The following is a 115,343-nucleotide window of genomic DNA, read 5'->3' as shown; positions in this document are numbered from 1 at the left end:
CCGCGCTCGGTTCGCCGACGATCACCACCGACCCACCTATCACCTCTCGCCGCCGGCGGGATGGCTCAACGACCCCAACGGGATCATCCACCACGACGGGACCTACCACGTGTTCTATCAGTATAACCCGATGGGGCCGTTCCACGGGACGATCCACTGGGGACACGCGACGAGCGAAGATCTGCGCACCTGGTGTGACGAACCGGTTGCGCTGTCGCCGGACCCAGACGGCCCCGATCGGGACGGCTGTTGGTCCGGCTGTGCGGTTGTCGACGCCGGCGGGACACCGACGATCCTCTACACAGGAGGGCGCGGCAGCGATCAGCTGCCGTGTCTGGCGACCGCTGGCGACGATCGACTGCACTCGTGGCGCAAGGATCCAGCGAACCCGATTATTCCGGCCGCGCCAGACGATCCGGCGGTGCTCGCGACCGACGACTGGGACGCGGAGTTTCGCGACCACAATGTCTGGGCCGTCGGCGACACGTGGTACCATCTGATCGGAGCGGGACTGTCCGAGGGTGGGGGTGCGGCGCTTTTGTACCGCGGTGATACCCTGCGCGACTGGGAGTACGTGGGTCCGCTCCTGAGCGGCGATCACGACGTAGCGGACACGGTGTGGGAATGCCCCGAACTGCTCGATCTTGGCGAGGTGTCGTTGCTCCACGTCTCGAACTACCGCGACGTTCGGTACTTCCTCGGGGTGGCTGATCTGTCGACGCCCGGATTTGCAGTGGAAACTGAGGGGCTGCTCGATCACGGCGCGCTCTATGCTCCACAGTCGACAACGACTCCCGACGGCCGTGTGCTCATGTGGGGCTGGATTAAAGAAACCAGAAGTGTCGACGGCCAGTGGCGCGCCGGCTGGTCGGGTGCGCTTTCGATTCCCCGGGAGTTGTCAATCGGCTCGGCCGGTGATCTCGTCCAACAGCCCGCCCGAGAGCTCCGCGCCTTGCGTTCAGAGCCGACTTTCGACGGGAGCGCCGATCTCACCGCAGGTGAGCACCGACCGATCGCCGCGACGAACAACGCCTTGGAGCTCCGTGCCGAGATCGAGCCGCTCGGTGACGTCTCCTTCGAACTGGGCCTCTTCGAATCGCCTGCCCGCTCTGAACGAACTGTTGTCCGCTGTCGACGCGATGGGATTGTCGTCGATCGATCCAACTCGACGCACGATCCCGATCCAGACACATCCTCGGTCCGGATGCCGATCGACGCCGACGGATCTGACGGCGTGTCGCTGCGGGTCTTCGTCGACGGGTCGATCCTCACTGTCTTCGCGAACGATCGACACTGTCTCACGACGCGGGTGTACCCGTCCCGCTCGGACGCGACTGGGGTCTCTGTCGCCGCGTTCGACGGTGATCTCTCGGTTCGATCGTTGACGGCCTGGCCGCTTGAGGCGTCGTCGGGCGATCGTGCGTTTCGGAACCGCCAAGACCGCCAGTAGTTCTTTACGCCCGATCCTCCATCGGTGTACCAAGCCATGTCCGGGCCATCCACAGATCCGCGAGATCTGGGCGCGCTCTCGACGGCCACACAGCGGCTGTCTTCGATGAGCAATCGTCGAGAAATCTACGAGGTCGCGGTTCGATCGGCGCAAACGGTTCTTTCGGCCACACACTGTGGGATCTGGATCGCCGAATCCGATTCCGATCAACTCCGGCTAGTTGCACAGGCAGATCCCACAGCTACCCTGTTCGAGTGGGTGATTCCCGCCGGTAGCGACCATCCGGTGTGGACCGCATTTGACGGTGAGGATGTCTCGATCAGCTCGATCAGCTCGATCGACTTAGCTAACACGACTGACACGACCAACTCGACTGACACGACCAATTCGGCTGACTCGACCAACTCGGCTGACTCGACCAATTCGTTCGATTCGATCGATTCGACCGACTCTAGCGAGGCTTCTCGCCAGCCGTCAGGCACAGTCGTGGCTTTTCGACTGGGTGCGCATGGCGTGCTTGCGGTCCACGTCGAGGATTCGATCGCCACAGATACCATTTCCACTGATTCGGCCGCGGACGACAGTTCGACCGACACTCCACCGCCGCGGTCGGTCCAGCTCGGCCGTATCCTCGCTGAGAGCGTGACGAGCGCCTTGGAGCGATCGGATCACGAACACGCACTCCGCGTGCAACGCGAGCAGCTCTCAGAGTTTGTGAGCTTTGTCTCTCATGACCTAAAAAACCCGCTCAACATCGCCAGCGGGCACCTCGAAATTGCTCGGTCGGAGTGTACCGGCGCTGTCGACTCCTTCGAGACGATCGAGACGGCGCTCACTCGCATGAACGCACTCGTCGAGGATCTACTCGAGCTCGCAAAGCAGGGCGAGCTCGTCACTGACCGCTCGACCGTCTCGTTGCAGCGCGTCGCCGAACAGGCCTGGAGTGTCGTCCACGCACCCGATGCGAGGCTTGATCTGGAAGGTGATTTCCAGACCTCGTGTGACGCCGATCGCCTCGCACAGGCGCTCGAAAATCTCTTCCACAACGCGATCGAGAACGCCGACGGTCCCGTCAGAATCCGCGTCGGCCCGATCGAGCCGATCGAGACGTCGACCCGATCAGCGGCACTCGCCGGTCCTGTCGGGTTCTACGTCGCCGACGACGGCCCCGGAATTGCCGACGACGCCTACGAGGACGTGTTGTCTGCGGGGTATTCGACGACCGGCAGCTCCGGAATTGGGTTGACGATCGTCCACCGGATCGTCGAAGCCCACGGCTGGACCGTGTCAGCGAGTCGGAGCGCTGATGGCGGCGCTCGCTTCGACATCACCGACGGGTCGAAACCGGTTGCGGTGCCATCGACCAGAGACGACTCAGGGACGTAAGCGGCTAGGTTGAGTGGTACGACCCACGACCGTCGCGATCGCCACGGCCGTCGAACGGCGAGGACGGTAGCGGCTCGTGCGGGAGCAGCAGGTGTCCGTGATCGAGTACGCCGAGGACGCGCGTCCGTCGACCGTCGACCCCGATTCGGACTGTGGGCGCGGGGGTGCCGCCGAAGCGCCGACGCTGTTCTGGCTCTGGCAGGAGTGCCACGTCGTCGAGGCTCGGGCGATCGAAGTCGTAGTAATTGAAAAACGAGTTCACGAGCAGTTCGTCGCCGTGATCGTAGACGAGCCACGAGTACGCCTGAAACGGCGCGTTTGCGGGGTTTGTTACCACGAGGCCACTGTCGTTCAGCGGTTCGTACTCGCCGAAAAGCGAGTCCGCAGCGAACCCATAGAGCGCGTCGTATCCTTCGATCCCCGGGGCGAACGTGTGCATGTGACTCGAGATGAACAGGTAGTACGTCCCGTCCCGCACAACGATGTGTGGCCGTTCGAGCTCTTGATTCACACATACGGCGTCCAACAGCGGCTCTCGTAGCCCGAAATCGGTTGGGTCGCCGGTTGGCGACTCGGCAATCCCGACGCTGCCGTTGAACTCTTGTTGTGCTTGGTCGCCGCCGCAGGCCGCAGACCCCTCAGGGACGGGCGTGTTCGCCTCGAACACGAGGTACGTCCCGGTCTCGTCCTCGAAGAACCACGGATCGCGGAAGGTGTAGATCATGCCTCGCGATTGGGCTTCAGTCTCGTAGCGATCACCGTCAGGTCCGGTGATGATCTCGTGGGTCCACGGTCCCTCGATCGACAGCCCCTCGCTATCGGTATGGACGGTTCCGCCATGACCGACCGCGAGCCGCTGGGTGTAACTGAGCTCCGCTTCGTCGCGTTGTCCCGATGCGGTGTAGTATGCGTAGACGGTGCCGTCGTCGTATAGTGCCGAACCGGCCCACTGCCGAGAGCCGAAGGGGCGATCGCCCTCGATCTCGCCTGCGTCGTTTTTGAAGACGGGCCCGCCGGTGTGCCAGTTTTTCCCATCAGCCGAGTAGGAGTACCGAATTGTTGCGACGTCGTGGCGCTTGCCGGGCAACAGCGCCGAGGTCGACGTCAGCGCGAGGATGACCCGATAGCCGTCGATCTCGGCAACAGAGCCGTCTCGATCGCGAAGCAGCCAGGTGTCCCACAGGTGCAACTCGGGGTCGATCGGCGACTCCGGTGGATAGATGATCGGCGCGACGGTATCGTCGGTGCGTGCGAGCCGCGCGGCGTGCTCGCGGGTCCACGCTGGTGTGTTGCGGCTGATTCGGCCTCGACCGCCCGAATCGTCTGTCATGGCTTAGGCTCGACGGCGAACGCTCTTAGGTTTCACCGTTTTACTCGGGGTGTAGTACTTCTTTTGGCGCGGTGCGGCTTGACGACCTCCGTGCACATCCGAACGGATTTGTGGCCCGCTGTCGAAGAAGCGTCAATGACCAAGCGACACGTGTCACTCCCCGACGAGGCCGAGTCGGGAGTCCGAGGCTTCATCGAATCGGTTGACGAACGGCTTTCCTCGGATGAAGACACCTGTGCTGTCGTCGAGGACGTACTCGTCGATCTGTTCGGCGATCGCGAGGCCTACGATCGCTGGCAGGCCGGTGAGGACGTCTCACACGCCACGCGGGTCCGCCTGCAGGGGTACGACCCGTGTAATGCGACGCTCGAATCAGAGTACTACGCCGAAAAGGACGAGGCGGCGTTCACGCGATCGAAACACCTCCAGTGGCTCTGGCGGCAGTTCGACGCGACCCCGATGGCCGACAACGTCGAGTTCGCGCTCCGATTCCGACAGATGCTCGCGGACCATCTCTTCGAGGAGTGTGGGGACAACTGCCGCTTTTTCAAAGGAATCACGTTCACCTACGGACACAACATCACGATCGGTGACAACACCGTCGTCCACGACGATGTTCACCTCGACGATCGAGGCCGGCTGACGATCGGCGATCGCGTCTCGATCTCCGACGGCGCACACATCTACAGCCACGACCACGATATCGTCGACCAGACGGCGGTCCGGAACTTCCACACAGTGATCGAGGACAACGCTCGCGTGACGTTCGATTCGATGGTGCGTGCTGGCTGTCGGGTCGGCGAGAACTCGATCGTCGGCGCACGCGCGGCCGTTCAGGGAGACGTTCCCGCCCACCACATCGTGGTTGGCATGCCCGCCCAGAGCGTCAAGATCAAACCTGGCTGGGAAGACGTTGCCGAGCCGATCGACGACGGCAAACTCGAAAACCGTCAGCACGAGCGCGAAATCGAGTACGATGTACCCGCGGATTTCGAGGTCTTCGACGAGTTCCAGCGAGATCTTTCGCCGCCAGGTGGCCGATAGGCCACCGCGATCGATCTACACCCCACGTCGGGTGGTCGATGGCTCATCACGATCGATCTACACCCCACGTCGGATCGACCGACACGCTGACGGGCCTCGACGTACATGTGTCGGCTAATGACTTCGACATCCTCGCCTGAGCCTATCGACAGCAATCTGTTTATTACCGTTTCTGGACCACCAGGCTGTGGCGCGACGACGCTTTGTACCCAGCTTGCGGACGCGCTCGGCTGTCCGTACGTCTCTGGCGGCGACATTTTCCGCGAACTCGCCGACGATCGCGGGATCTCGCTCAATCAGCTCACTGCGCAGGCGGAGGCCACAGACGAGATCGATCGCGCCCTCGACGAGCGCCTGCGAATGATCGCCGAAAAGTGGGGGATGTCGAGCAAGCCATTCATCCTTGAATCCCGCCTGGCTGGCTGGATCGCTGGCGAGCGCGCAGATCTTCGCATCTGGTTGGACGCTCCAGAGGACGTTCGCCTCGAGCGAATTAGCGATCGTGAGGAGACCGAACCCGAAATGCGGGTCCGCGAGGTCAGCGAGGCCGGTCGCTACCAGTCGTACTACGATATCGACATCGACGATCGAGAGTTCTACGATCTGCACCTCAACACTGCCCGCTGGAGCAAAGACGGCGTCTTCGAAATTGTCCGTGCGTCAATCGAGGCGTACGATCCCGAACTCGACGAGGGAGCCTTCGAGACGCCGACTGTCAATATGTAGTGTCGGACCCAGTTGATTGCCGCAATCTTCGACTCATCGGTTGTATTTCCACACTACCCAGCCGGATAGCGCGAAAAGTACTCCGGTGAAGCCCGCCCAAAAGCCCGGAACGGGTCGCGTCCATTCTTGCACGATCGCCGCGAGCATCAGTGCGGCGGCGACAAACGTCACACGGCTCGCGTCGCGTGCGAGACTGGCCTCCTCGGCGGGCGGAAGATCGCCCGGATTGTAGCCGGCAATCAGCCCGACCGCCCCGCGGTAGCGAATCATGTATCCGAGAAGCACACAAACGGCGGCGCTAAACCCGAGCACGGCGGTTTCGGTGACGGCCATGTGCGCGGTTCGATTGCCATGAAAAAATCCCTGTCGGCCCGTTTCAGTCGACTTAATCTCCTGGGCGAGGTACAGACTGCTGTGCCCCGTGCGCTCGCGATCAACGTCGCTGCGAACACGAACATCCCCGGCTTTCGCGGGCCGATCTATCCCGACGGATCGTTCGTCTACCTGCCAATCCCAGAGCGCGAGCCGACAGCCCGATCGGTCCCGACCTACGGCGATCTGCTGTCGGTGCTCGATCCGCTGCCGTTCACTGTCGCTCCGGATGTCGGTGACACGCATGTCCACCTCGACCCCGAGTTCCCCGAGTATCCGTTCTGCGAGCGGTATACCTACGGCGACGAGCACGGCGTGAAGGCGGGACCGATCGCCGAGCTCGATCCCGGTGACTCGCTGTACTTTTACGCAACGCTCTCGGCGCACGACCCGCCCGAGGGGATCGACACCGGCCCGACCGTCGACTGGATCGCCCCCGAGTGGGGCGCGTACCTCATCGGCGAGTTTCGGATCGATCGCGTCGTGACCGCCGAGGCGTACGCTTCGTTGTCGCCACGCGAGCGCGAGCCGTTCGCAGACAACGCTCACCGCAAGCGCGACCCGCCTGACGCGAAGGTGCTCGTTCTCGGGACTGCCGACTCGGCGCTGTTCGATCGAGCGGTGCCGCTGAGCAACCCACAACAGGGATCGGCGGCGAACTCGATCGTCACCGATCTCTCGAACGACTCGGGGAAGGGGCCGTGGTGGCGACGGCGGCTGTGGTTCGACGAGTCGGCGACCCGTCGCCTCCGGGGAGCGATCGACGAGGGCGCGATCGACGCATTGGTGTGACTGTTGGCAATCGCCGAGCGCTGATCGCTGAGCACCGCGATCGATCTGTGAAGTCAGCTTTATTGGTTCGGTCGGCTACTCACCAATACGTTAGCGTTTCACTTCCATGACACACAGGGTACTTGTTGTCGACGACTCAGCATTGCAGCGCAGCATTATCGCAGACGCCTTGGCCGAGCAATTTGAGATCGTCGCGGAGGCTGAAAACGGCCGTGCGGCGATCAAAGCCTTCCTGGAACACGATCCCGATCTCGTGACGATGGACATCATGATGCCCGAACTCAACGGGATTGAGGCGACCGCAAAGATCAAAGAACAGTCTCCAGAGACGGTGATCGTGATGTGTACGAGCGTTGGCCAGGAAGAAAAAATGCGCGAGGCGGTCACAGCCGGCGCGGACGGCTACGTCCTGAAGCCGATCGACGCGGACGAACTCCGTGAGACGGTGACGAACGCGGTGTCGTAGCTCTCGACACCGTGTTTCACTCCTCGCTCTCTCACCTCCCGTGGGTGTATCCCTTGTCGGCGAGCGGCTCACTGTCAACAGTCACCCCTTCGTCGGCCGTCACGACCGTCCCGATCGGCGTCATCTGCACGTCGAGCCGATCGCGGACCACGGACAGTGCCTCCGGCGGTAGCGTACAGACCAACTCGAAGTCCTCGCCGAACGTGACTGCTGTCCGCCAGGGATCGCCGTCTCCGCTTTCGTCTTCGTTGAGCTGGTTGCTGGCCGCCAGTTCGACGAGCCGATCGTCCACCGGCACCGCCGCACGGTCGATGGCGAACCCACAGTCGCTCGCCTCGGCGAGTTGGTGCAGCGATCGCGCGAGCCCGTCACTTGAGTCCATCATCGCAGTCGCCTGTTCGGCGAGCGTTCTGCCGGCGGCGATCCGCGGTTCGAACCGGAACAGCTCGTTTGCCGCCTCGGCTTCGCCCGCCTCGAACAGTGCCAGCGCCGCCGCACTCCGACCGAGCGTCCCGGTCACACAGACGTGTTCTCCTGGTGTCGCTCCCGATCGCAGAACTGGCTCGCGGTCGCCGAGGTCGCCGATCGCGGTCGTCGCGACCGTGAACTCGACGTACTCGTCTAAATCGCCGCCGACGTAGGCCCCGCCGACGGCGTCACACACGTCACACGCACCCGTTATGAACGCTGTCAGCTCCTGTTCGTCGAAGGTCGTGTCTGCGTAGACGGCGACAGCGGCGGTTGCGTCGGCACCCATCGCTGCCACGTCCGACAGCGACGCGCCGACCGATCGCCACCCGGCGGTGTAGCGTGTCGTTCCCTCGGGGAAATCGGTCGTCTCGTGGAGCATATCCGTCGTGAGCACCGTTGAGCCGACCACGGCCGCGTCGTCGCCGGCATGTTCGATCGCCGACCCAACGAGCCCGAGTGCGGTTCGTTCGTCCATCCTGTCTGTCGTTCGGGCGATTGCCGCAAAAACGGTCCGATCGGCCCGCGTTCGGCACCGAGCTAGAAGCAGGGACACCAGGTTTGGCGATCTGGTTCATCGTGCGCGTTAGGGCTCCACACACCCGCTCTCGGTCGATTACGATGGGTTTAAACGACGCAAGCGGGAATTGCTCGTCATGGTAACCATCTACGACGTTCCGGCCGACGCGCTCATCGAGGAGCTGTCGGACCGGCTTGCGGATCGGCTTGAAACCCCCGAGTGGGTCAACTACACGAAATCCGGTGCAGATAGAGAGCTCCCGCCAGAGCAGGACGACTTCTGGGAGACTCGCGCGGCGTCGCTGCTCCGGAAGGTCGCGATGAACGGGCCGATCGGCATCGAGCGACTCGCGACCGAATACGGCGGCTCGACCCGCGGCTCGACCCGCTATCGGGTTGCCCCGCCGAGCCACGCCGGCGGCTCCCGGAAGATCATCCGCACCGCGCTCGCCCAGCTCGAAGACGAGGGCTTCGTCCAGACCGCACAGGGCGAGGGGCGCCGCATCACCGACGAGGGCCGTGCGTTCCTCGACGAGGCTGCCGAAGCGGTCTTCGAATCGATCGACAACCCGGAACTCGAGCGCTACGCCTGATCGGCGCCGCGGTCCGATTGCTTTCGCTGTGGCCTCCGAAATGGTTTTCATTGCCGGATCGAGAATATACAGCCATGAGCGGAAGCCCTGACGACGAAAAACTCGAGGAACTCCGAGAACAGAAGCTCAAAGAGCTGCAAGACCGCGCGGAATCCGGCGCCAACGAGGAGGCTCAAGAGGCCGCCCAACAGCAGGCGGAGGCGCAAAAAGAGGCGATGCTCCGCCAGCATCTCACCGACGGCGCACGCCAGCGACTCAACGCTGTGCAGATGTCGAAACCCGAGTTCGCCCAGCAGGTCGAACAACAGATTGTCGCACTCGCCCGCAGTGGGCGGCTACAGGACCGTATTGACGAAGACCAGATGAAGTCGCTGCTCAAAGAGCTTCAGCCCGAATCGAAATCGTTCAACATCCGCCGGCGGTAGATGGACCTCGCACTCTTGTACAGCGGCGGCAAAGACTCCTCGCTGGCAGCCCTGTTGGTCGATCGTTTCTACGACGTCACACTCGTCACTGCGCACTTTGGTATCACCGACGACTGGCAACATGCCGAAGCCGCCGCCGAGTCGCTGTCGTTTCCCTTCGAGACCGTCGAACTCGATCGATCGACCGCCGACGCCGCAGCCGAACGGATGTACGAGGACGGCTTTCCGCGTAACGGCATCCAGATGGTCCACCACCACGCGCTCGAAACGGTCGCAGAACTGTCTGTTGACGCGATTGCTGACGGGACCCGACGTGACGATCGCGTCCCGACCGTCACCCGCGCACAGGCACAAAGCATCGAGGATCGCTACGGCGTCGACTATATTTCGCCGCTTTCGGGGTTCGGCCGCGGCGCCGTCGATCGGCTCGTTGAGGCGACGTTCGAGGTCGAATCGGGACCGAGTGAGGTGATCCCGAAAGCCGATTACGAGGGTGAACTTCGAGCGCTCCTGGCCGACAAATACGGGGCCGACGCTGTCACTGACGTGTTCCCCGAGCACGAACAGACGTACGTCCGCGGATCGATCGAGTGATTGCTAAGTGCCGCTGAGCGGCCGTTGAGTGACCGCTGAGTGATTGCTAAGTGCCGCTGAGCGGCCGTTGAGTGACCGCTGAGTGATTGCTAAGTGCCGCTGAGTGGCCGCTCTCGCTTTCGGGTGTCTGCAGGTGTGATCGAACCACTCTTGTCGCGGCTGGCCCTCGACCGATTCAATGGATGCCGGACTCGGGTTCGCTGTCGCTGCCGCGCTCGTGTGGGGCGTGTATATTTTTGTCCTGAAGCGATCGTTCGTTGGTATTCCGCCCGCAGCGCTGACCGTGCTCATCAATATCTCGGCGATCACGTGGTACCTGCCGGTTGCGATTACCCAGACGGATCTCGAAGCGAGCCAGTTCACCGGCATTGACGCGACGGCAATCGGCGTGGTCGCGCTCACGATCGTGACCACCGCGGCTGCGTTTATTCTGTTTCTGTGGGCGATCGACGACGGCGACGTCTCCTACGTTACACCGATTAACAAGATCGTCCCGGTGTTTGTGTTGCCGATCGAGATTCTTGTCCTCGGACAGGTGCTGACGCCGCTGCAGGTCGGCGGCCTCGTCGTCGCGACGCTTGCGGTGTACGTCGCGAACTACGAGCCGGGCGGGTTCTTCGAGCCGTTCCGCAAAGCCGCGAAGTCTCGGCCCGCACAGTTTGCGCTGTTGAGTGCCGTCTGTTATGCGATCTCCGACGTGGGCAAACGGGTTGCCCTCCAGGAGCTCGCGATCCCCGGAACGCTTTGGGTGCCCCTCCTGTTATCCGGGGTCGCGATCGTGCTCCTGCCGAGTGCAATCAAGAACCCACCGACGCTTTCGCGGCGATCGATCCCGCTGTTTGCCGGCGGCGGCGCGATCGTCGCCCTCGGTGAACACACCACGACGATCGCATTTTCGCTGTTGCCTGCGAGCATCGCTTCCCCGGTGATCAACACGCAGGCGATCGTGGCGGTCGTTCTCGGCGGAATCATTCTCGGCGAGCGCTACTTTCGGCTTCGGCTCGTCGCGGCTGTGCTCGCGGTTATCGGGGTAACGATGATCGCGATCTGATCGTGGGACTTCGTCTTTACGGGCATTCTGTCCCAACGAGGTCGCGGCCGAACCGACAGCTTTCAGACGATCGCTCGAAAACCCCTTTGCATGTACCAAGGGCTCAAAGGATTTCGTGACTTCTACCCTGAGGAGATGGCTCCTCGCCGGGAGGTCATCGACACGGTCGAGACCGCGGCCGCGCGGTACGGCTTCCGCGAGATCGGGACGCCGGCGCTCGAACGGACCGAGATGTACGTCGACAAGTCCGGCGAGGAGATCGTCGAGGAGCTGTACAACTTTACCGACAAAGGCGATCGGGACGTGGCGCTCACGCCCGAGTTGACCCCGACGGTCGCACGGATGGTCGTCGCGAAGGCGCAGGCGCTCTCGAAGCCGATTAAGTGGTACTCCACGCGGCCGTTTTGGCGCTACGAGCAGGTCCAGCAGGGCCGTTTTCGGGAGTTCTACCAGACGAACGTCGACATCTTCGGATCGAGCGAACCGACTGCCGACGCCGAGGTGCTCGCCGTTGCCGCGGACGCCTTGACCGGGCTTGGCCTCACTGCAAAAGACTTCGAGTTCCGGGTCTCTCACCGCGACATCCTCGGCGGGCTGTTGGACGCCTTTGACGCCGACGTGGATACGCAGGCCGCAATCCGTGCGGTCGACAAAAGCGCGAAGATCGAGACGGCCGAGTACCACAACCTCCTCGTCGACGCCGGCCTGAGTGCCGCCCAGGCCGCTGAATTTGACGACCTGCTCGACACCGACGATCTCTCGGATCTCACGGCGTTCGCGGAGACCGATCGCGTCGCCGACGCTGTTGAGAACCTCGAAGCTGTGCTAGAAGCCGCTGAAGACTTCGGTGCCCGAGAGTACTGCACAGTTTCGCTCGAGACCGCCCGCGGATTAGATTACTACACTGGCGTCGTCTTCGAGTGCTTCGACTCGACCGGCGAGATCGGCCGCTCGGTGTTCGGCGGCGGGCGCTACGATGATCTGATCGAATCCTTTGGCGGCCAGCCAACGCCCGCGGTTGGCGTTGCGCCCGGCCACGCACCGCTTGGCCTCTTGTTACAGCGCGCCGGCGTCTGGCCCGATGACGCGGCGACGATCGACTACTACGTGTTGACCGTTGGCGATACCCGATCGGTCGCCGCGGATATCGCCCGCGACCTCCGCGATCGAGGCAACGTCGTCGAGACGGACCTCTCCGATCGCAGCTTCGGCGCACAGATGGGCTATGCGGACTCGATCGGCGCGGAGACGGTCGTCATCGTCGGCGAACGGGACTTGGCCGACGACAACGTGACGGTCAAAGACATGGCCTCCGGCGACCAGACAACTGTCGATGTCGACGCCTTCCCCGGGGCGTTCGATCGACCGACGTACGACGACTTCTGAGATGCGCGCGTTCCGGCTCGCCTACGACGGCCGGCCGTTTCACGGCTATCAGCGACAGCCGGACGTCCGCACCGTCGAGGGGGATCTCTTTTCTACCCTCCGTTCGCTCGATGTCTGTGCGCCCGATCGTGCCCCGCCGGGGTACGCCGCCGCAGGCCGGACGGACGCCGGGGTGTCGGCGATCGCACAGACGATCGCGTTCGACGCCCCCGGGTGGCTCACCCCGCGAGCGCTCAACAGCGAACTCCCCGGTTCGATCCGCGCGTACGCGGCCGCTGATGCTCCGGACGGGTTTCACCCGACGCATCACGCCTATCGCCGCGAGTACAGCTATCATCTCTATGCGCCCACAGGTGAGCAACAGTCGATCGCTAGTCTGCCACCAATCGCCAGTCTGCCGCCGATCGACGACGAGCGGGCCGCAGCCGCGCTCGAGCAGCTCTGCGGCAGCCACGATTTTCACAACCTCACGCCTGATGCGGAGGGCACCCACCGAGGGCTCTCTGGACGGCTCGATCGAGATGGAGGCTTCCTCGTCGTCCGATTCGCGGCCGGCGGATTTGCCCGTGAGCTGGTTCGACGGCTCGTGACTGTTGTCCACCGCGTGGGGACCGGAGAACTGTCGATTGACTTCATCGATCGCCTGCTAGGCTCCGAATCGATCGAGGGCGGTGACGGGATCCCGCCGGCCCCACCGGAGCCGCTCGTACTCTCAGACGTCATCTACCCGCAACTCTCGTTCGTCGTCGACGAGGCTGCCCGCGAGCGCGCGATTGAGGCGATCGGCGGTCGAGCGATCGAGGGCGCGATTGTCGAACGGACCAACGCGTCGATCGTCGAGGGGCTCCGCGACGCCGGCGACGTAGCGTCGAGCGATGAACGGTAAGATACCTACCGCCGAGCGTGTGAATACAGCTCACAGTAGCGCTCCCCTCCCCTCATAGCAACTTTTTGTTCGATCGGGCCCGAACGCCCAGTATGTGCTACGATGCGGTCGTTTTCGACAACGACGGCGTGTTGACGTATCCAACGCCGCGATCGGTCCTTCGGCAGGGCGTTCGTGACGCGTTCGCCGAATTCGGTGTCACGCCCGACGATGCGGTCGTCGATGGGATGATCGACGCCGATATCACGCGGATTCAGCAGATCGCCGAGCGCTACGAGATCGACCCAGCGGCGCTGTGGGCCCAACGCGAGTCGGCGGTCGCCGCTACACAGCGATCGGCGCTCGAAGACGGCCGGAAAACGCTGTACGCAGACGTCGGAACGCTCGCAGAACTCGATGCACCGCTTGGAATCGTGAGCAACAACCAACACGAGACGGTCGAATCGATCGTCGACCGCTTCGACCTGTCTGCACTGTTTGGCTACGCGACGGGCCGCCCGCCAACACTGGAGGGCTTTCAGCGGCGTAAACCCCAGCCAGACTTCTTAGAAGACGCGGTTTCGGCGATCGGCGTCGACTCGGCGCTGTACGTCGGCGACAGCAACGTCGACGTGCTCGCGGCCGATCGCGCCGGCTTGGACGTCGCATTCATCCGCCGGCCCCACCGGGCAGACTACCAGCTCGTCGCCGACCCGACCTACGAGATCGAGTCGCTGGAGGAACTGTCGGCGATCGCTGTCTGAGTCGGTGAAATTGCGGAATACTGTCCGGTCACTCCCAGTTGTCAGGCCACAAGTCAGCCGCACGCATCCCCGGTTCGAAGTCGGCCTCACGGAACCGATCGGCCAGGTCGTTGACTTCGAGTCGGGGGAGCTCCCGATCGGCCAGTTCGATCGCCAACAGCGCCGTGAGGATCCCGTGCTCGCGGATGTTTCTGTCGTCGACCTTGTCGCGGGTATCGGCGTGAGTGTGGCCCCAGCCACGGCCGCGATCATCGCTGTCGCTGTGTAGCTGGAGAGCGGGAATGCCCGCGCGGACGAACGGCCACTGGTCGCTGAACGGGTGCGGTTCGAGCTCCGTTCGGATCGGCTGGTTCGTCTCCGTTGCGATCGACTCGGCCACATCCACGACTGTCTCAGAGCCGTGTGCCAACGCGACGAGGTCGCGGAACCGCCCTGCGCCGTCGACGTTCAGCACTCCGTGGACGCGCTCGTGATCGATCGCCGCCGCGAGGTGCTCTGCGCCCAGGAGTCCGATTTCCTCACAACCGACCGCGACGACCCGAACCCCTCGTGTCAGTTTGTCTTCGGCAGCCGCGAGGATTCGCACTGCCGCGAGCACGGTTGCGATCCCACAGCCGTTGTCCAGCGCTCCCTCGGCGATATCGTGCGCGTCGTAGTGTGCGACGAGAAACAGCTCCTCGTCGGTCTTGGGGCCGAGTCGACCGACGACGTTCTGACTCTCGCCGGCGACGGTTTCGGCCTCGACAGACACCGATAGCTCAGCGCTCGGTCCCGCTGTGTTTTCGGCGTATTCGCGGAGCCACGTGCCCGTCTCCTTGCTGACCCCGACGGCGATCGCCGCGGCCTCTTGGCCGAATTTGAGTGCGCCTGTCGGCGGCAGCTGTCCGGGTGTGTGGTTGACGAACACGAACCCGACTGCGCCGGATTCGATCGCGTAGCCAAACTTCTCCATACGGTGAATAAATCGGCCACCTTCGGGGGTTGTCGTACTCGCGACGACAATCCGGTCCTCCACGTTCAGTTCGTCAATCTCCGCGGGCGTTCCGTAGCCGGCGTCGACGAACGGGGCAGTTTCGGCCCCGCTCGGGGAGTACGGCAGTGCGATCGACTCGAAAGATCGACCAGACCGGTTTGTCGACCCGCGAAGCTCGAGTTCACTCGATCCTCGTCGCCACTCGTCCATCTCGAAGGGATCGATTGAGACGTCCTCGAGCCCGGTGTCTTCGAAGGCGGTGCCGACGCGTTCGGCGGCTTCTCGTTCGCCCTCACTGCCGCCCATGCGGTTACCGATCGCCGTCAGGTCGGTTAGGAACTGCCACGGCGTTTCATCCGTCCATGTCCGTCCGATCGCCGCCGAGAGGGCGGCCGATCGCTCGGTGTTACTCATACACCCTGGTTAGTGAGCGTGGGCAAAATGATACGTGTTGTGGCGATCGAAGCCGCTGATTGGCAAGGCTTACGATTGAGCCACCCGTCCCGATTGGTATGAGTTCGGTTCCCGAACGTGGTGAGATCGACGAGGAGTACAAGTGGTCTCTCGAGAGCATCTATGCGACCGACTCGGGCTGGGAGGCGGCCTACGAGGCGGTTTCCGAACAGATCGATGCGTTGCGCCGCTACGAAGGGCAGGTCACCGAGGACGCCGAAACCCTCCATGAGTTGTTATCGCTCCGCGAGGAGATCATGCGAGACGTCTCACAGGTAAGCGTGTACGCAAACCTTCGAAGCAGCGAAGACACCAGAAACCAGGAGTACCAGGCGCTGTCGGCGAAAGCGCAGTCGCTGTCTTCGGAGGCCGCGAGCGCGATCTCGTATCTCGAACCGGAGCTACAGGAACTCGACGACGACGACATCGAGGCGTTCATCGACGCCGAGCCGGCACTTGCGGAGTACGAACACTACTTCGACGACGTACTGCGCGGAAAGGAACACACTCGATCGGCGGAGGTCGAAGAACTCCTCGCGGAACTCAGTGAGATCACGAGTTCGCCCAGCGAGATCTACTCAATGCTCGCGAACGCCGATATGGAGTTTCCCACTGTCGAAGATCCTGACGGCGATGCGATCGAGATCAGCCAGGGCAACTTCACGAAGCTGCAAAAACACGAAGATCGGGCGTTCCGTAAACTCGTCTACGAAGAGTTCTACGACGAGTGGGAAGACGTCCGAAACACTGTCGGGACATCGTTGCAAAACCAGGTTCGCAAGGACGTCAAGATGGCGCGTGCGAGAAACTACGACTCAGCCCGTGAGGCTGCACTCGACGGTCCAAATGTGCCTGTCGAGGTATACGACACCCTCGTTGATACGGTCCGGAACAACCTCAAGTATCTCCACCGCCACGCCGAGTTGAAGCGCGACGCGCTCGGACTTGACGAGCTTCAAATGTGGGACCTGTACATGTCGATCACTGGTGAGGAAGGACCCGAAGTCAGCTACGAGCAGGCAAAGACATGGGTGATCGAGGCAGTTGAACCGCTTGGGGAAGAATATCAGTCGCGGATGGCCGAGGGCCTTGAGGATCGCTGGGTCGACGTCTACGAGAACCGCGGCAAGCGCGCGGGCGCGTTCTCGTCTGGTACCTACGACACCCAGCCATTCATCATGATGAACTACCAGGACGACATCGCCTCGATGTTCACGCTGGCGCACGAACTCGGCCACTCGATGCACTCGGAGCTCGCCCAGGATGAACAGGCGTGGCACGACGCGGGCTATGAGATCTTCGTCGCAGAGGTCGCTTCGACGGTCAACGAGACGCTTCTCACTCACTACCTGCTCGAAACCCTCGAAGACGACGAACTCCGAACGGCTGTGCTCGACGAGTATCTCGAGCGGTTCCGATCGACGCTGTTCCGCCAGACGATGTTCGCCGACTTCGAACAGGAGATTCACGCGCTCGCCGAGGTCGATCAGCCGCTCACGCCGGATGTCTTCGACGAGATCTACGGCGACCTGAAAGCGGAGTTCTACGCGCCTGCGGAGACCGACGATCGAATCGCTCGCGAGTGGGAGCGAATTCCCCACTTCTACTACAACTTCTACGTGTACCAGTACGCGACGGGCATTTCTGCGGCAGCTGCGATCGTTGCGCGGATCCGCGAGGAGGGCGACTCGGCCGCCGCCGAGTATCGCAAGATGCTCGAAGCCGGTGGAAGCGTCTACCCGATCGAGGCGCTCGAAATCGCGGGCATCGATATGACCGACCCCGAGCCGATCGAGGCCGCACTGTCGGTGTACGGCGTGTATCTCGATCGAATGGCAGAACTGCAGGATCTGGCGTAGCCCCGTTCTCGCCTGATCAGTTTTTTGCGTTCTTGTGGTATCCGTGGTGCGTCCGCGACCCAAAGGCACATTTATCCCCGACACAAAGGGATCATAGCGAATGTCACGTAGCCCGTCGCTCCCGGACCAACCGCGATTGGAGTTGGATCCGGAGATGTCCGATACTGAACGCCTCACCGCGCTCAAACAGCACTTCGAGCGCATCCTCACGGTCAACGAGGAGCTCGATGACCGCCTCACAGATGCGACCGATCGCCGCCAGGACCTCCGCGAGGAGGTCCAGCGGCTCAAACATCGTAACAATGCACTGAAAGCCTCGGCGTTGTACATCGCCTCTGTCGAAGAGATATCCGAAGACGGCGTCATCATCAAACAACATGGCAACAACCAAGAGGTACTTACTGAGGTCTCTCCGGGTGTTCTCAACGATATCGAAGCGGGCGATCGCGTGGCAATAAACGAGTCGTTCGGGATCGAACTCGTCCTCGACGACGAGACCGACTCGCGCGCGCAAGCGATGGAGATCACCGATTCACCCGCGGTGAGCTACGCGGATATCGGCGGGATCGACGAGCAGATTCGCGAGGTTCGCGAGGCCGTCGAAGATCCACTGTCGAACCCAGAGCTGTTCGACGCCGTTGGCGTCGAGCCGCCGTCCGGGGTGTTGTTGCACGGTCCACCGGGAACCGGCAAGACGATGCTCGCGAAGGCGGTCGCCAACGAGACCGACGCGACGTTCATCAAGATGGCCGGTTCTGAACTCGTCCAGAAGTTCATTGGCGAGGGCTCGCGGCTGGTTCGCGATCTGTTCAAACTCGCCGCCGAGCGCGAGCCGGCAGTCGTTTTCATCGACGAAATCGACGCGGTTGCGTCGCGACGGACGGACTCGAAGACCTCCGGTGATGCGGAGGTCCAGCGGACAATGATGCAACTGCTCAGTGAGATGGATGGCTTCGACGATCGCGGCGAGATCCGCATCATCGCTGCAACCAACCGATTTGATATGCTTGACGAGGCGATCCTTCGCCCCGGCCGCTTCGATCGACTCATTGAGGTACCCAAACCTGAACTTGAGGGCCGCCGTCGGATCCTTAAAATCCACACCGAGGACATGAACCTCGCTGACGACGTCGACCTCGACTCGATTGCCGACGAGCTCTCTGGATACAGCGGCGCGGACATCAAGAGCCTCTCGACGGAGGCGGGAATGTTCGCTATCCGCGACGATCGCACCGCGGTAACGACCGCAGACTTCGAGGCCGCCCGCGAGAAGCTCGATCGCTCCGAGGACGAGCCTGACGGCGTTATCAAATACCAGTACTGAACGACCCGACAGCCACGCAGTGGGACAGCCTCCAGGGCCGTCTTCACTGTTCGACAGCTACGTACGCTCTTTTGACATCCATCGCAGCGTTTCGTAACCCCTTATTCGCGTGACCGACTACATCGGCCAATGAACCCCACGATCTACGTGGCTGGCGGTGTCGGCCGCGGCCCGACCGAGATCGCCGCCTACGACGCCGCGCTCGCGGAGATCAACCTCCACAACTACAACCTGGTGACTGTTTCGTCTATCGTGCCCGATCGCGGAACCATCCAGCAGGTCGAGGCCGCACCGGACCTCGGGACGGCTGGAAACCGGCTGTTCGTCGTCCAGTCGAAAGCCGTCGCCGCGCCCGGTGAGGAGGAGCCGATCGCGGCCGGATTGGGATGGGCGATCGGCCCCGGCCCCGGACTGTTCTACGAGGCGACAGGGCCAGACGCCGAGGCGGTTCGGGACGAACTTGACGTTGGGCTTACGGCGGGGTTGTCGCTCAGGGAGTGGTCCTGTCCCGATCGCGGCTATGAGGTGTCGATCGCAGAGCCAGCAGCCGACGAGTGCGTTGTCGCGGTTGTGCTTGCGGCCTACGGCGACAGCGCGCCGATGTTTCGGTGATACACGCGGCCAGACTGGCTGTGCGATCGGAATCCGGCTGCCCGACGGTTTTATACGCTGGTGTGACATACTGCCTACAGCCTCTCACATGAACGGAAACAACCCCTATGCGGGGGCCCCCGGCGTCGTCGAGGCCGGCCAACCGACGAACGACGTAGAGCTATCCGGTGAACAAAAACAGGCACTCCGCCAGGAGGTTGCAGGCATCGTCTCCCGGACTGAGTCGTACCTTCCGGAGGGATACCACGTCGGCTCTGAGCTATCGTTTGACGGCACAGGGCCACTTGCAACTGTCGCTGTCGAGCCCCCGGCTGGGCACCCTGTCACCGCTGGGTTCTCCCCGGAAATCGATGAACTGGCCTCCGGGCTGGATGAGACTGACGCGAACGAGGTCGCCCAGGGGCTGGCAGCGAGCGCAGCCATGCAGGTTATGAGCGCGATCGGCGATTCAGTCACACCGACCGGCCGGTAGACCCACCTCCCACGTCCCGAGTTCCGTTTTTGCATCGTGTCCCGTTGATCACATTGGAGCGATCGCCCGCTCATCCCGACCAGAACCGCTCGGTAATCCGTGCAGATATCGCCTCCGGGAGCAGTTTTCCAAGGATGTACCGTAGCCTGTCCCACTGACTGGGGACCACGACCCGATCGCCGGCGATCATCCCCTGATAGGCTACTTCTGCAACCGATCGCGGCGACTGCAGGCGTCGCCCTGGAATCGCCGATCGATCCATTCCGCCTCGAGTGAGAAACGCCGTATTCGTTTCACCCGGACACAGTGTGGTAACCGTGACGCCTGTACCCCGTAGCTCGGTCGCGAGTGCCAGCGAGAACGATCGGACGTACGCCTTCGTTGCCCCGTAGATCGCAGCGGTCGGGACTGGTACCACACCCGCCAGCGACGCGGTGTGGAGGATGTGCCCGTGGCCGCGATCGACCATCCGCGGCGCGATCCGTTTTGTCAACGCCGTTGTTGCAACCACATTCAGCTCGATCATTGCCCGTTCGTCATCGAAGTCTGTCTCGGTGAACCGGCCGTACACCGGAACGCCGGCGTTGTTACACAATACGTCCACGCGGCCGTCGATCGCCGCCAGCCGGTCGTCGATGCGATCGACAGCTCCGTCGGCTGTGAGATCGAGCGCTAGCGGCTCGGTCCACACACCGTGTACGTCTGCGAGTCGATCGGCGTGTTCGGCGAGGGGCTCCTCGTCGACATCGATCAACAAGAGATCGTGGCCGTTTCGCGCGACGATCGACGCCAGCGCCTTGCCGATCCCCGAGGCCGCACCGGTGACAAGCGCGAGCGACCGCTTCGATCGATCGCTCGTCGTTCTGTCGGTGCGCTCGGCTCGTTCCATACCACTCTGTCGTGGGTGAACCTCAAAACGGCTGGGTCGGCGATCGAACAAACGATTGGGTCGGCGATCGAACAAACGATTGGGTCGGCGATCGAACCCACTTAGCGGCCGAGAGATCGCCCTCCAGACGCGAACGTTGATGACGATCCGTCCTGAGAAGTGATGTATGGCAAGCGCCGCGCTTTCGGAGCCAGCGGTCCTCGCGCACGCCAAACAGCGGCTGTTCCCCGAGGCGGCCGAGCAGACGTACGCTGTCGTCGACACGCAGTTTGGAACCGACAACTGGCTCGCCGGACAGCCGATCGATCCAGACATCCAAGCGGTGCTGGCACCGTTCAATCACGTCCGGCTCGGGTCGGGATACCCCGATCTCGTGGGTGTCCGCGCGCTCCCCTCGGAGTTGCTCGCAGTCGAGCGCTTTGGCGAGGAGCCGCCGCTCATCGCGATCGAAGCCAAGGGCTATCGCGCAGACGCGGCGATCGACGTTGAACGCGGGATTCTGCAGGCGTACGATCGCCTCGCAGAGGCGAACGCCGCGTACGTCGCTGCACCGACAGACGCGGTTTCTGAAACCGCTCGAACGCTGGCTCGTGAGCTCAACGTTGGTGTGCTGGGTGTCGACGCGAACGGGACGGTTGAGCCGATCGAAACCCCTCGCGTGGTTGGCAATCGGACTTCGCCAGACGCGACCGCAATCCGGTTTCAGGCGAGCGCACAGGGCGTCGCCGACGCGTCGTTCGGGTTGAATCATCCAAAGAACTATCTCGCGTACCCGCTCTGTGTCTATCACCCCGCGCCCACCCAACGCGTACTTGAAGATCGTGTTGTTGCGGCCGTCGACGGTGCTCGGCGGGGAGCGGCGTTCCTCGGATTGATCGATCGCGATCCGGATCGCGATCGGCTCACGCCGCTCGGCCGAGAGGTTGTCCGTTTTGGAATCGAGCAGTACGGGTCCGTCGATGCGGCCTTGTCGCCGTTCGACGGCTGGAAGCGATCGCGCAAGCGGTTCTGCGAGCTGGCTCCCAAATGGGGACTGTTGACCCGCCGCGTTGTGTGGGCCTATCCGGCGACGCAACTGCTCGCCGAGGAGCTACAGACGATGCACAACGACGGAATCACCCGGCCGTCGCTTGTTGACTTCGTTGCGTGGCTTCACACGCACCATCCAACGTTTACTGTTGAGCTGTTCCTTTCCGGGCGATCGGCCGTTCGCAGCCGCGTCCTTGACGCCGACGGTCGTCTCAACGTGGATGCGCTCGCCGACGGATCGGTGTACCACTCGCCAACGGTCTTTCAGCTCAAGGCGATGTTGTACCACGCGGGGGTTCTGACCGATCGCGGTGCGGAACCACACCGACTCGATCCAACGGAGGACGTCTGGGCACTCCGAACGCCGATCGCCTAGCACTGGCTCCCAGCGCTACGCATTGACTGTCGTTTTTATTTCGATGAAGTAGCCAAACGGATCGGTGACGTACACCGCTGGGGCGACGCCGGTTGCGCCTAAGGGTTCAAGCTCTTGGTCGATCTCGATTTTGGCTGTTTCGAGTCGGTGTTTGACAGCGTCGATCGGTTCGGGCGTCACGATCGCGAGGTGATCGTAGCTGTCCTTTTCAGGCGGCACAAACGCTTCACTCGGTCGAAGGTGGATGACTGCGGAATCGTTCAGCCGAACCGAGACGAACGGCTTCTCGCCGGCCTCGTACAGCTCGCGGTTCTCGATATCGAATCTGAGCCCGTCGTGATAAAACTCGATCGCAGCCTCGATGCCGTCCGCGGGTATTTTGAGGTTCACGTGGTCGATCGCGTCAATCTCCATATGCATCGATCGTGTTCGTGACCAATAAATTCGCTCACCAGTGGAGACTCCATTTCGCGGACAATCCACTGGTTCACACGACGCCCTCGGCTCGGAGCCGGTCGATCGACGCTTCGGTGTATCCGAGTTCTGAAAGAATCTCATTTGTGTGTTCCCCGAGTGACGGTGGGTGCCGGCGGATGGTCGCCGGTGACTCCGAGAGATGCATCGGGCTCGACACCATCTCGATCGGTCCTGCCTGTGGGTGTTCAACTGTCGTTTTCATCTTTCGGGCTGCCGCCTGGGGGTGCGACAGTGCCGCCTCGATGTCGTTGATCGCGGTTGCTGGCACGTCTGCGGCCGACAACAGCGTGAGCACCTCCTCGGTCTTGTAGCCGGCGAACTCGCGTTCGAGCAGTGGGTCGAGTACGTCCCGGTTTTCGACACGGTCGGCATTCGTCTCGAATCGATCGTCATCAAGAAGGTCCGGACGATCGAGTGCATGACACAACCGCTCCCAGATGGCCTCAGAGGCGGCCGCAACCACAACGTGGCCATCTCGGGTCGAAAACGCCTGATAGGGCACGATCGTTGGGTGTTTCGAGCCCATCTTCGTTGGGCTCTCACCGCTCGCAAACCAGTAGCTCGCCATATATGAGAGCCATGCGAGCTGTCCGTCAAAGAGACTCACGTCGATTTTTTGTCCACCTTCGTCGGCGAACGCCCGTCGAAACAGCGCCGCGAGAATCGCCTGTGTTGCGTACATTCCCGCCCCGATATCCGCGATCGCGACCCCAACTCGGACGGGTTCACCATCGGGCTCGCCAGTGATGCTCATGAATCCACCTTCGGCCTGCATCACCAGATCGTACGCGGGCCGATCGGCTGCTGGCCCCCACTCGCCGTACCCCGAGAGTGAACAGTATACCAAATCCGGGTTCGCTTCGATGAGATCCTCGTAGCCGAGCCCCCACTTCTCAGTCGTTCCCACGCGGAAGTTCTCGACGAACACATCTGCGTCTGCACACAGCTCTCGTACCACCGCCCGGCCGCGATCGGTTTTGAGATTCAGCGTCATCGATCGTTTGTTGCGGTTCACACTCGCGTAGTACGCGCTCATCGATTCGTCATCCTCGAATGCCGGTGGATACCATCCCCGCGTTTGATCGCCGGTTTCGGGCTGTTCGATCTTGATGACGTCCGCACCGAGATCGCCCAGTTGCATCGTACAAAAGGGTCCAACGAGTACCTGTGAGATGTCTACGACCGTTACGCCCGACAGTGGACCGGCTGTCCCGTCTGGATCGCGTGCTTCCCCAGCCATTCGTCTCTCTTTTGTGCTCGATGAGTTATATCTCTCGCTGGTTTTTGTCGGGATTTGTGGCGACCAATGGCATTGGGTAGTGTCGATTGCTGTCCCGACCTCCACAGGATCACCCGACGACCTGAATCGGCACGAGCATGAAACACAACAGGCCGACGCCGAAGGTCGCGAACCCGATCGCGATCCGCGGCCAGCCGATCGACGACTCGTCGGTCGGATTTGCGGGGCCACTGTAGGCGATCGCCATGGCGAACACGCCCCAGAAGGCCCACAGCCCGACCGACTCGTTAATCCCGAGGCCACGAATGTAGTACAGATACCCCGCAATTCCGAACAGTGCGGCGGGGACGAGTGAGGCGATCGTCTCCTGGCGCTCGCCGACCATCGCCCGAACCATGTGCCCGCCGTCAAGTTGACCCACCGGGAGGAGGTTAAGCAGGGTAAAGAACATCCCAACCCAGCCGCCAATAATCACCGGGTGCGGGTTCAATGCCGGATCCGAATACGTCGCCTGCTCGCCGATCGCCCACGCGATGAGATCCAAAAGCGGCGGGTTGTTGAACGTGATCGTCTGGCCGGACTCTGCCTGTTGGAGCACCGATGCGGGGATCTCGACCGGCCCGAGCGACAGCCCGATCGCCGTGACGACAACCGTTGCGATGAGCCCGGCGATCGGGCCCGCAACGCCGATGTCGAAAAGCACCTTTCGACTGGGCATCCGGCCACGCATACGAATGATCGCGCCGAGGGTTCCAAATGGGAAGACGAACGGGATCACGTACGGCAGCGAGACGTCTACCCCGTGGTATCGCCCCATCGCGTAGTGACCCAGCTCGTGAATCATCAACACTCCGAGGACCGCAGCCGTGAACGGCCACGCCTCCAGTACGGAGAGGGGATTTGCGGTGATCTCTTCCATGGGAATGTAGTACCACCCATATGCACCGACAAAGAGCGTCGAGATCACCGTCGCGGCGAACATGATCACGTTCGTCCACGGAATCCCGTCACGGCTGCTGCTGCCGATCGGCTCGGCGACGAGTGCGAGGTCGCCGTCGACCCGAGCCAGCTTGAGGTCGTACCCACGACGCTGAAACGGCTCCCACAGCTCGCCGAGCAGCCGCTTTCTTGGAATCAACGGCTCGCCGTAGTACAGGATTCGATCGCCGTCGACCCGAATATCGGTCAGGTGGTACCACGACTCCAGCTCGGGGGGGCGTGGGACCGACCCATCAACGGATGTCGCGACCGGATCGTCGTCAGCCATCACGGGAGATATGGGATACGGGAGTTTATGTGTTGTCGTCGACGGTGAAAGCGATCGCTCATGTGGCTGCTGAACTATCGCCGGTAAAAAACGATGGGGACCAGCTGGAGCGCTTACGCCGTTTCGACGCGCCAGGTCGTCGCGCCCGTGTAGGACCACTTTTCGACGGTCAGCTCAGTGGCCGAGTCGCGAAGTTTGACCATCAACGCGCCGATCTCTTTCGGCGAGAGTCCGACGTCGTCAGCGATAAACTTCCCTTTGAAGTACATCTCGCCGTCTTTCGCGCGATCGAGCAGGTACTGTTTGAGACGTTCTTCTTTCGGATTGTCCGCGGTGGAGGGGGATGCTGTTGCGCTCATTGTCAACCTCAACTTCGGATTACCGCTGGGTGGGTATATAAACTCCAGACCGTTGGATGTGGTTCAATATGATTTACGGTATTCACCTCGTAAAAGGCCAAAAACGATCGCTCCTGAAAACAACTTAGAGAAGCTAAGATTATTTATTCTCTCGCCTCGAATTTTATTTCAAAATTATACTCTAAATATTATTGTCTGACGATACTCGCACTACCGCCGCCCGATCGCGCTTATTTGTTACAATAATTGCCGGTTACTCGTCGATCGGCGTGCCGCCCGCATCGCGATCGCCCGACCAAAACGACCAGTATGCGACTTCAGTTCCCGAACGATACGCCAGCCTTCTGTGTCACTCCGATCGCTCGTGGACCCAAAACTCTGCATCAGCGGTAGTCTCTCTTTTGAATATCGGGACCTCGTCTTTGAGTCGGTTGATGCCGTCTTCGACGGCTCTGAACGCCTCGGTCCGGTGGCCGGCGAGCACGACAACAAAGACGATATCCTCGCCATCTTCGATCCGACCGACGCGGTGGTGCATCTGGACCGCCAGGACACCGTCGCGCTCGGCCAGTTCAGATTCGATCCGGGACATAGCCGTTTCGGCGACGCCTTCGTACTTCTCGAAGGTGAGCGCTTCTGTCGGGCTGTCGTCTGGGGCGTCTTTTGCGCGGACCCGGCCGGTGAAGGTTGCGATCGCGCCCGATCGCTCGGCCTTTGGAGAGGCTTTAACACGATCGATGAGGGTTTCGAGCGTCACGTACGGTTCGGTCTCTTCAAGTGTCGTTGCGATCGCCTCAAGTTCGAGCGCCGATCGATCGGCCACGCGTTCGAGGAGCAGTGCTCCCTCCGGTAGCTCGTGATCGCCGATCACAACTGTCGGCATTCGGGTCCGGCTCACACCCGCGAGCAACGCGTAGTCGAACTCGCCGGCAAGGTCATCGAGTAGCGACTGGAGGCCGCTCCCCGCAGTCGTTCCCCGCCACGACCCCTCGGGCCCAAGCTCGTAGGCTCCGTCGGCGGTTTCGGGCTCAACAGGGTTCGTCTCCGTTCGATCGATCGTTGCGACCCGTCCATCAAGCACTGCGGCGAGGCTGCCAACAACCTCGGCCGCACCGGGTCCGAGCACGCTGAGCGTCTGCATACCACACATCGAGGCATCGAGCCGCTTGAGCGTGTCGGGGCGCGCTGGGCGGCAACAGTCCATTCTGTTTCGGTCCGTGTGGCCGATAGTTGGCAACTCTTAAGGCCGGATCAAAGCTACGACTCTCCAATGAGAGTCGTGATTTCGTTGGGCGGAAGCGTCCTTGCGCCCGAACTCGATCCCGATCGGGTCGCTGCACACGCCGACGTCATCGAGTCGCTTGCCGCGGAGGGCTGTGAGCTTGGGGTTGTCGTCGGCGGCGGTGGCGTCGCCCGCGAGTACATCGGGGCTGCCCGCAACCTCGGGGCAAACGAGGTCCAACTCGACCAGATTGGGATCGACGTGACCCGGATCAACGCCCGCCTGCTCATTTCGGCGCTCGGCCCGGGGACCCGTCCGACACCAGCAACGGACTACGACGAGGCTGGCGAATCACTCAGACGCGGTGACGTCACCGTCATGGGTGGGGTCATGCCCGGCCAGACGACTGACGCGGTCGCCGCGGCGTTCGCCGAGTACATCGGCGCCGACCTGCTCGTCTACGCAACCGGCGCTGACGGGGTGTACGACAGCGATCCCGCGATGAACGACGACGCCCGCAAGTTCGAGTCGATGTCGCCCGCTGAGCTCGTCGACGTAATCGTCCCAATGAGCCGGGATGCGGGTGCGTCCGCACCGGTTGATCTGCTTGCTGCGAAGCTCATCGAGCGATCGGCGATGCGCTCTGTCGTTCTCGACGGCAACGATCCCCGGCGGATCAAATCTGCGGTTCTCGACGGCGATCACACCGGAACTGACATCATCCCCGATGGAAGTGACGAACCGACCTACTGGGCCCAGACCGTATGAACGACACGACTGATACGACTGACCCGGCTGACGCGACTGACACATCTGACCCGGCCGACGCGACTGACACATCTGACCCGGCCGACGCGACTGACACATCTGATCCGGCCGACGCGACTGACACATCTGACACAGCTGACGCGACCGACGCGACTGACACGGCTGACGCGACCGACGAGACCGACGAGACTGACGCCATTGATACGTCTGCCGACACGGAGACCGACCACGAATCATCCTCACCGCACGTCCTCTCTGCGATCGATCGCGAGGACAGCGACATTCCCCACCACGCCTTCTGGGCCGACGAGGTGGCTGATACGATCGAAGCACGCGATCCAGCCGAGCCGATCGTGATCAAAGGCGGGGTCTCACCGTCTGGTGTCGCCCACCTCGGGAACTTCAACGAGATCATGCGCGGGTACTTCGTCGCCGCGGTGCTTCGCGAGCGGGGCCACGAGGTTCGACAGGTGTTTACCTCTGACGACAAGGATCCGCTTCGCAAACTTCCCAGAAAACTTGCTGACAGCGAGGGGAACATTGTTGGGTTGGGCGACGTTGATGCCGGTGCGCTCGGGCGGAATCTTGGCAAGCCCTACACCGACATCCCTGATCCCTTCGGAGAAGCCGACTCGTACGCCGCCCACTTCGCGTCGCTCCTGCAGGCCGACGCCGATCGCCTCGGGGTTCCCGTTGAGATGCTCTCGAACACCGACTTGTACGCCGAGGGCGCATTCGATTCGGTCGTCGAGTGTGTGCTCTCGGAGGTCGAGACTGCTCGTGAGGTGCTGTCGGCGTATCAAGACAAAGTCGACGACTCGTACGTTCCATTCAATCCGGTCTGTGAGAACTGCGGGAAGATCACCGAAACAGTCACCTCGATCGATCTCGCGGCCAACACGATCGACTACGTCTGCACGGACCTGACGGTCGGCGATCGAACGATCGAGGGCTGTGACCACGAAGGAACTGCCACGTTCCGGGAGGGCAAACTGCCGTGGCGCTTCGAGTGGCCCGGCCAGTGGCAGGTGCTCGGCGTCGATTTCGAGCCGTTCGGCAAGGACCACGCGGAAGGCTCCTGGCCCTCCGGCGAAGACATTGCCCGGACAGTCCTCGATATCGACCCGCCGGTCCCGATGACATACGAGTGGTTCACGCTCAACGGCGAGGCGCTGTCCTCTTCAGCGGGCAATATCGTTACCGTCCCCGAGATTCTCGAACTGCTCGAACCCGAGGTACTGCGGTACTTTTTCGCGCTCAATCCGCGGAAGGCGCGGGATCTCGACCTCTCGCGGCTCGATCAGCTGGTCGATGACTTCGATCGCTTCGAGCGCGCGTACTTTGGCGAGGTCGACGACGAGGATCTCACTTCCTTCGCCGAGCGGGCGTATCCGTTTGTCGTCGACGAGATAGACCCCGACCGAATCCGACTGCCCTACACCTTCGCGGCCGTGCTTGGCATGGTTGAGGACCCCGCGTTCCGCGAACAGCTCGCCCGTGACGAGGGGCACATCCCCGACGATGCGAGTCAGGCGGCGATCGACGCCGCGCTCGCCCGCGTTGAGAAGGCTCGAACCTGGGCTGAGCGGATGGACAACGCCTACAACTACCGGCTGCAGGCGGAACTGCCCGACGTTTCCTTCGACGACGCGACCGCCGCCGCGCTTGATTCGCTGGCGTCGTTCGTCGAGGTGGGCCACGACGGCGAGGCGATCCAAAGCGAAATCTACGAGACAGCACGCGAGCACGATCTCGACGTGAGCGAGCTGTTCGAAGCAGGCTACCGCCTGTTCTTTGATGAGACGCAAGGCCCACGGCTCGGGGAGTTCCTCGGCGAACTCGAGCGGGAGTTTGTTGTCGATCGACTGCGTAGAGAAGCCTGATGGGCGAGAACCGATCGCTGGACGATTTTCTCGACACCAGTTCGGATACCGACGACGACGCACACACCGATCCCACAGGCGCAGTCGACGCCGCGAGCCCAGACTCGGCCGATCCTGATACCGCGAGTGCTGAACCCACAGCCTCCGCAGACTCGGCCGATCCTGATACCGCGAGTGCTGAACCTACAGCCTTCACCGACGCAAACTCCCAGAGCCCCGACAAAGACTCGCCTGATAATCCCTCCAACCCAATAGGTTCGATCGCAGTCTACCGGTTCTCGCCGGAGCCGACCGAGTGTCCGGGCTGTGGTGTGTCGGTCACCGCGCTGTGGCGCGACGGCGATCGCTACGTGTGTCGATCCTGCAAAGACTGGTGACCACGACTCATTGAAACCGGGTTGCCTGTCGATCGAACGCGCTCGCCAGCGATGCCTCCGACAATGTAGTCATTGTCGGCCGGCCGTGCGGGCACCGGTACGGATCCGCGCACTCCCCGAGCCGATCGATGAGTGCCTGTGCAGCCTCGGCAGACAGCTCGTCGCCGGCTTTGATTGATGGGTGGCAGGCGAGCTCCGCCAACAGCACTTCGCGTGGATCCGCCCCAGAGCCGTCGTTGGCGACCGATCCCACGGCATCGCGGATCGACGCCGCCGTTGCCGTCCGGCCGAACGGCGCGGGGACCGTTTTGACCCTGACCGTCGAGTCATCGAACGGCTCGACCTCGTAGCCGAGTTCGGTAATCGCCTCAGCGTGTGCGTCGAGCCTTGCCCGCGCTGTTGGCGAAAGCGATACCGTCGCCGGCGGATCGAGCTTGGCAGTCTCGATTGGACGGCCGTCGAACACCGCACGGAGGCGCTCGTAGTTCACCCGCTCGTGGGCGGCGTGTTGATCGATCACAATCAGTTCGGCATCAGCCTCACAAAGCAGGTACAGCGATCGAAACGTCCCGATTACCGACAGCTCGTCGAACCGTGAGGCTGGCCTGCCGGTCTCGATCGCCGTGTCAAGATCGGTCGCGACGGCGCTTGCACGGCGATCGTCTCCCGACGATAGCGCGGTGTCGATCGCGTCGGTGAGCGCCGGCCCGATCGCGTCCTCGCCGACGAGTCCGACGGTTTCTTTTGCGGGGTGGACGTTCGGATCGACCAGCGCTGGCGGCACGTCGAGACGGACGACTGCGATTGGGAACCGCTCGGAGGGGAGCCGCGGTCCGTACCCCTCCCGTACCGCTGTTTCGATCGCCCCATTCAACACGGGACGACCGTTCACCGCGACTCTGATATGATCTTTGCGCGACCGATCGATTGCGGGAGAGACCAACGCGCCGTCGATCGACACGTCGACTGACTCTTCAGTTTCTCCGACAGTAACTGCCCGCTCGTGGTCGAAGGTGCTCGCGTGGGAGGCAACCTCCCGATCGTAGATTCCGAGCAGCGCGTCGGTGAATCCCCGCCCGGTCGTTGAGATCGTCTCCGAGCCGTCGTGTCGAAGCGTAAACCGCACGTCAGGGCGACCCAGCGCGTAGGCGGTCACCCGATCGACGATCCGGCGGAACTCCGTGGCCGCCCCAGCAAGTGACTGCCGGCGTGCGGGCATCGTGTCGAACAGGTTGGTTACCGTCACGGTTGTCCCCTGCGCCCGTCCGGCGTCGGTCACTGTTGGTTCGTCTGCTTGCGGTTCGTGGTGTAGCTTCGTCCCAACCGCACGACCGTCGCTCGTCACGATCGACACGGTCGCACACGCGGCGATCGACGCCAGCGCCTCTCCCCGAAATCCGAGCGTGTCGATACGACCGATTGCCGCGTCGTCGGCTGGATCGAGCTTGCTCGTCGTGTGCCGGTCGATCGCCCGCTCGGCGTCCGCCCGCGCCATTCCACACCCGTCATCGGAGACGGCGATCCGCTCAGTCCCGCCCCCAGCGACCTCGATCTCGATAGCACTCGCGCCGGCATCGAGCGCGTTGTCGATGAGCTCGGTCACGACGCGACTCGGGCGGGTGATCACCTCGCCGGCGGCGATGCGATCGACGACCGTCTGGGGCAGCCTGCGGATCGATCTCTCGGCCATACGTCCGGCAAAAACAGTCCAGCGAATATATGCGTTACCGCCGGGCTTCGTGTCCCTGTCTGCTCACCGGAGCTTCGACTGCAGCGAGTCCAGCAGTGTCAGCGCCTCGATCGGCGTTGTTCGGGCAATGTCGAGTGACTCCAGCTCTGCAGCGATCTCGGCGAGCGTTTCGGCTTCGCCCTCACCACCGTCCGGATCGGTCTCCGAGCCGCTTGCAGAGCCTGCCGGCGATTGGTCTCCGTCTGTTGACGGACTGACCGTTTCCTCTGTTTCTGTCACCTCTTCGTCGACGATCGCGTACGCCTCCTCGACGACTGCCTCTGGGACGCCCGCCATCCGGGCGACCTCGATCCCATAGGACGCCGACGAGCCGCCGCGAGCGATCCGATGCAGAAACGTCACCGACTCACCCTCCCGCGTTGCGGCGAAGTGGCGGTTGACGACGCGATCGTACTGCGATTCGAGCGCGGTTAGCTCGTGGTAGTGGGTGGCAAATAGGGTTGTCGCGCCGATCTCGTCGTGGATGTATTCCGTTGTCGCCGCTGCGATCGCCCGCCCGTCGGTCGTACTCGTGCCGCGGCCAACCTCATCGAGCAAGACGAGCGATCGGTCGGTTGCCTCGGTGAGGATGTCGGTCAGCTCGGTCATCTCGCGCATGAACGTCGACTGCCCGCCGGCGATGTCGTCGCTCGCGCCCACGCGGGTGAAGAGCCGATCGACGATCGGCACGCGGGCGGCCTCGGCGGGGACGAAGCTCCCAAGCTGTGTGAGGAGGACAATGAGCGCGACCTGCCGCATGTACGTCGACTTGCCGCTCATGTTCGGTCCGGTGATGATCGCAATCTCTCCGCGCGCGAGGTCGGTGTCGTTCGGGACGAACTCCCGTTCTGTTGACTCGACGACCGGATGCCGTCCGCCTTCGATACGGATAGCTGCGCCTGGATCGGCGACCGTCGGTCGGACGTAGTCGCGGTTGACCGCCGTACTCGCAAGCGAACACAGCGCGTCGAGTTCGCCGATCGCGCCCGCAAGCGCCGTGATTCGATCGGTTTCACCGGCGAGTTCCTCGCGAAGCGAGGTGAAAAGCTCGTATTCGAGGTTCTCGGCGCGCTCTTCGGCGGCGAAAATCTCGTCTTCGCGCGCTTTCAGTTCTGGTGTGTAAAATCGCTCAGCGTTTTTGAGCGTCTGTCTGCGGGTGTACTCCTCGGGCACGTGCTCGAGGTTGGGATTTGTCACCTCGATGTAGTAGCCGTGGACCTGATTGTGTCCCACAGCCAGCGAGTCGATCCCGGTCCGTTCGCGCTCGCGTTTTTCTAACTGTGAGACCCACTCGCGGCCGTCCTGTGCGGTTGCTCGTACGTTGTCGAGATCTTCGTTGAATCCCTCTCGGATCACTCCCCCGTCGGTAATTTCCATCGGCGGATCAGGCCGGATCGCAGCCTCGATTCGCTCGCTGACGGCCGACAGTGGGTCGAGCCGATCGGCCAGGGCGGCGATCGCCTCGGACTCACTCGAGAGTGGCTCCAGGGCAGCTCGGAGTTCGGGCACGACCGCAAGCGTCGACGCAAGCGATCTGAGGTCTCGGGCGTTCGCGCGCTCCCGGGAGAGTCGCCCGGCAAGGCGTTCGAGGTCGTAGGCATCCGCCAGCCCGTCACGAAGTTCCTCGCGGGCGATCGACGCCTCGGCGAGTGCCGCAACCGCACTCAGCCGTGATTCGATCGCCGCACGGTCGACCAACGGCCGGCGGAGCCAGCGCTCGAGACATCGCCGACCAAGCGCCGAGGACGTCGCGTCGATCGTTTCGAACAGGGTCGCCCCACCTGCTCGCTCGCGGGTTTCAAACAGTTCGAGGCTGGCCAGCGCCGCGCCGTCGAGCCGCAGCCGCTCGTGACGGGTCTCTCGCCGAACGGCTCCGACGTATCCGAGCGAGCCGTCGTCGCCCTGGGTGTATTCAGCGTAGCCGACCACCGCAGCGCAGGCGCGTCGTTCGAGGTCGGTTTCGAGTGCTGCGGTGTCGTAGGCGTCCAGCCGATCGTTTGGGGCCGTCGCTTCAAGTCGACTGGTTTGGGAGACTGCCCACGAGCCGGCCGCAATTGCTTCGATGTCCGCGGTCGATGGCTCGACGAGTACCTCTGCGGGGTCGATCCGTCGAAGCTCCGTCTCTATCGCTGCGGTGTCTGGTGTGGGGACGACGAACCACTCGCCCGTCGAGACGTCGATCGCGGCGATCGCAAACTGCTCGGGCCCGCCGGTATCTGTTGTGTCGGTGGTTTCGTTCGCCGCAATCGCGACGAGATAGTTCGTCGTTCCCGCCGCGAGCAGCGTCTCGTCGACGATTGTCCCCGGCGTCAACACCTGCGTGACTGCCCGATCGACGAGTCCCGTACTGGCGTCGGCGTCTTCGACCTGATCGGCGATCGCGACCCGGTAGCCCGCATCGAGGAGCCGTTCGAGGTATGAGGCCGCGTTGTCGATCGGGATCCCAGCCATCGGGTATGTTCCCGTCGAATCCTCACGCTTCGTGAGCGTCACCTCACAGATCCGTGCGACTGCCTCGGCGGCTTCACAAAACGCCTCGTAGAAGTCGCCGACCTGAAACAGCACGATCGCCTCCTCGTGGTCGAGACAAAGCTGTAGGTACTGCGACAGCATCGGCGTCAGCTCCGATTGCTTCGCGGCCATCGGCTCGGGTGCGCCGGTCGGATCGTCCATATCCGAACGGGCGATCCGATCGCAGATAAGCGACACGGCTGCAGATGGCCGCTCTCGTGTGGTGTATATACCCGTATTGACCGCTCGTGGCCGGATCCTGTGCATTTGCCCGGCAGAGTTACCTTTGCGCAACCACAACGGAGAATGTGTACTGTCCACACGCCACATGTGACGACCGCTCCGAACCGCCGACGAGTACACGTCGCCAGAGTCACATTCACTCCCGATATCGATGACTGACGCATCGACCGATACGGATCATGTGCCGAGGCCACTCCCGGTTACGGAGGCTGCCGCCGTCGCCGAGGCGATACTCGACAATGTCCAGCAAGTTATTGTCGGTAATCGCACGGAAATCGAACACATCATTGTCGCGGTGTTCGCCGACGGTCACGTCCTTGTCGAAGACGTCCCAGGCGTTGGAAAGACCATGCTCGCTCGCGCGCTCGCCGCGTCGATCGACTGCTCGTTCAAACGCGTGCAGTTCACTCCCGATCTACTGCCCTCTGACGTGACTGGTGTCAATGTGTTCAACCAGCAGACACGTGAGTTCGACTTCCAACCCGGGCCGGTGTTCGCGAACGTCGTCCTGGGTGACGAAATCAATCGTGCGCCGCCAAAGACCCAGTCTGCACTGCTTGAGGCGATGGAAGAACGGCAGGTGACGACCGACGGGACGACCCGTGAGCTGCCGGACCCCTTCACTGTTATTGCAACCCAAAACGACGTCGAGCCGGGACGCACCTACGAGCTGCCGCTCGCAGAGATCGATCGGTTCATGAAGAAGATTCGCCTCGGCTACCCGAGCACCACCGAGGAGACTGCGCTGCTCGAGCGAGTCTCGGGCACTCATCCGATCGACACGATCGGCTCCGTTGTCAGCACCGCGAATCTTCTTCGCGCCAAAAACACGGTCGGCGCAGTCGACGTCTCCGAGCCGGTTCGTGCCTACATTGCCGCGCTCGTCGAGTATACCCGAAACCACGCCGCACTTGGGGTCAGCCCTCGCGGGAGCATCGCGCTTATGCGCGGCGCACAGGCCCGGGCAATTCTCGACGGACGCGATTACGTCGTCCCCGACGATGTCCAGACAGAGGCCAAAACGGTGTTGTCCCATCGGATCAGGTCCGACAGCGGCGGAGATTCGGGTGAATCGATCGTCGAACGCGCCCTGAAAACGGTTACTGTGGAATGAGACTCACTCGACGAGGACGAACTGTGCTTGCGATCACGATCGGCGCCTTCGCACTCGGCGTAGCCTTTGGTGCCCGGAGTCTAAACCTCGTCGTCGTTAGCGGAGCTGTCGCGCTCGTGGCGGGGTATTTCCAGCTTCGCTCGGTTACGGTCCCGCAGGTCAGTCGTGAGGTGCCGCCGGACGACTTCGTCGGCAAGGCCCACACCGTCCGGCTCCGGTTTCTCGATCCCGTCGACGGGGGGCAACTGCGGCGTCCGCCCGTTGCGAGCGTTTGCGACGACCTTGGGGCGGGACTGACCGCGGAGACTCCGGGCGGGCAACTCGGCGATGGTAGCCCGATCGACTACACGGTGCGATATACTGCTCGTGGCGAACACCGCCTCGGTCCGACAACGTTCGTGGTACGCGATGTGTTTGGACTGCTCGAAACCCGCAAGCGTCGCCGCGGCACCGACTCGTGTCTCGTCTACCCACCACGGTATTCGATCGCATTGGCCCAGTCGGTCGTCTCGAGAGGCGACTCGGTCGACGTGAGTCGCCAGCGCGACGAATTCGATCGCCTCCGCGAGTACGATCGGGGCGACAGCCTCAGAGACATCCACTGGCCGACAACCGCAAAGCGCGACGAACTCGTGGTCAAGTCTTTCGCCGCCCCAACTGGTGAGGGCGATCTCACACTGAGCGGCGGCGCAGCGTCCGGGCGGGCTGATGAACTCGCTACTGCGGTCACAAGCGTCGCACTTGCGTTACTTGACTTGGGGTTGCCAATTACGGTCTCGCTACCGAATGGAACGCTGTCAGCCGCCGATTCAGGCGCTACGATGGTGCTTTTGACTCGTCTTGCGACCGTTGGACCAGGGGCCGTCCCCGATCCAGACGCCGATATCGTGGTCGATGCTGGCCGCGAGGACACCACGGTCCAGATCGGTGAGACAACCTGGCGCTTCGAGGATCTCAAAAGTGGATCGGAGCCGATTACCGGACCGATCCCTGACAGCTGGGGGCAAACACATCACTCAACGAATGAGCAACGCCGGATGGAGGTGTCTGTATGAGTGTGCGGACGACCTTCTTGAATGTGGTTCGGGCTCGATCGGTAGAGGCCGATACGAACGCTGTTGCGGGGGTGTTTCGTCCGCCGGCGATCGGCATTGTCGTCCTCCTCGTGGCAACGTTGTCGGTGTTTTATTCGGTAACTGGCGTCGTTGGCGGCACTGTGCGACTCACTATTGTCCTGGTAGTCGCGATTTTCGCGGCAACGATCACTGGACGGACAGTGTCGCTCCGGGCTGGATTGGTCCTTTCAGGAGCGTTGCTCTGTCTTGGGTTCGCCAGCTACCTGCTTGCAATTCCAGCAAGCCAGCGATCGCTATTTACCGTCAATCGCGTGTTCACCGACACGGCATCGCTACTGACGGGGTTTTCGGTGCTCAGGCTGACGGCCGCGCGTATCTGGATAATCTCGATCGCGCCGGTACCGACGTTTTTGACGTGGTATCTCTTGGTTCGCGGCCGTGACGTGCTCGCAACCGCTGCTGCGGGCTCAACGCTGCTGTTCTTTGTGCTCACGGGCGATGCGGGCTTTCTCGTGACCGCAGTGGGGGTCGCTGGCGCGGCGATCGCCGTCTCGTTTCGGACCGCTGCCGGTGGGCTCCGCGCGCACTGGGACACGACGGCGACCATCGTGCTCGCGGCGTTAGTGCTCTCGGCAACGGTTACTGTTGTTCCGGGCGGGGCCACGCAGCCGTTGTTTGCCGATCGTGACGCGGTTGACTCCGAAGCAAACCTCGTCACCAGCGAAGAGGAACTGGCTGTCGTCGGCTCGATCGAACTCTCCCCGGAGGTTCGCTTCACCGTCGAAAGTGAGGAGGCGGCCTACTGGCGCACTGCCAGCTACGATCGATACACGGGTGACGGGTGGGTCCGGACAGGTGAGTCGAGTGCCTACGACGAATCGCTTTCGGGACCGCCCGGCGAGACTCGTGAACTCACCCAGCGAATCCGTGCAGAATCCACGATGACGGCGCTGCCGGCGGCCTGGCGGCCCGAACGCGTCAGCGGGGTCGAAGACCGAACGCAGGTGACAGAAACCGGCGACCTCCAGCTTGGTGAACCGATCGGCGCGGGCGACGAGTACGTCGTCGTGAGCCAGCGCCCGGATGCCGACAGTGACGAGCTACAGGCAGCTGGAACCGCCTATCCCGCTGAGGTTCGATCGAGATACACTCAGCTTCCGGAGACGACGCCCGATCGGGTTGGCGCGTTCACCGCTGATCTCACCGAAGACGACGAGACGCCCTACGAAGTCGCACAAACCGTTGAGACGTATCTCCGAACCGAGCGAGAGTACTCGCTGTCGGTGACCCGACCAGAGGGTGACATCGCCGACGCGTTCCTCTTCGAGATGGACGCCGGCTACTGCACTTACTACGCGACGACCATGGTGACCATGCTTCGGACCCAGGGGATTCCCGCGCGGTTCGTCACCGGCTACTCACAGGGCCAACAGGTCGAAGACGACACGTGGGTTGTCCGCGGGCAGAACGCCCACGCGTGGGTTGAGGTGTACTTCCCCGGACACGGGTGGATCGCCTTCGAGCCGACGCCACGCGATGCCTACGACGATGCCCGCGATAGCCGTCTATCAGAGGCCAGACAGTCCGGAAGCGAGGGCGTCGACACCGAAGAGAGCGCGGCCGCTGCCGCCGGAACACAGCCCGAGTTCGAAGACTCAACAGACGAGGAGACCGCGGGATCCGGATCGGACGATCGCGCAAACGAGACCGATACGAACGGCTCGACGGATACGAACACCACCAATGGCTCGGTCCCGTCAACCGCCCCAAGCGGACAGCTTGATCGCGGCTCGGTCGAAACCGTCGGCGATCAGTTTGCGACGCCCGGGACGACCGGCTCCGGGGAAGGGTCTGACGACGACGGCATCCCAACCGAAACGTACGGTCTCCTTGGAATGGGGCTGCTTGGTGCGGTGATCGGCGCGCGGCGATTGGGGTACACTGAACGAGGCTATCGTCTGCTTTGGGTTCGGTACCAGTGGGGCGATCGCTCGCCAGCCGACGATATTGAACGCGCTGTCGATCGGCTGGAGACTGCGCTTGCGCTGCGGTACCGCCCACGACGGACGGGCGAAACCATGCGGACGTATCTGCAGTCGGTTCGTCCCGACGACGATCGAGTCGATCACATTCGAATCGCGTACGAACGTGCGCGGTACGATGCACAGATCGATCGTCAGGCTGCTGACGCTGTCGTTGACAATGTCGACGAACTTGTCCGAGAACTCGTCTCGATCCGATCGCTCATCGGACGATAACTGACCGTGATCGCTGTGGTCAGCAATCCGGCTGTGCGATCGCTGTGGCAGGTCCCGACACTGTTTAATATGATCGTGCTGTAGATCCGAACTGTAATGTCGGAAGTCTGCTCGACGTGCGGGCTGCCTCAGGAACTCTGCGTCTGCGAAGACGTCGCCAAAGAGTCCCAGCAGATCAGCATCCGCATCGACGAGCGAAGGTACGGGAAAGAGGTAACGGTCATTGAAGGGTTCGATCCGCGGGACGTGGACATGGACAGCCTGTCCTCGGACCTCAAATCGAAGTTCGCCTGTGGCGGCACAGTCGAAGACGATTCGATCGAACTCCAAGGAAACCATCGCGGCCGCGTGGAGGACTTCCTCCGCGAGAAAGGCTTCAACGTCGCCTGACCCACAGTTCCGCCGTCGAGCCCCGACGCGGGTCCACCCCGAGCGTTTTTTTATTCCCAGTTGCTGGTGAGCGTATGCGCCGGCTTCGGATTTCGGTCGTCTGTCTCTGTCTGGTCGTGTGTCTCTCGCTCGCTACTGCGCCGATCGCAGGCGCCACCGCTGGCTCGTCGATGCTTTCTGCGCAGCCAAGTGATCCAGATCCTCTCACCCAGCCACGCGATACGACTGTCGTACCGAACGAAACTACGGCGATCGACGACTCCGACACTCCCGCGTCGACACATGATCGAGACAATATCGAACAGACGATGCGGATCGATCGGACGCCATCACAGGTTGGTGAGTTCACTGTTGAACTCCACTATACAATCCCTGACCGTGTGACCCGGCTCAGTGCGACGGTGCCTTCAGCGGCGTCGGCCGTCGAAACCAGTGGCTTTGACGCGACAGACGATCGCGAGTACTCTTGGGATGGAGCCACGGAGGCACCGTCGATTACCTATCAGTTGTCGTCGAACCAGACGACCCAACAGGAGGGCCCAATCGGAGTTGACGGCCGCTTAGCGTTCGCAGAAACCCCTGACTGGGCGATCGTTCGACCGATTGGGCCAGGGCTCAGCTGGTCGTGGACCGGAAACACTGCCCGCGTCGGCGTCGATCGAACGCGATCGATCGTCGGTTCCGGTGCAACCGGTGAGTCGATGGTCTTTCTCGGCGAACATACCGAACACACCCGGACCGCCCACGGGCAAACGATTCGGCTGATTGTCCCCGATGATGCCGAGCTCGCAGCCGATCCCGAAGCAATCCTTGATCAAATTGTCTTCGCTTCCGACGCATTACGCGTGGGTGACCGCGATTCGGAGGTGTTCGTCGTCGCTGCACCAACAGGAGATGTTCCGTGGGCTGTCCGTGGACTGCAAACTGCTGATGCTGATATGTGGGTCGGCGACGACGAACGCCTCGATGATCCGAGTAACGTCTGGCTGCACGAATACGTCCACACGAGACAGAGCTTCGAATCGACAACTGACACCAAGTGGTTCATTGAGGGTGGTGCAAGCTACTACGCCGCTCGGTTGACACTCGAAGCGGGTGATATCCGGTTCGAGGAATTCCAACGTGAGCTTGCCCGCGGGGAGGCACCCGCCTACGAGGATGCTGTCCTCGCGGATCCCGAGACGTGGACTCCTGGCGCGCAGTACCGCAAGGGTGCGCTCGTGGCCGGCGAGCTCGATCGGCAGATACGGTCGGAGTCGGGAGGAGCAGCATCGATCGACCGAGTCTTTTCTGCGCTCAACGCCCGTTCGGAGCCGGTGACGACCGATCGCTTCCGGAGTGCCGTTGACGACGCTGGCGGATCAGAAACGGTCACGGCACACGACCGCTACGTATCGACCCGGGCGGTCCCATCGATGTGGGGCAGAACTGAACACGACACGACGTTCGGTTCGCTTCCTGCTCAGATTGAAGCCGATCAGCCCACGACGATCGGCGTCGGCGGTCCGTACAGAAACACGACAGCAACCCTCTCTCAGACGCCGATTCGGCTCGTCACCGACGAGTCAATTGCACTCGAAATTCCAGTGGAAAACTACGGCGGTACTGCCGGCGAGTACACTGTCGATTTCGCCGTGAACGATTCAATCGTTGCCAGTGACGCCGGCACGCTTGATCCTGGCGATCGCACCGTGGTCACCTTTGAGCACATGTTCGACACGCCCGGACGGTTCCCAGTCGTCGCCGGAGACAGCCGGTTTGTCGTCCGCGTCGAATCGCCAGCACCGCTGTCTGTCGGTTCGATCGAAACGAACCGCTCAACTGTCGGCCTGAACGAGTCAGTTGAAGTTGCCGCAAGTGTCGAGAACACCGCGTCAATCCCCGGCCGTGGGGAGTTTTCGATCGCCGTGGACGGAACCGAACGTGGCAGCCGCACTGTTCATCTTGACCGCGGCGCGAACGAGACGATTGCGGTGACGGAGTCGTTCGACGAACCGGGGAGTCACACAGTGATGATTGCCAATCAGTCGGTGACGATTGAGGTCTCAGACGAGGGCACTGGTGATGCCGTCGGGATTGATGGAACCGTGCCGGGGTTCACATCTGGTGTGGCGATCGTGGCCCTTTTGCTGAGCATTTTGATCGCTTGTCGGCGGAGTCGGTGATGTAACAAAGCGAGACTTCCACAGACTCCGACATTGGGTGTGCGAAATACAAAAGCTACGTCTCACCCGATCTGCGATCGTTCACGTTAGGGCCAGAGCCCGCGAGCGCCCTTCGCGCGAGCAATTCGAGACAATGCAACCGCGTACGCTGCATCTCGCCACGTCATCATCGCAGGATCGTAGACCGCCTCAACGTCTTCCCAGGCGGATTGCATCTTCGTCGTAAGTTTGGCTTCGATCTCTGCTTCGGTCCACGATTGGCGATTGATATCCTGGAGCCATTCGAAGTACGAAACGGTTACACCCCCGGCGTTAGCTAAAATGTCGGGGATAACCGGTACACCTCGGTCTTCAAGTACCGTGTCCGCATCGAACGTCGTCGGGCCGTTAGCTCCTTCGACAATAATGTCGGCAGCGATGACATCCGCGTTCGCTTCCGTGATCACGCCGCCGATCGCGGCAGGAATCAATATGTCTACGTCTAGTTCCAACAACTCCGCGTTTGAGCGCTGTTCTGGCGCATCTTCGAAGGTTGTGACTGCTTCGGGTTGCGTTTCGTGGTCGGGAATCGCCGATAACTCTAGTCCCGTCGGATCGTACACTGCTCCGCCAACGTCACTGACGGCGACGACCGCTGCACCCCACTCGTCAAGCAATCGCGCAGCGTTCGCCCCGACGCTGCCGAAGCCCTGAACCGCGACGGTCAGTCCGTCGATCGACTTTCCATAGTATCGTGCTGCCTCACGGGCAACGATCGCGACACTCCGTCCCGGTGCTTCTTCTCGACCTTCGCTCCCACCGATGACTGGTGGCTTGCCAGTAACGACACCGGGAATCGTTTCACCTTCCTGCATGCTGTAGGCGTCCATGAACCACGCCATCGTCTGGGCATCTGTCCCCATATCCGGTGCGGGTACATCTCGCGTCGGACCGATGACGTCGCGGATTTCCTCAGCAAACCGTCGTGTGAGTCGCTCGGTTTCGGCTGCAGAGAGCGCCTTTGGATCGACGGCAATCCCGCCCTTTGCGCCCCCAAACGGAAGGTCCATCACTGCACATTTCCAGGTCATCCACATCGCAAGCCCGGTGCACTCTTCGGCTGTTACTGCCGGGTGATAGCGCAGGCCTCCTTTGTACGGTCCCCGAACGTCATCGTGTTGGGCTCGATAGCCAGAGAGCACCTCAACCTCGCCGCTATCACGCCGAAGCGGCACCGATACCTGTACGACGCGTGTCGGGTGTCGAAGCCGTTCTATTACGTTTGGATCGACATCGACGAGTTCGGCGGCGCGTTCGAGTTGTAACAGCGCGTCCTCAAGTGTCGATGACGGTTCGCTTGTGGTCGTCTCACTCGTCCTCTCGGCGTCGGCTGACTGCGCAGTGTGCCGTTGCATGACTCACTCAATGGGCATCGACTTATTGCGGAGTCCACCGCCGCAACGCTCACACGTCCCAATTGAATCCTCAGAGACGATCGTCGCCCCACAGTTGAGACACTCAAACGTTGTCGGGGTCGTGGTGTCGTACCCGCTATCCCAGAATCGTGACGAGTGGTCGGTATCCTGCTCGGACATGGTGTTGCAATATTTGCCTGCAGATATAACCGTTATATTTTACAATTAAAGGGATAAGAATAACAAGCCTTGACTATTACATGTCCTGAACAGATCGATCAAACATCGCTTTGTACTGCCGCTTTTGTGCGCCACGGAGCCGCTGATAAAATGCCTGTGGGGAGATATCGAGGGCTGTGGCGACGTCTTCACCCGAACATGCCCGTGGGATTTCGAAGTATCCCGCGTGGTACGCGGTCCGTACAGCCTCGCGCTGTTTGTCAGTCAACGAGGGGTGTGTGCGGTCGTTGTCGACGGCACCCGATCGTTTGGTTTGCGTGACGAGCCGAGCGTTCGGAAGATGAGTGTTGACAATTGCATTCACTGCAGTCACGCCCGTCGGTTCACCAACAGCGACAATGAGCGTAGTCTGCTCGGCGTCGCTCGTAAAACGCTCGACTCGGACGCCGTGATCCGCAAGCGCTGCCGGCAGGAATTCTGTGCCTGATTGGAACCGAACCCGAAGCGAGACTGTTGTGTCGCGCTCGGAAACGATCGTTACGTCTTCGACGCCCGATCGATCCACAATTACCTGACGGGCCCGCTCGGCGGGAACACTCGCCGCGTCGATGAACAACGTCCGGCCGTCAGCGTCCATTCCGACCACTGAGATCGTGGTCTCGAGTTCGGCTGCAACTCGGCCGACAAACCCTGCCGGGGCGTCGGTTTCGTACCGTCGGACCGTTTCTGTCGCTCCGTCGCCGACGAGCGCCGCCTTCCGTGCGACCGCGCTTATTGCCGCGGCGACAGTGTGGCCTAATTCAGTGAGAACGTCGAATATCTCTCCATTGAACGCGTCGGGGCTAGCGGCGTAGACGGTTAATACGCCATGTGTCACCCCATCGACTGTCAGTGGGACACTTGCGACGGACTGATAGCCGTAGGTGAGTGCCGTTCGTCGCCATGCGGCTCCCCGCGGCTCAGCCGCGACGTTGTCGATCGCGATCGGCTCACCACGACGGTGCGCCTCCGCGCCCGGCTCGTTGGGATCTCCCTCGATCGCATCGAGATACGCTCCCGGACTGCCGGCCCACGCCCGTGGCTCGAGTGCACCCTCTCCGACTGACGAGCCAATCCACGCGAACGCGAACCGATCGGCAGTTAGCTGCTCACAGACGGCTCGCTCGATCGCTGACCGCGATTCGGCGGTTACGAGGTCCCGATCGACCGACCGGATGAGGGTATTGATCTCGTTCATACGCTCTAAGCGCTCGTTTCGCGACTGCAGCGTTCGGTCGTGCTCACGAAGTCGCTCCTCACGAGTCACGCGATCGAAGGCTGCCTCGACCGTTGCGGCAAAGAGTTCGGCAATCTCGATCGCGATGTCTGTCGCTCCCTCCGCGGCGGCCATCGGTTCACTGTCGGATGGATCGACCACGAGCACACCGTGTTCGTCCATCGGTACGCACACCTGCGTTCCAGCGGCCGAAAGGATCGACCCGGTCCGCAACTCCGCGTCCAGGAACGCTCGACTCAACTTGTTGTCGCCGATCGCAACCGGTGTGACTTGCCCGAACGACGCGGTCGCTGCATCGGTGTGGGATGAGGGGACGAGTTTGTTCGTCTCGCCGTCGTAACGATACATGATCGCCGCATCGAATCCGGGAACTCGTTCGATCCCGTCGATTGTCAGTGACGCAATCTCTTCGCGAGTTCCGGCGTACAGGAGTTGTTTTGCGGTATCGTGTACGACAGATACCGCCGTCTCTCGGCGCTTTCTTGTCGTAATGTCCCGACAGCTGTACAGTGTTGTGCCGCCCTGAATGTCAACACGCTTGACATTAATAAGCAGCGTGTGTTCGTGTCCGAACGCGTCAGTGGTCGTCGTTTCGATGTTCGTCAAGACACCTTTCTCGTCCAGCCGATCTGGATCAAACAATCTCTCCCCAAGCAGTTTGTCGACAGTGCCGAACGCTTCGATCTCCTCGACGGTGTACCCGAAAATGAACTGTACGTTCGGACAGATGTACGTAAACTCCCCGTCTGCGTCGGTAACCAACACCGTGTCGGTCATGTTGTTGAGTGTGACTCGGTGGAGTTCCTCGGATCGTTTGAGCCGATCGGCCAACTGTGCCCGCTCGCCAATGTCTTTGGCGGTCGCCAGCAGCCGATCGGGCCCGAGTGCTTCAACCTGTACCTCGACCGGGATCGTCTGGTTGGTCTCGGCTGGGTCGTTCGAGCGAGACTCACCGTCATCAGATGGAACGATCATGCTCGCTTCGATCGTCGTTGTGGTGCGGCCTGTCTCCGGACAATCGACTACTCGTTGGATCGTTTCGGCTAGGCGATCGCGATCGGCCTCGTCCCACCAGTCGCCATCGCCCCACACTGAGGCACGCTGGCTCTCTCCGAGCGTCGCTGCGGCGTCGTTCCGTTCGACGACCAATCCGTTGGCTGCGAGAAGCCACCGATAGCTGCCGTCGTTGAACAACGCCGTACAAACCGCTGGTGGCAACGATCTGTCACTGGCTCCGGTCATCGGCGGCCATACTCACCGGGGTCACAAAGCCGCGTCGGCCGACCACCCAAACGGCGCTCGTTCACTCGGCCAACAGCCCATCGCGAGCAGCCAAGAGGACGCCTTCGAGTGTCGCATCGTTCGTCGGCGCTTCACGGGCTGTGTCGATCGCCTCCTCGATCGGAATTGCTCGCGGGACCAGAAACTCGTTGGTATCGAGGGTGCGATCGCCCGGCGTGAGCCCTGTCGCAAACACAAACCCTCGGCGGTGCCGCAACAGCCCAGTCGTACACCAACAGGTCTGCAACAGCGAGACTGCCTCGGGCGAGAAACCGGTCTCTTCGCGGAGTTCGCGCTCTGCCGCGGCGGTGAACGATTCGCCCGATTCGACGATGCCCGCCGGCAGTTCCAGTTGGGTCTCTCTGATCGTTGGCCGGTACTGCTCGACGAACAGGACGTGCTCGTCTGTCACTGCGACGATCACGACCGCGGGGGGCAGTTCTGCCCAGTAGTACCGCTTTGTCGTCCCGTCCGGCTGTTCGACCAGATCGTAGCCGCCGGTGAACCAGCCGGTTTCGTACTCTGGCACTGATTCGATCACGTCCCATTCAGGCTCCGAGAGTGCCTGTTTGTGGTGTCTTTTCTCGGCCCTTGTGCCCTCGCTGTGATTCTTCTCGTCGGCCGTCCCATCCCCGCCGTGATGGTTGTCGTCGCTCATTACGTGCCCTCCGTAATCGAAACGAGATAATACTGTCCGTCGTGCTCGACGAGCACCCGATCGCCGTCGTCGCGAGCCGCGTCGGGGGTCTGTTGGGTTAGCGAGTCGAACTCGTCGAACGGCGAGTGCGTGAACGCGTCTTTCAGGCCGCCGAGGCCGCGCTGGTAGCCGTCTGATTGACCGTCTTCGGCTTCGAGCGCGCTCACGAGATACGGGTAGCGACGCTCGGAGACATCGGTTACGTTCGTCGCTTCCCCGCCATCGTCTGTCGTGGTCTCGACGGTCAGGTGGTACGTCGGGCCCGAACCCGTCAGCCCGGGCAGCGCACCCAGCGCCAGCAGGCCGACGACGATGATCCCGATCGCCCAGAGGGTATACCGCGTCCACCGGTGCATACCGCTCGTAGGCTTCCTCGTCGGATACCGGTTTCGACCTGTCGATCGATCCCAAGCACTGGGACGGCTCGTGGCTGCGGGCGGTATTCTGGTGCTGGAACGTTGGCCTCGCGCTCATGGTGTTCGTCTCCGTGTTGCCGGTTGGATTCCTCCAGTTGGACGTCGCGTTCACAGAAAGCTACGCCGCCGCACGGAGCCTCGCGTTCTACGAGCAGCCGATCGTCTAGACGCTGTTTTGGGCACGGCTGCCCGGCGACACGCTGATCATTGTCGGAACGGTGATTTACATGGCTGACCTGCTCCGCAAGCGGTTCGTCCTTCGGGCGTCTGCGGACGATCCGAGTGTCGAGGACACGGCCGTCGCGGAGGGTATCATCGGCGACGACGACTGATACGTGTCGCAGATTACCGGCCGATCGGGCCGCAGTGGCCGATCGGTTTTTGCCCACAGAACCCCCCGACTTCGTATGGAGTTCGGCTTCGAGCTCGCGTTGTGCACCCACCTCGAAGCGCAAACTGACGCCGTCATCGCCCGCCAACTCGGCGGCGCGGTCGCCGAGCCCGGCAGCCGGATCGTCGACGTTTGCCTCCTCGAACCGGGCCCCGCGTTCGATCGCCGAACAGCGATTACTTCTGCGGCAATCCCGCTCGCAGCGATCGAAAGCGACGTCGGTACTGGGGCGGCGGTCCGCCCGGGAAGCGCGTTTGACTGCCACCCCGATCGCGCCCGGAGTGTGACCGATCGGGCGATCGACATTGGCTTTTTTGCGTCCGAGCGCCGCGGCGGCCGCCGGTACGTCCGTCAGGCAACCCGGTACCCTGAGCGCTGGTTCGACGGCCTCGTCGCGATCGAAAACAAGCCGGATCTGGGTCGGCCGGGCGATCTCGAACGCCAGTTGCGCCTCGATGTCTCGCTTGCACTCTTCGAAGAGGTGATCCTCGCAACCGAAAGCTACGTTACCCGCGCCCACCTGAACCGCCTCCCGCCCGAGGTGGGCGTCTGGCGGTTTGACCTCGACGGCCGTGAATTAACGGTAATCCGTGAGCCAGAACCACTCCCAGTCGACGAGTCGGGCGTCGAACCGATCGCGTACAACCCACTTTCGACAGACATCGAGACGGTGACACCCGACGCTAAGCGCCGGAAGCGGCTCCGGATCGCCGAACGGGCCTATGGGAAGGGCTGGCGAACGTACGACATGCCGGCCTGCGAACACGCCGAGGCGACCGAGGCTGGATTGCCCTACTGTTCGGCGTACGATCGCATCGTCGATCCCGCCACTGACTGTGGGACCGACTGTCCCCGCCACGAGCCGGCCGATCAGCCAGCAGTCGACCTCGCGGCGCTCAGAGACGATCGATCGCCGTGGGTCCGCGACCCGGATGGGGTAGTGAAACGACAGGCAGGGCTCGATCGGTTCGGGTAACCCGCCCAGACATAGCTGATTCAACAGAGTCGATCGACACCAGAGCCGTCAAGCCGATAGTGCTCGCCGTCGACCGCCAGCGGCTCCTCGAAGGCCTCCTCGACCGGATAAAAGTGCGCAGTGTGAACGAGCCGCGTCTCCGTCGCGTTGAGTTCTGCCGCCAGCGAGAGTGCGCCCTCGCGGGTCATGTGCTTCGAGCCGAACGTCCGCGGCGTCCCCTCGTCATCGTAGTCTTTCCCACCAAGTGGGTGGTGTTCACACAACGATGCAGGAACGATCGCGTCGGCCAAAAACAGATCTGGATCGGCGAGTGCTGTCCGAGAGTCCTCGGGAATGTCGTAGCTCGAATCCCCCGAAAGCGAGAGTTTTGCGCCGGTTTCAGGGTCTTCGATCGTCAGTCCGAAACAGATGAGCGGCGGGTGATCGACCGGGACCAACCGTACCGAGAACCCACAGACCTCGAACGGTTCGAAGGGATCATGATCGACAACGGTGATTCGATCGAGGTAGTCGTATTTCCGGCGGATCGTGTCGGCGACCGACTCCTCAGTGATTGGATCGACTGTATTCGCCGCGTGGACCGGAAGGTTATCGAACACCCGGTAGGCGTTGCCCAGCCCGTCGAGGTGATCGAAGTGGATGTGGGTGATGATCGCCTCGTCAGGAAGCGATGCGTCGGTCGTCAGAAACTGGTGTCGAAAGTCAGGGCTGAGGTCAACGAGGAGTGATTCGTCGGTTCGCTCGTTGCGGACGTGGACGGAAAACCGGCTTCGGTGGACGCCGCGCTTGCGGGCTTCCGCGCAGGTGTCACACTCACAGCCGACGGTCGGCGTCCCGGTCGTGTCGCCGGTTCCAAGTAGTGTGACCTCCATCGCGCTCAGCGAATTGGGTCCGTTGGTTCGACTCGATCGCCGGTGTCGGCATCCTCGGAGCCGCTCTTTTCGTCTGTGTCACTTTCCTTATCGTGTGCGTCCCCTTCGTGGCTGTGAGCGTCATCACTGTGATCGTGATCGTGGTCGTGCGCATCGTCGCTATGATTATGGCCGCCGTGGCCATCACCACTCGCGCCGGTGATCGCCGCGCCGTCGCCGTCGATCATGTCCATATTCTTGAGGTTGTCGCGTTCCTCGAAGTCCTCGACTGCTGAAAGCAGGTCTTTCTGGGTGAGCTGCATGCGCTCTTCAGTGAGTGCTTCGAGCACCGCCTCTCGGAGGACGAGCCGCAGATCACTGCCGGTGAGCCCGCTCGTGAGCTCGGCGACCTCTGCGGGATCGAACTCGTCGATGTCCATCTGCTTGGTGATAACCTGCAGAATGTCTGCGCGCATCCCCACGTCGGGTTTCGGGAAGTTGACGATCTCGTCGAACCGCCGCCACGCCGCTGCGTCGAGCTGATCGGGGTGGTTCGTCGCCGCGATCAACAACACGTCGTCACGGATTAACGAGATGTCGTCGATCGACTTTAACAGGGTGTTGACCGCGCGCTTGAGCGCGGCGTGTTCGTCGCTGCGGCGGGTCTTTGCGACCGAGTCGAACTCGTCAATAAAGAGGATACACGGCGAGAGCCGCTTTGCGACCTCAAAGGTCTTCTCGACGTTTTTCGCCGTCTCGCCGAGGTACTGGCTTGTGATCATCGACAGCTTCACTTCGACGAACGGCAGCCCGAGATCGTGGGCGATCGCCCGTGAGATCGTCGTCTTACCGGTGCCGGGTGGACCGACGAAAAGCAGTTTGCCGATTTCCCGAAGGCCGATCGCCGCGAGGTAGTCGCGGTGTTCGATCGCTTTGACGATCTTTGCGATCTCGTCTTCTTGATCCTGGGTCAACACAAGGTCGTCGAGCGTCATCTCGATCTCTTCGGGCGCGCGGACGTTGACGAGATCGAGCATCTCTGCGTCCTCTTCCTCGTCGAAGTACTCCGCTAACAGCGCATCGATCCAGACCCGATCGGCCTCGATCGGGCGGGTGTTTTCACGCGCCTCCTCGTGGGTCACGTTGGCGTTGAAGTCCTCATGGGCTTCGATCGCGGCTGCCAGCGTCGGATTGGTCTGGAGCCGATCTTCGTCGGCGTGGTTGAGGAACCACTCGATCGCCATATCTGGCTGTGTGAGGCTGATCTCGCCGGTGAAGTCGGCTCGCTGGGTAAACAACAGCTCTGAGACTGCCTCCCACGGCTGTTCGACCCCCGTGGCTGTTCTCGCGATCGTGTCTGTCACCTTCAGGGGCCGTTCGACCCCGCCGGGATCGCCCTCTTCGTCACTTTCGGTCCAAAAGACCCGCCTGAATCGTGGCGGGAGATCATTCTCATCAAGCGATCGATTGTCCGTGTAGAGATGTGCGGTTAACACGAACTCGACCACGTCCAAGGCCGGGTCACTCATCTCACAAAACTTCTCGGTGTATGCGGTTAAGCGCGTCGAAGCGACTGGCACGCTGGGGGGCGTCACTGTGGCCAGCGCCTGGACACCGACTCCCCGGCGCGATCGATCTGAGCCGCCCGCGATCTGATCGTGAACGGCGAGTGGGCAGTATACTGCATTTCGAAACGACCGAACATTCCGTGACAATCAAACAGTTCTGTTCAGGATTCATCCGCAAATACAAATATTAGGTCAATACATACATATATATATTTGACAGATATCTGTTCCGGGTGTATGTAATTGTATTATTTCAACGGTCAGCGTTTTATTCATACAGGCAGTCAGCACAACACGAAACAACTGTATGAATCACCGATTGTCTGCTGCGATCGTATACAAACGATCACTATATGAGACGGTTCAGAACGGCTCAACCATGGTTCGCGAGCCCCATTCAGTAACCCGGAGGTATGTGTGTGGCCATAGGGCCTCCGAGCGTGCGTGTAGCCGCACGATCTGCGAACCGATCGACCTCGACGGCCAGTGGTCCGCTCGTCTGCTCGGTAGCATTGATCGTGAACTTGTTTGCGCGACCCGGACAGCCGCGCCCGCAACAACCGAATGAAGAGATCGACGATCGATGGCTGAGGATCGCCCGTTGTCTGGTCCAACCGCACCGCTCAAACCCGATACTGGCCGTGCCGGGATCGTTCTCGCCGGCGGTGAATCCGCCCGATTCCCGACGATCGACAAGGCACTTGCGCCGCTATCGGGGACACCACTACTCGCCCACGCCGTTGAGACGCTCGTCCCGATCGTCGACGAATTGTTCGTGAGCTGCCGCTATCGGCAAGTTGAGGAATTTGAGTCCGTTCTCTCGGATTTCGATGTACGATTCATTCCCGATCGAATTTCTGGACGAGGCCCAGTGTTCGGACTCCGTGACACCCTCTCTGAGACCGCAGCGGCCTATGCGGCGCTCCTTCCGTGCGATATGCCGTATGTGCCGACTGCGTTCGTCGAGACGCTTTTCACCCGTGCACGGAATCACACCGGCGCGCTCGCACAGGTCGATGGGCAGGCCCAGCCGTTTCCGGCCGCGATCCACGTCCGGGCCGGCCAGGATGCCTGCACGACGGCTATCCGCTCGGGCGACCCCTCTCTTCCTCGATTTATTGACGAACTCGAACCGATCGTCATCTCTGAACCAGAGGTCTTTGCCCACGTCCCCGACAGGGCGTTTACGAACATCAACACTCCCGACGATCTGCTGGATCAACAAAAGAGACCTCTGTGAGCCGATCCAGAGGTGATTATCCCGCCCAGTGCACACTCATTATTGGCTCCATGCACGCCATCATGACTGGCAGACAGGTCAAACGCATACCATCATGACTGGCAGACAGGTCAAACGCATACCGTTGTAGCTGAGTGACGGGATCCTCTTGGGGGATTGGCGTCGGTGAACTCGCGGTCGATTCCTCGCAGTTTCAGGCTGATTTAAGATCGTGAAGAATAATCGTCCGGTATGACAGACACCACGACCCCGGTAATCGCGGCAGCCTACCGAACTCCACAGGGGAAAGGCGGCGGCGTCTTCGCGGACGTCAGAAGCGAGGACCTTTCGATCGCGCTCATTGACCACATCCTGTCCGAAACCGGCCTCACAGGCGAGCACGTTGACGACCTGATGTGGGGCTGTGCCCAACAGCGGACCGAACAGGACAACAATGTCGCGCGGGTCATCGCGCTGTTGTCCGAGCTGGGTGAGAGCGTTCCCGCGACGACGATCAACCGATGGTGTGCCTCGTCAATGCAGTCGGTTATCTCCGCGAGCGACGCGATCGCGGCGGGCAACCGCGAGGCGATCATCGCTGGCGGCGTTGAGAATATGTCGCGGGTTCCGATGGATGGTGACTCCTACCAGCACCTCCATCCGGAACTCTCCGAGCAGTACAACATCTTTCAGCTCCAGATGGGGATGACCGCCGAAAAAGTCGCCGAAGAGTACGATGTTTCCCGGGAGGTCCAAGACGAGTACGCCTATAAGAGTCACATGCGCGCCGCCGAGGCGACTGAATCCGGCCGGTTCGACGACGAGATCGTTCCGATCGAAACCGATGACGGCCTGGTCGACGCCGACGAGGGTATCCGTCCGGACACGACGATCGAGACGCTGGCTGGACTTTCGCCGGCGTTCACCGGCGACGGTACCGTCACCGCCGGGAACTCCTCACAGATATCCGACGGCGCGTCGGCGACGCTCGTGACGAGCAAGGCCTTCGCCGAGGACCACGGGCTCGACGTCCTCGCTGAGATTGGCACAAATGCCGTCGCCGGTGTCGACCCGACGGTAATGGGAATCGGCCCCGTCCCGGCGACCCGGAGCCTCCTCGAACGCGCTGGCCGATCGATCGACGACTACGACCTCGTCGAGCTCAACGAGGCGTTCGCAAGCCAGTGTGTCTACGCCCGCGACGAACTTGGAATCGACCCCGAGATCTACAACGTCAACGGCGGCGCGATCGCGATCGGCCATCCGCTCGGGGCCTCGGGTGCACGGCTACCGGTTACGCTCATTCATGAAATGCAAAAACGCGACGCCGATCGCGGGCTCGCGACGCTGTGTGTTGGGTTTGGGCAGGGTGCGGCGATCGAGTTCAGTCGGTGAACATCGGGGACGATCGTGTCGGCTGTGTCCTCACGCGCCCGAAACGAAATACACCGCGAGTATGGCGAAGACAATGCCGAGCGCTTTCCGGGTGGTGAACTCCTCGCCCAGCAGGAGAAACCCGATTACCGAAGAGAACACGAGAAACATTGCGAAGATGGGCGTGACAACGCTGACTGGGCCCAGGGCCAGCGATCGGTACAGTGCGAGGATTCCAATCCCCAAAAAGACGCCTGCGGCGAGTACGTACACTATGTTCGGTGAGGACAAGTGAGCGACAAAGCCTTGACCTGTATACCACAACACACCGATTGCCATTATTATAAGCAGGGTGTTAGAGATGACAACAGCAACGTCGCTCGGAACCGCGTCAGGACCGGTCGTTGCGACGCGCATGAGTGGGGAGACAAGCGCATACGCCCCCATCGCAAGAAGTGCATACGGCAGGTATGTGACCTCCATACGGACGTCTTGGCCGGCACGGACAAGTGTTTGCCGACCGTTGGATCCTCTCTGCTCTGAATCCATCCGTTTGACTGAGAACGAAGATACTCAGCTTCCCGCCCTCAAGAGTCTACAGCAGCGGCGAGTAGGCAGCGTCCACCGCTGTAATTTTCACATTTCGCCAGCAATCACTCCTCAGCTTCTAGCTCCCAGCCCACGAACGAGTCTTCGGTCTCGACATCGAACGCCGAGAGCATCCGCGACAGGCCGAAATATCCGCCAACGAGGCCCACAATCCCGACGATCGTCGCCTCGCTGTACCGCTCAGCAATCTGATCGTGCAGTTCGTCAGTGACCTCGTCGTCGAGGACCGCACGAACGTAGGTCAAAAGCAGTGCCTCTGGGTCATCGAACGCGTCGTACTCGCGAGCACCGATCGCCCTGATTTCCGCGTCGCTGATGCCAACATCCCGCGCCACGTTCACGTGTTGGTGCCACTCGTACGGCGAGGGTGCCTCACGAGAAACGGTGAGTATGGCGAGCTCGCGGCTTTGATCGTCGAGTCCCGAATCCTGCCACAAGGAGCCAAGGAACGTCCGTATCCCATAGAGTACCTCGGGATTGTTACCGATCGCGCTGTAGACGTTGACCGGTTTGCCCTGCAGCGCCGAAACGAGTAGATCCTGGTACGCTGCCGGCAGATCCTCAGCGTGCGCGTAATCGATCCGTGCCATGAGGACGAAATGCGCCGTGAGCTAATAGCCTAACTGGTGCACAGACTGTCACTGCTGGTCGATCGCGACTGCCCGAACCGGCGAGCCGTCGGCGGCTTCGATCGCCAGCGGGTACGCGTGCAGATCGATGCGATCGCCGACCCCAGCCAACCCACAGAGGTTCTCAACAATGAGCCGATCGGCCGCGAACAGCCCGTGGTGGGCCGGATACTTCGACGGCTCTCCGGAAGCCGCGTTTGCGGTTGGCGTTGGATCGACGTTGAGCATATCCACGCCGAGGTGCAGTTCTCGCTCGGCGAGCCATGCCGCCGCGTCGCCCGTCAGATACGGGTGGTCGAAGTAGCGATCGTCGCCCCAGTAGGCTTCCCAGCCAGTCCGCAGGATCACCATGTCGAGATTGCTACGATTGTCCGCTGCTGCTCGATCGGCCAACATCGATCGCGCGATCGGTTCTCGATCGTCGAGGGGCCGACAGTCAACGATCGCCGCCTCGAAGCGAAACGTCTCCGGCGGATACGTATCCAGCGTCCGGCCGTTGTCGACCATGTGCGCCGGCGCGTCCATGTGGGTTCCCGTGTGCGAATCGAGTTTGATCGCCGTCGTCCGGAACCCGTCTTCGGTAACCGTTGCGGCGGGTTCGATCGACACCGGCGGCGTTCCCGGATAGACGACCATGTCCGAACGGAGCGGCCGCGAGAGATTGTGCGTCCCCATCAGTCGTCCGCCGGGGCTGCGTCGGCGGCTTCGTCCTGTACCAGCCCGTCTGTGGTCCATCCGCGCGCCTCGTAGTATGCGTCGATTCCCTCGGCCAGTCCCTCGATCTCGTCGGCGTATGGCAGGGTATCGACGGAGCGATCGAAGCCGCGATTGTTGTTGAACGCCCGCTCGAGCGTGACGATCCGATCGCCCACCGAAAGCAGCGTCTCGAACTCAGCGTCGAACAGCGCTTCGAAGCGATCGTCGGTCATCATTCCGCGGGAGAACCGACAGATAACGCCGCAGTCCTCGAGCGCCCGGGTGTTTTCCTGTCGGATGACCGCTCGCGCCTTCTCCGGGGTAATCCCCTCGGGATCGAACGCCTCTGTGCTGTCGACGAGCGGATACTCCCAGGCGTAAAACGTCGCGTACATATGATCTGCCCCGCGGTTCGCTACGGCGTACGACAAGGCCTGCCCGTGGAGCCGCCGGCCTTCGTGGCCGGGGAACTCCATGCCTTTCACCGACCAGTTTTCGACGCCGAGCGCCTCGTGACAGCGATCGACGCCCTCCGCGAGCAGGTCGCCAACCCCCTCTCTGCGGGCGATCTTTTCGATCAACTCGTGGATCAGTTCTGTGTTCCCGAACTCGTCTTCGCTCGCGAGATAAGCGGCGATCGTGTCCCCACAGGAGATGGTGTCGAGCCCGTAGATGTCACACAACTCGTTTGACTGCATCACATCGACGATGTCGTCGGTTGCGGTGTTCGAGCCGAACGCCATGATCGTCTCGAACTCCGGGCCTTCTGTCTCGACGCCACGGACGTCGTCTTTCGTCGGCAGCTTACAGGCGAACGCACACGACGAGCACGTCCCCTTCTTGTATTTTTTCGATTCGACGGCGTCGCCGTTAATCTGTTCTGCACTCTCGAAGGATGTCTCCGAAAAGTACCGGGTTGGCAATCCATCGGTTTCGTTGGCCAATTCGGTCACGCTCGCGGTTCCCTGCCGTTTCATGATGCTATCGCTCGTTGCGGCCTCGCGGTGGATCTCTCCGGCCGCCGCAGGGAAGTCGAGTTCGAGTTCAGGCGCGGAATCACCTTCCACGGTGATCGCCTTCACGTTCTTCGAACCCATCACCGCTCCCAATCCGCCGCGGCCGAACGCGCGCGACTCGGTCGTCATGATCGACGCGAACCGAACCTCGTTCTCGCCAGCGGGGCCGATCGCAATGATGTGTGTTTCGTCAAGCCCACGCGTCTTCTCGACGTGGGTTGTCACCGCGGGAACCGTCGCCCCTGCGAGTTCTGCGACCGGCTCAAAGGTCACCTCCTCGTCTGTTACGTGGACAATAACCGGCTCCTCGCTTGCGCCGACCAGCTCGATGGCCGCATAGCCGGTATCGACGAGGTTTCGCGAGACGAACCCACCCGCGTTCGACGAGAGCAGCCCGTTCGTCAGCGGTGAGACGCCCGTTGCATTCGTTCGACCGGTAAACGACATCGTCGACTGCTGCATCGGGCCCGTCGCGAAATACAGCCGATTTTCGGGACCGAGTGGATCGACGTCCTGTGGGATCCGATCGCTCGCCAGTTTTGTACACACTCCACGCCCGCCGATGAACGACGCGAGGATGTCGTCGATTTGCTCGCGCACGACTTGACGCTCGCGCACGTCGATCGAGAGTAGCTCGCCTGTCGCGTGTCTCATGCGTATTTATTCTCCAACATCGATGATAAACCTCGTGGGGCGTTTGCGAATCTGGTTTCAGACAGGGATACCTGTAAAATCAGTTTTCGTAAATAAGCTCGACCTCGTCGGCGAACCGATCGAGGATATTGCGTCGTTTCTTTTTCATCGTCGGGGTCAACAGGTCGTTCTCTTCGGTGAACTCTTCGGGTACCAAGCGGAACTGTTTGATCTGCTGGTACGGTTCGAAGCGTTCGTTGACCGAATCGACCTCCTCACGGATCCGTGATTTGACCCGGTCGTCTCGGGCGATCGCTGCCCGTTCGTCTGGCAGATCGATGCCCTCGCGGTCGGCCCACGAGTTGATGGCTTCCATGTTCGGGACAAACAGTGCACTGACGAACTTTCGACCGTCCCCGAGAACCATGCACTGCTCGATGTACTCGTTGGCTGCGAACGCGTCCTCGATCGGCCCCGGTGCGACGTTTTTGCCCGTCGAGAGGACGAGCAGCTGTTTGGCTCGCTCCTCGAACGCGATGTACCCATCCGGCCGGAGTTCGACCACGTCTCCCGTTCGGAACCACCCCTCGTCGGTGAAGGCGTTGGCGCTCTCCTCAGGAAGATTCCAGTAGCCGTCGGTCACATTTGGCCCTTTCACCAGGAGTTCACCGACCTCACCGCCGGCATCGCCGGTGGCTCCACCAGCGACCGACGTGTCGACCTGTACCTCGACCCCGTGAACCGGCGCGCCGATCGTCCCCACCTTCGGCGCTTCTGCCGGGTTCACGGTGATGACCGGCGAGGTCTCTGTCAGCCCATAGCCTTCGAGCACTGGGACCCCCATGCCGTGATACAGCGCACACAGCTCCGCTGAGAGGCTCCCACCGCCGCTTATGAAGAAGTCAATGTCACCGCCGACGCCGTCTCTGACCTTTTCAAACACGAGCCGATCGGCGATCGCGTGTTTGGCACTCAAGAGCGTGCCCGGCTCCTCGGCAGTGTGGTACGCTTTTCCGACTCCGACTGCCCACTCGAAGATGCGTGCTTTGATCGGGGACTCGCTCGCCTGCGCGCGGATCGCATCGTAGAGCTTCTCATATACCCGCGGGACCGATCCTGCGACGTTTGGCCGGACGAGCTGAAAATCCTCGCGGAGGGTGTCTGGGCTTTCGGCGTACGCGACGGTTGCACCGGCTGCGAACATCAAAAAGTGTCCGGCCATCCGCTCGAAGACGTGCGCGAGCGGAAGAAATGAGATCGTCTTTGTTCCAGGGCTGATCGTCGGCACGTCCGGGGCCTTGTCGGGCCGCGGCAGGAACCGACGGAGTGATTGGTTGACGTTCGATCGGAAGTTCCAGTGGGTCAGCCGGACCCCTTTCGGCTGTCCAGTCGTTCCGGAGGTGTAGATGAGACTCGCGAGATCCGCAGGGGCGCGTTCGTCGAGCCACGACTGGTAGGTGTCCTCGTCGTAGGTGGATTCGCCCATTTTGTACAGTTCTCCGAGCGTGTGGATGTCCTCGCGATCGCGTGCCGCCCCAGCCATGCCACTGCCGTCGGGAATTTTGTCGATGACGATAATGAACGAGAGATCGAGGTCGTCTTCGACGGCAAGGACGCGCCGCAGCGCGTTTGCGTCCTCGACTACGACGCCTGAGGCCTCCGAGTCCCCGAGCAGGTGCCGGACTTGCTGTTCCGACGAGGAACTGTAGACGGTGGTGACGACACCGCCGGCGGCGAGGACTGCAAAGTCTGTGTGCGCCCACTCTATTCGTGTCTCTGCAAAGATGCCGACCCGATCGCCCGCTTCGACGCCGAGTTCTCGAAATCCTGTCGCAAGCCGGCGAACGATCGATCGCATCTCCGCGTACGTCAACTCGCGATAGGTTTCTGGGTCTGCCGGGGTGACGACGCCGGCGGTCGCGAGCGTCCGATCGTACACACCGCCTTTGTACCGCTGAGCGGGTCGATCGGCGTTCCGCTCCACGCTCGCCTCGAACATCTCTATGAGCGTTGTCCGCTCGAAGATCTCGTGTTCGAACGACGCTTCGCGATCCCTGAAATTCATGCCCTGACCCACTCTACCTATCATCATAAATAGTTTGGAACGCAAAACACGTGGTTACACGATCATAAACTTGCGTTGCGTTCTTTTTGAACGCTTCGTACCTCGATCGCACCCGCTCCGGTCGTATTCGGCTGCTCGATCACGCCTCGACGCGATCGAGATACGCCAGCACGCCGCGGACATTTATTCTGGTCTCGTCGCGGGCCTTTCGATCGCTCCACAGCCCCTCAGTATCAACATGGGTGACGAAGTGCTCGATCACCGCCTCGTCGGTGTCGAATTCGGCCCGTCGTTGCCTGACCGCTTCGACCCATTCGACGAGCGTCCGTTTGTACCCCGACAACAGCTCCTCGTCGTACGGCACCGGCCCAAAGTGTGCGAAACAGAGCTGTGACGGTTCGAGCGCCTGGATCATCGACACGTCCTCGAGACACTGATCGAGATCGAACTGCGGGGGTGGGGAGGTTTCTCTGATTTCGTTGCGTTCGGCCACCCAGATCCCCGCCGCGTCCGCGGTAAAAACCACGTCGTCGCCATCATCACTGAAGATGAGCTGGTGTGGCGCGTGGCCGGGCGCGTGGTGAGCAGTTAGGGTTCGATCGCCGAGATCGATTGTCGAGCCGTCTTCGAGTGCGTCGATCCGATCGGCCGGCACCGGCTTCGGCTCTACGTAGAATTCCCACTGGTCTTCGACGGCGGCTTTCGTTCCCGCGACGAGACGGCTCGGATCGACAAGGTGGTCGACGCCGAGCTCGTGGACCAACACGGTCGCGTTCGGGTACGATTCGGCAAGAAAGCCTGCCCCGCCCGCGTGGTCGAGATGGATATGCGTCGGCACGATGTACTCGAGGTCGTCCGCGCCGATGTCGAGCGCCGACAGCGAGTCCATGAGCGTCTCGACGTTGGTACCGATTCCGGTGTCGATTACCGCAGGATGTTCGGTGTCGAAAATGTACACCGATCCGTAGCCGTCGACGTCGTACATCCCGGTTGCGTGGTAATACAGGTCGCTACAGCCCGGAACTTCCGTGAGATCGCCGCGGGTCATACGCCTTTATCACTTGCTGGTGAGGAAAATGGTTCGATCTATTCATCTGTTGGTGACGAAACGGGTTCGATCGCATCCATCGTCGTCGTCTCACCAAAGAGCCAATCGGCGTGTTCGACCGCGTACGCCTTGTGATCGTCCTCGATGAACCCCAGCGCGTCTTCGACGACGATCGGCCGGAGATCCCGGAGCCCCGCGCTGCCGGCGGTGTGGAGGACACAGACGTTCGCGAGCGTCCCACAGAGCAACAGGTCCGAAATGCCGTGTGCGCGCAGCCATCCTTCGAGATTCGTCTGGTAGAACGCGTCGTAGGTGTGTTTTTCCACGACGAGATCCTCCTCGTGGACATCGAGTTCGTCGACCAGTTCCGCGTCCCACGTCCCCTCAACGACGTGTTCGCCCCAGCGATCGAACTCATCATAATAGTGGGTGTCATCGAACTGTTCTGGTGGGTGAACGTCGCGAGTATAGACGACCGCCCCGCCAGCCGCACGAATCGTCTCGACCACGTCCGCCACCGGGGCGATCGCCGCTTCGCTCGGTGGGGCGTAGAGACTCCCGTCGGGGTGGCAAAACCCGTTCTGCATGTCAACCACGATCGCTGCGGTTGTTGTCGGTTCGAACTGCATACCCCATTGTTTGTGATCGATCCGCAAAACTTCGACGGCGAGGGCGTCTGGTGATCGACACGCATTCCGGCAAGGTACTTCTGTCCCCGTCCCTATCGATCGGTATGAAACGACTCCTCCCCGTCTGTTTCGTGTTCCTCCTCGTCGGGATGGCGACCGTTGCTGTCGTTTCGACCGCCGGACTCGCGCCGGTAACCGCAGAGACTGCCACTGACAGTCCGGACCTAATGCAGACCGAGGACGGATTCGAAGACAGCCAGATCGGCTGTGTCAACGGCGTCTGTCACGACGACGAACTGGACATTGACCAATCCGACGGCCTCGACGACGAGGAACTGGAGCTGTTCGTCTCCCAGTCGATGGCCCGCGTGGAGTACATCCGCGATCGACCGTTCCGCGAAGACGTTGGGGTCGACGTGATGACCCGCGAGGAGTACCGATCTCAGGAGTCGAACCAATCCAATGGAGATGGCGATGAGTACAACCGCTGGAACGATCAGGTGTGGAAAGGACTCATGATAATCGGCGAGTCGACGAGTTCGGACGACGAAATCAGCGATACTCTCGGTAGCTCGGTTGCCGGCTTCTACTCACCAACCCGCGATGAGATCGTCATCATCACGCCCGATACAGACAACGTGACGATCGATGACGCGACGCTCGTCCACGAGCACGTCCACGCGATGCAGGACCAGTACTACGACCTGACGGACGAACGCTACCGCGGTGAGACCCAGGACGAAGATCTGGCGATCGACGGGATCGTCGAAGGCGAGGCGGGATACATCGAACAGCGATATGAAGAACGCTGTGGTGCCGAGTGGACCTGTCACAGCCCGCCATCATCCAGTGGCGATGGCGGTGACAGCGATCTCAATCTTGGTGTGTATCTCACGATTTTCAATCCGTACTCCGACGGGCCGGGGTACGTGCACGCGCTCGTCCAATCTGACGGATGGGGGGCAGTCGACGATCGGATGGAGGACCCCCCAGAATCGACGGCCCAGGTCATTCATCGGACCGATCGCGAACCAGTCTCGATCGACTTCGAGAATGAGGCTACCGATGGCTGGGAGACCTATCCTGACCAGGGCGTTGATGGGGCCGACACCGTCGGCGAAGCGTCGATGTTCGCGATGTTCTACCACCAGTCTCGTGAGTACGGTGCCGAGGCGATCGACTGGCGGATCGTCGGTGATGAATCGCTCATTGGTGAGTACGAACAGCTCAACTACGTGTCCGATCCCTCAGAGGGCTGGGCGAACGACGAACTCTACCCATATCGACGCGGCGACGACGAGAACGGCTACGTCTGGGTGACAGAGTGGGAGAGCGAAGACGATGCCACCGAATTCTACGAGGCGTATCTGTCGATCCTCGATGCGGATGCTCACAACGGGACGGTCCGCGACGACGGGATCTACGTCCTCGGCGAAAATAGCGAGTTCAGCGGTGCCTACGGCGTCCATCTCGACGGTACGGCCGTCGAGATTGTTCACGGACCGACTCCAGCGGCGATCGAACAGCTCCGGCCGAGCACGGCTGACGCGATCGCCGAGCAGGCTGCTGACGAACAGCCAACCGACACGAACACCAGCGACGACGACGCTGCTGGTGACGCAGCTGCTAGCGACCCGGCGAACGAGACCGACGACGCTGCAGACGATCTCGTCCCCGGATTCGGTCCCGTCGCTGCGATCGTTGCAATTGTAAGCGCCGCGCTCTTGGCACGTCGGCGGTAGTCCTCACTGGCCCGTCGGTCGACCAATCATAGATCGCGAGCGACCATCTCACCCCAGTGTTCGAAGCCGTACTTCTCGTAGAACGCTCGCGCGCGCTCGTTTTTCTGATCCACATCGAGGACAATCCGATCGAGCGGGAGCTCCTGCTCGTCGGCAGTTTCGATTGCGGCCTCCATCAACCGATCGGCGATCCCGGTGCCCCGCACGTCTGGGTGAAGATACAGTTCGTTCAACACGGCCGCGTCCCAGATGAACGACAGCGACGACGGCAGAACGAAGACGTAGCCGATCGGCTCACCCGCTGCGACAATCTCCCCGTCGTCGTCAACTGCCACCTGTACGCTTTGTGGGTCCTCGTCGACGCAGCGGCCGACCCACGCGAGGTAGTGATCGCGGTACGTCTCGGTTAGCTTAGCGTCGTAGCGTGCGGCCTTCGACTCACCGCCGGTCCCCTCTCCGAGGCCTCGTTCGAACCCCTCTTTGAGTTTCCACAACCCAGTTGAATCACTCGGTCGATACGGTCGAACAGTGACGTTCAGATCGCTCATGCCGATCGATACCTGCCCACCATGGAAGTTTTTCGGGTTCCGGCCGATCGCACAATTTCTGTGCGAATGCATTGGGCCGATCGCCTGCGGGTTCCAGCCACTTCGGCAGTTGTCGAACCCTGGGTTCGATACGCTTTTGCTGGTATGCGATCCAGCGACATACATGACCGACGACACGGGGTGGCTTGGATGAGTGACGCCCCACGGGACGAGCTTGCCCGCCGAATCGCCGGTGAGATCACGCTAAGCGGCGACCCGGGCGCGACACTGCGCAAGTGGCGAACAGACTTTGGCGTCTCCCAGACCGAGCTCGCCGCCGAACTGGACGTCTCATCATCGGTCGTCTCCGACTACGAGAGCGGCCGCCGTGAGAGCCCCGGAATCGGCGTCGTCCGACGAATGGTGACCGCGCTGTTGGCGATCGACGACGAGCGCGGCGGCAAGCGTATCCGCCAGTTCGGCCGCGTGCTCACCGCGGGATTCGAAAGCGACATCGTGCGGGACCTCCGCGAATACCGCACCGCGATTTCGCTGTCGGACTTCTATGACGCGATCGAGGCGACAGAGATCACCAGTGGCGATCGAGACTACGTCAACGGTCACACAATCATCAACAGCATTCAGGCAATTACGCGACTCTCGAGCGAGGAGTTCTACCGACTGTACGGACAGAGTACCGATCGGGCGCTCGTGTTTACTGATGTCACGCGCGGGGAATCTCCGCTCGTTGCGATGCGCGTCGTCACGCCCACTCCGAACGCGGTCGTCCTCCACGGACTCACCGAGGATGACCTCTGGGAGCACGCCGCTGCGCTGGCCTCTGTTGACGGCTTCTCACTCGCGGTTTCGACCTGCGACATCGGAACCGCGCTCGACAGCCTCCGATCGTTCGACTGACTCGACAGAGACCACTGGCTCTTTGGGTCGGTCAGCCCTACAACCGGTATGTCCGATCAATCGTTCGACGTTGACGCCTGGAGACGTGAACTGCGTGACAACCGCGCCGAAAAGGACGCGTTTCTGGATGAACACCCCCAATCGCCAATCGCACCCGAACACCGCGAGGAGTTCGACGGACTCGCGTACTTCGATCCTGATCCAACCTACCGCGTTGAGGCGACGGTGACCGTTCACAACGATCCCGAGCCGATCGAACTGGAGACGACCGCCGGTCCGAACGTTCGATACCTGCGGACAGTGTCCTTTGAATTCGGCCTGGCGGGTGACACGCACACACTTTCGGGGTACGAACAGGAGACTGCCGACGAGGAGTCGATCTTCGTCCCGTTTCGCGATAAGACAACCGGCCAACAGAGCTACCGAAAGGGCCGATATATGGAACTCACGCCGACTACCAAACTCGAGACTGGTGCGACGGTCCCGATCGATTTCAACCTCGCGTACTCGCCGTTTTGCGCGTTCAGCGACGCCTTCTCGTGTCCGCTCCCGCCGGAAGAAAACTGGCTCGACTGTGCGATCCGAGCCGGCGAACGCGCCCCAACTTTTGCTACCTAATCTCACACACGGCGATCGAATTTCCAATTCTGCGTGTGTTTCTGTTTGCGGTACCGATTGTAGCGGTTCTCCCCGGCAAATCGCGGCATATTGTTAAAATATACTAATAAACGCTAATTACAGAACATACGTCTATCAACTAACCCATATGGATGACGAATGCCAACCCTTATCCGTGCACCGAGGGTTTGTTTAGTTGCAATGGCAAACGGTAAAGTTGATTTCTTCAACGACACAGGCGGCTACGGTTTCATTTCGACGGACGATGCTGACGAGGACGTTTTCTTCCACATGGAGGACGTTGGCGGTGAGGATCTAACCGAGGGGACCGAGATCGAATTCGATATTGAACAGGCTCCGAAGGGCCCACGCGCGACGAACGTCGTCCGCAACTAATTACTGATCGGTCGTCTCACGACGACATTTCTCAGTTTCATTATTTACACCGCAGAGAGCGATCGCTCGAGTCATTTGTTCGTTCTCTGCACTGTCTATAGTAGCGTTTGCCATTATTTTCTCACTCCGGTTCACGCTCTCTTGGGTTGTATTTCAGGGTGTCTGTTGCAAAGCGTTGCAAACGTTACTACAGGTGAGTCCATATTCAGACGATACTCAAGGCGGATTCCCCGCGCCACCGTGCGCGGGGCAGTTGACTCAATAACTACTCACAGAGGCATTGAATACGGTGATTGATGCATCTTAGAGAGTATAAGAGGATGTGTGACAAAAAGCACAAGAAATTCCTCGGCTATACGCCGTAGACAAATATTATCAATATTACTTGCTAAATATACAGAGAAATTGATATTATTTTGGGCCACTGATGACGCCGTGATCAATCTCATGTCAGAGGCCACTATCGTTAAGAGTAATACTGGTAGTATTGCTATTATTATACAATTATACGGGACAAAAATAATTCTTGATATCACATTTTTTGCTCGACATAGCACTGATTTGGATGCCGTGTCCTGCATACGCTTCGAAAAGACAGGCTCTTTGACACAATGTTTCTTGTTGGTGACTACGGATACCAAACTGTGGCCATTCGATATTTTCTGATCGATCGCTCGATCACGTCGATCGAACCCTGGTCAACAATGACTTACTCCACACAACATGCGAGTTGACCGCCTCCATAATTTGTGGGTTGGCAGTCGATTGTCATTTGCCAATATATTGAATTTTTTGCACATTATTCAAATTAGCAACTACCCTAATAATCGCTGAGCAGGCGAACGCAAGCTAACCATATATTATCTTCTACGTAACCACTACCAGACACTTTAAATGATAGATATACTATTATTAATCTATACGGCACGCGATCGCTGCGCCCAGTCGATTCGGGTGAGTGCTTCTGCGCCCAGTTCACCAAGGAGACAGGCTGCCTCCAGATCGCGTTCGTCGAAGGCGTCGATGACGACGTCTCCGGCACTCAACACGCCGTGGTCGCCGATCGGGACGTAAATTCCGCTGACCAGTTCGCCGCGATCGTGTCCGTCTGTGGTCGCCGCGATGTCGGCGTACAGCAGCGGATTGCCGGTCCGGAACACGCACGCGGCCGGACTGTCTTCCCCAACGGAATAATCTGGACGTTCTCCGGCTCGTTCGACACACTCCTCGGTCGCGACGACAGTCTGTAACACCTCGTTATCGTCGTCGATCAACCGGACAGTCGTGTTGACGAGTCCGAGGATGTTCTTCGACGCATCGGCGAGTACGTCGGCGACGGCCTGCCGAGAGTGGGCCCGCCTCAGTTGCTGGCTCGTCTGCCGGAGCACCTCGATACGCTGTTCGCGGCGGTGGGCCTCGGTTACGTCTCTAACCGTTCCGTACAAACCACTGATCTCCGTATTGGCACCGCGCTGGCGCGGCTCGCCACGGATCCGGACGGTCCGTTCGAGCGTTCCCGCCCAGCTGAGTCCGATATCGATCTCGCCCGATTCCGCTCTCTGGAGCACCGTGTCGATCAGCTCAACCACACGGTGGCGATCGTCCTCGGCGTATCTGTCGAGAATACGCTCGAATGTCGGCTGTCCGTCCGGATCGAAGCCGTGAATCCGCTTGGCCTGCTCGCTCAACCACACCTCACCTGTGGCTTTGTCGTAGGCCCACGCGCCGACGCCGGTGAGACGCTGGACGCTCTCGAGTAACTCCTCGGCGGTTCCCACGCGGCGTTCGTCCGAGACAACCGCCTGTGGACCGCGCGACGTGGGTTCGTTCATACGATAACGAACGATAAGTATGATTAAAACCTTTTCGCGCAGCGCTGTCCGTTCGGTGAGACCGCGAGCTGCCCGTCGAGCGTGGAATTACCAATCCTCGATGTTCCTGGCGAAATCGTATCCCTGCTTGACTGCATCCGCGAGGTAACCGGGACTTCTCGCGTCCCCGATGACGACGCGCGGTATCCCTTCGTCTGCGAGCTCGCCGGCCAACTCGTCGTTCGGTTCGTATCCGGACGCACTCACGAGCGCATCGAACGTGACCGACGCGTTTCTGTCAGCAGTCTCGAAGTGTACGATCCCATCGTCTATGCGCTCGGGGGTTACCCCGGTATAGATCGTCACGTGATCTTCAACGGACTCGATTGGCAGGTTCTGTTGGCCCTTCAATTTCTCGTGTAAGTGCGTCATATAGATGGGTTCTGCGTCCGTCGCAATGTCGTCTTCGGTCGCAAGCAACACAACGTCGTGACCATTCTCGATGAGATGTAGCGCGGTTTCACAGCCGAGTTCTCCGCCACCGAGTACGACCACGTCTGCGCCCGGGGTAATGTCCACTGAGCCAGTTAGCACGCCAGCCGCAGCGACGCCCGCCTCACAGCCTCCGATCTGGGGGAGACTCGGGCTTGATCCGGTCGCCACCGCGACCACGTCGGGATCCATCGCCACAACGTCGTCCACTTCGACCCGATTGCCGAGCCTGATGTCGATCCCCTCTGATTCGGTGAGCTTACTTTTTTGCCACTCCAGGAGGTGTAAGAGCGAATCTTTCTCTGGTGGAATACTCGAGACGAGCAGGTGGCCGCCGAGTTCGTTGTTTTCTTCGAACAGCGTGACGTCGTTTCCTCGGGCGGCCGATCGCCAGGCCGCCTCCATTCCGGCCGGACCACCCCCGACGACGACCACGTCCAGCGGCTCGTCCACGAAGCCAAGGTCGTCACCGTACCTGATCTCGCGACCCATCACCGGGTTGACCGTACAGGCGGCTGGCTTGTCCTCGAACAGCCGCTGGGTACAGTAGTTACACGAGATACACGTTCGAATCTCGTCTATTCGACCGTCTCGTGCTTTTTTTGGCCACGCTGGATCGGCCAACAGCGACCTCGCCAGCGCAACCATGTCTGCCTGTCCGTTTTGAAGAATATCCTCCGCGACTTCGGGACTCCGGATCTTGCCGACGCCGCTGACCGGCACGTCGACTGCCTCGCGGACGGCCGCTGCGTGATGGATCCGGTAGGCCTCGTCCTGTGCGTACGGATAGAAGATCGTCGGCATCGTCTCGTAGATCCCGGCAGTGATGTCGAACCAGTCGATTCCCTCCGCTTCGAGTGCCGCACAGATCTCGACGCCCTCCTCCAGATGGTACCCCTCGTCGACGTACTCTTCGACGCTGATCCGCATCGCCACCGGGTAGTCTTCGCCCACTTTCGCCCTGACGTTCCGAATGATCTCTCGTGGGAACCGCAGGCGATTCTCGAATGATCCTCCGTACTCGTCGTCGCGCCGGTTGGTGTACGGAGACATGAACTGTTCGATCAGGTACCCGTGTGCACCGTGCAACATCACGCCGTCGAACCCAGCCCGTTTGACCCGTAGTGCCGCGTCTCCGAACCGCTCGATCATCGCCTCGACCTCTTCGGTTTTCATCGGCCGCGGCTTGTTGCCCATGAACTCCTCGGTTACATCTGACGCAGAGATTGGCTCCCGATCGGGCACGTCCGACTCCTGGTTCGCATCCAGAAAGTACGGCGCCATCTGCCTCCCGGCGTGGTGGATCTGGACGAACGTCCTGACGTCGTAGGACTGCATCTCGTCGTTCAACGCTGCCCATCCGGGGAGATGTCTGTCGTAGGAGATATTCTTTTGATTCACGGGGCTTTTGCACGTCTCCCAATCGACGGCGGATGCACCGACGACGATCGTCCCGACACCGCCTTTCGCCCGCTCGGTGTAGTATCGGATCAACCGCTCGTTGATCTCGCCTTCTGTGTACCCTGCGAGGTTCGTCTGCATCGGTGCCATGATAATCCTGTTTTTCGCCCTGACGCCACCAATTTCGACCGGGGAAAACAGGGCTTCGAGCCCGCCACCTTCGTCTTTAGTTGTGGTATGAGTGCTCATGTCTCTCAGCACTTTTTCGAGTGTGCTATATGTTATTAAACCTTGTGGACCAAAATATTGAATAGTGAGTCGGTAGATGTGTGTACTTGACACGCATGAAATACAGTAGAGACGAGTCCATACAGCGGCTGCGATCGACGGTCGAATCTGGCGAGCCCATCATCGGCGCTGGTGCCGGAACGGGAATCTCGGCGAAGTTCGCCGAGCGTGGGGGTGTCGACCTGTTAATCATCTACAACTCTGGGCGCTACCGGATGAACGGTCGGGGATCGCTCGCGGGGCTTTTGCCCTATGGGGACGCCAATGAGATCGTTCTCGACATGGGCCATCAGGTGCTGCCGGTCGTCGAAGACACGCCGGTGCTCGCGGGCGTCAACGGGACCGATCCATTCCGCGACATGGAGGTGTTCATCGAGGAGTTGAAACGGCGAGGGTTCTCCGGCGTCCAGAACTTCCCCACCGTCGGCATCTTCGATCGAGATTCGACGTTCCGCGCGAACATCGAGGAAACCGGCATGGGATACGACAAGGAAGTCGACATGATCCAGGAGGCAAGCGAACAGGGGATGCTCACGTGCCCGTACGTATTTACCGAGGAGGAGGCCCGCGAGATGACCGAGGCGGGCGCGGACGTCGTCGTCTCGCACATGGGACTGACTACATCCGGAGACATCGGCGCTGAAACGTCGCTCGACCTCGAAACTGCCGCCGAGCGCGTCCAGGCCCACCACGACGCCGTCAAGGAAGTCAACGAGGACGCACTCGTGATCTGTCACGGCGGGCCGATCGCCTGGCCCGAAGACGCACAGTATATTCTCGACAACACCGAGGGAGTCGTCGGCTTCTTTGGTGCGTCCTCACTCGAACGGCTCCCCACTGAGGAAGCGATCGAGAATCAGGCACGCAAATTCAAGGGGATGGACCTATGAGCGAGCACTTTCTCAGCCCTGACGACGTCGAGAGCCAGGTGTTCGACTGGGGCGTTCTCAAGTGGATGAGTACTCCCAACGTAACGGGCGGTGAGCGGTTCAGCGCGGGCGTGGTTAAACTCAAACCTGGCAAGGGCCACGAGCGCCACACCCACCCCAACAGCGACGAGATCCTGTACGTCATCCGCGGCGAGGGTGAGCAGGAGGTTGCAGACGAAACCCGCGAGATTGCGGCCGGTGACATGGTGTTCGTTCCCGAAGGCGTCGAGCACGGCACTGTCAATACGGGATGGGAGCCGCTGCTCTTGTTGGCGGTGTACGCCCCGCCCGGTCCCGAGGCGGTGCTGGCGGACCTGCCCGAGTGTACGATCGTGCCCGCAGGCGAACTCCCGACAGTCGATGCGGCCGGGGGTGACTGACCCATGGCCGTCGTCATCGTCGGGACGCTCGACACGAAGGCCGAGGAGATCGGATTTGCTCGTGACGTCATCGTGGCCCAGGGTGTCGATGTCCACCTCGTAGACACGGGGGTCATGGACGATCCCAAGATCGAGCCGGACACGTCAGCGAGTGAGGTCGCCGAGGCTGGCGGAACGACGCTCGAGGCCTTACGCGAGTCCAGCGATCGCGGGGAGGCGGTCAGGACGATGGGTGAAGGAGCCGCCGCTGTCGCCGTCCGTCTTTACGAGGAGGGTGTTCTCGACGGCATCCTCGGCCTGGGTGGATCCGGGAACACTTCAATCGCGACCGCCGCAATGCGTGCGCTTCCGGTGGGTGTTCCGAAGCTTATGATCTCGACGGTCGCCTCCGGAGACACCGAACCGTACGTCGGGATCAAAGACGTCGCGATGATGTACTCCGTCGCGGATATCGAGGGACTCAACCAGCTCTCTCGACGGGTCATCGCCAACGGCGCGCTCGCGATAGTCGGGATGGCCACAAACGAACCGGACGTCGAAGTCGAAGAGCGACCCACGATCGCTATCACGATGTTCGGCGTCACGACGCCGTGTGTGCAGACTGCCCGTGAGTACCTCGAAGCGGAAGGGTATGAGACGATCGTCTTCCACGCGACCGGCACCGGCGGGCGTGCGATGGAGAGTCTAATCGAGGAGGGCATCGTCGACGGCGTCTTGGACGTCACGACGACAGAGTGGGCCGATCAACACGTTGGAGGTATTCTCGGAGCCGGTGAGAATCGTCTCGAGGCGGCCGCAGACGCCGGCATCCCGCAGGTCGTCTCGACGGGTGCACTGGACATGGTCAACTTCGGACCCCGCGATTCGGTGCCCGAAGCGTTCGAGGGACGACAGTTCCACGTGCACAACCCACAAGTAACGTTGATGCGGACTACGGCCGAGGAGACTGCCGAAATCGGGACAATAATCGCGGAAAAACTCAATGCAGCCACTGGCCCGACGGCGCTTGCACTCCCGCTCGGTGGGGTTTCGATGATCGGTGTCGAGGGCGAGGACTTCTATGATCCCGTCGCCGACAACGCGCTGTTCGATGCCCTCCGCGAGCATCTGAACGACAGTGTCGAACTGCTCGAGCTTGACACCGACATCAATGATGAACGATTCGCCCTGGCGATCGCAGAAAAGCTGGACGCATACATGCGCGCGGCTGGCGCCGGGCCGACGTGAGCCGCGACGCCCGGTTTCACTCCGGCCATGCTGTTCACATTATGCAAATAATTTTATCCCGGACGATCGATTTGACTGTATGCCTGGGCCTACCACGGGACGAGCATTAAAAACGACCCAAACCTCACTTCGAATACTCGAACTCGTTTTGGAGCACGAAGGGTTGACGTTAGCCGAACTCGACGGGCTGGTAGACAAGCCAAAAAGTTCGCTACACAGCCATCTCGAAACGTTACGGGGCTGTCGATATCTGAAACGAAACGGGCACACCTACGAGGTCAGCTTCAGGCTTGCGCTGCTGGGCGAGCAGGTAAGACGGCGTACCCGCCTCGACACAGTTGCCACAGACATCGTGACCGACCTGTCGAAACGCACCGGCGAGGAGGCCAATTTCACCGTACTCGAACACGGCAGGCTCCTCATGCTGTGTGGCTCGGCTCCGACAGCAGCGCACGACGACGACGGTTTTCGCCGAGAGTACTACCTGCACAACACGGCCGCAGGCAAAGCAATTCTCGCAGAGATGGATCGCGAACAGGTCGAGGCTGTCTTGGATCGGTGGGGGATGCCCCGAGAAACCGAGGCGACGATCGCAGATCGCGATCGGCTGTTCGACGCCCTCGATGAAACTAAACGGCGGGGATACGGCATTGTCGACGAGGAATTCGCGCCGGGACTACTCGCTGTCGGCGCAACCGTCCACGATGAGGACGGTACGCTGTTGGGCGGGTTGAGCGTCGGTGGCCCAAAGTATCGCATTGACACCGCACAGCTGTACGGCGATCTCGCCGACGCAGTACTCGAGGCTGTCGATACCCTCGAACAGACACTTTTGCAATAATTCATATCCGTCGTAATGTTCACATTATGCGAACGCTACGATGTTTCCACACTGCTGTCCGGGACTGTCGGCTCAGACGTTCTCGAACTGAATAACATGTTATTTGCTACTAAGCGTTGCGAACGGTACGACGATCCACTGACAGATCGAGTTGTACACCTGGTGTGTCCCGTTGCTATCTTCGGCGTCGTATTCACATTTCGAGAATGAATTAGTCTAGATGTGGTGCAGCGACATCCGATATTTTGTTGCATCTATAATTACACGCATACACATGTAATTTTTAACCGATGAACGGGGCTCGCAGCGGGCGACGGTGGGCCCTGGGAGATGTATCGCAGCCAGCGATGTGGTCTGCAACGGTGAACGGCCCGCGATCGCCGTGCCTGCGACCGCGTGTGGTTAGAGAATGTCCAGTCGATCGACGAACATCCCATCGACACCAGCCTCAACCGCCACCTCAACGCCGGATTCGTCGTCGATCGTCCAGACGTTAATCCGTATCCCGTCCGCATGTGCCTCCTCTACCGTCGCCGAGAGCTCTGAGAGATCGTATCGAGGATGGAGTGCTGAACACCCCAGATCGCGGGCGACCGCGAGGCTTTCGCGGAGTCGCTGATCGGTTACGAGTGCGATCGGCACCGAGGAATCGCTGTCCCGAATCTCCTGTAACGCCTCGGGTAAAAACGACGAGACGAGTATTTCGTGTTCAACCGCTGCCGCGATCGACGTTACTTCGTCGGCAATCCCGGCAGTTTTCAGTTCGACGTTCACCTGCACGTCCGGCGGAATTACCTCGAAGGCGTCTCCGAGCCGCGGCACGCCGTCGTCGGTACAGCCGACGTCACAGGAGGCAAGCGCTTCGTAGTCTCTTTGAGCGACTTCTCCAGAACACGCCGTCAGCCGATCGAGTGTCTCGTCGTGAAACACAACAATTTCGCCAGACTCGGCTCGTCGGACGTCCAATTCGATCCCGTCAACGTACGGCGAGACGCGCTCGAAGGCGTACAGCGTGTTTTCGGGAAACTGGGCTGCACAGCCGCGGTGAGCGATGACCTCTCGTCCGTCGCGATCCGAGCCTAGCTGCCACTCGGTTCGCGGTGGGATGTCGGGATCTGGACAGTCCTCTCCGCCAGCTGAATCCACACATCCTGCTGCAGTCACGGCGATCGAAGAGCCCATCGCCGCCAACAGTGTCCGCCTGGTTGGACCGTCCGTGTTCATACCGCTACATCTAGGGCCGCCGTGAAAAGCGATCGGGGATTTGATGCCGAAGCAGTTTGTCGAGGTTTTCCCGCATACATGGATATATAGAATATATATTTCTATCTAGTCGCTGCCAGAATCACACTTTGTATCACAATTACTATACTCTCGGCTAGATTGAAATCTACCTCAAATATCACGAATATCTCTCACTTTGTTCTGTATATCCGTGATAAAATTCGATCCTCCTCGTATTACTATCCAGATTTGTCGTGATATTCATCACTGATCGATCGCGTATCCGGCTTTCCGACACGATCGTTAGAATCTTTATTCGAATTCGAGTCTTCCCTTATGCGTACATTTTTAAATTTTAACTCGGTATGGTAGTCATATGGCCCCCCGAACGACCCTCTCGACAACCGAAACGTCGATCGACGTGTTAGAGACGATTCAACAGCTCGACGGTGCTGGCGTCACGGAGATCGCCGACGCGTTGGACCTCGCGACAAGCACGGCACACAAACATCTCGTCACGCTCTATGAAGCCGGCTATCTCATCAAAGAGGGTACCACCTACCACGTCGGGCTCAAACTGCTCTCCCTTGGTGAATACGCCAGACAGCGACGCCCGGAGCACCGCCGAGCCGCGGAGACGGTCGACGTTCTCACAACTGAAACACGCGAGGAGGTCGACTTCGTCGTCGAAGAACACGGCCGCATTGTCACTGTCAGTGAATCTTACCACGAACAGAATCGCTACGGTCAGATCGACGCTCGATCGGCCCCGACCGCCAGAGCCCGGGTCGGGACGTACTACCACATGCACTCGACGGCGGCCGGAAAGGCGATCCTGGCGGCACTCCCAGAGGGGCGTGTCTCAGCGATCGTTGATCGGTGGGGGCTGCCAGCGAACACCGAGAACACGATCACCGATCGCGATCGGCTCTCCGAAGAACTCGCAGTTGTCCGCGAGCGTGGCTACGCGATCGATGACGAGGAGTTTACCGACGGGCTCCGAAGCGTTGGGATGGCGGTCACCGATCCACTCAGGTCACCGATCGGCGGATTCAGCGTGTCCGGGCCGGCCTACCGTCTGGATGACGCGACGATCGAAGAGGAGATCTCTACAACGTTGGCTGCAGCGATTGAAACGTTCGAATCAGATATTGAAGGCCTGTGGCCGACAGCGTAACACCGCTGTTGTCGTGCGCCTTACCCGTCGATCGTGGGCTCCGAAAGGGTGACACACACGGTCTTCGTCTGCTGATAGTGATCGAGGACTTCCGTTCCCAGTTCCCGGCCGATCCCAGACTGTTTGAATCCTCCGTAGGGTGCCTCTGGCAGGATCGGACCGTAGGCGTTGACGTAGACGATCCCGGCCTGGAGATCCGCGGCCGCGCGGTGTGCAATCGACGTTCGTTCTGTCGCGATCCCTGCTGCGAGTCCGTAGTCGGTATCGTTGGCCATCTCGATCGCCTCCTCGTATGTTTCGAACGTCTGGGCGGTCAACACGGGGCCGAAGATCTCCTCGCTGGCGATCGTCATTGACGAGTCAACTTCGGTGAACACCGTTGGCTCGACGTACCACCCATCGCGCAGCTTAGCGTTGTCGGGTGTCCCACCGCCCGTGGCCACCGTTGCGCCTTCCTCACGCCCCAGTTGCATGTATTCGCGGACATCGTCGTAGCCCGATCGGGTTGTCAGCGGCCCGAGCGTCGTCGATTCTTCGAGTGGATCGCCCGGTGCGTACCCTCCAGCTGCCTCGCACAACCTCTCGAGGAACTCATCTGCGACGTCCTCGTGGACGATCGCCCGCGAAAGTGCATCACAGATCTGCCCGGTGCCGTAGAAGATTCCGCTGGAGGCCGCGTCCACCGCGGTCTTGAGGTCAGCGTCCGGAAACACGACGAACGGCGACTTGCCACCCAACTCTAAGGTTACGGGAACGATCTGCGGTGCGGCCGCGCGCATCACCTGCTCGCCAACCTCGGCGCTTCCGGTAAACGAGACCTTCCTAATGTCTGTGTGATCGCTCAACGCCGACCCGACGGTCGATCCGGAGCCGGGCACGACGTTACAAACTCCCGCAGGGAGGATGTCTGCGGAGAGCTGCACCATCCGAATGATCGAAAGCGGCGCGTCCGTCGCGGGCTTGAGCACTGCCGCGTTGCCCGCCGCGAGTGCCGGCCCGAGCTTCCAGGCTGCCGACCAGATCGGAAAGTTCCACGGGACGATCTGGCCGACGACACCGTAGGGCTCTCGCCGGGTGTAGATGTGCGTGTCCTCGGCTGCGGGAATCTGCGCCCCGCGCTCTCCGCGGGCGATCGACGCGTAATATTCGAGCGTATCGATCGCGCCTTCGACCTCCGTGCGCGTGTCCGCAATCGGCTTGCCGGTGTCGAGACACTCCAGCCGCGTCAGCTCCTCCGCGTGGTCTCGAAGTGTCTCGATCCACTCGCCAAGTCGCCGCGCCCGATCGGCGTACGTCGTTTCGGCCCACTCGCGATCGGATGCGTCCCACGCTGCGGACACTGCCCGATCGACGTGGCTTGCGTCGCCGCGACCGACCGACACGATCGGTTCGTGGGTTGCTGGATCGATCGTCTCGAACGTCTCGGCTGTCTCCGCGGAGCCTCCGTCGATCCACGGGCCGAACGATAGTCCGCCCGTTACCTCGGCGATCGTGTCGGCGTGGCTGAGCGGTTCCTCGTCGGTCATCGGCCCTCGTAGGCGTCCCTGGCGATCCCCAGCAGGTCGTCAGCATCGGCGTCCCGCGGGTTGTCGTGGATCTCGATCGTATCGAGCGATTTTTCGGCGATCTCTGGGAGGTCGTCGCGATCGACGCCGAGTGCTGCAAGGCTTTCTGGGAGGTCAACCGCGGCGATGAGTTCCTCGACGGCGCTCACGGATTCGGCTGCGGCCTCAGCGGTTGACAGCTCCGTGGTGTCGACGCCCATCGCCTCGGCGACCTCCGCGTATCGCTCGGGCACCGCCTCGAGGTTGTACCGCATCACCGCTGGGGTGTACGCGGCGATCGCTTCGCCGTGGGGAATCTCTGGGTACATCCCGCCGGTGACCTCCGCGAGCGAGTGAATCGCGCCGAAGCCCGCGAAGTTCTCACAGATCCCTGCAAGGTGGGAGGCGTAGAGCATCTGCTCGCGGGCCTCCATGTCCGATTTGCCGTCTGTGTACGCGCGTTCGAGGTACGCCGGGACGGTTTCCATCACGTGACTCGACAGCGGCTTGACGAACGGCGGACACGCCGAGGAGACGTGGTTTTCGAGTGCGTGCGAGAAGGCGTCAAAACCGGTTGCAGCAGTCTGTCCCGGCGGCAGCGATCGCGTGAGTTCGGGATCGACGATTGAGGCCTCCGCGCCGAGGTACGGTCCGCCGGGGTACAGCGGCGATTGGCCGATCGCCATCTTGAACTCTCGTTCCTCATCAGTGATCACCGCCCAGTAATCGACCTCACTGCCGGTTCCGGCGGTCGTCGGGACCGTCACGAGCGGCAGCGGCGCGGTCTCGATCGGACCCTCGGCGACCTCCGCTGCAGACGTGACCTCGTAGTCGACAATCGAGCCGGGGTTTGTTGTCATCAACGCCGCACACTTGGCCGTGTCGATCGAACTCCCGCCACCGACGGCGACGATCGCATCCGCGTCGGCGTCCGTGATAGCGTCTGTCGCTTCTTCGACCATCGATACTGTTGGATTTGGTCGGACGCCGTCGTACACGTTGTACTCGACCTCGGTCGCTGAAAGCGCCGCAGTTACTGGATCGAGAATCCCTGCGTCGATGATACCAGGGTCTGTCACGACGAGCAGCGACTCCCACTCCTGTGAGTTAACGATTCCTTCGAGTCGATCGATCGTCCCCGAGCCGAATTCGACTTGGATCGGGAACGCGAGCGTGTACGAACCGAGACTCATTGTTGCTCACCGCCGTGGCCGATCGATCGATTTGGCAGTGCTGTCGCTGTCGGATTCCCACGGGCGGTGCTCCCGCCCCGTGCGGCTGCTGGGGTCATTACACGTTGACCGTTGGTGGCAACTCTCATAAATTTTCGTCTACCTCTATACGCATCTGTGGACCACGTTCGCACACATAGATTATATAATAATATTATCATAATATTTATTGCCCACCGATAGCCACATACGGCCACGATGTCGTCATACAGACAGACACGTCGATCGTTCGTACGACGAACGGGGGCAACGACAGCGGCGATTGGAGCGCTTGCAACGGCCGGCTGCCTCGGTGGTGATGATGAGGAAGGCCTTGACGAGGTCGACAGCGTCGAAATCGAACTGTGGCACGGCCTCAGCGGCGATCTCGGCGAGGAGGTTTCCTCACTCGCGGAGGATTTCAGTGATCAGTCAGATACGATCACCGTGGAAGCGGTCGAACAGGGCTCATACCGCGAGACCATGAACCAGACGATCAACGCGGTTCGGTCCGGCGAGCCACCAGGAATTTCACAAATCTTCGAGGTCGGGACGAAGACCGCGCTCGACAGCGGGGCCTTCGTGCCGATCGAAGAGGCGATTCCCGAAGACCGAATCGATTGGGACTCGTTCCTCGTCCCGGTGCTCGATTATTACCGCATCGACGGCGCGCTGAACTCAATGCCGTTCAACTCCTCGAACGCGATCATGATGTACAACCGCGACGCGTTCTCCGAGGCTGGGATCGATCCCGACTCACCGCCGCGGAGCTTCCAGGACGTTCTCGACTACTCCGATCAGCTGATGGACGCCGGCTACGAATACGGCATCACGTGGCCGAATCACTCGTGGTTCGTCGAACAGTGGTTCGCTGGTCAAGACTCGCTGTTGGTCAACAATGATAATGGCCGTGATGGCGATCCGACCGAGACGTTCATCAACGAAGAGGCTGGGACGACTATCTTCGAGTTCATTCAGGAACTCATGGATAAAGACGCCGTGCTCTCGACGGGAATCGAGGCGTGGGGTGAGGCTCAGCAGGGCTTTTTCACCCAGGAAGCACCGATCGTCCTGTACTCGACCTCGAGTATCAACCCGATGCTGCAGGGTGCGGCCGACAACGACTTCGAGGCCTCCGCGGCACGGCTGCCGGTCCCCGGCGGCGAGCAGGCCGGCGTGACTATCGGCGGCGGATCGCTGTGGGTCCCCGACGAGCAGGGGCAAGCTGAGGAGGAGGCGGCGATCGAGTTCCTGCTTTGGCTCACTGAACCCGAACAACAGTCTCGTTGGCATCAAAACACCGGCTACTTCCCGGTCCGCGAGGAATCGATCGAGAACCTCACCGAGGAGGGCTTCTACGACGAAAACCCCGCCTTCCGTGTCGCACTCGATCAGCTCGAGGCCGATCAGGATACGTCGGCGACCCGTGGCGCGGTCGTGGGTCCGTTCCTCGACCTCCGTACGACAGTCGCCGAGAGCTACGTTGCGATCGCTGATGGTGACTCGGTTGATGAGGTGCTCGCAGACGCGAAAGACGAGATCGACGAGGCGCTCGAAGACTACAACGAGCGCCAGAGCGAATAGCGTCTCCGCGTATCGATTGCCTGTCTCATCTCGATCGACTACGGCCACTTGTGATCGCGTTGAACTCCTTTCGGAGACCGAGACGCATTCACTGCGGTGGAAGGATACATTGAAGATACCCACGCAAGATACACAACACAAATGAGCGAACAATCAGCACGGGAGGTGTTTACGAACAACAAGGAAGCCGTATTACTCTTGTTGCCGACGCTTCTCGTTATCGTCGTATTCCTGTACTGGCCGGCAATCGATACGTTCCGGTTGAGCTTCTTTCAGACGTCGCTCACCAGCGAGCGGTTCGCCGGGACGTACAACTACATCCGACTTTTCACCTCTGGGAGCTACCAAAACAGCCTCCTGGTCACATTTGGGTTCGGCTTCGTCGTTGTCGCCGGATCGATGTTGCTCTCGCTGTTTATTTCATTTATGCTCTATGAGGTCGATCGGTTTACTTCGATTTATCTCATCACCGCGATCTGGCCGTATGCGTTGCCGCCAGCGGTCGCCGGACTCGTCTTGTTGTTCCTCTTGCAACCGGATCTCGGCATCCTGACCTACTGGATCAGATCACTCGGCGCGGTCTTTGGGTTGGATCTCGGGCTTGACTGGCGGACGAGCGGGCCATTGGCGTTTACCGTTGTCTCTATTACCGCGATCTGGAAACAGCTCGGTTATAACATCATTTTCATGGTTGCCGCAATGAACAACATTCCCAACACAATTGATGAAGCCGCACAGCTCGACGGGATCAGCCGTACTAACCGGCTGTTCAAGATTTACGTTCCACTGATGTCGCCGACGCTCGTCTTTTTGGTCGTCATCAACACGATCTACGCGTTCTTCGCGACGTTCCCGATCATCGACCTCATGACGTCCGGCGGCCCTGGCGGCGCGACAAACATCCTCATCTACAAGCTGTTCATCGACGCCTTCGAGAACTTCAACCTCGGATACGCGGCCGCACAGTCGCTGGTGTTGTTCCTCGTTGTTGGTGTTCTCATGTACATCCAGCTTCGGGTCACTGACCGCTACGCACACTACGGGTGATTACAGATGGCTAAACACGACGCAACCGAACGCGACGCGGTCGACCAATACGCGAGTGGCTCTTTCAGTGACGCGCTCCCCGATAACCTCTGGATGCACATCGGGCTGATTGCCTCGATCGCACTCATGTCGCTGCCGATCGTACTCGCGGCGATCATGTCTACCCAGTCGGTCAGCCAGATATACGAAGTGACGAACCTCGCGCCGGGCGGACAGGGAGTCGACAACTACACGCGGGCACTGTTCGAGCACAACCTCTTTGCGTTCATGATCAACTCGTTCATCATGGCGATCGCGATCGTGGTCGGCAAGATCGCGTTGTCGCTGCTCGCAGCGCTTGCGCTCGTCTATTACGACTTCCCGTACAAGAATGCCGTCTTCGTGTTCGTGTTGTTCACGCTCATGTTGCCGGTCCCGGTCCGGATCGTTCCGCTGTTCGAGCTGATGGTTAACCTCGATTGGATCAACACTATGTGGGCGATCACGGTGCCGTACCTCGCAAGTGCGACCGCTGTGTTCCTGTTTCGACAACACTTCATGGCGATCCCGGCGTCGATGGTCGAGGCGGCCAAACTCGACAATATCGGTGGGATAAAATTCCTCATCTACGTGTTGATTCCGATGTCGAAGGGCATGATCGCTGGTGTGGGCGTGATCACGTACGTCTACGCGTGGAACCAGTATCTCTGGCCGCTAGCGGTGATCAACAACGAAGAGAACCAGGTGCTGCAGGTCGGCCTCAAGAGCCTCGAAGGCACGGCGGCAGCAGGCCAGATCGAGTGGGGACTCATCATGTCGGGGGCGATCATCGCGTTGATTCCGCCGCTCATCGTCCTCGTCGTATTGCACAAACCACTCCTTGAAACGTTTGGACTCCAACAAAAATAATCATGGCAGAGATACAACTCGAAAACATCACGAAACGGTTTGACGACGTAGTGGCAGTAAAGGATCTCAACCTCGAGGTCAAAGACGGCGAATTTATTGTTGTCGTCGGACCTTCTGGGTGTGGAAAGTCGACGACATTACGGATGATATCCGGACTCGAATCGGTCTCCGAGGGAACGATCCGTATTGGCGGCGTTGACGTAACCGGTCAGGAACCGAGCGATCGGGGCATCGCAATGGTGTTTCAAAACTACGCGCTGTACCCACACATGACTGCAAAGCGGAACATGACGTTCGGTATGAATTCCGCAGGATCGTTCACGGACGAGGAGATCGAAGAGCGGGCAATGTCGGCCGCGGAGATCCTCAACATCACAGATCTCCTCGATCGCAAGCCGGGGGCGCTTTCGGGTGGCGAACGCCAGCGGGTCGCGCTTGGACGAGCCATTTGTCGAGACCCACAGGTGTTTCTCATGGATGAGCCGCTGTCGAACCTCGATGCGAAGCTTCGGGTCCAGATGCGCGCCGAACTCGCAAAACTCCACGACGAACTTGGGACGACCACCGTCTACGTCACCCACGACCAGACCGAGGCGATGACACTCGGCGATCGGGTCGTTGTGCTCGATGGTGGGCAGCTCCAGCAGGTCGATTCGCCCCAGCGGCTGTATGACTTTCCCGAAAATCGATTCGTCGCCGAATTTATCGGCGACCCGGCGATGAACATGATCGCGGTCGATGTCGCAGACGGGACCGCGAGTCATCCCGCGTTTACGATTCCGCTTCCTGACGCGGACAGCCTCTCGGTCGGCTCGTCCGTGCTCGGTGTCAGGCCCGAGGATCTGTATCTCGCCGACGAGCGCGAGGCGACGAGCCCCGAAACGTTCGAAGCGACCGTCAGCGTGACTGAGCCCCTCGGCGATAGTTTGTTACTGCACGGTCAGATTGAGGGCCACGAGTTCAAGATCCAGGCGCAACCGCGACGAACGATCACGCCCGGCGATACCGTCGAACTCGGCTACGATCCAGACCGACTCCACCTGTTCGATCGAGACACCGGCGAGGCGATTTATCACTCTGACCCAGCGGTGTCGGTTACACCTCCGGGGGTCACTCAGTGACCATGCAGGTAATTGGCCATCGTGGCTGTCTGGCCCACGGCCCAGAGAACACGATCGAAGCGGTTCGAGCCGCCGCACCGCACGTCGATATGGTCGAGATCGACATCCAGCGGTGTTCGAGCGGCGAGATCATTGTGTTCCATGACACGATACTTGATCGGCTGACCGACGCGTCGGGTGCGGTTCCCACGACTCCGTGGGAGTCGCTTCAAACGCTCACCATTGGCGATTCAGACGCGACGATTCCGCTGTTCTCGTCGTTTCTCGAGTCGATCCCGTCGGATCTGCCGGTGAATGTGGAGCTCAAACACGCCGGCATGGCCGCAGACGTGATCGACATCATCTCCACGACCGACAATGAGTTGTTATTCTCCTCGTTCGACCCACACGCGATCGCGCCGCTTTCGGCGTACGAGACCGCGTATCTCTTTTACGAGGGGTCACCGGATAATTGGTCGGACGCACTCGCTGTGGCCGACGCGCTCGGCTGTACAGCGGTCCATCCACACTATCCCCTAGTTGATGCGGCACGGATCGACGATGCTCACAACCGCGGGTTCGCGGTCAACACCTGGACGGTTCCGGATCGCGTGACCGTCGATCGACTCCGTGCAGCAGGTGTTGACGGTGTCGTCGTTGACGACTGGCAGATCACCGAACAGTAGCTGCGATTTCTCCTCCAGACGATTCGTAACTTTGCTACCCGACGAATTAGACGCAATCTCTTCAGCAATCCGGCGATCGTCGTGGGTCTCGATAATCTATATAGATATATGTGACAAACGTTGTCAACAATAGTTTTATCACCGATCGAACCGTAGGTAAACTGCTACTAGCCGATCGTCTCTGATACTATGCTTTCACCATTCGAGGATGTCGTTCTGTTAAACCTCGACTCATCAGTGGTAAAGCTCGTCGTTGCTGCCTCGCTTGGGATGTTTCTGGGGTTAGAACGCGAGTGGTCACAGAAGTCCGCCGGTATCCGAACGTTTGCGCTTGTCAGTCTGCTTGGATCGTTGTTCGTTGTCTTGGACTCCCGTGAGCTGTTGCTCGTCGGCGGATTGCTCGTGATCGCCCACGCCGTGTTGTTGGCAGTTCGGAGCCTCGTCCAAGAAGACCGCGACGGGCTGTTGTTGACCACGTCCACGTCGCTGCTCGTCGCCTACGGCGTTGGCGGGCTCGTCGGGACCGGGCTGTACATCGAGGCAGTCACCGTTGCGGTGTTGTCCTCGTTGCTTTTGGTACTCAAACGCGAACTCCACGAGTTCGCGTGGGGGCTTTCGCGCGAAGAGGTTCGCTCGGCCACTGAGTTTGCGATCCTCGCATTTGTCATCTACCCGGTCCTTCCCGCCGAAACCATGGGCCCATGGAACGCCATCCAGCCGCGGATGATCTGGCTCCTCGTGATCGCGATTAGCGCGATCGGCTTTGTCAACTACGTCCTCGTCAAACGCTACGAGGGCCAGGGGATCGCGTTCACCGCCTTCTTTGGTGGGCTCGTCAACTCCACCGCAGTTATCGCCGAGATGTCGAAGCGCGCGAGCACTGATTCGTCGCTCGTTGGGCTCGCAGTCGGTGCAATCCTGTTGGCAAACGCCGCAATGGCGATCCGAAACGCGCTCATCGTTGCGATCTTTTTGCCCTCCGCGATTTTGACAGTCGGGTTACCGCTGGGGGCGATCGCGATTACGGGCGTTCTCATCTCGATCGCGACCAGCGACTGGTCTGCGACGATCGAAGCCGATCTCGAATCGCCCTTTAGCCTCCGCAACGCACTCACATTCGGGCTGTTGTTCCTCATCGTGTTGCTCGTCTCTGCGGCCGCTCAAGAGACGCTCGGCGCGGGTGGATTCATCGCGACGACGTTCCTCGCGGGACTGGTCTCCTCTGGCACTGCTGCGACGACAGCGATATCACTCGTCTCTACCGGACAGATCACGACCGAAACCGCGGTCTGGGGTGTCATTTCCGGAACGGTTGCGTCGATCCTCGTGAAGGTCTTTTTTGCCGCGGCGGTCGAGCGAAAATTGGTCAAACCGGTATTACTCTACAGCGCAGTGTTGATCCTTGTCGGAATTATTATCGGATTTATTAGTTCAATGATGGTATAGCTAACAGTAACTATTGCTGGCATTTTATTTCAAGACACATCGATCGAACCGGGTCACTGGTTCCGATCGCTCTGACTGCCTGTGGAACACGTCTTATTGCGTTAGTTCCATGAGATATTTACTATTCTCTGATTAATTGGTAAATACAACTTATATCTCAATATTTTAAAAATTATTGCTTATATAGTGCAATTATCCAGCCTATTAATCGGTGATAGTAAATTTTCTATCTTGGCTTTTGTCACGGTTATTGCCTCACACTGTCATAAATATATGAAATAGTATTATTCTCTTATACTGATCTTATTTGCTGTGTTATCCGTTGCTTGCCGTCTCTACTTCGATCGTCTTTTTCCGGTTAGACGAACTCGATCGTGTTTGGGTGTCCGCTAGTGTGATCTCCGGCGTTCGACCGCTGCCACGCCAACACGCGCGACAGCGACGCTCCCGACCGCGAGGGCGATCCCTCCGACAACATCTACCGCCCAGTGAATCCCGAGCGCCATCGTTGCGAGTGCGATCGTCCCCGTCAGCACCGCCGCAACTGCGGTCCAGCGCGGATACGGCGCTCGTGTTTCGATCGCGAGCAACAACGCGGTGACGGACATCGAGACGTGCAGAGAGGGAAAGACGTTGGTTTCGGCGTTGACCTGCGACGTGAGCGTCGTGATATCCGGATATATCTCCAAGAGGACGCTGCGGACCAGTTCGGGGCTGTGATTCCGCGGCCCGTAAGCGTGGACACTCGCGTACATAATCGTGCCGATCGCACTGTTGAGCGTGTAGGCGACAAGCAGGGTTTTGAGGTGCCCAACGGACGCGAGAAAGTAGCCGACGATCGGAAACAAGACGACGATCGGATAGCCAATCACGTACACCACAGCGAATGCATACATCGACAGCTCCGGCAATGCGGCTTGAAGCCACGCGACCAGATTCCCTTCGATCGCGTAGATCAGGTCAGTAGCCCTGATTCCACTGTCTGCAGCTACATCTCTGATCGTCCACCGGAAGGCGTTATTCGCGCCGAACACGACCACTGCAAACCCAGCGTACGGTGCGATCGAACGGACCCGACTCACCAGCAGCGAACGGGGCGATGCCCGGAGACGAGACAGTGGTTCTGTCCCGAGACAGCCGATCGTTAATAAGACGATTGCACAGACGGTAACGGCCCCGAGGAACGCGATCTGTGCGAAAAGAAGCATCTACCGGCGATCGCGACACGAAGGGAGTGCCCTCGGCCGTATAGCGTCCATGGCTGTCCAAAACAGTTCAGTCGATGTGGCCTTCCCGGCGGAGCTGGTCGGCGTCCTGCCCGGAGTAGCGCCACTCGATGTTGGCTTTCTCGTCCTGCCAGTCCCACGGTTCGACGAGGACGACGTCGCCTTCGTTGATCCACGTTCGATACTTCATTCGGCCAGGGATCCGGCCCATACGGTTTTGCCCGTCCTCACAGCGGACACGGACGTGGTTCCCACCGTTGTGTTCGGTTACGATCGCAAATAGCTCGTCTCCATGGGGCATTCGGAGGTTCCGACGCCCGGATTCTTCGCTCATGACATACCTAACGATTTGACAGGGTAAAACGCCTTGGAACTCGTGATACCACCCGACATACCGTGTTCACGATGGATGTCGCGATCAAAACGTCTCCGGAAACACCACGTAGACGAACGCTATGGTGAGTGCACCGACCACGATCGTATAGTACGCCACCGCCACGAGATTCAGCCGAACAACCCGACCCTCTTGTCCGACGAGCCCAACCGTTGCGAGCGCGGCGACGACGTTATGGATCGCAACGAGGTTGCCGATCGCGCCGCCAACTGCCTGTGCGCCAACGATCAGTTCCCGTGAGAGGTCGAGGTTTTCCGCGGCGACGAACTGAAATGGGCCGAACGTCACGTTGCTCACGGTGTTTGAGCCCACGAGTGCTGCTCCCAGCGCGCCGATCAACGCTGCGACGGCTGGATATGCCGGGCCGAGCAGGTCGGCAGTCGCTGTCGCAAGCACTACAATCATGCTGTTGACGCCCGAGTCATGTGCGCCCGACTGGAGCATCACTTGTACCATCGCAAGGACGAATGTCAACGCGATGAGTGGGGTAACGAGACGACCGGCGGCCTCGATCCACGCTCGCTTTGCTACAGCCGTCGACATCCCAAACAGCGGGATCGCCGCGATCGCGCTGACGAGCAGCCAGGTCCCCGGAATGTAAAATAGGTTAATCCCGTTCGAGAGCTCGGTTCCGAGGATCTGCTCCCACTGGACCCCGAACAACCCAACGGAAACGGTTCCGAAGCTCCCGCTGATCGCGCCAATGTCCGGCGTCAATTTGTAGCCGATCAGCGAGACGGTTTCTCCCTGCATTAGTGCACCGACCGGATCGACCATCCTTGTGAACACGAGCAAGCCGATCACGATCAGGTACGGCGACCACGCCCGCGAGATGGACATCTGTTGATGGGACGCGAGCGCCCCCTCAACGTCGCCCCGTTCGATCGAGCCGGTCCAGTGGGCAGGCCACTCTGCTCGGGGCGGGAACTCCCACTCGGTGTCGGGCAAAAAATACCCCGCCTGCAGCGTCACGAGCACGATCGTTGCCCCGACGATCGATCCAACGAGCGCCGGTAGTTCCGCGCTGACCTGTGCAGACAGCCAGTAGGGAACAACAAACGCGACCCCGGCAAACAGACAAAGCGGTGCGACTTCGATCGCCGGTGCCAGACTCCGTTCGTCAGGGTCGCCGAAGAAGTAGACGACCATGGCGACAGCGATGAACGGGATCCCAACACCTGCAATGAGGTGGTAGGTCGCCGCCCACTGGGCAACGTTGACCGAAAACTCCGCGGCGGTTAATCCCTCGCTGGTAATCGAGAGGTTTGTTCGCGCGACGGCTTCGAGTGGTTCTCGAATTCCCACGATGATGGGCGTTCCAACCGCACCGTAGGTGACGGCGACGACGTGGCCGACGAGTGCGGCGATGACGGCCGCGAGTGCGGGAAAGCCCAGTCCTAAAAGCAGCGGCGCGACGACAGCTGCGGGCGTGCCGAACCCGGCCGCCCCTTCGATGAACGCCGCGAGAAAAAACCCGAGTAAAATCACCTGTACCCGCCGATCATCGCTGATGCGTGTAAAGCCACGATTGAGCGCGTCGAATGCCCCTGCCCGAAGCATCGTGTACAGTAACACGAGCGCACCGAACACGATGAACAGGATCTGGAGCGCGGTGATCACGCCCTCGATCGTTGCCGCCGCGAGCCACACCGGCGGCACCTCCCAGACGGTGTATCCGACCACAAGCGCCGAAAGCCATGCGATCGGCATAACCCGCGTTGCTGGCCACAGCAGGCCAACGAGCAGCACACCGACGAGTACGAGTGGGAGTGCCGCAAGGGCAACGGTGGTCGGTGCTGTCACGGATACTTCACCCTGTGCGGTGATCCATCATAACAGTTGTTGATACTCTTTGCTGGTGGCGGGTTTTTTGCAGTCGGACATCGATCATTGAGACATGACCGAGGATCGCGAGCGAAACGCGAACGGGCAGTATGTCGGCCGGATCCCGCCGGAGGCCGCCCTCGAGGCCTTCGATTCGCGCGAAGATGTGGCCCGGCCAGTCACTGCAAGCGACGTGATGGACGTCCTTGATTGCTCGCGTCGAACCGCCCACAACAAGCTCAATGCGCTCGTCGACGAGGGCGTGCTCGCCACACGGAAGGTGGGTGCACGAGGCCGGGTCTGGTGGATCCCGATCGAAGCTGCCCCGAGTGGCCGCCAGCCCGAGCGATCGCCTGTCGAGAACGCGATCGACAGCGTCGAGCTTCCCGGAACCGGCGAAACGCTTTATAAACGCCGCCGCGCGCTTCGGGCAGCCTACGAGTACCTCGCGGACAATCCAAGCGCAAAAAAATCCGACTTTATTGAACACGTTTACCCTGACCACCCGGCGGCGTTCGAAACGCCAGACGGCTGGTGGAACGCCATCCAGCCAGCGCTGAAAGAACTCCCCGGCGTCGACCCACCTGAGGAGCGCGGCCAGATCTGGCAGCTTCTTGGCGGCGATCGGTTCACACCCACGCTTGGGTGACTGTCTCGCCGATCGGGCCACTGTTCGTGACTCCTGACGGATGGGGCCGCAGCGATTGCCGAATGCGGGCCGATCGATGCAGCACCTGTCAGTTCAAAACAGCCCCGGGAAGAACACGTAGCTAAACAGCAGTGCTAACACCCCGACTGCCGTCGCGTAGTAAACAAGCGGGATGAGGTTCAACCGGATTACCCGCCCTTCCTGACCGACGAGCCCGACAGTTGCAACCGCCGCGACGACGTTGTGGATCGCAACGAGGTTGCCGATCGCGCCGCCAACAGCCTGTGCACCGACCATGAGTTGCGTCGGCAATCCGAGCTGTGTGGCGGCCTCGAACTGGAAGCCACCGAAGGTGATATTCGAGACGGTGTTTGAGCCGGCCATCGCCGCCCCGAGTGCACCGATCAACGCTGAAATGAACGGATACGCCGGCCCGACGAGGTCAGCAGTCGCCTGTGCCAACACGAAGATCATGCTCTCGGCCCCGGCGGCGTGTGCCCCCGACTGGAGCATAATCTGGACCATCGGGATCACAAACACGAGTGCGATGAACGGCGCGATGAGCTTCTGTGCGGCCTCTGCCCACGCGGCTTTGACCTGTGAGCCGTTCATCTTGTACAGCGGAATCGCCACAACCGCACAGACGACGAGCCAGAAGCCAGGGACGTACACCCAGCTGATCTCACCGCCCAGCGTCGTTCCGAGGATTCTGTCCCACGTTGTGGTGAAAATGAACTGGTGGGCGGTTATCACGGTCCCGCCGATCTCGAGTGGCTCTCCCTGCAGGAAGCCGGGCAGTGGTTCAACGACGCGGGTAATTACGAGTAACGTAACCAGAAGCACGTACGGCGTCCACGCTCGGAGCAACGAGATGTCGTGGACATCTGCGGCCGAGGTGCCGCCGTCGGCGACGGCCGCATCACCGGCTCGTCGGGCTGTGCTCGAATCGACCTCGCCGGGTTCGATCGTCCCGACCCAGTGGCTCGGCCACTCCGATCGCGGCGGGAAGTCCCACTCTTCGTCGGGAACGAGGTATCCTGCCTTGAGCGTGGTCACGACGATCGCGCCGCCGACCATTGCGCCGACGAGTGACGGGAACTCCGCGCTAATCTGTGCGGACAGCCAGTAGGGAACCACAAACGAAATGCCGGAAAACAGCGCGAGGGGGGCAACCTCCCAGGCCGGCTTGAGGCTCCGCTCGTCTGGGTCGCCGAAGAAGTACACGACCATTGCGACGGCAAAAAGCGGCAGCACGAATCCGGCGATCGCGTGGTACGTCGCTGCCCACACTGCTACTTCAACAGAGTATCCCTGTACGGTGTACCCCGCAGCGGTGATCGCCTCATTTGTCGCCTCAGAGGCTGCAAGCGGGTTCTCGATGCCAATGATAATCGGGGTGCCGACCGCACCGTACGTCACCGCGAGAACGTGACCGATCAATGCGGCGATAACCGCCGCGAGTGCGGGGAATCCGAGTGCCAAAAGCAGCGGGGCGACGACCGCTGCGGGGGTACCGAACCCGGCGGCTCCTTCGATGAACGCTGCGAGGAAAAAACCGAGTAAGATCACCTGCACCCGCCGATCGTCGCTGATCCGTGCGAATCCCTGATTAATTCGATCGAACGCACCAGCTTGTGTCAGCGTATACAACAACAACAGCGCACCAAAGACGATCCACAGGATCTGTACTGCCGTCATCGCTCCTGTGATCGATGCAGCGATAATCCACTCGAACGGCATTCCCCAGACGGTGAGCCCGATCACTACCGCGGCCACCCAAGCGATCGGCATCGCCCGCGTGGCCGGCCACAGGAACCCGACCAAGAGGACCCCTGCAAGGATCAGTGGCGTCGCTGCCGCGAGCAGCTCAACCGGACTAACCACAGTGTTCACCCCCGTTCGATCGACCGATGGGTGTTCTTCTGTCGTGCGGTGCCGTGCCATACCATGTCTGTGCTGGCATGGCTATGGCATGAAACGACTGGTATTTATAATTATCGTTACTCACCCTCTCGTAAATTCAGAGATAGGGAGATATAGGCCCTATAGACCCCAAAAAACGCGGCGTACGGTATTTCTGAATGGGTCGGTCGTCTTGCTGATTTTGTCACTCGTATCGTAGTTGTTCTTTCGCTGCCCTGTAAAGATAAAATATATTATAGTTCTATCCATTAATTTGAGTATAGCGGTGGAGTATTGCGATACTTTTGTGTTAAATTCTATAGAATATTACAGAATATGGATATTTGTACTTCTACACTAGCTTCCTTTGCGCTCTAGACGCCACTACAGTCAAAACTACTGGATGTACACACAACGGTACTGGCCAGTGCACACAACGGTAGTCACTCGTGCGACAGCTTCAATCGTTATTATTCGGCCGATCGACTCGTCATCTTGCACCGCCCGCAGATTTGGTTGTGATCCGGGCTGCGAGGTCGGCTTCTTTTTTCCCCTCTAAATATAAGTGAATAAAATGTGTGAACCAACAGAACAGTAAAATCCGTCCCAGCGAAGGATCAAGATATGAGTGCATCACCTATCGATCGGTTCACCCGGTCGCTCGAGGATCTCGACGTGGCCGTCACGTGGACCGACCCATCTGGATCCGCAGAGACGATCGAAACGATCGTCGAGCCGCCGTGTGTCGGAACGCCGCTTCCGTTCGATGACGTCTCAGTCCCTGACGTCGTCGACACCGAACCAACGCCCCGGTCCTTAGAGGCCGCACAGACGACCGTTACTGCCGCCTCGATGGGAATCGGCGCGTACGGCAGTGTCGTGCTTCCCAGCCGGCCCGATGGTTCCGAGCAGGTGAGTTTGTTCACTGATCTCCACGTGCCGGTGGTTCGCGAGAGCGACATCGTCGACAGTATGGCCGACGCGATCGATCAACTTGGACCGCGGCTGCGTGACGGCGAGAGCGCGATTATCGCAACGGGACCGAGCGCGACCGCCGACATGGGGGCACTCGTGCGGGGTGCACACGGCCCGAAGGAGGTTCACGTGGTTATTCTCTCCACAGACACGGAGGGCGGCCAATGAGTGACGCCCGCGAGGCGACGGCCGATCGCATCCGCCACCTGCTTCGAACTGAGGGCGCAGCCGTCGAGGAGAACACACTCGGATTCAACCAGGGTCGCTACGACTCCGTCGCTGATCTTGAGGACTACGAGAAACTAAAACACCGCGCGCGCGAGATCAAATCAGACGCAATCGAGCGGCTGCCTGAACTCATCGATGAACTCACCGCGCGCGTTGAGGCCAACGGCGGAACAGTCTATCTCGCAAGCGATGCAGCCGACGCGAACCGCTACATTCGCGAGGTGACTCGGGAGGCCGAGGCCGATCGGCTCGTCAAATCCAAATCCATGACGAGCGAGGAACTCGAGGTTAACGAGGCGCTCGAACTTGATGGCGTCGATGTCGTCGAGACCGATCTCGGCGAGTGGGTGCTGCAACTGGCCGACGAAGCGCCCTCACACATTGTCGCGCCCGCGATCCACAAGTCCCGCGAGGAGATCGCCCGCCTGTTCAACGAGCTGTTCGATCCCGACGAGCCCCTCGAAACCGCTGAAGAACTCACCATGTTCGCCCGCGAGAAGCTCGGCGAGCAAATCCGCGAGGCCGACGTCGGGATGACCGGCGCGAACTTCATTACCGCCGACTCGGGCACAATTATGCTTGTCACGAGCGAGGGTAATGCCCGAAAAACAGCTGTTGTCCCCGACACGCACGTTGCTGTCGCTGGAGTCGAAAAGATCGTCCCGTCCGTCGAAGACCTCTCGCCGTTCATCGAGCTGATCGGTCGATCGGGAACCGGCCAGGACATTACCTCCTATATTTCGCTTCTCACCCCACCGGTCGACTCCCCAGTTGTCGACGTTGACGAGCCGGACGTGGCGTTCGCCGATCGCGACGACGACCGTGCGTTCCACCTCGTGTTGATCGACAACGGCCGGATGGCCATGCGCGAAGACGATGATCTGCGAGAGACACTGTACTGTATTCGGTGTTCGGCGTGTGCGAACTCGTGTGCGAACTTCCAGAGCGTCGGTGGCCACGCCTTCGGTGGGGAGACGTACTCCGGCGGCATCGCGACCGGCTGGGAAGCCGGCGTCCATGGCTACGATTCGGCGGCCACGTTCAACGACCTCTGTACTGGCTGTTCGCGGTGTGTCAACCAGTGCCCGGTGGGGATCGACATCCCGTGGATCAACACCGTTGTCCGCGATCGGCTCAACCGCGGCGGGGATCCGAGCCGCTTTGAGTTCCTCTACGAAGAGCTCGTCCCCGACGAGGAACCGAGCGGAATTGACCTCCAGAAACGTCTCTTTGGCAACTACGGGACGCTCGCGAAACTCGGGAGTGCGACCGCACCGCTGTCGAACGCGATCGCTTCACTCAGTCCCGTTCGATCGGCGATGGAGCGGCTCGTCGGTATCGATAGCCGGCGTGAGCTTCCCTCATTCGAACGGGAGACGCTTCGGGGATGGTTTGCCAGCCGCGGCGGCTGTCAGGTATCGCTTGCCGACGCCGACAGAGAAGTTGTCCTGTACGCAGACGTGTATACGAACCACGTCGCCGTCGATCGCGGGAAGGCAGCCGTCCGCGTGCTCGAAGCGCTCGATGTCCACGTGACCATTCCATCGGTCCCAGAAAGCGGCCGCGCCCCGCTGTCGCAGGGGATGGTGTCGACGGCTGATCGCCGCGCAAGCGAGGTGTTTGCGGCACTGGCAGAGCCGATCGACGCCGGCCGGGACGTCGTCGTCATCGAACCCTCCGACCTGGCGATGTTCGATCGGGAGTACGAGCGGCTGCTGCCTGCGCCGTCGTACGAGCGACTATCGGCGAACAGCTACGAGCTGTTCGAGTACATTTACGGACTGCTCGAAAACGGCGCGGATCCAGATCAGTTACGGTCGGGTAGCGAGGCGATCGCATATCACGCCCACTGCCAACAGCGAACGCTCGGGCTCGAGGTGTATACGACCGCGGTGCTTTCGGAACTCGGATACGACGTGCTCGAAAGCGACGTCGAGTGCTGTGGTATGGCCGGCAGCTTCGGATACAAACGCCAGTACTACGAGCTGAGCATGGATGTCGGCGATCGGCTCCGCGAGCAGTTCGAGCGCGAACCGGCGCGCGATCGGCGGGTCGTTGCCAGTGGCACCTCCTGTGTCGAACAGCTGTCTGATCTGCTGTCCCGGGAGAGCGAACATCCTGTGATGGTGATTGATCCGGCTGCCTGACTGTCGTCTCGATCGGCGGCAACTCCCGGCGGTATATAAACGGATTCAGCGCTGAACGGATAGGCCCAATCAGAACGGAGCCATAGGTATAGCTGACACAGGGGGGTGACAGCGGACCTCGGGCACCGCTGCGAAGAATACCCTCTTGTCGTCGTTGCAGGCACCCCCCAAGAGAATCGATTTGTAACCGGTGCGATTTCTTCCGCAGTTTCCGTCTCACTGCACAGCCGCAACTTCAGCGAGCCCAGTTTCTTCGAGCAGTGTTGCTTGTCCGCGCCGAAGCCGGCCGGCGACCGCGCGTGGTGAGATGCCGAGTTCGTCAGCAAGCTCTTCCAGTGTTGCCGATCGGGGCTCTGTGAAAAAGCCCAGCCGATACGCTGCGGCGAGCGCTTCTGCTTGTTCGTCAGTCAACCGATAGCCATCGTGTGTCGGCCCTTCTGCGCCGGTACGCACGCGGATCACCTGCATCGGGACATCGCGTTTCGCACACAGCTCTCGAAACCGGCTCGTCTGTTCGCTGTCTGCAAAGCGGACCTCGAAAGCCCAGCCAGTCATGTCCGCACGCGCGTCAAGAAGCACACCGTCGGTGTCCGTGATCGACCGGAGCGTTCCAACCGCATCGGGATTCCACTGCGCACGAAACAGCGCTCCGTTGTCGACCTCATCAATGATGGTAAGCGTCTCGATCGCTGGCTCTTCGCGGGCGGCCGCATAGAACGACTCGACATCGGGCCCCCAGAGCCAAAAGAAGGGCATGATCGTCGAGTCGGTCGGGACGATCCGATCGAGTTCTATCGACAACTCGGGATTGCCACCAAGCGATCGGCCGAGTGCACAGGCGCTGGCAGGGACGCTAAACTCGACACGGACACTCATTACCCTACCAAACGCGTCGGTAGATAAAAACGTAGCTCCCTCCGGGAACTACTCGTTTTTGAGCCCAGGGTTCGTGATCGCCCCGTCGGCTGCCGAGCCGAAGTCTCGGGCGTACTTTGCGAGGATCCCGCCGTCGTACTGCGGTGCTGGTGGTTCCCACTCCTCGCGGCGAGACTCGAGTTCTGTCTCACTGAGATCGACCGACAGCTCTCGGCTCGGAATGTCGACAGTCACCTCGTCGCCGTCCTCGAGTAAGCCGATCGGTCCGCCGATTGCGGCCTCGGGTGCGACGTGACCGATCATCGGCCCACGGGTCCCCCCAGAGAACCGTCCGTCGGTGAGCAATGCCACATCGTCTTCGTGGCCCGCGCCGACTACCGCAGCGGTGACACCGAGCATCTCACGCATTCCTGGACCGCCTTTCGGGCCTTCGTTGCGGATGACGATCACGTCGCCGGATTCGATGTCGCCGCGCTGGACGTACGCCATCGCGTCCTCTTCGTCTTCGAAGATCCGCGCGGGACCGACGTGGTGGAACGCGTCGTCGCCGGTGACTTTCAACACCGCGCCGTCCGGGGCGAGGTTCCCAGTGAGAATCTTGATCGCGCCCTCGGCCTGTTTTGGCTCCTCGACGGTATAGAGGAAGTCCGCTTCAATGGCTGTGTCGTCTGGAAGATCGAGGGTTTTGAGCTCCTCGGCGATCGTCCGGCCGGTGACAGTCATCGCATCGCCGTGGATGAGTCCCGCCTCCAGCAGCCGCCGGATGACGACCGGCACGCCGCCGAGCTCGTGGAGATCGTTCATGACGCTCTGGCCGCCGGGTTGCATATCCGCGATCTTCGGGGTCCGTCTGGAGATCTCGTCGAAGTCCTCGATCGCGAGGTCGACGCCCGCCTCGGCGGCGAGCGCGAGCAGGTGCAAGACGCCATTCGTCGAGCCGCCGATCGCGGTCTGGACGGCGATCGCGTTCTCGAAGGACTCCCGTGAGAGGATGTCCGACGGGCGGCGATCGTTCTCGATGCACTCGAGGACGAGTTCGCCGGCCCGTTCGGCGACTTCGTAGCGCTCGTCGACCTCTGCGGGCGCAGAGGCGCTGCCGAGCGGCGCGAGCCCGAGCGCCTCCGAGATCGACGCCATCGTGTTTGCGGTGAACATCCCACCACAGGAGCCCGCGCCTGGACAGGCGGTGCGTTCGAGCTGGTCGAGTTCCTCGTCGTCCATATCGCCCTGTCCGTACGCGCCGACGCCTTCGAACACCTGGACGATCGTCACATCGCGGCCGTCGTGGTGACCGGGCATGATCGAGCCGCCGTACAGAAACACCGACGGGAGATCAGTTCGGATCGCGGCCATCATCATGCCGGGCAGGTTCTTGTCACAGCCGGCAACGGTGACGAGTCCGTCCATCCGCTCGCCGAAGGAGACGAGCTCGACTGAGTCGGCGATCACCTCTCTGGAGATGAGCGACGCTTTCATTCCCTCGGTCCCCATCGAGATCGCATCCGAAATCGTGATCGTCCCAAACTCGATCGGCATGCCGCCCGCCGCGTCAGTGCCGGCGATCGCGGCGTCGGCCACGTCGTCGAGATGAACATTACACGGTGTGATGTCTGCGGCCGGGTTCGCCACGCCGACAAGCGGCGAGGAGAGGTCCTCGTCGTCGAATCCCATCGCGCGGAACATCGCCCGATGCGGCGCGCGTTCGGCCCCTTCGGTCACGTCTTTGCTTCGGAGATTGTCCTCCTTACGGCCGGCGAACCGGTCGGAATCCGGCCGTGGCTCTTGTTTGCTCATACCGATCGGTTATGCCCGACGGGCTTAAAAGACCGCGAATCGACAACCGTTGCGGTCTCTCTGTTATTAGGGCAGTTCGACGAGCCTCACGTCGTCTACTCCTCGCGGCCCGCAAGCCCAACGAGGTGGCCAACCTCTGGGAGAATAATCTCTTCAACCCCAAGCTGTACGGCGTTTTCGCTGCCTGGGAGTGAAAAGACAACGGTCCCGTCTGTGGTCACTCCTGCGGTCGCCCTCGTCCCGACAACTCGCGTACCGATCTCCTCGCGCGAGAGCGATCGAAACAGCTCGCCGAATCCGGGCAATTCCTTTTCAAAAAAGTCTGAAACGGCCTCGATCGTCACGTCGTCTGGCGTCACGCCCGTCCCGCCGGTGGTCACGATCGCTCCGACGTCCCCGCGGTTCGAGAGGTTCCCGATCGCAGACTGAATCCCGTCGAAGCTGTCGCGCACCAGCTCACGGGTGACCACCGTGTGTCCCGCCGCCTCGAGTTCGGTAGCGAGTATATCCCCGGCGGGGTCGTCATCGAGACTCCGCGAGGACGAAACGGTGACGACGGCGATCCCGACGTCTGAAACGTCGTGATGGTGGTGGTCGTGGCTGTGGTTGCCGTGGTGGTCGTGGCTGTGGTTGCCGTGGTGCTCATGGCTGTGATCATCCTGTCCGTTGTGGTGGTCGTGTTCGCCGTGCTCGTGTCCGTTGTGATCGTCCTCCCCATGATCGTGTTCATCACCCTCATCGCTGTGCTCTGTGTGATCGCTCATGCGGTGTGATACACGCGCGGGATACAAAACCGATCGGGACCAACGGCTGCCTCCAATTGTATGTCTCTATTCGAGATTGCGGGGATCGATATGTTCGACTTCCGAGATCTCAGGGAACAGCGTATCGGTTGAAACAATCGGTTCGTCGAGGACAGCCGCACTACCGAGATGCACGCCATCGAATACATTGAGTGCGTCGTACTGTGCTCTGAGATCGGCAGCGGCGGCCAGTGCGTCGCTGGTCAGCGGTACCAGTTCGATGTTTTTCTCAGTGATCTCTTGATGGGCCCGAACGACGCGGTGCCGATCCCACACATCTTCCATCACGTACTGGAGTTCGATACCGGTCGCAACCGACGTCTTCGGATCCTCGATCGAATCGATATCGACGTCACTCGCCAACCAGTCATCGGCTTTCAGCTCCGCAAGGATGACGTCGAGGTCAAGATACACGTTTTCGATCGAGCCTTTCTTCAACGTCCTTTTTCGCTTTGCTGCCTGCCTGTTCGTGGAGGCGTTCTAGCTGCTCTTCTCGAACGACGAGCCGAGCACCGTAACGGAGCGCTTCCGACCGTGACCCGAAGACGCCGTCGTCGACGAGTCTATCGAGACGCTCAACCAGTTCTGGTGGGAGGGAAACCGGAACAGACTGTCGATCGGTGCTCATACCTCCACATAGCCTATACGATTGTATAAACATTACTCGGCGATCGAAACGACTCGCTCCCGGTCTAGCCTAGTGATTGAATCATGGTTCAAAAATCTTCACTGCTTACCCCTCGCGTCTCCCGTACTGTTTTGTCGGGTGCCGCAGATCGTACTCTATGACGATGATGGCTGTTCAGTTCGACGGACACGGCGATCACGACGTGATCTCCTACAACGAAACCCCAGTCCCCACGCCTGGACCAGACGAGGTGCGCGTCGACGTCAAAGCCGGGGCGCTCAATCACCTCGACGTCTGGACTCGCAGAGGACTGCCTGGGCTTGACCTCGAGATGCCGCACACACCCGGCAGTGACGCGGCGGGGATCGTCGATCGCGTCGGGGAGAACGTCTCGCGGTTCGAGCCGGGCGATCGCGTCACGGTGACCTCGGGTGTTTCCTGTGGAACCTGCGAGTTCTGCCGAGCCGGCGATCCGACGCTGTGTGTTCGCTACCAGATCCTCGGCGAACATCTCCCCGGCGTTCACGCCGAGTACGCTGTCGTCGCTGAAGACAACCTCGTCGCCGTTCCAGACGATGTCGACTGGGAAACCGCCGCTGCTGTCCCGCTCGTTTTTGGCACCGCCTGGCGGATGCTCGTCGATCGTGGCGATCTCTCAGCAGGCGAGTCGGTGCTCGTGGTGGGCGCGTCCGGTGGCGTTGGCCACGCCGCAGTGCAGATCGCTGCCCACGCTGGCGCGACCGTGTACGCGACAGCCTCGACCGCTGAAAAGCGCCGACACGCCGAAGACTGCGGTGCGGATCACGTCATCGACTACACGACCGACGACTTTGCCGACGAGATTCGCTCTCGGACAGGTCGCCGCGGCGTCGACATGGTTGTCGACCACGTCGGCGAAGCGACCTACCCTGACTCGCTCAAGTCGCTGGCGAAAGGCGGACGGATCGTCACCTGCGGCGCGACGACCGGCCCGAATCCCGGTGCAGGGCTACACCGAATCTTCGGCAACCAGCTGTCGGTGATCGGCTCGACGATGGCGACGCCCGGCCAGTTCGACGACGTGCTCTCGCTCGTCTGGGACGGGACCTTCTCCCCACGAATTCGAGAGACACTGCCGATGAGCGAAACTGCCCGTGGTCATGAGCTGTTGGAAAACCGTGAGGGCTTTGGCAAGGTAGTGGTAATTCCAGACAGTGAGCGCTAACGACGACCCCGAGACGACATCCGACGGGGGGTACGTTCACCGCCCCGACGACGCCGTGAGCGGCGACACAGATGGCGATCGCCAATCGGAGCCCGCGGAGCCCGAGCCAACCGGCTTTGGTGCACAGGGGTGGATCCTCGTCGCCGCGGTCGTGAGCTGTTTCCTCGTGATCCCTGGCGCGATCTACCTGTTTCCGACTGTGTTGCCGGGCTTCGGGCTCGGCTTCGTGGCGACCTTCCTCGTCTTGCCGCTCATCCCCGCGGTGATCCTCGGGCTGGTTGCCGTCTGGTCGATGACCGCCGCAACGTAGCCCCGCGATCGCCTCCTTGACGCCTCGGCGGGCTCGCTTCTGGAGGCAGCTATTTGCCGGTCTGCGATATATGTACACCTATGTCTGAGTCTTCGCGATCGGCGTCGATTCCGTCCGACGTGCTCGGGGAGTCGGTATTCGTCGAGACCAACGGAATCGAACTACACACCGTACAGGCTGGCCCAGAATCCGGGCCGCTCGTCGTGTTGCTTCACGGCTTCCCGGAGTTTTGGTACGGCTGGCACAACCAGATCCGCCCACTCGTCAACGAGGGCTACCGGGTCGTTGTTCCCGACCAACGCGGCTACAATCGAAGCGACAAGCCCCCGGGAATCGACTCGTATCACATCGACGAATTAGCTGCCGACGTTGTCGGGCTCATCGATGCCGCCGATCGCGACACTGCGGTGATCGCCGGCCACGACTGGGGGGCTGCGGTGGCGTGGTGGGTTGGGCTCCACTATCCTGACCGTGTCTCGAAGCTCTGTGCGGTCAACGTCCCGCACCCGACCGTGATGGAGCGAACCCTCAGCCGAAGCTGGGAACAGCGGCTGAAAAGCTGGTACTTCCTCGCGTTTCAGCTGCCGGTCGTGCCCGAGACGCTGTCACAACTTGGAAACTACCGTGGGATCGTCCGATCGATGCGATCGACGAGCCAGCCGGGGACGTTTACTGTGGAGGACTTCGAGCGATACCGCGAGGCGTGGTCCCAACCCGATGCCTTCAGGTCGATGATTAACTGGTATCGCGCGATCGTTCGCCACCGCCCGAGCGCCGTCGACTCAATGGTTACGGTGCCGACGCTCGTCATCTGGGGCGCAAAAGACGAATTCTTGAAACAGTCGATGGCGTGGGAAAGCATCGATCTCTGTGAGGACGGAAATGTGTGTATGCTCGATATGGCGACACACTGGGTTTTGCACGAAGAGCCGGTGCGGGTGGCCAACGAGCTGATTGGGTTTATTCGCGGCGGTCCACAGACCGGGACCGATCGATAGCCGACTCAATTCTTGACGCCGGCGACTACTCAAAATCTCGGCGCATCGCAATCTCGAACCACGGACACAGCCGCAGTTGGCGGTACAGCTTCGGGTGCGTGTGGAGGTGCTCGTAGTCGACCCACAGCATCCCGCCGATCTCTGCCTCGTCTGGGTCGAGTGAGGTGTCGTCGAGTGTCACCTTCAGGACTGCACAGACCTCCCACTCGACGCCTTCGTTCGGATAGTAGCGTTTGTACTCGAACTTATCGGTGATGCGGAGGTCGTTGTACTGGTCGGGAGTGATCCCGAGTTCCTCTTCGAGACGCTGTTCGGTGGCGTCTTTTTGTGATTGTCCCTCGACTGGATGAGAGGCAACAGTCCCGTCCCAGTGGGTGTCCCACAGGCGCTTGTCGGGCGATCGCTGTGCGAGCAGAATTCGTCCATCGTGGTCGAATACGAGACAGGTAAACGCTCGGTGTCTGACGCCGTCGCCGGTGTGGGCATCGAGACGGTTGACGAGCCCCTCTTCGTTGTCGTCTGGATCGACGGCAATGACATCTTGGCGGGCGTTCTTGTGGACTTCGCCGCGCTCGTTCGCGGCTTCGTCGGTGCTCATGCACGCATGAACGGCCAGCGGGGTCAATAAGGGTTCGATCGCGCGCGGGACATCGGTCGATCGATCGCCTCAACAGTCGGTCGATCGCCTCAATACTCCGCTGTTATCAACCCGAACGTTACCCGAGCCGTTCGTCGAGAATGAGTCGCGTCTTCGTTCGTTTGACCTCGTCGAGCTCGCGGGCCTGTGTGATCAGCTCGTTCACCGCACGGGTGTCAACGCAGTCAACAACGAGGACGATATCTTCCTCGCCGGAGACCTGCCAGACGAAGTCCACTTCCTCCCACTCTGCCATCTGCTCGCTAACCTTACTGGTGTTGACGTTCATTTCGACGGAGACCTCGATCATCGCTTTCACGTTGCCTGTCTGGGTTGTGACGGTGAATCGCTCGATGATCCCGTCGTTTGTGAGCCGATCGACGCGGTTCCTGACGGTTCCTTCTGATGTCCCGACCCGTGCGGCGATTTCGGTGTACGGCGTGCGGGCGTCGCGCCGCAGGATGTCGAGGATCTGGCGATCGAGGTCGTCCATACGGCACGTCCACACTGCGGTGACTTACCAATTACGAATTTCGTAACTCAACTTCGAACGACGCACTTATTGCCGACCAACCATACGTAACTCGTAATGTCGGACGCCTACCTCGCGCTGGCCGACGGGAGCGTGGTGCAAGCCCGCTGCCGTGCGCCGGGGCGCACCCGCGGCGAACTGGTGTTTACAACCGCGTACACGGGGTACGAAGAGAGCCTCACCGATCCTTCCTACGAGGAGCAGGTGCTCACGTTCTCGTACCCGTTGATCGGCAACTACGGCGTGCGATCGGAGCGATTCGAATCAGACCGAGTCCACCCACGCGCGGCGGTTGCCAAGGAGTTCACCGACGACGTCGCCGAGTGGTTGACCGAGGCCGGCGTGCCTGCGATCGACCACCTCGACACCCGCGAACTCGTCACGGCGATCCGTGAGGATGGGGCGATGAAATGCGGCATCGCTGCGGGTCCAGACGCAACGCCCGAGGCAGCGAAAGCCGAACTCGCCGAGTGTAAGGGCATGAGCGAACACATCGATATCGGCAAGCGCGTCACCACCGTCGAGCACACGGTCCATCTGGGTGGCGGTGAGTACGACGTTGCGCTCATCGACTGTGGTGCGAAGGGATCGATTATCAGCTCGCTGAACGAGCGCGGCGCTGACGTTCACGTCCTGCCGTACGACGCAAGCGCCGAAGACGTGCGTGCGGTCGACCCGGACGTGCTCTTCATCTCGAACGGCCCGGGCGATCCGGCGAACTTCACGCAAGCGCAGTCGCTCGTGGAGACGTTCACCGGCGAGTTGCCGATCGCCGGCATCTGTCTTGGCCAACAGATTGTCGCCCGTGCGTTCGACGGGGACACTGCAAAGATGGCCTTCGGCCACCGCGGTGTGAACCAACCGGTCATGGACGTCGAATCCGGCCAGGTCGTCATGACGACCCAAAATCACGGCTACACGGTGTCGGATCCCGGCAACCTGGACGTCACTCAGATCAACGTCAACGACGAAACCGCCGAGGGGCTCGCCAGTGAGGAACACGGCATCATCACCCGGCAGTACCATCCCGAAGCCAACCCTGGCCCACACGACTCGCTTGGGTTCTTCGACGATGTGCTCGGCCTCGTTGACAAGGGAACGGCTGTCACCGCCGACTGAGCGGTTCGTTGAGTTACACTGGATCCAGTCGCATTGCCTGCGGCTGGTCGTCGATGCGTGTCCGATCGTTTCCGTGACTGACCACACCACTGTTCGTCCACGCTGTCGGCGTCCGAACTCGTTTTACCAACCCGGCGTGTTACTGTGCGGAACTGACGCACGGGTCGATCGAAACGCAACTGTTTTACTGTATTGTGGGCTACGATCGAATGCGCTCCGATGGTGTAGTCCGGCCAATCATATTGCCCTCTCACGGCAATGACTGGGGTTCAAATCCCCATCGGAGCATGATTTTTGCGGGCAAATCGCCTGTTTTCATCACGTCCGCGACGCGGCGTTCTATGACCACTATGGGATTGATCTTGATAAGACGCTTCCGAATCTCTATATCCTCGGCGAATCCGACGCGGGGAAAGGAACGTTCGCGCAGTTTGCTCTGTCAATGATCAGTGGTGGACGGGTGTTGAATCCGGTTGATGCGGATGAAGTCGGCAAGCGAAAGGTTCGTGGAATGCGCTCTACGAATACTGCGTTCCCTGTCGTTGTCGATGACATCACGAAAACGACCGTGAATCGATTAGATACATTCCGGAATTATTGGGGCAATTGGACGCCAGACGCAAGTTACCCGTTGTTTGCCTTCATTAGCAATGATAAGCGGCCCGACGAATGGTTTCGGAACCGATCGAAGATCCTGCATTTCAACGTGAATTTCGATACGAGCTACAAAGGCGAAGCCGAAGTGAATCGCCTGATTGAGCAGGACAACCCGGTGTTTCTCTGGTTCACTCACAAAATGCTGACGCGTGAGCTGACACTCTCGAACGATGATGATGCGCTACGAACAGCTCGAACAGTGATGTTAGAACTGTACGACTATGCTGACCGTGATGTACCAGCGTGGTTCCCGCGTCGGCCAGCCGAGCGTGAGCACGATGCGGGTCGTGATCGGTGGTTTGACCTGCTCAAACGAGAGGATGTTGCAACAGAAGATCAGGGCGAACGGCTACGTGTGTCATTCCCCGAAGAGATGTCTACAGACACCTACACGTACGCCCGTGATCCGCCTACGGTTGCACGCGTTGAGCGACGTGGTCGAGATCTGTTGATCAAATCCCCAGATGAGTTCTTAGACTGGCTAGGAGAGGTGCCTACTGGCGTTGAATTAGATAGACGAATTAGTAGCGACCCCACCACAGAAACGAATGAAACAGCACCTGATGACGGCATACTCAACAAAGTCCGTGGATTATTCAATTGAATTGCCTACTGCGTGATGCTGCCTAATTGTCTGTAGATGTAGACGCTGACTTTAGTACAGAAATCTTGTTGCATTGGGGTGGCCCAGAGGAGGTGTTACATGCATTGCTATGCAGTACTCGGAATCATCGAACGCCTGTCGTACTGCTCATGCGTGATCCTGGGGCCCTTCACAAGTCCTGTGTCTATCGTATGTGATGGGGCAGTGGTAGCTCAAACAGTCGCGTACGCTCGGGAAGTGACGATTATTCTGGCCGAACTGGCTCCTTACAGTCAGAGCATTCAGCGTACAGGCGGTGCTCACCTTCAACTTTGTATTCGATAAGTATCTCGCTTGGCGAGACCAGCGTCCCACAGAAGGGGCACGTACCGAGACTGGTTGCTGCTTGTGACATGGGTAAGGGGAGGAACTTGGAGCGTGTGACAATGCCCAAGTTCCAATTACAACTTTGTGTTCTGCTTATAAATACCTGTGCCGACCACAGTGAAAGTGAAAACGAAAAGTATGATGCCCTATAGGTGTACTAATCGGCGACCTGAACTGCGTGTATCTCTCCCAAATTTAGCTACGCGATCGCCTGCACGTACGGCCCCTCATTCACGCGGCTATGTGCCTGATTGTTGTTAGTTGGATACGATATGGTCATGCTGTGAGTCCGACTGCCCGGCCGTGAGTCTACTATCGGCCCTTCTCAGTGCTCGTTTTCCCGGACTGGTTGTGTCTGCTGTGCTATGTGAATCAGTCCCGTACCTCGGTACTCGTCTCCAGGTCGCACTCATGCAGTCGTCGAGTGATCTCGGGAGTAGGTATTGGAGTGCGATACATCGTTGGGCGTCCCACAGCGAGCGATCTTTCATCTCACGGCCGCTGTCGGCAGTTGTGGGATTGTATCTTCCCACACGAGGGCGTCAATTACGCCGACAAGATCGTCGATTCGTTGGTCGAGGACATTCAACGGATGTGAGTCAAGAAATGTGGCCGAGGCTCTCTGTACAGTGTCGCCGTGATAATCAATTTGGAAGTGACACTCGCCGAGATCCATGTGGGTTTCGTCCTGGTGCCATCCAAGCATGAGGTTCCGATCTGGTTCAACCCACTGAATTCTGTAAAAATCGTACGCATAGCCCTGCGGAAAATCAAATGAGATCTGCAACTCTGCCTCGGCAGTTGGATACGACGCCTGAAGAAACGCCTCCGGGATGACTGTGGCTCGGACGCTGAGTTTGTTCCGTTGAGAGGGATGATACCACACTTGCTCAACCGGAGAATCCCGCGTGGTGGTTTGCGTCTGTAACCAGTTATGAATTCGTGTGAGCAGCGTTCGCTTATCGAGATTGGCGCGATTTGCGAGAAAGATCATTTACTGCGAGAGCGGGATCGACGAGTTTGATGAGCCGTCCTCGCCTGAGTAGAGTTCACGAGCATCGTCGTAGAGTTCAAGCGCATGAGCGAGTAGACGTTTGTTGTCCTCGGAGTGCTCCCACTGTCGAAGCACGCGATTGCGATGCCGTACGGCCTCACTATTGAGGTCGTCATTAGTGAGCGTCGATTCTAATTCATCGCTTGATTCGACCGCGAATTCGTGTTTCCACTCGTCAATGTCTGCTTGGATCGTTGCGATTTCTTCACGAAGTTCTTCGCGGGTATGTGTGTTAATTAACTCCGTTATTTCATTGAAATACCGGAGCTGGTAGTTTGGCGCATATCTTCTGTTGCCATCATCACCCTCGACAGCCTGTAGTTGTCCGAATTCAACAAGCATCTCCAACTCATCTTTCGCAGTTTGCCACGAGGAGATCTGCGCTTCTTTTCGCACCCATTCAACAGAGCGATCCTCAGTGAGCGTCGTCGCAATCTGTCTGACGCGCTCTCGTGCAGAGAGATCATCAGTCCACGATCCCAGGCCAGATTCAGTCATATACTGAGGTAGTCACTACTATCAATTATATATTTGGATGGATCTCATATATACAAGAGTAGTCGAGTGAACTACTGCTGATTCAAATCAGATCGGGTAGAATCGATCGGTGGGGCCCGACTATCCGAACGTCTGTAACACCGCCGGTGCCCTTGGATTTATATACGCCGCATGGCGTCAGTCACCAACGGGAGCGACACTGGGTGTCGTGGCCAGCGTCGGCCTGAAACTGTGGTGGCTCCGAGTGTTGGTCAAACAATACGACCAACGCACCGCTTAATGGAACTTCCGACTGCTCTGTGTTGACTACATCCTCTGTGTTTTGTACCCCATTTGTTGTGGGTTTCAGACAATGTGAACTATTCTATAACCCCATTGGTGTGCTCTAATATGCTGAGGTTTGAGGTGTGAATCGTTCTAAGACCACTTGCCAGTGCGGCAATCGTCTAGGTGTTTTAAGTACTTACCTGCTGAACACGTCTATTGTAACAGATCAGAACCCGAGTTCCAGGGGGATCTGATTGAGAGACAGACTTGTACGCGGTGCGAATCACTGCGGCCTCTCACGGCAATGACTGGGGTTCAAATCCCCATAGGAGCACTCCGATCGCGTCGCATTCTGCTGGTTTTTGCGTGGCTAACCAGACGTAAACCTATGTTCGAAGGCAATTCGTCTCAAACGGGGTATTGGCCCCGACGCTGTCTGTCGATTCCGGTTTTCTCGGAGGCAATGAATCTCAATGGAAAACCCGATCGCTGTCTGGCGATCGGCAAAATCGACGGGAAATCATCCGGGGTTGGCCTCACGTCAGGACCTGCTTCCAGGCAGGACTGCCAATATGAAAGCGACGAGTTCGTGCGAATGAAACTTGAATTCCTTCCCTCGCAATTCTGCGTAAACTCAATCTAACGGTGCGAGATCTCCCCGGCGTTCTTGATGCATGATACCGCCGGCGAACATTCGAAGCTTCGAAACGAGCTCTGACTCATTCTCGTATGTTTCTACCCGCAAGTCCCATCGCATCTGCGCCGATCGTATCATCGCACTCGTAACGTCATCCTCGTGCATAAAAATCAACCGGTCGCCGTGGGTTTCAGAAAGCGCTTCTAGAATACTTCCAGCTTCTTCTCCGACACCGAAATTATGCCCGAGAAACGGCAGGATGAACGCCGTCGCGTTGCTACACCGTGTGTAGTCGATACTCTGCGTTGCAGCATCAACATCATCAGTATCCACGTCAACATCAAGCGCGAGAAACGCGTTCACTCCGGGATTCACGCGAAGCGCTCCTTGTACTCGTCGCAAGAGTGCCTGTGCCGCATCTATCGCTTCTTTGCTTTGGAATAATCGACGAAGCGGCCCAGGAAGGTCTTCCACGTCGATTTCTTGCTGCTCTTGCTCGCTGAGAACGTAGTTGAGATTGAATGATTTGTATGGCCCCATCAAGTAAAAGAGGAACCGGTCGTACGTCACGTGACCCAACCGTTCGACAATTAAATCGCGTGTGATTTCCACAGCCATGAGGAATTATGACCTCGATTAGTATTTAAAAACCAGAGTTTTTGAGAGAGTTCGGCTTGAGAATGTCTAAGAGTCTTCAATCCCTATCACGAAGCAAGATGGCGACGAATTCCACGCAGACAGTCGAACCAGGGGCTCCAGAGGACCCTGAAGATTTGCTGCCTGAGAATAGCGTTCTCAGCCTGGATGAGTATCTAGCGATGCATGCAGCGATCGGCCACCGCACTCGATACGAGATCCTCTACCGACTTGTTCACAGCGGAGACATGAGCCCCAAAGAACTGGAAGCGGCGATCGATATAGACGATAGTACCCTCCACTACCACCTGAACAAACTCGTTGCTGTGGGACTCGTTGAAAAACGGCAACACACTGACCGAGGACAAGATGGCTTGTACACGTACTACCGCGCGACAGTGTTCGGCAAGGTGACGCTCACAAGTGGCGTAGACGAATTAATCCGCGGTGAAAAAGAATTCGAAGCGATGTACGACAGTTCGAGTGATTGACATCCAACCGAGGGGAACTCAATGACGGAGAAAGAACGGGTAGAGATGTACCAGACGTGGGCAAAATATCGGGACACCTTCGGACAGGAACAAGACCCAATGAGTGATTTTTTCTCTATACTTTTCGCAGAAATAAACTGTAGATAACACCTGCATCCGGATCAAGCCTGTGAAGTCCTTCTCGGGTTAGCGTGTGGAGATTCGCTTGGCCGACCGGTTGCGTTTCGTTGCGCACCGACGATCGCCATCGATCACGATCGGCTTGATGCGATGATTGGGTATGGAACGTGGAACCAACCGGCGGGAACAATTACCGCTGGGTCTGCGAACACGAAGAGGGGTAACATCGAACGTCATGCACGATCACGCCGACTGAGATTCGTCTCTTCGCAACCCATCAGAATGAGGAGTGACTTCGCTGACAGAGACTACTGCAACACGGCAGACTCGCAGCCCGTTAACCCGACGTGAAGAGTCGAACGCAGTCGCGGCCGAACACATATTTGTCTCGCTCTCGGACCACTAGGTATGTCATCTGACCTCTCGGACCACGATATGACCGCGGTCGCCGACATCGACAGTCTCCGCGATGACGGACGGACAGTCACGATGGCAGGCGGCCGCCCGGTCGCACTTTTTCACCACGAGGGCGAGGTGTACGCAGTTGATAACCGCTGTCCGCATATGGGATTTCCGCTCTCGAAAGGCAGCGTCGAAGACGGCCTGTTGACCTGTGACTGGCACCACGCGCGGTTCGAACTCGCACAGGGTGACACGCTGGACATCTGGGCCGACGATGTCCAGACGTTCCCCACCCAGGTTCAGGACGGGACCGTCTACATCGACCCGGATCCCGACCCCGACGTGCCCCCGGAGACCCACTGGCGCAACAGACTGGCCGACGGCCTAGCGGAAAACCTCTCGTTGGTCGCCGCGAAGGCCGTCATCCACCTTGACCACTACGGCGACGGGTTCACGACACCACTGGAGACCGCAGTCGATTTCGGAACGCAGTACCGCGCCGACGGCTGGGGGCGGGGAATGACGACGCTCGGCGCGATGGCGAACCTCTACGATGCCCTCGCCCACGACGAGAAACTGCGGGCGATGATCGTTGGTGTCACCGAGGTCGCGGACAACTGCGACGGCGAACCACCTCGGTTCGAACAGTACGCGCTTGGCAACGACGACCTCTCGAAGCCGCGGCTCAAATCGTGGTTCCGCGACACCTGCGATGTTCGCGACAGTACGGGTGCCGAGCGCTGTCTTCGCACCGCGGCGGCCGTCCTCGACCGCGAGGACCTCGTCGAAGTCTTGGTCGCCGCTGGCACCGACCATATCTATATGAACAACAGCCACACGATCGATTTCCTCAACAAAGCCGTCGAGACACTGGACCACGTTGGCTGGGACCGCCGGGAACCCGTCCTCGCCACCGTGGTCGACGCCATTGCGGACGCCTCACGGGGCGAAGAAACCAGCACGTGGACCCGGCCGATCGACGTGGCCGGGCTGTGTTTCGACGCTGCCGAGGACCTCCCCGAAATGGTCGCCGCCGGGACCGGCAAGGAGTGGGACCGCCCCAACGACTTCATCGACACGCTGCTGTCGAGCGACCCACACGAAATCGATGACGCTCTGCGCGATGCCGTCGCCGGCGGCGCGAATACCGAGCAACTCGCACACGCGATCGCGGTCGCCGCACTCCGTCGGGTCGCACACTTCGGCACCGGGAACGAATTCAGCGACTGGAACACGGTCCACCACACGTTCTCGTTTGCCAACGCCGTCGACAACCTCGCCCGTCGCACCGACGCCCCGGACATCTACGAGGCCTGCTGGCAGGGTGCGATGTCGGTGTATCTCGATCGGTTCCTGAATCAGCCGCCGGCGACCATTCCCAACCCCGGGACAGGCGCGGACGGCACCCCGTCTGAACTCCGGAACCGCCTGCTGGCGGTCCTCGACCAGCAGGGCGGCGTCGACGAGGCGGCACGGATCGTCGCCGGGCACTTCGACGCCGACGGTGACCCCACAGCACTCAAACAGACACTGGGCGAGGGCCTGTTACGAGAGGACGCTAACTTCCACACCCTGCAGAACGTCGAAGCTGGCTTCCGACAGTTCGAGTTGGCCGAAAGCGACCGGGAACGACGACTGGCGCTGATCGCGCCGGCACGGTATATGGCTGCTCACTTCCCCACTCGCCGCGAGCGCGAGCAAACGGTCACGATTGCGGAGCGACTCTTCGACGGCGAGGCCATCTACGAAGATGTCGACGACTGACACCGACGCTCACACACGACGCTGTTCAGTGTTCCCGTCACCTTCGAGCAACGTCTCTTTGAGATTCAACGGGGGGATTTCGACGTCTCCAACTGCATCTCGCAGATGATGCTGGAACACGACGGGTTGGTTTCGAAGCGACAATACGACTCCTGAAATATGCTACCGACGCATCGCCCGATCGCCAGCAGACGAACGCTTATACGACCGTAAGCACAACTTTAGGCATGTTCTCTCCCGTTCGCGGCGTGGCCGCGATCGCCGGGTTCCTTTCGGTGTTGGTCGCCGGAGTTGGATCAGCGACTGCACACGTCGAATACGTCACCCCGGGTAGCGATCCGATCGACGTCATCGAATTTCTCCTCGCTGCCCTGACGACCCCATTCAACCTGGCGGTCATCGGTGCCGGGGGGATTGCCGTTACTGCTGTCGGTATTGCGTACCTTCGGCTCCAGCCGCTTCGGACCGACATCGCGGTCTTCCGGCGAATCCTTCGGTCCTACGAGGAACTGTTGCCGTGGCTGCTTCGGCTCTCGATTGGCCTGCCATTGGTCGGCGCTGGGTTCTCAGGGTACTTCTTTTCGCCAGCCGTCCAGCCCCCTGCGCCGGTGTTTGTCCGGCTGTTTGGGATCACGATCGGCTTTCTGTTGTTGTTTGGATTCGGCACCAGACTCGTTGCTGCGATCGGGCTCGGTTCGTACCTTGTCGCGTTCACCGTCCAGCCAGCACTCATGCTTGCCTTTGAGTACGTGCCGGGATTTCTGGCGATCGCGCTTGTCGGGGGCGGCCGTCCGAGCGCGGATCACGTCGTCGCATCCATGGCTGCCGACGACCGGACGTTGTACTCGCGTATCGATCCGTTCTATCGTCAGGTCGCGCTCCCGTTCGTTGAGCGGACGAAACATCTCACGGCGTACGTCCCGACGGTCATCCGGATAGGCGTTGGCATCTCGTTCATCTATCTTGGTGTCGCCCAGAAGCTGATGCGTCCGGGTGAGGCGCTTGCGGTCGTCGCAAAGTACGATCTTACCGCGGTCGTTCCAGTTCCCCCGGAACTTTGGGTCCTTGGCGCGGGCCTCACGGAGGCGTTTGTCGGCGTGTTGCTCATCGTGGGGGCGTTCACCCGTGCGGCCGCCGGCGTTGCCTTCCTGCTTTTTGTCACAACCCTGTTCGGCCTGCCTGACGATCCTGTGTTGGCGCATATTTCGCTGTTTGGGCTCGTCTCGGCGCTGCTTGTCACCGGTGGCGGCCCCCTCTCGATCGATCGCGCGCTCCACGAACCTACCCAGAACGACTCGGAGGTTCCACGCGATCCCGTCCGTGGCGATTGAGCGATCGTGGCGGGTACTCTATCCACAGACTGCTCTAGTCCTCGTCGTCCGTCTCTACCTCGCTAACTTCCTCGTCGTCGGTCTCCGCTTCGCCTACTTCCTCGTCGACTGTCTCCTCACCGTCGTCCGTGTCGGATTCCGTCGTAGGTGACCGCTTGTCGTCGCCGATCGGCCACTCCAGTTCGATCTCCAGTTCGGCCTCGTCGTCCCCCTCCTCGTACTCGAATTCCACCTCGAACTGCTCGGGGACGCTCACCGGCTCCTCGCCGTCGCCGAGTTCCACCGATCCGGCTTCGATGTGGTCGGCGAGCTCTCGGAGGACTGCTGCTCCCTCCTCGTGGGTCATCATCCCTTCCAACTCGAACTCCTCTGTTTCGTTCTCGGCGTCCTCAGACTCCGTGTCGGCTGCGTTCTGATTCTGGTCTGTCACGTATTGACGTACGAACCCGGTGCCCAAAACTCCACCCGCCACTTCCGTTCAGTAACTGTCGGCGCGAAGGCTTGCGAACCGAATCTAATACTATTTGTTGGGAAGCGTTGCAAACGCCCGTATAAGTATCCCGTCGTACTCACGTCGTGGTCCTGACCGATCGACAACCGTACCGAAAACGACGAGTGTGGATTTTTACTCGTAGTGGTGAAGCGCACAGAACTCGGTCATCACCGCCTGCTCAGCTTTTCGCAGGTGTTCGGCCGCTGTGCTCGCCGCACAATCGAGGGTGTCAGCGATCGTCTCGACGTCGCTCTCACGCGGAACTGCGTAGTACCCTGCCGCAACGGCAGCGTTCACGGCTTCTTTTTGTCGGTGTGTCAGCCCTGGATCGAACAGCGCCTGTCGCCAGTCGTACTCGCCGACTTGCTGGATGTCTACCGCCACCTCGTCGGGGATCTCTGCAAGTGTTTGTTGAACGCTGGCGGCGTCGCCCACGACAGTGAGGTCTGCGACTCCATCGGGGCGGAATTCGATCGGCGGCACAATGATGACACCGGTTCTGTTAAACGAGGCGAACATGGCTTCGTCGACGGCGTTGCGTCGCTGCGTCAGAAAACAGTAGAAGCTCCGATCGTCGATTGCCGTAATCTGAAAATCGGCAATCATTTCGGCAGCCTCCAGGGCCGCAGCGTATGGCTCCCGATCACCGACGATGTAAAAGAGGAAGGTGTCGAGTTCCCCAATCGTATTGCCGTGGACTAACACGTCCCGATCGACTGCGTCAGACTCGTCGATGAACTGATGCATCGGATGTCTCGCATTGGCTGCAAATCGAAGTGTGAGTTGCAGGTATTTCATAACCACAGTGTGAGCCGGCGTATATAAATAACCGGAGCAGTGAGGCAGAATTGTTGGGTAAATGGCGATTCATCTACAGGTATGTCGAGCGAAGTCGGTAGCCATATGCCAGCGGAATCAGCGCTGGCAGACATCCTCGCCCCGATCGCAGACAAAATTATCGGACAAGAGACACACCGCAACGCGCCAGCAGCTCGGATCTCCCCACGGGATGTGCCGGCTGTCCTCAGCACGCTCAAAAATGAATCTGGGCTGGACCATCTCTCCTGTGTAACCGCCCAGCAGTACGCTGATCGGTATGAGACGATCTATCATCTGCGATCCTACGATGATCCGACACAGGAGGCGAGTATCGTCGTGCCGACAGACAGCGAGCGCCCGCGATCGACCTCCGGGTCCGAGGTGTTTCAGACTGCCGCGTGGCACGAACGGGAAGCCTTCGATCTGGTCGGCATTAACTACGAAGACCATCCCGATTTGCGGCGTATTTTGCTGCCCGAGACGTGGCAGGGTCATCCACTCTCACTGGGCTATGATCAAACCCAGCCTCAGATCGTTCCGCTTCGAGAGCAAGACGGTTCGGCTCACGCACTGGCAAGCGAGGGGCGAGGAGAGACGATGTTCATCAACATCGGGCCACACCATCCGGCCACACACGGCGTAATGCATCTCAAGCTCACCCTCGAGGGCGAACAGGTCGCGGCTGTCGAGCCTGATATCGGCTACATCCACCGATGTGAGGAGCAGATGGCCCAAACTTGCACCTATCGCCACCAGATCATGCCATACCCCGATCGATGGGACTGGAGCGGCGGCGGGCTCTGCAACGAATGGGCCTACGCCCGCGCCGCTGAGGCACTCGCCGACATTGAGGTGCCTGCGTACGCACAGGTCATTCGGACACTGTCTGCGGAACTCAGCCGCATACTGGCGCACATGCTGGCGATCGGAGCCTATGCGCTCGATATCTCGGGGGATTTCACGGCCACGTTCATGTACGCGATCACCGAGCGCGAGCGTGTCCAGAATATTCTTGAAGACCTCACGGGTCAGCGACTGATGTTCAATTACTTCCGACTCGGCGGTGTCGCCTGGGACCTGCCGGAGTCACGCGAGGCGTTCCTCGATCGCGTCCGTTCGTATCTCGATGGGCTCCCCGAGCGCCTCACTGATATCCACAACCTTCTCACTAATAACGAGATCATCCAGGCCCGAACCGTCGACACTGGCATCCTTCCGGCCAAGATAGCCAAAAACTACGGCTGCACTGGCCCGGTGGCCCGTGGCTCGGGTATCGATTACGACCTGCGACGCGACGACCCCTACGGCTACTACGATCGTCTTGACTGGGACGTGATAACTGAGCCGCACGGGGACAACTACTCGCGGCTGTTGGTTCGCATCCAGGAAGTCGAAGAATCAGCCAAAATTATCGAACAGTGTGTCGACCTCCTCGCTGAGTGGCCCGACGACGACCGAACAGTCCAGTCAAACGTCCCGCGGACGATCCGACCAGCTGATGACGCCGAGGGGTACTGGGCTGTCGAGGCAGCCAAAGGCGAGTTGGGAATCTACATTCGGGCAGATGGCAGCGAGAAACCGGCTCGGTTCAAGATTCGCGGCCCGTCGTTTTCGAATCTCCAGGCGCTTCCTGCAATGGCTGTTGGCGAACACGTGCCGGACCTGATCGCGACACTTGGCAGTCTGGATACGATCATGGGCGAAGTCGATCGATAGGCCGCGTGTTGGCCTGTGTGTGAGGGATGCGACGACGATCGACCACTGGGTGCTGTCTTTTGTCTCTCGAATAATTAAAAACCGATTGAGTGTAAAAATCTCGCCCCTTGATGCAGTTACAGATTGAATACAGACTACATGAACGCCCCGGTCACGGTGCAAACCTCCGTTCTCGCATTTGGACTCATCGGCCTATTGGTACTGCTGTTGGCCGTGGTGACTGTCTGGCAGACGGTCCGGTTCGTGGACGCCTACGACAAACAGGCACTCACCGTGTTTGGCGAGTATCGAAAGCTGCTCGAACCAGGGATCAATTTCGTCCCCCCGTTCGTCTCGCGCACGTACCGGTTTGACATGCGGACCCAAACGATGGACGTTCCTCGCCAGGAGGCAATCACGCGGGATAACTCTCCGGTGACCGCAGATGCGGTCGTCTATCTCCGTGTGATGGACGCCAAAAAGGCCTTTCTGGAGGTCGAAGACTACAAACACGCCGTCTCAAACCTCGCACAGACCACGCTCCGGGCAGTCATTGGCGACATGGAACTCGATGATACGCTCAACAAGCGCCAAGAAATCAACGCTCGGATTCGGAAAGAACTCGATGAACCGACTGACGAATGGGGAATTCGCGTCGAGTCGGTCGAAGTTCGCGAGGTCAATCCCAGCCAGGAGGTGCAAAACGCGATGGAACAACAAACCGGCGCAGAGCGGCGACGCCGGGCGACGATCCTCGAGGCACAGGGCGAACGCCGGAGTGCAGTCGAGAAGGCCGAGGGTGACAAACAGTCGAACATCATTCGCGCCCAAGGGGAAAAACAGAGCCAGATCCTCGAAGCCCAGGGTGAGGCGATTTCGACAGTTTTGCGCGCGAAGGCTGCCGATTCGATGGGCGAGCGGGCGATCATCGAACGCGGCATGGAAACGCTCGAGGCGATCGGACAGGGAGCGTCGACGACATTCGTGCTCCCACAGGAGCTCACCTCGCTGGTCGGGCGGTACGGTAAACATCTTTCTGGAAGCGACGTTGCAGCGAATGGCCAGCAGTTGGACAGCCTCAAATTCGACGCTGAGACGCGTGAACTCCTCGGACTTGACAACATCAAAGAAATCCTCGGTGAGATCGAAAAGGCCGCTGAGCTGGACATTACCGCGCTCGAACAGGAGGCCAAGGCGATCAAGGATGGTGACTCGAATACAACGCATGCCGAGGAGGCTACTGCGGACTCCAACGACGCCGAGCGCGAAGCGGAACTAGAAACGTGACTGTTCGATCGTGCTGCTGTCGCCTCCTCGACACAAGCCAAAACCGCAGGAATTCGATTGGATGAGAGTGCACCGTCCGGGAATTGAACCGCGATCGCTCACTGCGTTCGCTCGCTGATTCAATTCCGTCCAGCGATTTTCTTCACTCCGCTCAGAAAATGCGCCGTCCGGGAATTGAACCGACATGAGACGTTCCTGCTTGCTTCGCTGCGCAGGCTGCGACTCACTGGGTTCAATTCCGATGTTGATACCGC

General features: G+C 60.4%; 108 protein-coding genes, 1 tRNA gene and 2 pseudogenes (1 of these 111 running past the window's edge). 60 read left to right on the top strand and 51 right to left on the bottom strand.

Features of this window, described 5'->3' with window-relative positions; translation table 11 throughout:
* Positions 1-1,450 carry the 3' portion of a glycoside hydrolase family 32 protein gene (locus tag E5K03_RS03205; protein WP_138004923.1) on the top strand. Its footprint begins 737 nt before the window's first position, so 1,450 of the gene's 2,187 nt are visible here — the last part of the coding sequence; its start codon lies off the left edge, out of view; it ends in the stop codon at positions 1,448-1,450.
* A gap of 36 nt (positions 1,451-1,486) precedes the next feature.
* Entirely contained in the window at positions 1,487-2,836 is a 1,350-nt protein-coding gene (locus tag E5K03_RS03200) for a sensor histidine kinase (RefSeq protein ID WP_138004922.1), read from the top strand.
* A gap of 4 nt (positions 2,837-2,840) precedes the next feature.
* Here the strand turns inward: E5K03_RS03200 and E5K03_RS03195 are convergent, their stop codons facing one another.
* Positions 2,841-4,166: a glycoside hydrolase family 68 protein gene (locus E5K03_RS03195; RefSeq protein ID WP_138004921.1), complete on the bottom strand. Its 1,326-nt coding sequence runs from the start codon at positions 4,164-4,166 to the stop codon at positions 2,841-2,843.
* A gap of 135 nt (positions 4,167-4,301) precedes the next feature.
* Here E5K03_RS03195 and E5K03_RS03190 point away from each other — a divergent pair, with 135 nt between their 5' ends.
* Together E5K03_RS03190 and cmk are read left to right on the top strand one after the other, a co-directional pair.
* The gene (locus E5K03_RS03190; RefSeq protein WP_138004920.1) at positions 4,302-5,210 is read left to right on the top strand and encodes an acyltransferase; all 909 of its coding nucleotides are present in this window, start codon (positions 4,302-4,304) and stop codon (positions 5,208-5,210) included.
* A gap of 117 nt (positions 5,211-5,327) precedes the next feature.
* Complete coding sequence (cmk, locus tag E5K03_RS03185) at positions 5,328-5,936, top strand: (d)CMP kinase (protein WP_138004919.1); 609 nt, start codon at positions 5,328-5,330, stop codon at positions 5,934-5,936.
* Positions 5,937-5,969: 33 nt separating this feature from the next.
* On the opposite strand, the gene E5K03_RS03180 is transcribed toward cmk, so the two are convergent.
* The gene (locus E5K03_RS03180) at positions 5,970-6,269 is read right to left on the bottom strand and encodes a DUF3784 domain-containing protein (protein ID WP_138004918.1); all 300 of its coding nucleotides are present in this window, start codon (positions 6,267-6,269) and stop codon (positions 5,970-5,972) included.
* An 81-nt stretch (positions 6,270-6,350) separates the two neighbouring features.
* On the opposite strand from E5K03_RS03180, the gene E5K03_RS03175 reads away from it, so the two are divergent.
* Entirely contained in the window at positions 6,351-7,100 is a 750-nt protein-coding gene (locus E5K03_RS03175) for an Nmad3 family putative nucleotide modification protein (RefSeq protein ID WP_138004917.1), read from the top strand.
* A 106-nt stretch (positions 7,101-7,206) separates the two neighbouring features.
* On the top strand, positions 7,207-7,566 hold the full coding sequence (locus E5K03_RS03170) for a response regulator (protein WP_138004916.1): 360 nt from the start codon (positions 7,207-7,209) through the stop codon (positions 7,564-7,566).
* Between the two features lie 31 nt (positions 7,567-7,597).
* Here E5K03_RS03170 and thiL read toward each other — a convergent pair whose 3' ends face one another.
* Positions 7,598-8,512 carry a thiamine-phosphate kinase gene (thiL, locus tag E5K03_RS03165; protein ID WP_138004915.1) on the bottom strand — a complete coding sequence of 305 codons (915 nt, stop codon included), beginning with the start codon at positions 8,510-8,512 and terminating at the stop codon, positions 7,598-7,600.
* A 178-nt stretch (positions 8,513-8,690) separates the two neighbouring features.
* Between thiL and E5K03_RS03160 the strand changes: the two genes are divergently transcribed.
* The 7 genes from E5K03_RS03160 to E5K03_RS03130 all read left to right on the top strand — a co-directional run bounded on the left by E5K03_RS03160 (position 8,691) and on the right by E5K03_RS03130 (position 14,231).
* Positions 8,691-9,146 carry a 30S ribosomal protein S19e gene (locus E5K03_RS03160; RefSeq protein ID WP_138004914.1) on the top strand — a complete coding sequence of 152 codons (456 nt, stop codon included), beginning with the start codon at positions 8,691-8,693 and terminating at the stop codon, positions 9,144-9,146.
* Positions 9,147-9,220: 74 nt separating this feature from the next.
* Positions 9,221-9,571: a DNA-binding protein gene (locus E5K03_RS03155; protein WP_138004913.1), complete on the top strand. Its 351-nt coding sequence runs from the start codon at positions 9,221-9,223 to the stop codon at positions 9,569-9,571.
* Positions 9,572-10,165, top strand: coding sequence for a DUF7411 family protein (locus tag E5K03_RS03150; RefSeq protein ID WP_138004912.1), 594 nt, complete (start codon positions 9,572-9,574; stop codon positions 10,163-10,165).
* A gap of 178 nt (positions 10,166-10,343) precedes the next feature.
* Positions 10,344-11,216 carry a DMT family transporter gene (locus E5K03_RS03145; RefSeq protein ID WP_138004911.1) on the top strand — a complete coding sequence of 291 codons (873 nt, stop codon included), beginning with the start codon at positions 10,344-10,346 and terminating at the stop codon, positions 11,214-11,216.
* A 90-nt stretch (positions 11,217-11,306) separates the two neighbouring features.
* On the top strand, positions 11,307-12,602 hold the full coding sequence (gene hisS / locus E5K03_RS03140) for a histidine--tRNA ligase (RefSeq protein WP_138004910.1): 1,296 nt from the start codon (positions 11,307-11,309) through the stop codon (positions 12,600-12,602).
* A 1-nt stretch (position 12,603) separates the two neighbouring features.
* Positions 12,604-13,488, top strand: coding sequence for a tRNA pseudouridine(38-40) synthase TruA (gene truA / locus E5K03_RS03135; protein ID WP_138004909.1), 885 nt, complete (start codon positions 12,604-12,606; stop codon positions 13,486-13,488).
* Between the two features lie 92 nt (positions 13,489-13,580).
* Entirely contained in the window at positions 13,581-14,231 is a 651-nt protein-coding gene (locus tag E5K03_RS03130; protein WP_138004908.1) for an HAD family hydrolase, read from the top strand.
* Between the two features lie 28 nt (positions 14,232-14,259).
* Here the strand turns inward: E5K03_RS03130 and E5K03_RS03125 are convergent, their stop codons facing one another.
* Positions 14,260-15,618, bottom strand: a complete 1,359-nt coding sequence (locus E5K03_RS03125; protein ID WP_138004907.1) for a M28 family metallopeptidase — start codon at positions 15,616-15,618, stop codon at positions 14,260-14,262.
* A 98-nt stretch (positions 15,619-15,716) separates the two neighbouring features.
* Between E5K03_RS03125 and pepF the strand changes: the two genes are divergently transcribed.
* From pepF to E5K03_RS03105, 4 genes are all read left to right on the top strand, one after another.
* Positions 15,717-17,516 carry an oligoendopeptidase F gene (gene pepF / locus E5K03_RS03120; RefSeq protein ID WP_138004906.1) on the top strand — a complete coding sequence of 600 codons (1,800 nt, stop codon included), beginning with the start codon at positions 15,717-15,719 and terminating at the stop codon, positions 17,514-17,516.
* Between the two features lie 100 nt (positions 17,517-17,616).
* Positions 17,617-18,840 carry a proteasome-activating nucleotidase Pan2 gene (pan2, locus tag E5K03_RS03115; RefSeq protein ID WP_138004905.1) on the top strand — a complete coding sequence of 408 codons (1,224 nt, stop codon included), beginning with the start codon at positions 17,617-17,619 and terminating at the stop codon, positions 18,838-18,840.
* A 129-nt stretch (positions 18,841-18,969) separates the two neighbouring features.
* Positions 18,970-19,452 (top strand): pyruvoyl-dependent arginine decarboxylase, encoded by a 483-nt coding sequence (locus E5K03_RS03110; RefSeq protein ID WP_138004904.1) that lies wholly within the window; start codon positions 18,970-18,972, stop codon positions 19,450-19,452.
* An 88-nt stretch (positions 19,453-19,540) separates the two neighbouring features.
* Positions 19,541-19,924 carry a DUF5811 family protein gene (locus tag E5K03_RS03105; RefSeq protein WP_138004903.1) on the top strand — a complete coding sequence of 128 codons (384 nt, stop codon included), beginning with the start codon at positions 19,541-19,543 and terminating at the stop codon, positions 19,922-19,924.
* 70 nt (positions 19,925-19,994) lie between these two features.
* Here E5K03_RS03105 and E5K03_RS03100 read toward each other — a convergent pair whose 3' ends face one another.
* On the bottom strand, positions 19,995-20,813 hold the full coding sequence (locus E5K03_RS03100) for an SDR family NAD(P)-dependent oxidoreductase (RefSeq protein WP_138004902.1): 819 nt from the start codon (positions 20,811-20,813) through the stop codon (positions 19,995-19,997).
* Between the two features lie 166 nt (positions 20,814-20,979).
* Between E5K03_RS03100 and E5K03_RS03095 the strand changes: the two genes are divergently transcribed.
* Positions 20,980-22,218, top strand: a complete 1,239-nt coding sequence (locus E5K03_RS03095) for a hypothetical protein (RefSeq protein ID WP_138004901.1) — start codon at positions 20,980-20,982, stop codon at positions 22,216-22,218.
* Positions 22,219-22,233: 15 nt separating this feature from the next.
* On the opposite strand, the gene E5K03_RS03090 is transcribed toward E5K03_RS03095, so the two are convergent.
* From E5K03_RS03090 to E5K03_RS03070, 5 genes are all read right to left on the bottom strand, one after another.
* Positions 22,234-22,632, bottom strand: coding sequence for a VOC family protein (locus E5K03_RS03090; protein WP_138004900.1), 399 nt, complete (start codon positions 22,630-22,632; stop codon positions 22,234-22,236).
* Positions 22,633-22,705: 73 nt separating this feature from the next.
* Complete coding sequence (locus E5K03_RS03085; protein WP_138004899.1) at positions 22,706-23,935, bottom strand: CaiB/BaiF CoA transferase family protein; 1,230 nt, start codon at positions 23,933-23,935, stop codon at positions 22,706-22,708.
* Positions 23,936-24,044: 109 nt separating this feature from the next.
* The gene (locus E5K03_RS03080; protein ID WP_138004898.1) at positions 24,045-25,202 is read right to left on the bottom strand and encodes a site-2 protease family protein; all 1,158 of its coding nucleotides are present in this window, start codon (positions 25,200-25,202) and stop codon (positions 24,045-24,047) included.
* Between the two features lie 113 nt (positions 25,203-25,315).
* A complete protein-coding gene (locus E5K03_RS03075; protein ID WP_137196920.1) occupies positions 25,316-25,561 on the bottom strand; it encodes a DUF7123 family protein in 246 nt (81 codons plus the stop codon).
* 349 nt (positions 25,562-25,910) lie between these two features.
* On the bottom strand, positions 25,911-26,702 hold the full coding sequence (locus tag E5K03_RS03070) for a molybdopterin synthase (RefSeq protein WP_138004897.1): 792 nt from the start codon (positions 26,700-26,702) through the stop codon (positions 25,911-25,913).
* A 129-nt stretch (positions 26,703-26,831) separates the two neighbouring features.
* On the opposite strand from E5K03_RS03070, the gene pyrH reads away from it, so the two are divergent.
* From pyrH to E5K03_RS03055, 3 genes are read left to right on the top strand one after another with little or no spacing between them, the layout of a single operon-like run.
* Positions 26,832-27,551, top strand: a complete 720-nt coding sequence (gene pyrH, locus E5K03_RS03065; protein WP_137196918.1) for a UMP kinase — start codon at positions 26,832-26,834, stop codon at positions 27,549-27,551.
* The gene (lysS, locus tag E5K03_RS03060; RefSeq protein ID WP_240729923.1) at positions 27,548-29,434 is read left to right on the top strand and encodes a lysine--tRNA ligase; all 1,887 of its coding nucleotides are present in this window, start codon (positions 27,548-27,550) and stop codon (positions 29,432-29,434) included. Before pyrH ends, lysS begins: the two co-directional genes overlap by 4 nt.
* A complete protein-coding gene (locus E5K03_RS03055; protein WP_138004896.1) occupies positions 29,434-29,811 on the top strand; it encodes a DUF7573 domain-containing protein in 378 nt (125 codons plus the stop codon). The genes lysS and E5K03_RS03055 overlap by 1 nt, the downstream gene beginning before the upstream one ends.
* 7 nt (positions 29,812-29,818) lie before the next feature.
* On the opposite strand, the gene mutL is transcribed toward E5K03_RS03055, so the two are convergent.
* Together mutL and mutS are read right to left on the bottom strand one after the other, a co-directional pair.
* Positions 29,819-31,501, bottom strand: coding sequence for a DNA mismatch repair endonuclease MutL (gene mutL, locus E5K03_RS03050; RefSeq protein WP_138004895.1), 1,683 nt, complete (start codon positions 31,499-31,501; stop codon positions 29,819-29,821).
* Positions 31,502-31,564: 63 nt separating this feature from the next.
* Positions 31,565-34,228 carry a DNA mismatch repair protein MutS gene (mutS, locus tag E5K03_RS03045; RefSeq protein WP_138004962.1) on the bottom strand — a complete coding sequence of 888 codons (2,664 nt, stop codon included), beginning with the start codon at positions 34,226-34,228 and terminating at the stop codon, positions 31,565-31,567.
* A gap of 217 nt (positions 34,229-34,445) precedes the next feature.
* Between mutS and E5K03_RS03040 the strand changes: the two genes are divergently transcribed.
* The 5 genes from E5K03_RS03040 (at position 34,446) to E5K03_RS03020 (ending at position 41,297) form a co-directional block, all read left to right on the top strand.
* Entirely contained in the window at positions 34,446-35,408 is a 963-nt protein-coding gene (locus E5K03_RS03040) for an AAA family ATPase (protein WP_138004894.1), read from the top strand.
* A gap of 23 nt (positions 35,409-35,431) precedes the next feature.
* Positions 35,432-36,463, top strand: coding sequence for a DUF58 domain-containing protein (locus E5K03_RS03035; RefSeq protein WP_171006579.1), 1,032 nt, complete (start codon positions 35,432-35,434; stop codon positions 36,461-36,463).
* A complete protein-coding gene (locus tag E5K03_RS03030) occupies positions 36,460-38,742 on the top strand; it encodes a transglutaminase family protein (protein WP_138004892.1) in 2,283 nt (760 codons plus the stop codon). The genes E5K03_RS03035 and E5K03_RS03030 overlap by 4 nt, the downstream gene beginning before the upstream one ends.
* Before the next feature lie 96 nt (positions 38,743-38,838).
* Positions 38,839-39,132 (top strand): stress response translation initiation inhibitor YciH, encoded by a 294-nt coding sequence (gene yciH, locus E5K03_RS03025; RefSeq protein WP_137196911.1) that lies wholly within the window; start codon positions 38,839-38,841, stop codon positions 39,130-39,132.
* A 74-nt stretch (positions 39,133-39,206) separates the two neighbouring features.
* Positions 39,207-41,297: a hypothetical protein gene (locus E5K03_RS03020; RefSeq protein ID WP_138004891.1), complete on the top strand. Its 2,091-nt coding sequence runs from the start codon at positions 39,207-39,209 to the stop codon at positions 41,295-41,297.
* An 86-nt stretch (positions 41,298-41,383) separates the two neighbouring features.
* Here E5K03_RS03020 and gdhB read toward each other — a convergent pair whose 3' ends face one another.
* From gdhB to E5K03_RS02995, 5 genes are all read right to left on the bottom strand, one after another.
* The gene (gene gdhB, locus E5K03_RS03015; protein ID WP_138004890.1) at positions 41,384-42,691 is read right to left on the bottom strand and encodes a glutamate dehydrogenase GdhB; all 1,308 of its coding nucleotides are present in this window, start codon (positions 42,689-42,691) and stop codon (positions 41,384-41,386) included.
* A gap of 3 nt (positions 42,692-42,694) precedes the next feature.
* Positions 42,695-42,871, bottom strand: coding sequence for a rubrerythrin-like domain-containing protein (locus E5K03_RS03010; protein ID WP_137196908.1), 177 nt, complete (start codon positions 42,869-42,871; stop codon positions 42,695-42,697).
* Between the two features lie 76 nt (positions 42,872-42,947).
* Positions 42,948-45,389 (bottom strand): GAF domain-containing protein, encoded by a 2,442-nt coding sequence (locus E5K03_RS03005; RefSeq protein WP_138004889.1) that lies wholly within the window; start codon positions 45,387-45,389, stop codon positions 42,948-42,950.
* A gap of 61 nt (positions 45,390-45,450) precedes the next feature.
* Positions 45,451-46,086: an NUDIX hydrolase gene (locus E5K03_RS03000; protein ID WP_138004888.1), complete on the bottom strand. Its 636-nt coding sequence runs from the start codon at positions 46,084-46,086 to the stop codon at positions 45,451-45,453.
* Positions 46,086-46,481, bottom strand: a complete 396-nt coding sequence (locus tag E5K03_RS02995) for a hypothetical protein (RefSeq protein ID WP_138004887.1) — start codon at positions 46,479-46,481, stop codon at positions 46,086-46,088. The genes E5K03_RS03000 and E5K03_RS02995 overlap by 1 nt, the downstream gene beginning before the upstream one ends.
* A gap of 38 nt (positions 46,482-46,519) precedes the next feature.
* Here E5K03_RS02995 and E5K03_RS02990 point away from each other — a divergent pair.
* Positions 46,520-46,873: pseudogene (locus E5K03_RS02990) on the top strand (nitric-oxide reductase large subunit); the annotation flags it as partial.
* Positions 46,874-46,948: 75 nt separating this feature from the next.
* On the top strand, positions 46,949-47,908 hold the full coding sequence (locus E5K03_RS02985) for a DUF5787 family protein (RefSeq protein ID WP_138004886.1): 960 nt from the start codon (positions 46,949-46,951) through the stop codon (positions 47,906-47,908).
* A 20-nt stretch (positions 47,909-47,928) separates the two neighbouring features.
* On the opposite strand, the gene E5K03_RS02980 is transcribed toward E5K03_RS02985, so the two are convergent.
* Complete coding sequence (locus tag E5K03_RS02980; protein WP_138004885.1) at positions 47,929-48,780, bottom strand: MBL fold metallo-hydrolase; 852 nt, start codon at positions 48,778-48,780, stop codon at positions 47,929-47,931.
* Between the two features lie 5 nt (positions 48,781-48,785).
* The gene (locus tag E5K03_RS02975; RefSeq protein WP_138004884.1) at positions 48,786-50,288 is read right to left on the bottom strand and encodes an ATP-binding protein; all 1,503 of its coding nucleotides are present in this window, start codon (positions 50,286-50,288) and stop codon (positions 48,786-48,788) included.
* Positions 50,289-50,910: 622 nt separating this feature from the next.
* Between E5K03_RS02975 and E5K03_RS02970 the strand changes: the two genes are divergently transcribed.
* Both E5K03_RS02970 and E5K03_RS02965 read left to right on the top strand, forming a co-directional pair.
* A complete protein-coding gene (locus E5K03_RS02970; RefSeq protein WP_138004883.1) occupies positions 50,911-51,567 on the top strand; it encodes a molybdenum cofactor guanylyltransferase in 657 nt (218 codons plus the stop codon).
* Between the two features lie 231 nt (positions 51,568-51,798).
* A complete protein-coding gene (locus tag E5K03_RS02965; protein ID WP_138004882.1) occupies positions 51,799-52,941 on the top strand; it encodes a thiolase family protein in 1,143 nt (380 codons plus the stop codon).
* 30 nt (positions 52,942-52,971) lie between these two features.
* On the opposite strand, the gene E5K03_RS02960 is transcribed toward E5K03_RS02965, so the two are convergent.
* The 7 genes from E5K03_RS02960 to E5K03_RS02930 all read right to left on the bottom strand — a co-directional run bounded on the left by E5K03_RS02960 (position 52,972) and on the right by E5K03_RS02930 (position 60,245).
* The gene (locus E5K03_RS02960; RefSeq protein WP_138004881.1) at positions 52,972-53,403 is read right to left on the bottom strand and encodes an EamA family transporter; all 432 of its coding nucleotides are present in this window, start codon (positions 53,401-53,403) and stop codon (positions 52,972-52,974) included.
* Between the two features lie 170 nt (positions 53,404-53,573).
* On the bottom strand, positions 53,574-54,119 hold the full coding sequence (locus E5K03_RS02955; RefSeq protein ID WP_138004880.1) for a carboxymuconolactone decarboxylase family protein: 546 nt from the start codon (positions 54,117-54,119) through the stop codon (positions 53,574-53,576).
* A gap of 48 nt (positions 54,120-54,167) precedes the next feature.
* A complete protein-coding gene (locus E5K03_RS02950) occupies positions 54,168-54,833 on the bottom strand; it encodes a cyclase family protein (protein ID WP_138004879.1) in 666 nt (221 codons plus the stop codon).
* Positions 54,833-56,524: an aldehyde ferredoxin oxidoreductase family protein gene (locus tag E5K03_RS02945; protein WP_138004878.1), complete on the bottom strand. Its 1,692-nt coding sequence runs from the start codon at positions 56,522-56,524 to the stop codon at positions 54,833-54,835. The genes E5K03_RS02950 and E5K03_RS02945 overlap by 1 nt, the downstream gene beginning before the upstream one ends.
* A gap of 79 nt (positions 56,525-56,603) precedes the next feature.
* Positions 56,604-58,568: an AMP-dependent synthetase/ligase gene (locus E5K03_RS02940; RefSeq protein WP_138004877.1), complete on the bottom strand. Its 1,965-nt coding sequence runs from the start codon at positions 58,566-58,568 to the stop codon at positions 56,604-56,606.
* A gap of 139 nt (positions 58,569-58,707) precedes the next feature.
* Positions 58,708-59,616, bottom strand: a complete 909-nt coding sequence (locus E5K03_RS02935; RefSeq protein ID WP_138004876.1) for an MBL fold metallo-hydrolase — start codon at positions 59,614-59,616, stop codon at positions 58,708-58,710.
* Positions 59,617-59,654: 38 nt separating this feature from the next.
* Positions 59,655-60,245, bottom strand: a complete 591-nt coding sequence (locus E5K03_RS02930; protein WP_138004875.1) for a cysteine hydrolase family protein — start codon at positions 60,243-60,245, stop codon at positions 59,655-59,657.
* Between the two features lie 104 nt (positions 60,246-60,349).
* Between E5K03_RS02930 and E5K03_RS02925 the strand changes: the two genes are divergently transcribed.
* A complete protein-coding gene (locus E5K03_RS02925) occupies positions 60,350-61,987 on the top strand; it encodes an Hvo_1808 family surface protein (protein WP_138004874.1) in 1,638 nt (545 codons plus the stop codon).
* Between the two features lie 26 nt (positions 61,988-62,013).
* Here the strand turns inward: E5K03_RS02925 and E5K03_RS02920 are convergent, their stop codons facing one another.
* Entirely contained in the window at positions 62,014-62,535 is a 522-nt protein-coding gene (locus tag E5K03_RS02920) for a GNAT family N-acetyltransferase (protein WP_138004961.1), read from the bottom strand.
* 189 nt (positions 62,536-62,724) lie between these two features.
* Between E5K03_RS02920 and E5K03_RS02915 the strand changes: the two genes are divergently transcribed.
* From E5K03_RS02915 to E5K03_RS02905, 3 genes are all read left to right on the top strand, one after another.
* Complete coding sequence (locus E5K03_RS02915) at positions 62,725-63,432, top strand: helix-turn-helix domain-containing protein (protein ID WP_138004873.1); 708 nt, start codon at positions 62,725-62,727, stop codon at positions 63,430-63,432.
* A gap of 48 nt (positions 63,433-63,480) precedes the next feature.
* Positions 63,481-64,050 (top strand): DUF1684 domain-containing protein, encoded by a 570-nt coding sequence (locus tag E5K03_RS02910; protein ID WP_138004872.1) that lies wholly within the window; start codon positions 63,481-63,483, stop codon positions 64,048-64,050.
* Between the two features lie 201 nt (positions 64,051-64,251).
* Entirely contained in the window at positions 64,252-64,446 is a 195-nt protein-coding gene (locus tag E5K03_RS02905) for a cold-shock protein (protein ID WP_137196887.1), read from the top strand.
* A 917-nt stretch (positions 64,447-65,363) separates the two neighbouring features.
* On the opposite strand, the gene E5K03_RS02900 is transcribed toward E5K03_RS02905, so the two are convergent.
* Both E5K03_RS02900 and E5K03_RS02895 read right to left on the bottom strand, forming a co-directional pair.
* A complete protein-coding gene (locus tag E5K03_RS02900; protein WP_138004871.1) occupies positions 65,364-66,278 on the bottom strand; it encodes a GAF domain-containing protein in 915 nt (304 codons plus the stop codon).
* Between the two features lie 87 nt (positions 66,279-66,365).
* Positions 66,366-68,399 (bottom strand): oxidoreductase, encoded by a 2,034-nt coding sequence (locus E5K03_RS02895; protein WP_138004870.1) that lies wholly within the window; start codon positions 68,397-68,399, stop codon positions 66,366-66,368.
* Between the two features lie 95 nt (positions 68,400-68,494).
* Between E5K03_RS02895 and E5K03_RS02890 the strand changes: the two genes are divergently transcribed.
* The 4 genes from E5K03_RS02890 (at position 68,495) to E5K03_RS02875 (ending at position 71,815) form a co-directional block, all read left to right on the top strand.
* On the top strand, positions 68,495-69,328 hold the full coding sequence (locus E5K03_RS02890; protein WP_138004869.1) for a phosphoenolpyruvate hydrolase family protein: 834 nt from the start codon (positions 68,495-68,497) through the stop codon (positions 69,326-69,328).
* Positions 69,325-69,747: a cupin domain-containing protein gene (locus E5K03_RS02885; protein WP_138004868.1), complete on the top strand. Its 423-nt coding sequence runs from the start codon at positions 69,325-69,327 to the stop codon at positions 69,745-69,747. The genes E5K03_RS02890 and E5K03_RS02885 overlap by 4 nt, the downstream gene beginning before the upstream one ends.
* A gap of 3 nt (positions 69,748-69,750) precedes the next feature.
* Complete coding sequence (locus tag E5K03_RS02880; RefSeq protein WP_138004867.1) at positions 69,751-70,974, top strand: Tm-1-like ATP-binding domain-containing protein; 1,224 nt, start codon at positions 69,751-69,753, stop codon at positions 70,972-70,974.
* A gap of 79 nt (positions 70,975-71,053) precedes the next feature.
* On the top strand, positions 71,054-71,815 hold the full coding sequence (locus E5K03_RS02875) for an IclR family transcriptional regulator (RefSeq protein ID WP_138004866.1): 762 nt from the start codon (positions 71,054-71,056) through the stop codon (positions 71,813-71,815).
* Between the two features lie 402 nt (positions 71,816-72,217).
* On the opposite strand, the gene E5K03_RS02870 is transcribed toward E5K03_RS02875, so the two are convergent.
* On the bottom strand, positions 72,218-73,039 hold the full coding sequence (locus tag E5K03_RS02870; protein ID WP_138004865.1) for a glycerophosphodiester phosphodiesterase: 822 nt from the start codon (positions 73,037-73,039) through the stop codon (positions 72,218-72,220).
* Between the two features lie 376 nt (positions 73,040-73,415).
* Here E5K03_RS02870 and E5K03_RS02865 point away from each other — a divergent pair, with 376 nt between their 5' ends.
* Positions 73,416-74,216: an IclR family transcriptional regulator gene (locus E5K03_RS02865; RefSeq protein WP_138004864.1), complete on the top strand. Its 801-nt coding sequence runs from the start codon at positions 73,416-73,418 to the stop codon at positions 74,214-74,216.
* A 20-nt stretch (positions 74,217-74,236) separates the two neighbouring features.
* Here the strand turns inward: E5K03_RS02865 and E5K03_RS02860 are convergent, their stop codons facing one another.
* Positions 74,237-75,742, bottom strand: a complete 1,506-nt coding sequence (locus tag E5K03_RS02860; protein ID WP_138004863.1) for an aldehyde dehydrogenase family protein — start codon at positions 75,740-75,742, stop codon at positions 74,237-74,239.
* Positions 75,739-76,953 carry an iron-containing alcohol dehydrogenase gene (locus E5K03_RS02855; protein WP_138004862.1) on the bottom strand — a complete coding sequence of 405 codons (1,215 nt, stop codon included), beginning with the start codon at positions 76,951-76,953 and terminating at the stop codon, positions 75,739-75,741. Before E5K03_RS02855 ends, E5K03_RS02860 begins: the two co-directional genes overlap by 4 nt.
* 237 nt (positions 76,954-77,190) lie before the next feature.
* Here E5K03_RS02855 and E5K03_RS02850 point away from each other — a divergent pair, with 237 nt between their 5' ends.
* The 6 genes from E5K03_RS02850 to E5K03_RS02825 all read left to right on the top strand — a co-directional run bounded on the left by E5K03_RS02850 (position 77,191) and on the right by E5K03_RS02825 (position 83,722).
* Positions 77,191-78,555 (top strand): ABC transporter substrate-binding protein, encoded by a 1,365-nt coding sequence (locus E5K03_RS02850; protein ID WP_138004861.1) that lies wholly within the window; start codon positions 77,191-77,193, stop codon positions 78,553-78,555.
* A gap of 141 nt (positions 78,556-78,696) precedes the next feature.
* Positions 78,697-79,602 carry a carbohydrate ABC transporter permease gene (locus E5K03_RS02845; RefSeq protein ID WP_138004860.1) on the top strand — a complete coding sequence of 302 codons (906 nt, stop codon included), beginning with the start codon at positions 78,697-78,699 and terminating at the stop codon, positions 79,600-79,602.
* A 6-nt stretch (positions 79,603-79,608) separates the two neighbouring features.
* Complete coding sequence (locus E5K03_RS02840; protein WP_205742943.1) at positions 79,609-80,490, top strand: carbohydrate ABC transporter permease; 882 nt, start codon at positions 79,609-79,611, stop codon at positions 80,488-80,490.
* Positions 80,491-80,492: 2 nt separating this feature from the next.
* Positions 80,493-81,611: an ABC transporter ATP-binding protein gene (locus tag E5K03_RS02835; protein WP_138004859.1), complete on the top strand. Its 1,119-nt coding sequence runs from the start codon at positions 80,493-80,495 to the stop codon at positions 81,609-81,611.
* Between the two features lie 2 nt (positions 81,612-81,613).
* Positions 81,614-82,276: a glycerophosphodiester phosphodiesterase gene (locus E5K03_RS02830; RefSeq protein ID WP_138004858.1), complete on the top strand. Its 663-nt coding sequence runs from the start codon at positions 81,614-81,616 to the stop codon at positions 82,274-82,276.
* Between the two features lie 189 nt (positions 82,277-82,465).
* A complete protein-coding gene (locus E5K03_RS02825) occupies positions 82,466-83,722 on the top strand; it encodes an MgtC/SapB family protein (protein ID WP_138004857.1) in 1,257 nt (418 codons plus the stop codon).
* A 389-nt stretch (positions 83,723-84,111) separates the two neighbouring features.
* Here the strand turns inward: E5K03_RS02825 and E5K03_RS02820 are convergent, their stop codons facing one another.
* The 3 genes from E5K03_RS02820 to E5K03_RS02810 form a co-directional block, all read right to left on the bottom strand.
* Entirely contained in the window at positions 84,112-84,930 is an 819-nt protein-coding gene (locus tag E5K03_RS02820; protein ID WP_138004856.1) for a phosphatase PAP2 family protein, read from the bottom strand.
* Positions 84,931-84,997: 67 nt separating this feature from the next.
* Complete coding sequence (gene eif1A, locus E5K03_RS02815; RefSeq protein ID WP_138004855.1) at positions 84,998-85,282, bottom strand: translation initiation factor eIF-1A; 285 nt, start codon at positions 85,280-85,282, stop codon at positions 84,998-85,000.
* Positions 85,283-85,366: 84 nt separating this feature from the next.
* On the bottom strand, positions 85,367-87,145 hold the full coding sequence (locus E5K03_RS02810) for an L-lactate permease (RefSeq protein ID WP_138004854.1): 1,779 nt from the start codon (positions 87,143-87,145) through the stop codon (positions 85,367-85,369).
* Positions 87,146-87,239: 94 nt separating this feature from the next.
* Here E5K03_RS02810 and E5K03_RS02805 point away from each other — a divergent pair, with 94 nt between their 5' ends.
* Complete coding sequence (locus E5K03_RS02805) at positions 87,240-87,815, top strand: helix-turn-helix transcriptional regulator (RefSeq protein WP_138004853.1); 576 nt, start codon at positions 87,240-87,242, stop codon at positions 87,813-87,815.
* Positions 87,816-87,908: 93 nt separating this feature from the next.
* Here the strand turns inward: E5K03_RS02805 and E5K03_RS02800 are convergent, their stop codons facing one another.
* The gene (locus E5K03_RS02800) at positions 87,909-89,699 is read right to left on the bottom strand and encodes an L-lactate permease (protein WP_138004959.1); all 1,791 of its coding nucleotides are present in this window, start codon (positions 89,697-89,699) and stop codon (positions 87,909-87,911) included.
* Between the two features lie 642 nt (positions 89,700-90,341).
* Between E5K03_RS02800 and E5K03_RS02795 the strand changes: the two genes are divergently transcribed.
* On the top strand, positions 90,342-90,860 hold the full coding sequence (locus E5K03_RS02795) for an LUD domain-containing protein (RefSeq protein WP_138004852.1): 519 nt from the start codon (positions 90,342-90,344) through the stop codon (positions 90,858-90,860).
* On the top strand, positions 90,857-93,067 hold the full coding sequence (locus tag E5K03_RS02790) for an LUD domain-containing protein (protein WP_138004851.1): 2,211 nt from the start codon (positions 90,857-90,859) through the stop codon (positions 93,065-93,067). Before E5K03_RS02795 ends, E5K03_RS02790 begins: the two co-directional genes overlap by 4 nt.
* A 216-nt stretch (positions 93,068-93,283) precedes the next feature.
* On the opposite strand, the gene E5K03_RS02785 is transcribed toward E5K03_RS02790, so the two are convergent.
* The 5 genes from E5K03_RS02785 to E5K03_RS02765 form a co-directional block, all read right to left on the bottom strand.
* Positions 93,284-93,943 (bottom strand): helix-turn-helix domain-containing protein, encoded by a 660-nt coding sequence (locus E5K03_RS02785; RefSeq protein ID WP_138004850.1) that lies wholly within the window; start codon positions 93,941-93,943, stop codon positions 93,284-93,286.
* Positions 93,944-93,991: 48 nt separating this feature from the next.
* Complete coding sequence (gene ilvD, locus E5K03_RS02780) at positions 93,992-95,737, bottom strand: dihydroxy-acid dehydratase (protein ID WP_138004849.1); 1,746 nt, start codon at positions 95,735-95,737, stop codon at positions 93,992-93,994.
* 95 nt (positions 95,738-95,832) lie between these two features.
* Complete coding sequence (locus E5K03_RS02775; protein ID WP_138004848.1) at positions 95,833-96,501, bottom strand: MogA/MoaB family molybdenum cofactor biosynthesis protein; 669 nt, start codon at positions 96,499-96,501, stop codon at positions 95,833-95,835.
* Between the two features lie 66 nt (positions 96,502-96,567).
* On the bottom strand, positions 96,568-96,978 hold the full coding sequence (locus E5K03_RS02770; RefSeq protein ID WP_240729921.1) for a PIN domain-containing protein: 411 nt from the start codon (positions 96,976-96,978) through the stop codon (positions 96,568-96,570).
* Complete coding sequence (locus E5K03_RS02765) at positions 96,944-97,168, bottom strand: ribbon-helix-helix domain-containing protein (RefSeq protein ID WP_138004847.1); 225 nt, start codon at positions 97,166-97,168, stop codon at positions 96,944-96,946. The genes E5K03_RS02770 and E5K03_RS02765 overlap by 35 nt, the downstream gene beginning before the upstream one ends.
* 163 nt (positions 97,169-97,331) lie before the next feature.
* Between E5K03_RS02765 and E5K03_RS02760 the strand changes: the two genes are divergently transcribed.
* The 3 genes from E5K03_RS02760 (at position 97,332) to E5K03_RS02750 (ending at position 99,680) form a co-directional block, all read left to right on the top strand.
* Entirely contained in the window at positions 97,332-98,372 is a 1,041-nt protein-coding gene (locus tag E5K03_RS02760; protein WP_138004957.1) for a zinc-binding dehydrogenase, read from the top strand.
* Positions 98,362-98,682: a hypothetical protein gene (locus E5K03_RS02755; RefSeq protein WP_138004846.1), complete on the top strand. Its 321-nt coding sequence runs from the start codon at positions 98,362-98,364 to the stop codon at positions 98,680-98,682. The genes E5K03_RS02760 and E5K03_RS02755 overlap by 11 nt, the downstream gene beginning before the upstream one ends.
* Positions 98,683-98,762: 80 nt before the next feature.
* A complete protein-coding gene (locus E5K03_RS02750; protein ID WP_138004845.1) occupies positions 98,763-99,680 on the top strand; it encodes an alpha/beta fold hydrolase in 918 nt (305 codons plus the stop codon).
* A gap of 25 nt (positions 99,681-99,705) precedes the next feature.
* On the opposite strand, the gene E5K03_RS02745 is transcribed toward E5K03_RS02750, so the two are convergent.
* A complete protein-coding gene (locus tag E5K03_RS02745; RefSeq protein ID WP_138004844.1) occupies positions 99,706-100,278 on the bottom strand; it encodes an NUDIX hydrolase in 573 nt (190 codons plus the stop codon).
* Between the two features lie 118 nt (positions 100,279-100,396).
* Positions 100,397-100,810, bottom strand: coding sequence for an Lrp/AsnC family transcriptional regulator (locus tag E5K03_RS02740; RefSeq protein WP_138004843.1), 414 nt, complete (start codon positions 100,808-100,810; stop codon positions 100,397-100,399).
* A 96-nt stretch (positions 100,811-100,906) separates the two neighbouring features.
* Between E5K03_RS02740 and carA the strand changes: the two genes are divergently transcribed.
* From carA to E5K03_RS02725, 3 genes are all read left to right on the top strand, one after another.
* The gene (gene carA / locus E5K03_RS02735; protein ID WP_138004842.1) at positions 100,907-101,968 is read left to right on the top strand and encodes a glutamine-hydrolyzing carbamoyl-phosphate synthase small subunit; all 1,062 of its coding nucleotides are present in this window, start codon (positions 100,907-100,909) and stop codon (positions 101,966-101,968) included.
* Between the two features lie 213 nt (positions 101,969-102,181).
* Positions 102,182-102,256: transfer RNA gene (locus tag E5K03_RS02730), tRNA-Glu, on the top strand.
* Between the two features lie 154 nt (positions 102,257-102,410).
* Positions 102,411-103,229, top strand: a complete 819-nt coding sequence (locus E5K03_RS02725) for a hypothetical protein (protein ID WP_205742942.1) — start codon at positions 102,411-102,413, stop codon at positions 103,227-103,229.
* Between the two features lie 244 nt (positions 103,230-103,473).
* On the opposite strand, the gene E5K03_RS17990 is transcribed toward E5K03_RS02725, so the two are convergent.
* The 4 genes from E5K03_RS17990 to E5K03_RS02710 all read right to left on the bottom strand — a co-directional run bounded on the left by E5K03_RS17990 (position 103,474) and on the right by E5K03_RS02710 (position 106,669).
* On the bottom strand, positions 103,474-103,623 hold the full coding sequence (locus E5K03_RS17990; RefSeq protein ID WP_449267295.1) for a DUF7837 family putative zinc-binding protein: 150 nt from the start codon (positions 103,621-103,623) through the stop codon (positions 103,474-103,476).
* 459 nt (positions 103,624-104,082) lie between these two features.
* Positions 104,083-104,589: a hypothetical protein gene (locus E5K03_RS02720; RefSeq protein ID WP_138004841.1), complete on the bottom strand. Its 507-nt coding sequence runs from the start codon at positions 104,587-104,589 to the stop codon at positions 104,083-104,085.
* Entirely contained in the window at positions 104,590-105,147 is a 558-nt protein-coding gene (locus tag E5K03_RS02715; protein WP_138004840.1) for a DUF7342 family protein, read from the bottom strand.
* A 901-nt stretch (positions 105,148-106,048) separates the two neighbouring features.
* Positions 106,049-106,669 (bottom strand): DUF7509 family protein, encoded by a 621-nt coding sequence (locus E5K03_RS02710; RefSeq protein WP_138004839.1) that lies wholly within the window; start codon positions 106,667-106,669, stop codon positions 106,049-106,051.
* A gap of 98 nt (positions 106,670-106,767) precedes the next feature.
* Between E5K03_RS02710 and E5K03_RS02705 the strand changes: the two genes are divergently transcribed.
* The 3 genes and pseudogenes from E5K03_RS02705 to E5K03_RS02700 all read left to right on the top strand — a co-directional run bounded on the left by E5K03_RS02705 (position 106,768) and on the right by E5K03_RS02700 (position 109,464).
* Positions 106,768-107,178: an ArsR/SmtB family transcription factor gene (locus tag E5K03_RS02705; protein ID WP_138004838.1), complete on the top strand. Its 411-nt coding sequence runs from the start codon at positions 106,768-106,770 to the stop codon at positions 107,176-107,178.
* Positions 107,179-107,328: 150 nt separating this feature from the next.
* Positions 107,329-107,493: pseudogene (locus tag E5K03_RS17465) on the top strand (ADP-ribosylglycohydrolase family protein); the annotation flags it as partial.
* 213 nt (positions 107,494-107,706) lie between these two features.
* Positions 107,707-109,464 (top strand): Rieske (2Fe-2S) protein, encoded by a 1,758-nt coding sequence (locus E5K03_RS02700; RefSeq protein WP_138004837.1) that lies wholly within the window; start codon positions 107,707-107,709, stop codon positions 109,462-109,464.
* Positions 109,465-109,473: 9 nt separating this feature from the next.
* Here E5K03_RS02700 and E5K03_RS17650 read toward each other — a convergent pair whose 3' ends face one another.
* A complete protein-coding gene (locus E5K03_RS17650; protein WP_265338707.1) occupies positions 109,474-109,608 on the bottom strand; it encodes a hypothetical protein in 135 nt (44 codons plus the stop codon).
* Positions 109,609-109,691: 83 nt separating this feature from the next.
* Here E5K03_RS17650 and E5K03_RS02695 point away from each other — a divergent pair, with 83 nt between their 5' ends.
* On the top strand, positions 109,692-110,795 hold the full coding sequence (locus E5K03_RS02695; RefSeq protein ID WP_138004836.1) for a DoxX family protein: 1,104 nt from the start codon (positions 109,692-109,694) through the stop codon (positions 110,793-110,795).
* Between the two features lie 34 nt (positions 110,796-110,829).
* Here E5K03_RS02695 and E5K03_RS02690 read toward each other — a convergent pair whose 3' ends face one another.
* Positions 110,830-111,225: an amphi-Trp domain-containing protein gene (locus E5K03_RS02690; protein ID WP_205742941.1), complete on the bottom strand. Its 396-nt coding sequence runs from the start codon at positions 111,223-111,225 to the stop codon at positions 110,830-110,832.
* Positions 111,226-111,420: 195 nt separating this feature from the next.
* A complete protein-coding gene (locus tag E5K03_RS02685; protein WP_138004835.1) occupies positions 111,421-112,086 on the bottom strand; it encodes a helix-turn-helix domain-containing protein in 666 nt (221 codons plus the stop codon).
* 105 nt (positions 112,087-112,191) lie between these two features.
* Here E5K03_RS02685 and E5K03_RS02680 point away from each other — a divergent pair, with 105 nt between their 5' ends.
* Entirely contained in the window at positions 112,192-113,823 is a 1,632-nt protein-coding gene (locus tag E5K03_RS02680) for an NADH-quinone oxidoreductase subunit D (RefSeq protein ID WP_240729920.1), read from the top strand.
* 138 nt (positions 113,824-113,961) lie between these two features.
* Positions 113,962-115,089 carry an SPFH domain-containing protein gene (locus tag E5K03_RS02675; protein WP_138004833.1) on the top strand — a complete coding sequence of 376 codons (1,128 nt, stop codon included), beginning with the start codon at positions 113,962-113,964 and terminating at the stop codon, positions 115,087-115,089.
* Here the strand turns inward: E5K03_RS02675 and E5K03_RS17360 are convergent.
* The coding region (locus tag E5K03_RS17360) for a hypothetical protein (protein ID WP_205742940.1) at positions 115,078-115,343 on the bottom strand (266 nt) is incomplete at its 5' end. The genes E5K03_RS02675 and E5K03_RS17360 overlap by 12 nt on opposite strands.

The organism is Halalkalirubrum salinum, assembly GCF_005543295.1.
GTDB lineage: Archaea > Halobacteriota > Halobacteria > Halobacteriales > Haloferacaceae > Halalkalirubrum > Halalkalirubrum salinum.
Note: the sequence above shows the minus strand (reverse complement) of the source record. Positions and strands in the feature narration are given on the sequence as shown.

Bases quoted from the DNA above. Each gene is read 5' to 3' on its own strand.
- E5K03_RS03200 (WP_138004922.1), top strand. From the start codon at position 1,487: ATGTCCGGGCCATCCACAGATCCGCGAGATCTGGGCGCGCTCTCGACG.
- E5K03_RS03195 (WP_138004921.1), bottom strand. From the start codon at position 4,166: ATGACAGACGATTCGGGCGGTCGAGGCCGAATCAGCCGCAACACACCA.
- E5K03_RS03190 (WP_138004920.1), top strand. From the start codon at position 4,302: ATGACCAAGCGACACGTGTCACTCCCCGACGAGGCCGAGTCGGGAGTC.
- cmk (WP_138004919.1), top strand. From the start codon at position 5,328: ATGACTTCGACATCCTCGCCTGAGCCTATCGACAGCAATCTGTTTATT.
- E5K03_RS03180 (WP_138004918.1), bottom strand. From the start codon at position 6,269: ATGGCCGTCACCGAAACCGCCGTGCTCGGGTTTAGCGCCGCCGTTTGT.
- E5K03_RS03170 (WP_138004916.1), top strand. From the start codon at position 7,207: ATGACACACAGGGTACTTGTTGTCGACGACTCAGCATTGCAGCGCAGC.
- thiL (WP_138004915.1), bottom strand. From the start codon at position 8,512: ATGGACGAACGAACCGCACTCGGGCTCGTTGGGTCGGCGATCGAACAT.
- E5K03_RS03160 (WP_138004914.1), top strand. From the start codon at position 8,691: ATGGTAACCATCTACGACGTTCCGGCCGACGCGCTCATCGAGGAGCTG.
- E5K03_RS03155 (WP_138004913.1), top strand. From the start codon at position 9,221: ATGAGCGGAAGCCCTGACGACGAAAAACTCGAGGAACTCCGAGAACAG.
- E5K03_RS03150 (WP_138004912.1), top strand. From the start codon at position 9,572: ATGGACCTCGCACTCTTGTACAGCGGCGGCAAAGACTCCTCGCTGGCA.
- E5K03_RS03145 (WP_138004911.1), top strand. From the start codon at position 10,344: ATGGATGCCGGACTCGGGTTCGCTGTCGCTGCCGCGCTCGTGTGGGGC.
- hisS (WP_138004910.1), top strand. From the start codon at position 11,307: ATGTACCAAGGGCTCAAAGGATTTCGTGACTTCTACCCTGAGGAGATG.
- truA (WP_138004909.1), top strand. From the start codon at position 12,604: ATGCGCGCGTTCCGGCTCGCCTACGACGGCCGGCCGTTTCACGGCTAT.
- E5K03_RS03130 (WP_138004908.1), top strand. From the start codon at position 13,581: ATGTGCTACGATGCGGTCGTTTTCGACAACGACGGCGTGTTGACGTAT.
- E5K03_RS03125 (WP_138004907.1), bottom strand. From the start codon at position 15,618: ATGAGTAACACCGAGCGATCGGCCGCCCTCTCGGCGGCGATCGGACGG.
- pepF (WP_138004906.1), top strand. From the start codon at position 15,717: ATGAGTTCGGTTCCCGAACGTGGTGAGATCGACGAGGAGTACAAGTGG.
- pan2 (WP_138004905.1), top strand. From the start codon at position 17,617: ATGTCACGTAGCCCGTCGCTCCCGGACCAACCGCGATTGGAGTTGGAT.
- E5K03_RS03110 (WP_138004904.1), top strand. From the start codon at position 18,970: ATGAACCCCACGATCTACGTGGCTGGCGGTGTCGGCCGCGGCCCGACC.
- E5K03_RS03105 (WP_138004903.1), top strand. From the start codon at position 19,541: ATGAACGGAAACAACCCCTATGCGGGGGCCCCCGGCGTCGTCGAGGCC.
- E5K03_RS03100 (WP_138004902.1), bottom strand. From the start codon at position 20,813: ATGGAACGAGCCGAGCGCACCGACAGAACGACGAGCGATCGATCGAAG.
- E5K03_RS03095 (WP_138004901.1), top strand. From the start codon at position 20,980: ATGGCAAGCGCCGCGCTTTCGGAGCCAGCGGTCCTCGCGCACGCCAAA.
- E5K03_RS03090 (WP_138004900.1), bottom strand. From the start codon at position 22,632: ATGGAGATTGACGCGATCGACCACGTGAACCTCAAAATACCCGCGGAC.
- E5K03_RS03085 (WP_138004899.1), bottom strand. From the start codon at position 23,935: ATGGCTGGGGAAGCACGCGATCCAGACGGGACAGCCGGTCCACTGTCG.
- E5K03_RS03080 (WP_138004898.1), bottom strand. From the start codon at position 25,202: ATGGCTGACGACGATCCGGTCGCGACATCCGTTGATGGGTCGGTCCCA.
- E5K03_RS03075 (WP_137196920.1), bottom strand. From the start codon at position 25,561: ATGAGCGCAACAGCATCCCCCTCCACCGCGGACAATCCGAAAGAAGAA.
- E5K03_RS03070 (WP_138004897.1), bottom strand. From the start codon at position 26,702: ATGCAGACGCTCAGCGTGCTCGGACCCGGTGCGGCCGAGGTTGTTGGC.
- pyrH (WP_137196918.1), top strand. From the start codon at position 26,832: ATGAGAGTCGTGATTTCGTTGGGCGGAAGCGTCCTTGCGCCCGAACTC.
- lysS (WP_240729923.1), top strand. From the start codon at position 27,548: ATGAACGACACGACTGATACGACTGACCCGGCTGACGCGACTGACACA.
- E5K03_RS03055 (WP_138004896.1), top strand. From the start codon at position 29,434: ATGGGCGAGAACCGATCGCTGGACGATTTTCTCGACACCAGTTCGGAT.
- mutL (WP_138004895.1), bottom strand. From the start codon at position 31,501: ATGGCCGAGAGATCGATCCGCAGGCTGCCCCAGACGGTCGTCGATCGC.
- E5K03_RS03040 (WP_138004894.1), top strand. From the start codon at position 34,446: ATGACTGACGCATCGACCGATACGGATCATGTGCCGAGGCCACTCCCG.
- E5K03_RS03030 (WP_138004892.1), top strand. From the start codon at position 36,460: ATGAGTGTGCGGACGACCTTCTTGAATGTGGTTCGGGCTCGATCGGTA.
- yciH (WP_137196911.1), top strand. From the start codon at position 38,839: ATGTCGGAAGTCTGCTCGACGTGCGGGCTGCCTCAGGAACTCTGCGTC.
- E5K03_RS03020 (WP_138004891.1), top strand. From the start codon at position 39,207: ATGCGCCGGCTTCGGATTTCGGTCGTCTGTCTCTGTCTGGTCGTGTGT.
- gdhB (WP_138004890.1), bottom strand. From the start codon at position 42,691: ATGCAACGGCACACTGCGCAGTCAGCCGACGCCGAGAGGACGAGTGAG.
- E5K03_RS03010 (WP_137196908.1), bottom strand. From the start codon at position 42,871: ATGTCCGAGCAGGATACCGACCACTCGTCACGATTCTGGGATAGCGGG.
- E5K03_RS03005 (WP_138004889.1), bottom strand. From the start codon at position 45,389: ATGACCGGAGCCAGTGACAGATCGTTGCCACCAGCGGTTTGTACGGCG.
- E5K03_RS03000 (WP_138004888.1), bottom strand. From the start codon at position 46,086: ATGAGCGACGACAACCATCACGGCGGGGATGGGACGGCCGACGAGAAG.
- E5K03_RS02995 (WP_138004887.1), bottom strand. From the start codon at position 46,481: ATGCACCGGTGGACGCGGTATACCCTCTGGGCGATCGGGATCATCGTC.
- E5K03_RS02985 (WP_138004886.1), top strand. From the start codon at position 46,949: ATGGAGTTCGGCTTCGAGCTCGCGTTGTGCACCCACCTCGAAGCGCAA.
- E5K03_RS02980 (WP_138004885.1), bottom strand. From the start codon at position 48,780: ATGGAGGTCACACTACTTGGAACCGGCGACACGACCGGGACGCCGACC.
- E5K03_RS02975 (WP_138004884.1), bottom strand. From the start codon at position 50,288: ATGAGTGACCCGGCCTTGGACGTGGTCGAGTTCGTGTTAACCGCACAT.
- E5K03_RS02970 (WP_138004883.1), top strand. From the start codon at position 50,911: ATGGCTGAGGATCGCCCGTTGTCTGGTCCAACCGCACCGCTCAAACCC.
- E5K03_RS02965 (WP_138004882.1), top strand. From the start codon at position 51,799: ATGACAGACACCACGACCCCGGTAATCGCGGCAGCCTACCGAACTCCA.
- E5K03_RS02960 (WP_138004881.1), bottom strand. From the start codon at position 53,403: ATGGAGGTCACATACCTGCCGTATGCACTTCTTGCGATGGGGGCGTAT.
- E5K03_RS02955 (WP_138004880.1), bottom strand. From the start codon at position 54,119: ATGGCACGGATCGATTACGCGCACGCTGAGGATCTGCCGGCAGCGTAC.
- E5K03_RS02950 (WP_138004879.1), bottom strand. From the start codon at position 54,833: ATGGGGACGCACAATCTCTCGCGGCCGCTCCGTTCGGACATGGTCGTC.
- E5K03_RS02945 (WP_138004878.1), bottom strand. From the start codon at position 56,524: ATGAGACACGCGACAGGCGAGCTACTCTCGATCGACGTGCGCGAGCGT.
- E5K03_RS02940 (WP_138004877.1), bottom strand. From the start codon at position 58,568: ATGAATTTCAGGGATCGCGAAGCGTCGTTCGAACACGAGATCTTCGAG.
- E5K03_RS02935 (WP_138004876.1), bottom strand. From the start codon at position 59,616: ATGACCCGCGGCGATCTCACGGAAGTTCCGGGCTGTAGCGACCTGTAT.
- E5K03_RS02930 (WP_138004875.1), bottom strand. From the start codon at position 60,245: ATGCAGTTCGAACCGACAACAACCGCAGCGATCGTGGTTGACATGCAG.
- E5K03_RS02925 (WP_138004874.1), top strand. From the start codon at position 60,350: ATGAAACGACTCCTCCCCGTCTGTTTCGTGTTCCTCCTCGTCGGGATG.
- E5K03_RS02920 (WP_138004961.1), bottom strand. From the start codon at position 62,535: ATGAGCGATCTGAACGTCACTGTTCGACCGTATCGACCGAGTGATTCA.
- E5K03_RS02915 (WP_138004873.1), top strand. From the start codon at position 62,725: ATGAGTGACGCCCCACGGGACGAGCTTGCCCGCCGAATCGCCGGTGAG.
- E5K03_RS02910 (WP_138004872.1), top strand. From the start codon at position 63,481: ATGTCCGATCAATCGTTCGACGTTGACGCCTGGAGACGTGAACTGCGT.
- E5K03_RS02905 (WP_137196887.1), top strand. From the start codon at position 64,252: ATGGCAAACGGTAAAGTTGATTTCTTCAACGACACAGGCGGCTACGGT.
- E5K03_RS02900 (WP_138004871.1), bottom strand. From the start codon at position 66,278: ATGAACGAACCCACGTCGCGCGGTCCACAGGCGGTTGTCTCGGACGAA.
- E5K03_RS02895 (WP_138004870.1), bottom strand. From the start codon at position 68,399: ATGAGCACTCATACCACAACTAAAGACGAAGGTGGCGGGCTCGAAGCC.
- E5K03_RS02890 (WP_138004869.1), top strand. From the start codon at position 68,495: ATGAAATACAGTAGAGACGAGTCCATACAGCGGCTGCGATCGACGGTC.
- E5K03_RS02885 (WP_138004868.1), top strand. From the start codon at position 69,325: ATGAGCGAGCACTTTCTCAGCCCTGACGACGTCGAGAGCCAGGTGTTC.
- E5K03_RS02880 (WP_138004867.1), top strand. From the start codon at position 69,751: ATGGCCGTCGTCATCGTCGGGACGCTCGACACGAAGGCCGAGGAGATC.
- E5K03_RS02875 (WP_138004866.1), top strand. From the start codon at position 71,054: ATGCCTGGGCCTACCACGGGACGAGCATTAAAAACGACCCAAACCTCA.
- E5K03_RS02870 (WP_138004865.1), bottom strand. From the start codon at position 73,039: ATGAACACGGACGGTCCAACCAGGCGGACACTGTTGGCGGCGATGGGC.
- E5K03_RS02865 (WP_138004864.1), top strand. From the start codon at position 73,416: ATGGCCCCCCGAACGACCCTCTCGACAACCGAAACGTCGATCGACGTG.
- E5K03_RS02860 (WP_138004863.1), bottom strand. From the start codon at position 75,742: ATGACCGACGAGGAACCGCTCAGCCACGCCGACACGATCGCCGAGGTA.
- E5K03_RS02855 (WP_138004862.1), bottom strand. From the start codon at position 76,953: ATGAGTCTCGGTTCGTACACGCTCGCGTTCCCGATCCAAGTCGAATTC.
- E5K03_RS02850 (WP_138004861.1), top strand. From the start codon at position 77,191: ATGTCGTCATACAGACAGACACGTCGATCGTTCGTACGACGAACGGGG.
- E5K03_RS02845 (WP_138004860.1), top strand. From the start codon at position 78,697: ATGAGCGAACAATCAGCACGGGAGGTGTTTACGAACAACAAGGAAGCC.
- E5K03_RS02840 (WP_205742943.1), top strand. From the start codon at position 79,609: ATGGCTAAACACGACGCAACCGAACGCGACGCGGTCGACCAATACGCG.
- E5K03_RS02835 (WP_138004859.1), top strand. From the start codon at position 80,493: ATGGCAGAGATACAACTCGAAAACATCACGAAACGGTTTGACGACGTA.
- E5K03_RS02830 (WP_138004858.1), top strand. From the start codon at position 81,614: ATGCAGGTAATTGGCCATCGTGGCTGTCTGGCCCACGGCCCAGAGAAC.
- E5K03_RS02825 (WP_138004857.1), top strand. From the start codon at position 82,466: ATGCTTTCACCATTCGAGGATGTCGTTCTGTTAAACCTCGACTCATCA.
- E5K03_RS02820 (WP_138004856.1), bottom strand. From the start codon at position 84,930: ATGCTTCTTTTCGCACAGATCGCGTTCCTCGGGGCCGTTACCGTCTGT.
- eif1A (WP_138004855.1), bottom strand. From the start codon at position 85,282: ATGAGCGAAGAATCCGGGCGTCGGAACCTCCGAATGCCCCATGGAGAC.
- E5K03_RS02805 (WP_138004853.1), top strand. From the start codon at position 87,240: ATGACCGAGGATCGCGAGCGAAACGCGAACGGGCAGTATGTCGGCCGG.
- E5K03_RS02795 (WP_138004852.1), top strand. From the start codon at position 90,342: ATGAGTGCATCACCTATCGATCGGTTCACCCGGTCGCTCGAGGATCTC.
- E5K03_RS02790 (WP_138004851.1), top strand. From the start codon at position 90,857: ATGAGTGACGCCCGCGAGGCGACGGCCGATCGCATCCGCCACCTGCTT.
- E5K03_RS02785 (WP_138004850.1), bottom strand. From the start codon at position 93,943: ATGAGTGTCCGTGTCGAGTTTAGCGTCCCTGCCAGCGCCTGTGCACTC.
- ilvD (WP_138004849.1), bottom strand. From the start codon at position 95,737: ATGAGCAAACAAGAGCCACGGCCGGATTCCGACCGGTTCGCCGGCCGT.
- E5K03_RS02775 (WP_138004848.1), bottom strand. From the start codon at position 96,501: ATGAGCGATCACACAGAGCACAGCGATGAGGGTGATGAACACGATCAT.
- E5K03_RS02765 (WP_138004847.1), bottom strand. From the start codon at position 97,168: ATGAGCACCGATCGACAGTCTGTTCCGGTTTCCCTCCCACCAGAACTG.
- E5K03_RS02760 (WP_138004957.1), top strand. From the start codon at position 97,332: ATGATGGCTGTTCAGTTCGACGGACACGGCGATCACGACGTGATCTCC.
- E5K03_RS02750 (WP_138004845.1), top strand. From the start codon at position 98,763: ATGTCTGAGTCTTCGCGATCGGCGTCGATTCCGTCCGACGTGCTCGGG.
- E5K03_RS02745 (WP_138004844.1), bottom strand. From the start codon at position 100,278: ATGAGCACCGACGAAGCCGCGAACGAGCGCGGCGAAGTCCACAAGAAC.
- E5K03_RS02740 (WP_138004843.1), bottom strand. From the start codon at position 100,810: ATGGACGACCTCGATCGCCAGATCCTCGACATCCTGCGGCGCGACGCC.
- carA (WP_138004842.1), top strand. From the start codon at position 100,907: ATGTCGGACGCCTACCTCGCGCTGGCCGACGGGAGCGTGGTGCAAGCC.
- E5K03_RS02725 (WP_205742942.1), top strand. From the start codon at position 102,411: ATGATCAGTGGTGGACGGGTGTTGAATCCGGTTGATGCGGATGAAGTC.
- E5K03_RS17990 (WP_449267295.1), bottom strand. From the start codon at position 103,623: ATGTCACAAGCAGCAACCAGTCTCGGTACGTGCCCCTTCTGTGGGACG.
- E5K03_RS02720 (WP_138004841.1), bottom strand. From the start codon at position 104,589: ATGATCTTTCTCGCAAATCGCGCCAATCTCGATAAGCGAACGCTGCTC.
- E5K03_RS02715 (WP_138004840.1), bottom strand. From the start codon at position 105,147: ATGACTGAATCTGGCCTGGGATCGTGGACTGATGATCTCTCTGCACGA.
- E5K03_RS02710 (WP_138004839.1), bottom strand. From the start codon at position 106,669: ATGGCTGTGGAAATCACACGCGATTTAATTGTCGAACGGTTGGGTCAC.
- E5K03_RS02705 (WP_138004838.1), top strand. From the start codon at position 106,768: ATGGCGACGAATTCCACGCAGACAGTCGAACCAGGGGCTCCAGAGGAC.
- E5K03_RS02700 (WP_138004837.1), top strand. From the start codon at position 107,707: ATGTCATCTGACCTCTCGGACCACGATATGACCGCGGTCGCCGACATC.
- E5K03_RS02695 (WP_138004836.1), top strand. From the start codon at position 109,692: ATGTTCTCTCCCGTTCGCGGCGTGGCCGCGATCGCCGGGTTCCTTTCG.
- E5K03_RS02685 (WP_138004835.1), bottom strand. From the start codon at position 112,086: ATGAAATACCTGCAACTCACACTTCGATTTGCAGCCAATGCGAGACAT.
- E5K03_RS02680 (WP_240729920.1), top strand. From the start codon at position 112,192: ATGCCAGCGGAATCAGCGCTGGCAGACATCCTCGCCCCGATCGCAGAC.
- E5K03_RS02675 (WP_138004833.1), top strand. From the start codon at position 113,962: ATGAACGCCCCGGTCACGGTGCAAACCTCCGTTCTCGCATTTGGACTC.